99 protein-coding genes and 2 tRNA genes (2 of these 101 running past the window's edge) are annotated in these 115,343 nt (G+C 74.5%); 55 read left to right on the top strand and 46 right to left on the bottom strand.

What is annotated here, in order from left to right; genetic code table 11:
- Positions 1-1,325, top strand: partial view of a SpoIIE family protein phosphatase gene (locus G1H19_RS15235; RefSeq protein WP_235928423.1) — the 3' portion only. 991 nt of this gene lie to the left of the window's left edge; only the last 1,325 of its 2,316 coding nucleotides appear in the window; its start codon lies off the left edge, out of view; it ends in the stop codon at positions 1,323-1,325.
- Positions 1,326-1,398: 73 nt separating this feature from the next.
- Here G1H19_RS15235 and G1H19_RS15230 read toward each other — a convergent pair whose 3' ends face one another.
- The 5 genes from G1H19_RS15230 to G1H19_RS15210 all read right to left on the bottom strand — a co-directional run bounded on the left by G1H19_RS15230 (position 1,399) and on the right by G1H19_RS15210 (position 9,750).
- Positions 1,399-2,355, bottom strand: a complete 957-nt coding sequence (locus tag G1H19_RS15230; RefSeq protein ID WP_162393605.1) for a hydroxymethylglutaryl-CoA lyase — start codon at positions 2,353-2,355, stop codon at positions 1,399-1,401.
- Positions 2,356-2,421: 66 nt separating this feature from the next.
- On the bottom strand, positions 2,422-4,659 hold the full coding sequence (locus G1H19_RS15225) for an MMPL family transporter (RefSeq protein ID WP_152731907.1): 2,238 nt from the start codon (positions 4,657-4,659) through the stop codon (positions 2,422-2,424).
- Positions 4,659-5,303 (bottom strand): TetR/AcrR family transcriptional regulator, encoded by a 645-nt coding sequence (locus tag G1H19_RS15220; RefSeq protein ID WP_152731905.1) that lies wholly within the window; start codon positions 5,301-5,303, stop codon positions 4,659-4,661. Before G1H19_RS15220 ends, G1H19_RS15225 begins: the two co-directional genes overlap by 1 nt.
- A 77-nt stretch (positions 5,304-5,380) precedes the next feature.
- Positions 5,381-7,864: a SpoIIE family protein phosphatase gene (locus tag G1H19_RS15215; RefSeq protein WP_152731903.1), complete on the bottom strand. Its 2,484-nt coding sequence runs from the start codon at positions 7,862-7,864 to the stop codon at positions 5,381-5,383.
- Positions 7,865-8,019: 155 nt separating this feature from the next.
- Positions 8,020-9,750, bottom strand: coding sequence for a glycerol-3-phosphate dehydrogenase/oxidase (locus G1H19_RS15210; protein ID WP_152731901.1), 1,731 nt, complete (start codon positions 9,748-9,750; stop codon positions 8,020-8,022).
- Between the two features lie 315 nt (positions 9,751-10,065).
- Here G1H19_RS15210 and G1H19_RS24620 point away from each other — a divergent pair, with 315 nt between their 5' ends.
- From G1H19_RS24620 to glpK (G1H19_RS15190), 4 genes are all read left to right on the top strand, one after another.
- Complete coding sequence (locus tag G1H19_RS24620) at positions 10,066-10,800, top strand: IclR family transcriptional regulator (protein ID WP_162393606.1); 735 nt, start codon at positions 10,066-10,068, stop codon at positions 10,798-10,800.
- A complete protein-coding gene (gene glpK, locus G1H19_RS15200; RefSeq protein ID WP_162393607.1) occupies positions 10,797-12,302 on the top strand; it encodes a glycerol kinase GlpK in 1,506 nt (501 codons plus the stop codon). Before G1H19_RS24620 ends, glpK (G1H19_RS15200) begins: the two co-directional genes overlap by 4 nt.
- A 170-nt stretch (positions 12,303-12,472) precedes the next feature.
- Positions 12,473-13,210, top strand: a complete 738-nt coding sequence (locus G1H19_RS15195) for an MIP/aquaporin family protein (protein WP_162393608.1) — start codon at positions 12,473-12,475, stop codon at positions 13,208-13,210.
- Positions 13,211-13,275: 65 nt separating this feature from the next.
- On the top strand, positions 13,276-14,793 hold the full coding sequence (gene glpK / locus G1H19_RS15190) for a glycerol kinase GlpK (RefSeq protein ID WP_162393609.1): 1,518 nt from the start codon (positions 13,276-13,278) through the stop codon (positions 14,791-14,793).
- Positions 14,794-14,939: 146 nt separating this feature from the next.
- Here glpK (G1H19_RS15190) and pgm read toward each other — a convergent pair whose 3' ends face one another.
- Positions 14,940-16,574: a phosphoglucomutase (alpha-D-glucose-1,6-bisphosphate-dependent) gene (pgm, locus tag G1H19_RS15185; RefSeq protein ID WP_152731897.1), complete on the bottom strand. Its 1,635-nt coding sequence runs from the start codon at positions 16,572-16,574 to the stop codon at positions 14,940-14,942.
- A 47-nt stretch (positions 16,575-16,621) separates the two neighbouring features.
- On the bottom strand, positions 16,622-17,158 hold the full coding sequence (locus G1H19_RS15180; RefSeq protein WP_152731895.1) for a hypothetical protein: 537 nt from the start codon (positions 17,156-17,158) through the stop codon (positions 16,622-16,624).
- Between the two features lie 169 nt (positions 17,159-17,327).
- Here G1H19_RS15180 and G1H19_RS24615 point away from each other — a divergent pair, with 169 nt between their 5' ends.
- Positions 17,328-20,690 (top strand): DEAD/DEAH box helicase, encoded by a 3,363-nt coding sequence (locus G1H19_RS24615; RefSeq protein ID WP_162393610.1) that lies wholly within the window; start codon positions 17,328-17,330, stop codon positions 20,688-20,690.
- A 4-nt stretch (positions 20,691-20,694) separates the two neighbouring features.
- Here G1H19_RS24615 and G1H19_RS15170 read toward each other — a convergent pair whose 3' ends face one another.
- Together G1H19_RS15170 and G1H19_RS15165 are read right to left on the bottom strand one after the other, a co-directional pair.
- Complete coding sequence (locus G1H19_RS15170) at positions 20,695-21,153, bottom strand: hypothetical protein (protein WP_152731893.1); 459 nt, start codon at positions 21,151-21,153, stop codon at positions 20,695-20,697.
- Positions 21,154-21,189: 36 nt separating this feature from the next.
- Entirely contained in the window at positions 21,190-21,399 is a 210-nt protein-coding gene (locus tag G1H19_RS15165; RefSeq protein ID WP_152731891.1) for a hypothetical protein, read from the bottom strand.
- A 155-nt stretch (positions 21,400-21,554) separates the two neighbouring features.
- Here G1H19_RS15165 and G1H19_RS15160 point away from each other — a divergent pair, with 155 nt between their 5' ends.
- From G1H19_RS15160 to G1H19_RS15150, 3 genes are read left to right on the top strand one after another with little or no spacing between them, the layout of a single operon-like run.
- Complete coding sequence (locus G1H19_RS15160) at positions 21,555-22,016, top strand: GNAT family N-acetyltransferase (RefSeq protein ID WP_235928424.1); 462 nt, start codon at positions 21,555-21,557, stop codon at positions 22,014-22,016.
- 59 nt (positions 22,017-22,075) lie between these two features.
- Positions 22,076-22,642, top strand: coding sequence for an RNA polymerase sigma factor (locus G1H19_RS15155; RefSeq protein ID WP_152731889.1), 567 nt, complete (start codon positions 22,076-22,078; stop codon positions 22,640-22,642).
- Positions 22,639-23,385, top strand: a complete 747-nt coding sequence (locus tag G1H19_RS15150) for a hypothetical protein (RefSeq protein ID WP_162393611.1) — start codon at positions 22,639-22,641, stop codon at positions 23,383-23,385. The genes G1H19_RS15155 and G1H19_RS15150 overlap by 4 nt, the downstream gene beginning before the upstream one ends.
- 178 nt (positions 23,386-23,563) lie before the next feature.
- On the opposite strand, the gene G1H19_RS15145 is transcribed toward G1H19_RS15150, so the two are convergent.
- The 5 genes from G1H19_RS15145 to G1H19_RS15120 form a co-directional block, all read right to left on the bottom strand.
- Complete coding sequence (locus tag G1H19_RS15145; protein WP_152731887.1) at positions 23,564-24,016, bottom strand: hypothetical protein; 453 nt, start codon at positions 24,014-24,016, stop codon at positions 23,564-23,566.
- A 67-nt stretch (positions 24,017-24,083) separates the two neighbouring features.
- Entirely contained in the window at positions 24,084-24,539 is a 456-nt protein-coding gene (locus G1H19_RS15140) for a PH domain-containing protein (protein ID WP_152731886.1), read from the bottom strand.
- Positions 24,540-24,674: 135 nt separating this feature from the next.
- A complete protein-coding gene (locus tag G1H19_RS15135) occupies positions 24,675-25,526 on the bottom strand; it encodes an alpha/beta fold hydrolase (RefSeq protein ID WP_152731884.1) in 852 nt (283 codons plus the stop codon).
- Between the two features lie 79 nt (positions 25,527-25,605).
- Positions 25,606-26,379, bottom strand: coding sequence for a hypothetical protein (locus G1H19_RS24070; RefSeq protein ID WP_204282681.1), 774 nt, complete (start codon positions 26,377-26,379; stop codon positions 25,606-25,608).
- 304 nt (positions 26,380-26,683) lie between these two features.
- Positions 26,684-26,959 (bottom strand): hypothetical protein, encoded by a 276-nt coding sequence (locus G1H19_RS15120; RefSeq protein ID WP_162393597.1) that lies wholly within the window; start codon positions 26,957-26,959, stop codon positions 26,684-26,686.
- A gap of 25 nt (positions 26,960-26,984) precedes the next feature.
- Here G1H19_RS15120 and G1H19_RS15115 point away from each other — a divergent pair, with 25 nt between their 5' ends.
- The 5 genes from G1H19_RS15115 (at position 26,985) to G1H19_RS15095 (ending at position 32,691) form a co-directional block, all read left to right on the top strand.
- Positions 26,985-28,601, top strand: a complete 1,617-nt coding sequence (locus G1H19_RS15115; RefSeq protein ID WP_235928425.1) for a DEAD/DEAH box helicase family protein — start codon at positions 26,985-26,987, stop codon at positions 28,599-28,601.
- Between the two features lie 36 nt (positions 28,602-28,637).
- On the top strand, positions 28,638-29,603 hold the full coding sequence (locus G1H19_RS15110) for a MerR family transcriptional regulator (protein ID WP_152731882.1): 966 nt from the start codon (positions 28,638-28,640) through the stop codon (positions 29,601-29,603).
- A gap of 115 nt (positions 29,604-29,718) precedes the next feature.
- Positions 29,719-30,651 (top strand): bacteriorhodopsin-like, encoded by a 933-nt coding sequence (locus G1H19_RS15105; RefSeq protein ID WP_202926026.1) that lies wholly within the window; start codon positions 29,719-29,721, stop codon positions 30,649-30,651.
- A gap of 4 nt (positions 30,652-30,655) precedes the next feature.
- A complete protein-coding gene (locus G1H19_RS15100) occupies positions 30,656-31,744 on the top strand; it encodes a beta-carotene 15,15'-dioxygenase, Brp/Blh family (protein WP_152731880.1) in 1,089 nt (362 codons plus the stop codon).
- 32 nt (positions 31,745-31,776) lie between these two features.
- Positions 31,777-32,691: a PP2C family protein-serine/threonine phosphatase gene (locus G1H19_RS15095; RefSeq protein WP_152731878.1), complete on the top strand. Its 915-nt coding sequence runs from the start codon at positions 31,777-31,779 to the stop codon at positions 32,689-32,691.
- Between the two features lie 72 nt (positions 32,692-32,763).
- Here G1H19_RS15095 and G1H19_RS15090 read toward each other — a convergent pair whose 3' ends face one another.
- The 3 genes from G1H19_RS15090 to G1H19_RS15080 all read right to left on the bottom strand — a co-directional run bounded on the left by G1H19_RS15090 (position 32,764) and on the right by G1H19_RS15080 (position 35,428).
- Entirely contained in the window at positions 32,764-33,243 is a 480-nt protein-coding gene (locus tag G1H19_RS15090; protein WP_162393613.1) for a GNAT family N-acetyltransferase, read from the bottom strand.
- 89 nt (positions 33,244-33,332) lie between these two features.
- Entirely contained in the window at positions 33,333-34,871 is a 1,539-nt protein-coding gene (locus tag G1H19_RS15085) for a flotillin family protein (protein WP_162393614.1), read from the bottom strand.
- A complete protein-coding gene (locus G1H19_RS15080; protein WP_152731874.1) occupies positions 34,868-35,428 on the bottom strand; it encodes an NfeD family protein in 561 nt (186 codons plus the stop codon). Before G1H19_RS15080 ends, G1H19_RS15085 begins: the two co-directional genes overlap by 4 nt.
- Before the next feature lie 152 nt (positions 35,429-35,580).
- On the opposite strand from G1H19_RS15080, the gene G1H19_RS15075 reads away from it, so the two are divergent.
- Positions 35,581-36,792 carry a DUF4185 domain-containing protein gene (locus tag G1H19_RS15075; protein WP_152731873.1) on the top strand — a complete coding sequence of 404 codons (1,212 nt, stop codon included), beginning with the start codon at positions 35,581-35,583 and terminating at the stop codon, positions 36,790-36,792.
- Between the two features lie 6 nt (positions 36,793-36,798).
- On the opposite strand, the gene G1H19_RS15070 is transcribed toward G1H19_RS15075, so the two are convergent.
- Entirely contained in the window at positions 36,799-38,211 is a 1,413-nt protein-coding gene (locus G1H19_RS15070; protein WP_162393615.1) for a DNA polymerase IV, read from the bottom strand.
- 39 nt (positions 38,212-38,250) lie between these two features.
- Between G1H19_RS15070 and G1H19_RS15065 the strand changes: the two genes are divergently transcribed.
- Positions 38,251-38,838, top strand: a complete 588-nt coding sequence (locus tag G1H19_RS15065; RefSeq protein ID WP_152731871.1) for a class I SAM-dependent methyltransferase — start codon at positions 38,251-38,253, stop codon at positions 38,836-38,838.
- Positions 38,839-39,013: 175 nt separating this feature from the next.
- On the opposite strand, the gene G1H19_RS15060 is transcribed toward G1H19_RS15065, so the two are convergent.
- From G1H19_RS15060 to G1H19_RS15045, 4 genes are all read right to left on the bottom strand, one after another.
- Positions 39,014-39,937 carry a pseudouridine-5'-phosphate glycosidase gene (locus G1H19_RS15060; protein WP_217269550.1) on the bottom strand — a complete coding sequence of 308 codons (924 nt, stop codon included), beginning with the start codon at positions 39,935-39,937 and terminating at the stop codon, positions 39,014-39,016.
- Position 39,938: 1 nt separating this feature from the next.
- A complete protein-coding gene (locus tag G1H19_RS15055; protein WP_202926027.1) occupies positions 39,939-40,883 on the bottom strand; it encodes a carbohydrate kinase family protein in 945 nt (314 codons plus the stop codon).
- Between the two features lie 18 nt (positions 40,884-40,901).
- Positions 40,902-41,936 carry a LacI family DNA-binding transcriptional regulator gene (locus G1H19_RS15050; protein ID WP_162393616.1) on the bottom strand — a complete coding sequence of 345 codons (1,035 nt, stop codon included), beginning with the start codon at positions 41,934-41,936 and terminating at the stop codon, positions 40,902-40,904.
- An 80-nt stretch (positions 41,937-42,016) separates the two neighbouring features.
- A complete protein-coding gene (locus tag G1H19_RS15045) occupies positions 42,017-42,661 on the bottom strand; it encodes a CGNR zinc finger domain-containing protein (protein ID WP_152731868.1) in 645 nt (214 codons plus the stop codon).
- Between the two features lie 541 nt (positions 42,662-43,202).
- Between G1H19_RS15045 and G1H19_RS15040 the strand changes: the two genes are divergently transcribed.
- A complete protein-coding gene (locus G1H19_RS15040; RefSeq protein WP_152731866.1) occupies positions 43,203-44,153 on the top strand; it encodes a DMT family transporter in 951 nt (316 codons plus the stop codon).
- 224 nt (positions 44,154-44,377) lie between these two features.
- Here G1H19_RS15040 and G1H19_RS15035 read toward each other — a convergent pair whose 3' ends face one another.
- Entirely contained in the window at positions 44,378-46,609 is a 2,232-nt protein-coding gene (locus G1H19_RS15035) for an MMPL family transporter (RefSeq protein WP_152731864.1), read from the bottom strand.
- A gap of 239 nt (positions 46,610-46,848) precedes the next feature.
- Between G1H19_RS15035 and G1H19_RS24065 the strand changes: the two genes are divergently transcribed.
- The gene (locus tag G1H19_RS24065) at positions 46,849-47,115 is read left to right on the top strand and encodes a metal-sensitive transcriptional regulator (protein WP_162393617.1); all 267 of its coding nucleotides are present in this window, start codon (positions 46,849-46,851) and stop codon (positions 47,113-47,115) included.
- Between the two features lie 120 nt (positions 47,116-47,235).
- Here the strand turns inward: G1H19_RS24065 and dnaB are convergent, their stop codons facing one another.
- From dnaB to rpsF, 5 genes are all read right to left on the bottom strand, one after another.
- On the bottom strand, positions 47,236-49,848 hold the full coding sequence (gene dnaB, locus G1H19_RS15025; RefSeq protein ID WP_162393618.1) for a replicative DNA helicase: 2,613 nt from the start codon (positions 49,846-49,848) through the stop codon (positions 47,236-47,238).
- Positions 49,849-50,447: 599 nt separating this feature from the next.
- The gene (gene rplI / locus G1H19_RS15020; RefSeq protein ID WP_152731861.1) at positions 50,448-50,903 is read right to left on the bottom strand and encodes a 50S ribosomal protein L9; all 456 of its coding nucleotides are present in this window, start codon (positions 50,901-50,903) and stop codon (positions 50,448-50,450) included.
- Between the two features lie 2 nt (positions 50,904-50,905).
- Entirely contained in the window at positions 50,906-51,142 is a 237-nt protein-coding gene (gene rpsR / locus G1H19_RS15015) for a 30S ribosomal protein S18 (protein ID WP_162393619.1), read from the bottom strand.
- A 35-nt stretch (positions 51,143-51,177) separates the two neighbouring features.
- The gene (locus G1H19_RS15010; RefSeq protein ID WP_152731860.1) at positions 51,178-51,678 is read right to left on the bottom strand and encodes a single-stranded DNA-binding protein; all 501 of its coding nucleotides are present in this window, start codon (positions 51,676-51,678) and stop codon (positions 51,178-51,180) included.
- A 2-nt stretch (positions 51,679-51,680) separates the two neighbouring features.
- Positions 51,681-51,971 carry a 30S ribosomal protein S6 gene (gene rpsF / locus G1H19_RS15005; RefSeq protein ID WP_162393620.1) on the bottom strand — a complete coding sequence of 97 codons (291 nt, stop codon included), beginning with the start codon at positions 51,969-51,971 and terminating at the stop codon, positions 51,681-51,683.
- 181 nt (positions 51,972-52,152) lie between these two features.
- On the opposite strand from rpsF, the gene G1H19_RS15000 reads away from it, so the two are divergent.
- Positions 52,153-52,971, top strand: a complete 819-nt coding sequence (locus G1H19_RS15000; RefSeq protein ID WP_174278103.1) for a deoxyribonuclease IV — start codon at positions 52,153-52,155, stop codon at positions 52,969-52,971.
- A gap of 63 nt (positions 52,972-53,034) precedes the next feature.
- Here G1H19_RS15000 and G1H19_RS14995 read toward each other — a convergent pair whose 3' ends face one another.
- The 3 genes from G1H19_RS14995 to G1H19_RS14985 form a co-directional block, all read right to left on the bottom strand.
- Positions 53,035-54,546 carry a glycosyltransferase family 87 protein gene (locus G1H19_RS14995; RefSeq protein WP_235928427.1) on the bottom strand — a complete coding sequence of 504 codons (1,512 nt, stop codon included), beginning with the start codon at positions 54,544-54,546 and terminating at the stop codon, positions 53,035-53,037.
- Positions 54,547-54,563: 17 nt separating this feature from the next.
- The gene (locus tag G1H19_RS14990; protein ID WP_152731858.1) at positions 54,564-56,783 is read right to left on the bottom strand and encodes a transglycosylase domain-containing protein; all 2,220 of its coding nucleotides are present in this window, start codon (positions 56,781-56,783) and stop codon (positions 54,564-54,566) included.
- A 471-nt stretch (positions 56,784-57,254) separates the two neighbouring features.
- On the bottom strand, positions 57,255-57,677 hold the full coding sequence (locus G1H19_RS14985; RefSeq protein ID WP_235928429.1) for a DUF5318 family protein: 423 nt from the start codon (positions 57,675-57,677) through the stop codon (positions 57,255-57,257).
- 156 nt (positions 57,678-57,833) lie between these two features.
- On the opposite strand from G1H19_RS14985, the gene G1H19_RS14980 reads away from it, so the two are divergent.
- The 3 genes from G1H19_RS14980 to G1H19_RS14970 all read left to right on the top strand — a co-directional run bounded on the left by G1H19_RS14980 (position 57,834) and on the right by G1H19_RS14970 (position 60,461).
- Positions 57,834-58,403: a PadR family transcriptional regulator gene (locus tag G1H19_RS14980; protein WP_162393622.1), complete on the top strand. Its 570-nt coding sequence runs from the start codon at positions 57,834-57,836 to the stop codon at positions 58,401-58,403.
- 28 nt (positions 58,404-58,431) lie between these two features.
- Positions 58,432-59,511, top strand: a complete 1,080-nt coding sequence (locus G1H19_RS14975) for an inositol-3-phosphate synthase (RefSeq protein ID WP_152731852.1) — start codon at positions 58,432-58,434, stop codon at positions 59,509-59,511.
- 182 nt (positions 59,512-59,693) lie between these two features.
- Positions 59,694-60,461, top strand: coding sequence for a hypothetical protein (locus G1H19_RS14970; protein WP_152731850.1), 768 nt, complete (start codon positions 59,694-59,696; stop codon positions 60,459-60,461).
- Between the two features lie 117 nt (positions 60,462-60,578).
- On the opposite strand, the gene G1H19_RS14965 is transcribed toward G1H19_RS14970, so the two are convergent.
- Complete coding sequence (locus G1H19_RS14965) at positions 60,579-61,271, bottom strand: YqgE/AlgH family protein (protein ID WP_152731847.1); 693 nt, start codon at positions 61,269-61,271, stop codon at positions 60,579-60,581.
- Between the two features lie 122 nt (positions 61,272-61,393).
- Here G1H19_RS14965 and G1H19_RS14960 point away from each other — a divergent pair, with 122 nt between their 5' ends.
- Positions 61,394-62,809: an MFS transporter gene (locus tag G1H19_RS14960; protein WP_193616554.1), complete on the top strand. Its 1,416-nt coding sequence runs from the start codon at positions 61,394-61,396 to the stop codon at positions 62,807-62,809.
- A gap of 39 nt (positions 62,810-62,848) precedes the next feature.
- Here G1H19_RS14960 and G1H19_RS14955 read toward each other — a convergent pair whose 3' ends face one another.
- The gene (locus G1H19_RS14955) at positions 62,849-64,333 is read right to left on the bottom strand and encodes a CCA tRNA nucleotidyltransferase (protein WP_162393623.1); all 1,485 of its coding nucleotides are present in this window, start codon (positions 64,331-64,333) and stop codon (positions 62,849-62,851) included.
- A 79-nt stretch (positions 64,334-64,412) separates the two neighbouring features.
- On the opposite strand from G1H19_RS14955, the gene G1H19_RS14950 reads away from it, so the two are divergent.
- From G1H19_RS14950 to G1H19_RS14910, 9 genes are all read left to right on the top strand, one after another.
- Positions 64,413-64,889: an NUDIX hydrolase gene (locus tag G1H19_RS14950; protein WP_152731845.1), complete on the top strand. Its 477-nt coding sequence runs from the start codon at positions 64,413-64,415 to the stop codon at positions 64,887-64,889.
- On the top strand, positions 64,886-67,384 hold the full coding sequence (locus G1H19_RS14945) for a DUF6049 family protein (protein WP_152731843.1): 2,499 nt from the start codon (positions 64,886-64,888) through the stop codon (positions 67,382-67,384). Before G1H19_RS14950 ends, G1H19_RS14945 begins: the two co-directional genes overlap by 4 nt.
- 683 nt (positions 67,385-68,067) lie before the next feature.
- Positions 68,068-69,981: a murein biosynthesis integral membrane protein MurJ gene (gene murJ / locus G1H19_RS14940; protein WP_328727594.1), complete on the top strand. Its 1,914-nt coding sequence runs from the start codon at positions 68,068-68,070 to the stop codon at positions 69,979-69,981.
- A complete protein-coding gene (locus tag G1H19_RS14935) occupies positions 69,978-71,705 on the top strand; it encodes a protein kinase family protein (protein ID WP_162393394.1) in 1,728 nt (575 codons plus the stop codon). Before murJ ends, G1H19_RS14935 begins: the two co-directional genes overlap by 4 nt.
- Positions 71,706-71,820: 115 nt before the next feature.
- Positions 71,821-72,840 carry a thioredoxin-disulfide reductase gene (gene trxB / locus G1H19_RS14930; protein ID WP_235928272.1) on the top strand — a complete coding sequence of 340 codons (1,020 nt, stop codon included), beginning with the start codon at positions 71,821-71,823 and terminating at the stop codon, positions 72,838-72,840.
- A 163-nt stretch (positions 72,841-73,003) separates the two neighbouring features.
- Complete coding sequence (gene trxA, locus G1H19_RS14925; RefSeq protein WP_152731569.1) at positions 73,004-73,330, top strand: thioredoxin; 327 nt, start codon at positions 73,004-73,006, stop codon at positions 73,328-73,330.
- Between the two features lie 325 nt (positions 73,331-73,655).
- Entirely contained in the window at positions 73,656-74,798 is a 1,143-nt protein-coding gene (locus tag G1H19_RS14920; protein WP_152731568.1) for an N-acetylmuramoyl-L-alanine amidase, read from the top strand.
- A 69-nt stretch (positions 74,799-74,867) separates the two neighbouring features.
- On the top strand, positions 74,868-76,349 hold the full coding sequence (locus tag G1H19_RS14915; RefSeq protein ID WP_235928269.1) for an aminotransferase-like domain-containing protein: 1,482 nt from the start codon (positions 74,868-74,870) through the stop codon (positions 76,347-76,349).
- Positions 76,346-77,365 (top strand): D-alanine--D-alanine ligase family protein, encoded by a 1,020-nt coding sequence (locus tag G1H19_RS14910; RefSeq protein WP_152731567.1) that lies wholly within the window; start codon positions 76,346-76,348, stop codon positions 77,363-77,365. Before G1H19_RS14915 ends, G1H19_RS14910 begins: the two co-directional genes overlap by 4 nt.
- Positions 77,366-77,426: 61 nt before the next feature.
- Here the strand turns inward: G1H19_RS14910 and G1H19_RS14905 are convergent, their stop codons facing one another.
- The 8 genes from G1H19_RS14905 to rpmH form a co-directional block, all read right to left on the bottom strand.
- Complete coding sequence (locus tag G1H19_RS14905; protein WP_235910172.1) at positions 77,427-78,224, bottom strand: ParB/RepB/Spo0J family partition protein; 798 nt, start codon at positions 78,222-78,224, stop codon at positions 77,427-77,429.
- Positions 78,225-78,510: 286 nt separating this feature from the next.
- A complete protein-coding gene (locus tag G1H19_RS14900) occupies positions 78,511-79,584 on the bottom strand; it encodes a ParA family protein (protein ID WP_152731565.1) in 1,074 nt (357 codons plus the stop codon).
- Positions 79,585-79,728: 144 nt separating this feature from the next.
- Positions 79,729-80,427, bottom strand: a complete 699-nt coding sequence (gene rsmG / locus G1H19_RS14895) for a 16S rRNA (guanine(527)-N(7))-methyltransferase RsmG (protein WP_162393392.1) — start codon at positions 80,425-80,427, stop codon at positions 79,729-79,731.
- Complete coding sequence (locus G1H19_RS14890; RefSeq protein WP_152731564.1) at positions 80,424-81,080, bottom strand: Jag family protein; 657 nt, start codon at positions 81,078-81,080, stop codon at positions 80,424-80,426. The genes rsmG and G1H19_RS14890 overlap by 4 nt, the downstream gene beginning before the upstream one ends.
- 108 nt (positions 81,081-81,188) lie before the next feature.
- Entirely contained in the window at positions 81,189-82,322 is a 1,134-nt protein-coding gene (gene yidC / locus G1H19_RS14885) for a membrane protein insertase YidC (protein WP_152731563.1), read from the bottom strand.
- Positions 82,315-82,731, bottom strand: a complete 417-nt coding sequence (gene yidD, locus G1H19_RS24905) for a membrane protein insertion efficiency factor YidD (RefSeq protein ID WP_235928267.1) — start codon at positions 82,729-82,731, stop codon at positions 82,315-82,317. Before yidD ends, yidC begins: the two co-directional genes overlap by 8 nt.
- Complete coding sequence (gene rnpA, locus G1H19_RS14875; protein ID WP_162393391.1) at positions 82,728-83,183, bottom strand: ribonuclease P protein component; 456 nt, start codon at positions 83,181-83,183, stop codon at positions 82,728-82,730. The genes yidD and rnpA overlap by 4 nt, the downstream gene beginning before the upstream one ends.
- A gap of 1 nt (position 83,184) precedes the next feature.
- A complete protein-coding gene (gene rpmH, locus G1H19_RS14870; RefSeq protein WP_162393390.1) occupies positions 83,185-83,322 on the bottom strand; it encodes a 50S ribosomal protein L34 in 138 nt (45 codons plus the stop codon).
- Between the two features lie 616 nt (positions 83,323-83,938).
- On the opposite strand from rpmH, the gene dnaA reads away from it, so the two are divergent.
- The 18 genes from dnaA (at position 83,939) to G1H19_RS14785 (ending at position 105,616) form a co-directional block, all read left to right on the top strand.
- Positions 83,939-85,810: a chromosomal replication initiator protein DnaA gene (dnaA, locus tag G1H19_RS14865; RefSeq protein ID WP_152731562.1), complete on the top strand. Its 1,872-nt coding sequence runs from the start codon at positions 83,939-83,941 to the stop codon at positions 85,808-85,810.
- A gap of 718 nt (positions 85,811-86,528) precedes the next feature.
- A complete protein-coding gene (gene dnaN / locus G1H19_RS14860) occupies positions 86,529-87,674 on the top strand; it encodes a DNA polymerase III subunit beta (RefSeq protein ID WP_328593537.1) in 1,146 nt (381 codons plus the stop codon).
- 176 nt (positions 87,675-87,850) lie between these two features.
- Positions 87,851-88,789, top strand: a complete 939-nt coding sequence (gene gnd, locus G1H19_RS14855; RefSeq protein WP_162393389.1) for a phosphogluconate dehydrogenase (NAD(+)-dependent, decarboxylating) — start codon at positions 87,851-87,853, stop codon at positions 88,787-88,789.
- Positions 88,790-88,898: 109 nt separating this feature from the next.
- The gene (gene recF / locus G1H19_RS14850; RefSeq protein WP_162393388.1) at positions 88,899-90,047 is read left to right on the top strand and encodes a DNA replication/repair protein RecF; all 1,149 of its coding nucleotides are present in this window, start codon (positions 88,899-88,901) and stop codon (positions 90,045-90,047) included.
- A gap of 261 nt (positions 90,048-90,308) precedes the next feature.
- Entirely contained in the window at positions 90,309-90,809 is a 501-nt protein-coding gene (locus G1H19_RS14845) for a DciA family protein (protein WP_162393387.1), read from the top strand.
- Positions 90,810-90,820: 11 nt separating this feature from the next.
- Positions 90,821-91,921 carry a hypothetical protein gene (locus G1H19_RS14840; RefSeq protein WP_152731560.1) on the top strand — a complete coding sequence of 367 codons (1,101 nt, stop codon included), beginning with the start codon at positions 90,821-90,823 and terminating at the stop codon, positions 91,919-91,921.
- Between the two features lie 194 nt (positions 91,922-92,115).
- Entirely contained in the window at positions 92,116-93,834 is a 1,719-nt protein-coding gene (locus tag G1H19_RS14835) for an ABC transporter ATP-binding protein (protein ID WP_235928265.1), read from the top strand.
- 195 nt (positions 93,835-94,029) lie between these two features.
- Positions 94,030-95,430 carry an APC family permease gene (locus G1H19_RS14830; RefSeq protein ID WP_152731559.1) on the top strand — a complete coding sequence of 467 codons (1,401 nt, stop codon included), beginning with the start codon at positions 94,030-94,032 and terminating at the stop codon, positions 95,428-95,430.
- A 286-nt stretch (positions 95,431-95,716) separates the two neighbouring features.
- Entirely contained in the window at positions 95,717-97,759 is a 2,043-nt protein-coding gene (gyrB, locus tag G1H19_RS14825; RefSeq protein ID WP_162393386.1) for a DNA topoisomerase (ATP-hydrolyzing) subunit B, read from the top strand.
- Between the two features lie 196 nt (positions 97,760-97,955).
- Positions 97,956-101,687 (top strand): intein-containing DNA gyrase subunit A, encoded by a 3,732-nt coding sequence (gene gyrA, locus G1H19_RS14820; RefSeq protein ID WP_162393385.1) that lies wholly within the window; start codon positions 97,956-97,958, stop codon positions 101,685-101,687.
- A gap of 342 nt (positions 101,688-102,029) precedes the next feature.
- Positions 102,030-102,587: a DUF3566 domain-containing protein gene (locus tag G1H19_RS14815; RefSeq protein ID WP_235910171.1), complete on the top strand. Its 558-nt coding sequence runs from the start codon at positions 102,030-102,032 to the stop codon at positions 102,585-102,587.
- 147 nt (positions 102,588-102,734) lie between these two features.
- Positions 102,735-102,808: transfer RNA gene (locus tag G1H19_RS14810), tRNA-Ile, on the top strand.
- A gap of 83 nt (positions 102,809-102,891) precedes the next feature.
- Positions 102,892-103,044 (top strand): DLW-39 family protein, encoded by a 153-nt coding sequence (locus tag G1H19_RS22655; protein ID WP_174278105.1) that lies wholly within the window; start codon positions 102,892-102,894, stop codon positions 103,042-103,044.
- 36 nt (positions 103,045-103,080) lie between these two features.
- A tRNA-Ala gene (locus G1H19_RS14805) sits at positions 103,081-103,156 on the top strand.
- Between the two features lie 75 nt (positions 103,157-103,231).
- A complete protein-coding gene (locus G1H19_RS14800) occupies positions 103,232-103,468 on the top strand; it encodes a hypothetical protein (RefSeq protein WP_162393384.1) in 237 nt (78 codons plus the stop codon).
- A 259-nt stretch (positions 103,469-103,727) separates the two neighbouring features.
- The gene (locus G1H19_RS14795) at positions 103,728-104,174 is read left to right on the top strand and encodes a hypothetical protein (RefSeq protein ID WP_162393383.1); all 447 of its coding nucleotides are present in this window, start codon (positions 103,728-103,730) and stop codon (positions 104,172-104,174) included.
- A complete protein-coding gene (locus tag G1H19_RS14790) occupies positions 104,167-104,703 on the top strand; it encodes a peptidylprolyl isomerase (RefSeq protein WP_162393382.1) in 537 nt (178 codons plus the stop codon). Before G1H19_RS14795 ends, G1H19_RS14790 begins: the two co-directional genes overlap by 8 nt.
- 64 nt (positions 104,704-104,767) lie before the next feature.
- A complete protein-coding gene (locus G1H19_RS14785; protein ID WP_162393381.1) occupies positions 104,768-105,616 on the top strand; it encodes a rhomboid family intramembrane serine protease in 849 nt (282 codons plus the stop codon).
- 102 nt (positions 105,617-105,718) lie between these two features.
- Here G1H19_RS14785 and G1H19_RS14780 read toward each other — a convergent pair whose 3' ends face one another.
- Entirely contained in the window at positions 105,719-106,123 is a 405-nt protein-coding gene (locus G1H19_RS14780; RefSeq protein WP_162393380.1) for a PH domain-containing protein, read from the bottom strand.
- A gap of 123 nt (positions 106,124-106,246) precedes the next feature.
- Here G1H19_RS14780 and G1H19_RS14775 point away from each other — a divergent pair, with 123 nt between their 5' ends.
- A complete protein-coding gene (locus G1H19_RS14775; protein ID WP_152731556.1) occupies positions 106,247-107,407 on the top strand; it encodes a thiolase family protein in 1,161 nt (386 codons plus the stop codon).
- A gap of 845 nt (positions 107,408-108,252) precedes the next feature.
- Here the strand turns inward: G1H19_RS14775 and crgA are convergent.
- On the bottom strand, positions 108,253-108,525 hold the full coding sequence (gene crgA / locus G1H19_RS14770; RefSeq protein ID WP_162393379.1) for a cell division protein CrgA: 273 nt from the start codon (positions 108,523-108,525) through the stop codon (positions 108,253-108,255).
- A 186-nt stretch (positions 108,526-108,711) separates the two neighbouring features.
- Here crgA and G1H19_RS14765 point away from each other — a divergent pair, with 186 nt between their 5' ends.
- From G1H19_RS14765 to G1H19_RS14755, 4 genes are read left to right on the top strand one after another with little or no spacing between them, the layout of a single operon-like run.
- On the top strand, positions 108,712-109,455 hold the full coding sequence (locus G1H19_RS14765) for a DUF881 domain-containing protein (protein ID WP_152731555.1): 744 nt from the start codon (positions 108,712-108,714) through the stop codon (positions 109,453-109,455).
- 29 nt (positions 109,456-109,484) lie between these two features.
- Positions 109,485-110,285: a class E sortase gene (locus tag G1H19_RS14760; RefSeq protein WP_235928263.1), complete on the top strand. Its 801-nt coding sequence runs from the start codon at positions 109,485-109,487 to the stop codon at positions 110,283-110,285.
- Positions 110,286-110,307: 22 nt separating this feature from the next.
- Positions 110,308-110,466, top strand: coding sequence for a hypothetical protein (locus G1H19_RS22650; RefSeq protein WP_174278106.1), 159 nt, complete (start codon positions 110,308-110,310; stop codon positions 110,464-110,466).
- On the top strand, positions 110,463-111,122 hold the full coding sequence (locus tag G1H19_RS14755; protein WP_162393378.1) for an aminodeoxychorismate/anthranilate synthase component II: 660 nt from the start codon (positions 110,463-110,465) through the stop codon (positions 111,120-111,122). Before G1H19_RS22650 ends, G1H19_RS14755 begins: the two co-directional genes overlap by 4 nt.
- 138 nt (positions 111,123-111,260) lie before the next feature.
- Here the strand turns inward: G1H19_RS14755 and pknB are convergent, their stop codons facing one another.
- The 3 genes from pknB to G1H19_RS14740 form a co-directional block, all read right to left on the bottom strand.
- Positions 111,261-113,078 (bottom strand): Stk1 family PASTA domain-containing Ser/Thr kinase, encoded by a 1,818-nt coding sequence (gene pknB, locus G1H19_RS14750; RefSeq protein ID WP_152731553.1) that lies wholly within the window; start codon positions 113,076-113,078, stop codon positions 111,261-111,263.
- Between the two features lie 205 nt (positions 113,079-113,283).
- A complete protein-coding gene (locus tag G1H19_RS14745; RefSeq protein ID WP_152731552.1) occupies positions 113,284-114,951 on the bottom strand; it encodes a serine/threonine-protein kinase in 1,668 nt (555 codons plus the stop codon).
- Positions 114,951-115,343: the 3' end of a peptidoglycan D,D-transpeptidase FtsI family protein gene (locus G1H19_RS14740; RefSeq protein ID WP_162393377.1), read on the bottom strand. Its footprint extends 1,056 nt past the window's final position; the window shows 393 of its 1,449 coding nt (coding positions 1,057-1,449); its start codon lies beyond the right edge, outside the window; it ends in the stop codon at positions 114,951-114,953. The genes G1H19_RS14745 and G1H19_RS14740 overlap by 1 nt, the downstream gene beginning before the upstream one ends.

The raw sequence follows: 115,343 nt of genomic DNA, 5'->3' as shown, positions 1-115,343 counted from the left end.
AGCAGGTGGCCCGGCGGGAGGCCGAGGTCGCCCGAGCCGTCGCCGAGCAGTCGCAGGCCGACGCCGAGCGGGCGCAGAGCCGGCTGGCGCTCATGGCCGAGGCCAGCAGGACGCTGACCGCGACGCTGGACATGGACGAGCTCCTCGAACGGCTGGCCGGGCTGTGCGTGCCGCTGCTGGCCGACTGGGTGTTCCTCACCCTGACCGACCCGTCGGGCACCGTCGAGGCCACCGCCCACCTGCACCGCGAAGGGATGACCGAGGACCTGGAGCTGTTCGCCCGGGTGCACGCCATGCACCTGACCGACAGCTCGCCCAGCCGGCAGAGCCTGCGCACCTCCCGGCCGGTGGTGATCGAGCGGCTCACCCCGGAGCGGCTGGTGGACGCGGTGCCGCACCCCGACGCCCGGGCCGCCTTCGAGCGGCTCGGCGGGACCTCGGTGATGACCGTGCCGATGATCGCCCGCCGGCGCACCCTCGGCGCGATCGCGCTGGTCAACACCGCCCCCGGCGCCGCCTTCACCGCCGACGACGTGGAGCTGGCCGAGGACCTCGCCGGCCGCGCGGGGCTGGCCATGGACAACGTGCGGCTCTACCAGCAGGAGCACGCCGTCGCCGAGACGCTGCAGCGTTCCCTGCTGCCCCAGCTGCCGGTCATCCCGCGTGTCTCCTCCGCTGCCCACTACGTCGCGGCCTCGACCACGGCCGAGGTCGGTGGCGACTTCTACGACCTGCTGCACCTGCCCGACGGGTCCGTCGGCCTCTCGGTGGGCGACGTGGTGGGTCACGACGTCGCGGCCGCGGCCTCCATGGGGCACCTGCGCGGGCTGCTCCGCGCCTGCGTCTGGGACCCGCAGGACCCCACACCGGGGGTGGTGCTCGACCGGGTGGACCGGCTGTTCCAGGGCCTGCGGATCGCCGCACTGGCCACCATGGTCTACGGGCGGGCCGTACCGCCGGCCGCCGAGGGCCGGCCGTGGCTGCTGGACCTGGCCACCGCCGGGCACCCGCCGGTGCTGCTGCGCGCGGTGGACGGCAGCGTCCGGCTGCTCGACGAGCTGTCCGGTCTGCTGATCGGCGTGGACGAGCGGGGCGGGCGCGCCACGCTGCGCCTGGAGGTGCCGCCGGGCAGCACGCTCGTCGCCTACACCGACGGCGTCATCGAGCAGCCCGGGACGGACATCGACCAGGGCATCGCCGCCCTGGTCGCGCGGCTCGCCGCCGCACCGGTCGACGCCGGCCCGGCCGAGCTCTGCCGGCACGTCGCACCGCCGGTCCACGACGGCCGGGACGACATCGCGGTGCTCGTCGTCCGGTTCGACTGAGGAAGGACCCCCTCGCCCCCCACCCCTCGCAGGCTCGCGGCGGGCCCCTACGAGGGGGCCTGACCCTCACACCCTACGAGGGGGCCGAGGCGGGGGTCGGGGTGACGGCGCCGCGGGGAACCGGCCGCCCGCCGGCCCGGAACAGCGAGCTGGGCAGCTCGTGCCCGACGGCCCGCTCGGTGACCCGCGCGGCGGTCATCAGCGCGTCCAGGTCCAACCCGGTGCGCACCCCGGACTCCTCCAGCAGGTAGACCAGCTCCTCGGTGGCGATGTTGCCGGTCGCCCCCGGCGCGAACGGGCACCCGCCCAAGCCCCCCACCGAGGAGTCGACCTGGGTGATGCCGCTCTGCAGCGCGGTGAGCACGTTGGCCAGCCCGGAGCCCCGCGTGTCGTGGAAGTGCACCCCCAGCGGCACACCGGGGCAGGCCCGCCGGACGGCGTCCAGCAGCTGCAGCACGCGCAGCGGCGTCGTGGTGCCGATGGTGTCGCCCAGGCACAGCGCGTCGGCGCCGGCGGTGACCGCGGCCCGGGCGACGTCCACGGTGCGGGTGATCGGCGTGCGGCCCTCGAACGGGCAGTCCCAGGCGGTCGCCACGACGACCTCGAGCGACCCGCCCGCGCCGTGCGCGAGACCGGCCACCTCACCGACCGCCCCGAGGGCGCCGGCGGTGGGCCGGCCGGCGTTGGCGACGCTGTGCGAGTCCGACGCCGACACCACGTACTCCAGGTCGGCGACACCGGCGTCCACGGCGCGCACCGCGCCGCGGGCGTTGGCCACCAGCGCCGACCAGTGCACGCCGGGCCAGCGGCCCAGCTGGGCCGCCAGCGCGTCGGCGTCGGCCAGCGCGGGCACCGCCCTCGGCGAGACGAACGAGGTGACCTCGATCCGCCCGACGCCGGTGGCGACCAGCGCGTCCAGCATCTCCAGCTTCTGCGCCAGGGGCACCGGCGCCTCCAGCTGGAGGCCGTCGCGCATGCCCACCTCGCGGACGTCGACCGCGGAGGGCAGCACCAGGTCGAACTCGTTCACACCGATCTCCTCCGACGTCGACGGGCGGACGGCCCATCGTCCCCCACCCGTGCCCCCGCCGGCAGGTCAGCCGGCGGGCTGCGGCTCCCGGACGGGGGGCGCCGGGCGCTCCAGCCGCGCACCCTCGACGTCCAGGTCGGGAAGCACCCGGTCCAGCCCGCGGGGAAGCCACCACGCCGAGCGGCTCAGCAGGGCCAGCACCGCCGGCACCAGCGTCATCCGGACGACGAAGGCGTCGACCAGCACGCCGACTGCCAGACCGAACGCGATCGCCTTGATGGTGACGTCCTCGATGGTCACGAAGCTGGCGAACACCGAGAGCATGATCAGCGCCGCCGCGACCACCACCCGGGAGGCGTGCCGCATGCCGCCGACCACGGCGTCGCGCGGGGCGGCGCCGTGCACGTACTCCTCGCGCATCCGGGACACCAGGAACACCTCGTAGTCCATGGCGAGCCCGAACAGCACGGCCATCAGCAGGATCGGCATGAAGCTGATCACCGGGCCGGTGGCCGGCACCCCGAACAGGTCGGCCAGCCAGCCCCACTGGAACACCGCGACGACCGCGCCGAAGGAGGCACCGACCGACAGCAGGAAGCCCAGCGCGGCCTTCACCGGGACCAGCACCGACCGGAACACCAGCATGAGCAGCACCACCGCCAGCCCGACGACGATCAGGGCGAACGGCAACAGCGCACCCTGCAGCCGGTCGGACACGTCGATGGCGATGGCGGTCTGCCCGGTCACCGCGACCTCGGCGCCCGTCTGCTGCTCCAGCTGCGGCGCCAGCGACCGCAGGTCGGCGACCAGGTCGGTGGTGGCCTGCTCCTGCGGGCCGCTCTCCGGCACGACCTGCACGATCGCCGTCGTCCCGTCGGGCAGCACCTGGGGCGTGGCGACGACGACGTCGTCCAGGCCGCCGTCGAACTCACCGGGCCGATCGGTCGGCACCCCGCCGACGGCGACCGCGGCGGCGTTGGCCGCGTCCTGCGCACCGGCCGGGTCGAGCCCGTCGAGCAGCAGGAGCAGCGGGCCGTTGAGCCCGGGGCCGAAGTACTCGCTGACCGCGTCGTAGGCCTGCCGCTGCGGGCTGTCCTCGGCGGCGGTGCTCGCATCGGGCAGCGCCAGCCGCAGCTGCAGGGCCGGGACGGCCATCACCAGCAACCCGATCACGGTGACCAGCACGGTGACCAGCGGCCGGCGGGTCACCAGCGCACCCCAGCGGGCACCCCCGAACCGGGCCGGCCGGCCGTCCTCGGCGGCCAGCGCCTGCTCGCGGCGACCGGCCCGCGAGCCCGGCTCCGGCGTGAGCCGGGCACCGGCGAAGCCGAGCAGCGCCGGGAGCAGCGTCAGGGCCACGAGCACCGCGACCAGCACGGTGCCGGCGGCGCCGAGGCCCATCACGGTCAGGAACGGGATGCCGACGACGGACAGCCCGGACAGCGCGATGATCACGGTGAGGCCGGCGAAGACCACCGCCGAGCCCGCGGTGCCGGCGGCCCGGGCGACGGACTCCGCCGGGTCGAGGCCCGCGGCCAGCTGCGAGCGGTGCCGGGACAGGATGAACAGCGAGTAGTCGATGCCGACCGCCAGGCCGATCATCAGCGCCAGGGTCGGCGCGCTGGAGGACAGCGTCAGCACGTTGGAGGACAGCAGCAGCCCGCCCAGCCCGACCAGGACGCCGACGAGGGCGATCAGCAGGTTCATCCCGGCGGCCAGCAGCGAGCCCAGCGTGACCGCGAGGACCACCACGGCGACCAGCACCCCGACCAGCTCGGTGGGCCCGACGGCCACGCCGGTGGTGCTGAAGGCCTGGCCCCCCACCTCGACCTGCAGCCCGGCGTCGCGCGCCGCGGCGGTGGCCGCCGTCAGCTCGTCGTAGGCGTCGGCGGCCAGCGCCTCGCCCTCGACGTCGTACTGCACGGTGACCAGCGCCGCGCGGCCGTCCCGGCTGAGTGCCTGCGTGGCGAACGGGTCCGTCACGGCCCCGACGTCGGTCACCTGCCCGGCCGCCGCGACCACCTGCCCGATCGCCTGGACGTACTGCGGAGCGGTGACCGTCTGCCCGTCGGGCGCGGCGAACAGCACGCTGGCGCTGGCCCCCGCCGCCGCGGGCGAGGCCTCGCGGAGCTGATCCAGCGCCGTCTGCGACTCCGACCCGGGGATGGTGAAGGCGTCGTCGGACTGGCTGCCGACGGTGAGGAGCAGGGCGACCACGAGACCCACGACGGCCACCCAGACGGCCGACACGAGGCGACGACGGTGGTAGGCGGCACGGCCGAGCCGGTAGAGCAGGGTGGACATCAGGACTCCGGGGAAGGGGTGGACGGGCGGGTGCTGGTGGCGCCGCGCAGCAGGAGCAGCAGTGACTCGCGCTCCAGCCGGCCCGCGGCGGGCCCACCGGTGAGCTGGTGCAGGCTGACGCCCTCGTGCAGGGCCGAGATGGCGCGGGCCAGGTCGGCGGCCGGCACGGTGAGGGCGATGCCGGCGGTGCCGGCCAGCCGCTCGATGGCCTCCACCAGCAGGTTGCAGGTGCGCTCGCGCGTCTCGGCGAGCAGGGCGGCCGCGGCGGGGTGCCGGGCCGCGTGCAGGGTGAACTCCGCCAGCACCAGGGTCCAGGCGCGGTCCTGGCGGAACAGCTCCAGGCAGCGGTCCACGGCGGCCGCGACCGGGTCGGGCTCGGCGCTCACGTCACCGAGCAGGTCGTCGGCGCGGCCGAGGTCCCGGCGGCACTCCCGGGTGACGAGCGCGGCGAACAGCTCGTCCTTGCTGGCGAAGTTGGAGTAGAAGGCGCCGCGGGTGAAGCCGCCGCGCCCGCAGACGTCCTCGATGGTCGCCGCGGCGAAGCCCACGTCGGCGAAGGTCTCCAGGGCAGCGTCCAGCAGCAGCTCGGCGGTGACCGCACGCCGGCGTGGCGGGCGGCGCCGGGGCGTCGATGTCGTGCTCACGATGCGGCACCGTATCCGATGCACCGGTGTACTGGATGCACGAGTGCATCACATCGGGTCGCCCGTGCCCGCGCTCGTCACCCGTCCCGTTGTGGGTGCAGCCGCACAGCCACCAGGGCGACGTCGTCGTCCGGGCGGCCCTGCAGCAGGTGGTCGAGCAGCTGGTCGCACAGCTGGTCCAGCGGCAGGTGCGCCAGCCGGGTGAGCTCGTCGGTGAGCACCGCGAGGCCGTGGTCCAGGTCGGCGTCCCGGCGCTCGACGAGGCCGTCGGTGTAGAGCACGACGGTCGACCCGCGCGCCAGGACGACGCTGTGCTCGGTGCGCCGGGTGTCGGGGTCGACTCCGAGCAGCAGCTCCCCGGTCAGCCCACCGAGCAGGCGCAACGTGCCGTCGGGCTCGATGACCACCGGCGGCGGGTGGCCGGCGTTCGACCACACCAGCCGGGTGACCCCGCGGGCCACCTCCTCGTCGGTCTGCTCGAAGCGGGCCACCGCCACCGTCGCCAGGGCGGGCACGTCGAGCACCTGCACGGCCCGGTCCAGCCCGCGCAGCACCTCCGCCGGGCCCGCGTCGCTGTAGACGGCGACCCCGCGCAGCAGGCTGCGCAGCTGGCCCATCGCCGCGGCGGCCTGGGTGTCGTGCCCGGCGACGTCCCCGATCACGAGCATCATCGAGCCGCCCGGCTGCAGGAACGCGTCGTACCAGTCACCGCCCACCTGGGCCTGCTCGGCGGCCGGCTCGTAGCGCACGACGACCTCCAGGTCGTCGGGCTCCGGCGGCTCGGTCAGCAGGCTGCGCTGCAGCCCCTCGGCGAGCAGCCGCTGGCGGCCGAAGACCTGCGCCTGGTCCAGTGCCAGACCGGTCCGGTCGGCGACGTCCTGGGCGGTCTGCCGCTCCTCGTCGGTGGGCAGCCGGCCCGGCGCGTACAGCAGGGACAGCAGCCCGGTGTCCGAGCTGTGCCCGCGCATCGGCAGGGCCAGCACGTGGCCGACGTCTACCTCGGCGAGCAGCCGCCCCGCCGCGGGCGGCAGGTCGGGCGTCCACGCGCCGACCGCACGGTCCACCACCCCCACCCCGGCGCCGGGCGACGAGGGCCGTGCGTGCACGCGGGCCCGCCCGTAGCGCTCCAGCGCGGCCCGGTGCCCCGGGTCGGCGTGCCACGTGCCGACGTCCCGCACCCGGCCGGAGCTGTCGACGACGGTGACCACGCAGCCGTCGGCCAGCGCCGGCACCACCAGCCGGGCCAGCCGGCCGATGACCGCCGCGCCGTCCACCGTGCCGCTCAGCTCGGCGCCGACCTGGGCCAGCAGCTCCAGCCGCTGGGCCTGCCGGGCGGCCAGCTCCTGGGTGCGCCGGCGCTCGGTGACGTCGCGGAGGACGAAGGACAGGCCCTCGGGGGTGGACCAGGCCCGCACCTCGAGCCAGACGTCCAGCGGCGCGGGGTGGTACGCCTCCAGGGTCTGCGGCTCGCCGGTCTCCATCGCCCGGCGGAAGCCGGCCTCGAACGGCGTGCCGACCCCGGCGGGGAACAGCTCGCCGAGGGCCCCGCCGAGCAGCTCTGCGCGGGGCCGGCCCAGCACCCGCTCGGCCTCGGCGTTGAGGTACGTGAAGCGCCACCGGCGGTCCACCGAGACCATCGCCGAGGGCATCGCCTCCAGCACCCGGCCGACCAGTGCCTCCCGGTCGCGCTGGTCGGTGCTGTCCTGGGCGGCGCCCAGCAGGCGGACCGGCACGCCGGCGGCGTCGTAGAGCGGCTTGCCGCGGGCCCGCACCCAGCGGGTCACCCCGGTGGGCAGCACCACCCGGTACTCCATCTCGAGGTCCTCGCCCCCGGCGATCGAGCGGGCGATGGCCGCGCTGACCCGGGGCAGGTCGGCCGGGTGAACGCGGTCGTTGAAGCCCTCGATGCTGCGGTCGAAGGTGGCCGCGTCGTAACCGAACAGCTCGATCAGCCGGTCGTCCCAGGCCAGCACGCCGCTCTGCAGGTCCCAGTCGAAGCTGCCGATCTCCGCAGCCTCGATGGCCAGGCCCCAGCGCAGCCGGGTGCGCTCGTACTCCACGGCCAGCTCGGCGTGCTGCAGCTCCACGACCGCCGCCTGGCCGAGCAACCGCAGCGTCTCCCGGTCGTCGTCGGTCCACGGGCGGGGCTCGGGGTCGAAGACGCAGAAGGTGCCCACCACCAGGTCGTCGTCGACGACCAGCGGGGTGCCCAGGAACGAACCGATCAGACCCTCGGCCACCAGGCTGACACCGGCGGTACGGGCGTCGGCCCGGGCGTCGGGCACCACGATCTCCCCGTCCAGGGCCAGCCGGCAGATCGAGTCGTCCAGGGGCCGGTGGCCCGCCGGGGTGGTCAGCGAGCGGCCGGCGATCGCCTCGGCGTCGGTGAGCAGGCAGACGTGTGCCGCCCGGACGCGCATCAGCCGGGCGGCGAGCTCGGACAGCGCGTCCAGGGTGGGGCTGGTCTCCTCGGCCGGCTCCAGCCGGCGCGCGACGGCGAGCCGGTCCCGGTCCTGCGCGGGGGTGGAGGGGGACGGCGGGGCAGGAGGGGACTCGGTCACGTCACCCTTCCGCACGTGGTGCACGGCGGGTCACCATGCCCGTGTGCACGGTCACCCTCCGCCGATCCAAGTCCAGCCGGCACGGAAGTGCAAGCCGCCGACGAGCGACCCCCGCCCCGGGTGCGGGGCGGGGGTCGGCGGGGGACCGCGGCGGGTCAGACCAGCGCGCGCCCGACCGCCACCGCGCGGGTGTCCGGCGCGGCGACCCGCACCGCGTCGGCGGCCCGGTCGTCGGCCTCGGTCTGCGACCGGCGCTCGGCCTCCACCCGGGCGGCGTAGCTGGCCACCTCGTTGGCGATCCGCTCGGCGTCCCAGCCCAGGACGCCGGCCACGGCGCGGGCGACCGGCTCGGCGCTGTCCACGCCGCGGTGCGCGGTCTCGATGGAGATGCGGGTGCGCCGGGCGAGCAGGTCGTCCAGGTGCAGGGCGGCCTCGTGCTCCGCCGCCCACACCATCTCCACCATCAGGTACTCCTCGGCACCGGGCACCGGCTCCAGCAGCGAGCGGTCCTCGGCGGCCAGGGCCAGCACGTCCGGCGCCAGGGAGCCGAAGCGGTTGAGCAGGTGCTCGGCCTGGAAGCGCTGGATGCCCCAGCGCTCGGCCAGCGTGTCCAGCTGGTTGACCATCGCGTGGTAGCCCTCGGCGCCGACCAGCGGGATGTTCTCGGTGACGCTCGGCGGCACCTGGCGGGTCACGTCCTCGGCGACGGCGTCGACGGCGTCGGCGGCCATCGGGCGGTAGGTCGTGTACTTGCCGCCGGCCACCGAGATGACGCCGGGCGTCGGCCGCGCGACGGCGTGCTCGCGGGACAGCGTGCTGGTGTCCTCGCTCTCCCCGGACAGCAGCGGGCGCAGGCCGGCGTACACGCCGGTGATGTCGTCGTGCGTCAGCGGGACGGCGAGCACCTCGTTGACGTGGGTGAGGATGTAGTCGATGTCCTCCCGGCTGGCCGCCGGGTGGGCCTTGTCCAGGTCCCAGTCGGTGTCGGTGGTGCCGACGATCCAGTGGCTGCCCCACGGGATCACGAACAGCACCGACTTCTCGGTCTTGAGGATCAGGCCGGTCTCGCCGTTGATCCGGTCCCGCGGGACGACGATGTGCACGCCCTTGCTGGCCCGCACGTGGAAGCGGCCGCGGCCACCCACGAGGGTCTGCAGGTCGTCGGTCCAGACGCCGGTCGCGTTGACCACGACCTCGCTCTGCACGTCGACCTCGCGGCCGGTCTCCACGTCGCGCACCCGGGCGCCGACGACGCGGTCGCCGTTGCGCAGGAAGAAGACGACCTCCGCGGAGTTCAGCACGGTGGCGCCGTAGTGGGCGGCGGTGCGGGCGAGGGTGAGGGTGTGCCGGGCGTCGTCGGCCTGGGCGTCCCAGTACCGCACGGCACCGACCAGCGCGTCGGACCGCAGCGCCGGGAACAGCCGGCGGGCCCCGGTGCGGGTGAGGTGCTTCTGCGCGGGCATCGGCTCGGACAGCGCGCCGAAGCGGGCGAGGCCGTCGTACAGCGCCAGGCCGGCGGTGACGTAGGGCCGCTCCCACCCGCGGTGGGTCAGCGGGTACAGGAAGGACACCGGCTTGACCAGGTGCGGGGCGATCCGGTTGACCGACAGGTCGCGCTCGTGCAGCGCCTCGCGCACCAGGCCGAAGTTCAGCTGCTCCAGGTAGCGCAGGCCGCCGTGGAACAGCTTGGACGAGCGGGACGACGTCCCGCTGGCGAAGTCCCGGGCCTCGACCATGGCGGTGCGCAGACCGCGGGTGGCGGCGTCGAGCGCAACGCCGGCGCCGGTGACGCCACCACCGATCACCAGGACCTCGAACTGGCCGCGGACGAGCTCCTCCCACGCCTGTGCGCGCTGGGCGGGACCGAGCGGGGGTACTGCAGTCATGTCTGGGCTCCTCGGTGCGCGGTCGCCGTCGACCGACGCGGGGTGGAGGTGCTCCTGGGCCGGCGCACCTCGTCGTGGCTGCCGCCGCCCGTGGTACCGGCGGCTCGGGTACAACGGTAGGTCGGTGCCGCTGACCGAGTCGAACAGCGCCGTTCGACACTGTCGTACGGCCAGGTCACGGCGCGACCCCCGCCCGCCAGCGTGGATCAGCTGAGCTGATCACCGTCCGGCCGAGCTCACCAACACTGGTGAACCCGGACGGACGCTGCTGAACTCCGCCGTTCCACGGGCCGGTCGATGCCCTAGCGTGACGACGTGCCGGGCACCGTGCAGTCCATCGAGCGGGCCGCCGCGATCCTGCAGGTGGTCGCCGGCTCCGGCGGCACGCTCGGCGTCACCGAGATCGCCGGCGCGGTGGGGCTGGCGAAGACGACCACGCACAGCCTGCTGCGCACGCTGCTGGCCGTCGGGTTCGTCGACCAGGACCGCTCGACCGGGCGCTACAGCCTGGGGGCCGGCCTGCTGCGGCTGGGCGCCGGGCACCTGGACGTCAACGAGCTGCGCGCCCGCGCCTCCAACTGGGCCGACGCGCTCGCCTCCCGCAGCGGCCAGGCGGTGCGGCTGGCCACGCTGGCCGGCGACCACGTCGACGTGGTGCACCACGTCTTCCGGCCCGACGACTCCGTGCAGGTGCTCGACGTCGGCACCCGGCTGCCCGCGGCCACGACGGCGCTGGGCAAGGTGCTGCTGGCGTCGGCCGCGGGCCGGCACGGCGGCGGCACCGGGGTCGGCGACGTCGCGGTCGACCGGGTGGAGCTCGCCGAGGTGCGGGCCCGCGGCTGGGCGACCGGCCGGGTGGGCCCGGACCTCGGCGTCAGCGGGCTCGCGGCGCCCGTGCGCGGGTCGACCGGCCTGGTGGTGGCCGCGCTGGGCATCAGCGGCCCGACGTCGGTGGTGCTGGACGGGCGCGGGGCGCCGCGGCCGGCGCTGCTGACGATGGTGCTGGACGCGGCGCAGGCCGTCTCGCGCGAGTTGGGGCACAGCGGGTGACCGACCGGTACGTGCTCGCCGTCGACCAGGGCACCACCTCGACCCGCTCCATCGTGTTCGACCGGTCGGGGCGGATGGTCGCCGTCCGGCAGCGGGAGCACCGCCAGCACTTCCCTCGCCCGGGCTGGGTCGAGCACGACCCGATGGAGATCTGGGCGAACACGCAGCGGACGGCGGCCCAGGTGCTGCGCGACGTCGCCGCCGCCGACGGCGACGTGGTCGCCCTGGGCATCGCCAACCAGCGCGAGACGACGGTGGTGTGGGACCGCGCCACCGGCCGGCCGGTCGGCCGGGCCCTGGTCTGGCAGGACACCCGGACCGCCGAACTGGTCACCGAGCTGTCCGCCCGGCCGGACGCGGCGATCGTGGCCGAGCGCGCCGGCATGGACATCGCCGGCTACTTCGCCGGGCCCCGGCTGCGCTGGATCCTGGACCACGTGCCGCGGGCGCGGGAGCGTGCCGAGGCCGGTGAGCTGCTGTTCGGCACGATGGAGACCTGGCTGATCTGGAACCTCACCGGCGGCCCGGAGGGCGGCGTGCACGTCACCGACGTGACCAACGCCAGCCGCACCCTGCTGATGGACGTGCGCACCTGCCGCTGGGACGCCGACCTGCTGGCGTTCTTCGACGTCCCGGCCGTGATGCTGCCGGAGATCCGGCCGTCGGTCGGGGTCCTGGGCACGGCCACGGCGCTGTCACCGGCGATCCCGATCGCCGGTGCCCTCGGCGACCAGCAGGCCGCGCTCTTCGGCCAGGTCTGCTTCGCCCCGGGGGACGCCAAGTGCACCTACGGCACCGGCAGCTTCCTGCTGCAGAACACCGGCACCGAACTGGTGCGCTCCCGGTCGGGCTCGATCAGCACGGTGGCCTACCAGCTGGCCGGCGAGCCGGTGCGGTACGCGCTGGAGGGGTCGGTCGCCGTCGCCGGGGCGCTGGTGCAGTGGCTGCGGGACGGCCTGGGCCTGATCGCGACCGCACCCGAGGTCGAGACGCTGGCGCGCACGGTGCGGGACAACGGCGGCTGCTACGTCGTCCCGGCGTTCTCCGGGCTGCTGGCCCCGCACTGGCGCGGTGAGGCGCGCGGGCTGGTGGCCGGGCTGACCGGCTACGTGACCAAGGGCCACCTGGCCCGGGCGGCGCTGGAGGCGACCGGCTGGCAGACCCGCGACGTGGTGCAGGCGATGGAGGCGGACTCCGGGCTGTCGCTGGCCGCGCTGCGGGTGGACGGCGGCATGACCACGAACAACCTGCTCATGCAGTTCGTCGCCGACGTGCTGGACACCCCGGTGGTGCGACCGATGGTGGGGGAGACGGTCTCGCTCGGCGCCGCGTACGCCGCGGGGCTGGCCGTCGGCGTCTGGTCCGACGTGGAGGCGCTCAAGCGCAACTGGCACCGCTCCGCGCAGTGGACGCCGGTGCCGGCCCGGGCGCGGGCGCTGAGCGCGGAGTACCCCCGCTGGGAGCGGGCGGTGCAGTTGAGCATCGCCTGGGGAGCTCCCTGACCTGTTCGGGAGCAGTACGACCATGTCGCACAGGTGAGGGTTGTGACGCTCCGGTACGGCCCCTACGGTCCTGCGACGAAAGGGCACGGCGGTGACGGGGACCACATCCGCGCCGCCGTGCCGGTCACCGGTCCGCAACGCTGCGGGCCAACGCAGAGGAGCACCTACTCGTGGACACCGTCGGTCTCGGGACCGTCTTCGGCAGTGAAGTACTCGGCACCGCCATCCTGATCCTGCTGGGCGTCGGCGTCGTCGCCAACGTCTCGCTGCCCAAGAGCTTCGGCAACGGCGGCGGCTGGATCGTCATCATCTTCGGCTGGGGCCTGGCCGTCTTCGCCGGCGTCTACGCCGCCGCGAGCTCGGGCGCCCACCTGAACCCCGCCGTCACGATCGGCCTGCTGGTGAGCGGCGCCGACCAGTACGCGCCCGGCGTCGACGTGTCGGTGGCCAGCACGCTGGTCTACCTGGCCGCGGAGCTGATCGGCGCGATCCTGGGCGCCGTGCTGGCCTGGGCCGCCTACCGCGCGCACTACGACGACCCGGAGGCGGCCGGCACCCAGCTGGGCACCTTCTCCACCGGCCCGGCCATCAAGAGCACCGCGGACAACCTGGTCACCGAGGCGATCGGCACCTTCGTGCTGATCTACATCATCCTGCGCTTCGGTGACACCCCGACCGAGATCGGCCCGCTCGCGGTGGCCCTGCTCGTCGTGGGCATCGGCGCCTCGCTCGGTGGCCCCACCGGCTACGCCATCAACCCGGCCCGCGACCTGGGCCCGCGCATCGCGCACGCCATCCTGCCCATCAAGGGCAAGGGCGACAGCAACTGGGGCTACGCCTGGGTGCCGGTCGTCGGCCCGCTCATCGGCGCGGTGCTCGCCGGTGGGCTGTCGCACGTCTCCTTCTGACCCGACCCGCACCTCCCGCCATAATGGCCATTATGGCGATCACTCAGCGTTGAGAGGTAACAACTGTGAGCCAGTACGTAGCCGCGATCGACCAGGGCACCACCAGCACCCGGTGCATGATCTTCGACCACGACGGCGCCGTCGTCAGCGTCGGCCAGAAGGAGCACGAGCAGATCTTCCCGCGGGCCGGGTGGGTCGAGCACGACGCGCTGGAGATCTGGGGCAACACCCGTGAGGTGGTCGGGCAGGCCCTGGCCCGGGCCAACATCGCCACCTCCGACATCGTCGCCGTCGGCATCACCAACCAGCGCGAGACCGCCGTCGTCTGGGACAGGAACACCGGTCAGCCGGTGTACAACGCCATCGTCTGGCAGGACACCCGCACCGCGGCCATCGTCGAGCAGCTCGGTGCCCTCGGTGGCGGCGCCGACCGGTACAAGGACAAGGTCGGCCTGCCGCTGGCCACCTACTTCGCCGGCCCGAAGGTGCGCTGGATCCTGGACAACGTCGAGGGCGCCCGGGAGAAGGCCGAGGCCGGTGACCTGGTCATGGGCACCATCGACTCCTGGCTGATCTGGAACATGACCGGTGGCGCCGACGGCGGCCTGCACATCACCGACGTCTCCAACGCCTCGCGCACGATGCTGATGGACTACCGCTCGCTGCAGTGGGACGAGGAGATCGCCGCGGAGATGCAGATCCCGCTGTCGATGCTCCCGGCGATCAAGTCCAACTCGGAGGTCTACGGGAAGGGCCGCAAGGCCGGTTTCCTGGCCGACGTGCCGATCGCCGGCTCGCTCGGTGACCAGCAGGCCGCCACCTTCGGCCAGGTCTGCTTCACGAAGGGCATGGCCAAGAACACCTACGGCACCGGCAACTTCATGCTGCTGAACACCGGCGAGGAGGCCGTGCCCTCGCAGAACGGCCTGCTGACGACGCTGTGCTACCAGCTCGGCGACGCCAAGCCGGTCTACGCCCTCGAGGGCTCGATCGCCGTCACCGGCTCGCTGGTGCAGTGGGTGCGGGACAACCTGGGCATGATCAAGAGCGCCCCGGAGATCGAGGACCTGGCCCGCAGCGTCGAGGACAACGGTGGCTCGTACTTCGTGCCGGCGTTCTCCGGTCTGTTCGCCCCGCACTGGCGTTCCGACGCCCGCGGCGCCGTCGTCGGGCTGACCCGGTTCGTCAACAAGGGGCACCTGGCCCGCGCCGTGCTGGAGGCCACCGCCTACCAGACCCGCGAGGTGCTGGACGCCATGAACGCCGACTCCGGGGTCGACCTGACCGAGCTGCGGGTCGACGGCGGCATGGTCGGCAACGAGCTGCTCATGCAGTTCCAGGCCGACATCCTCGACGTCCCGGTGATCCGGCCGGAGATCGCCGAGACGACAGCGCTGGGCGCGGCCTACGCGGCCGGGCTCGCCGTCGGCTTCTGGTCCTCGCTCGACGAGCTCACCGCCAAGTGGGCCGAGGACAAGCGCTGGGACCCGTCCATGGACGGCGCCGAGCGCGAGCGGCTGTACCGCAACTGGCAGAAGGCCGTCACCAAGTCCCTGGACTGGGTGGACGACGACGTGTCCTGACTGCCGGCACCGCCCAGCGGTGATCAGCTGAGCTGATCACCGTCCGGCCGAGCTCACCAACGCTGGTGAGCTCGGCCGGACATTCGTGCACCCAGCTGATCACCGCTGCGACGACGGGCAGCGCTGCGACGACGGCAGGGCCCGGCTCAGCCGCCCAGGGCGGCCCCGACGACGGCGCGGGCCTCCTCCTGCACCTGCGCGAGGTGGTCGTCACCCCGGAAGCTCTCGGCGTAGATCTTGTAGACGTCCTCGGTGCCCGACGGGCGGGCGGCGAACCAGGCCGACTCGGTGGTGACCTTGAGCCCGCCGATCGGGGCGTCGTTGCCCGGGGCCCGGGTGAGCTTCGCGGTGATCGGCTCGCCGGCCAGCTCGGTGGCCTGCACGGCGTCGGGAGAGAGCTTGCCGAGCTTGCTCTTCTCCTCCCGGGTGGCCGCGGCGTCCACCCGCGCGTAGGACGACGCCCCGAACCGCTCCACCAGCGACGCGTGGTGCTCCGAGGGGGACCGGCCCGTCACCGCCTGGATCTCGGCCGCCAGCAGGGCCAGCAGGATGCCGTCCTTGTCCGTCGTCCAGACGCTGCCGTCGCGGCGCAGGAAGGACGCCCCCGCGGACTCCTCACCGCCGAAGCCGACCGACCCGTCGATGAGCCCGGGCACGAACCACTTGAAGCCGACCGGCACCTCCAGCAGCGTGCGGCCGAGGTCGGCCACCACCCGGTCGATCAGCGACGAGGACACCAGCGTCTTGCCGACGGCGGTGCCGGGCGCCCAGCCGGGCCGGTTGCTGAACAGGTAGCCGATCGCCACGGCGAGGAAGTGGTTGGGGTTCATCAGCCCGCCGTCGGGGGTGACGATGCCGTGCCGGTCGGCGTCGGCGTCGTTGCCGGTGGCGATCTGGAACTCGTCCTTGCGGCCGATGAGCGAGGCCATCGCCGACGGCGAGGAGCAGTCCATCCGGATCTTGCCGTCCCAGTCCAGCGTCATGAACCGCCAGGTGGCGTCCACCAGCGGGTTCACCACGGTCAGGTCGATGCCGTGCCGGTCGGCGATCTCGCCCCACCAGCCGACCGACGCACCGCCCAGCGGGTCGGCGCCGATCCGCACCCCGGCGTCCTTCACCGCGGCCAGGTCCAGCACGTCCGGCAGGTCGTCGACGTAGTCGCCGAGGAAGTCGTGCGGCTGCGCGGCGGCCCGGGCGCGGGCGAACGGGACGCGCTGCACGCCGGCGAGCCCCGCGCGGAGCAGCTCGTTGGCCCGGGCGGCGATCCAGCCGGTGGCGTCGGAGTCGGCCGGCCCGCCGTGCGGCGGGTTGTACTTGAAGCCGCCGTCCCGCGGCGGGTTGTGCGACGGGGTGACGACGATGCCGTCGGCCAGCCCGGAGCTCTTGCCCCGGTTGGCGCGGAGGATGGCGTGGCTGACGCCGGGGGTGGGCGTGTAGCCGTCGGCCCGGTCGACCAGCACGGTGACGTCGTTGGCGGCCAGCACCTCCAGCGCGCTGACCCAGGCCGGCTCGGACAGCGCGTGGGTGTCCCGGCCGACGAACAGCGGGCCGTCGGTGCCCTGCCCGCGGCGGTACTCGACGATGGCCTGCGTGGTGGCGAGGATGTGCGCCTCGTTGAAGGCGGCGTCCAAGGAGGACCCGCGGTGCCCCGACGTGCCGAACGCGACCTGCTGCTCGGGCACCGAGGGGTCGGGCTCGGTCGCGTAGTAGGCGGTGACCAGGTGCGCGACGTCGACGAGGTCGCTGGGCTGGGCGGGCTGTCCGGCGCGGTCGCTGCTCATGGCTGCGATCCTGGCCTGGCCGGGCGCCCGCCCGCGACCCGGGCGGCTCAGCCGATCAGCGCGGCGGCCCACCCGTGGACCGCGACGCCCGCGCAGAGCAGGGCCACCACGGTCCCGGCCGTGCCGAACGTGGGCACCCGCCAGTCCCCGGCCGGCAGCAACTGGTCGGGTGCCGGGCCGAAGAGGTCGTCCATCAGCCGGGCGTTCGCCCACAGGAACAGCACACCGACGCCGACCGTCGAGGCCAGGGGCACGGCCACCGCCTGCCAGGACGGACCCACGTCGAACGGCTGGAGGACGAGCAGCGCAGCGGTGAACAGCACGGCCGCGACCAGGGCCGTGGTCGCGGTGGCGCGCAGCCGGGTCGGCGGGTTCGGGCAACACAGGGCGACGACGGTGAGCACCAGACCCAGCACCGGCCCGGTGACCAGCCCCACCAGGAACCCGATCCCGGCCCCGAACAGGGTGCCGAGCACCGGGACGATCGCCGTGCCCAGCACCGCGCCTGCGAACAGGCCGCCCAGTACGCCGTAGGCGGTGCCGGACAGCGCGCCCCGGGTGAGCAGGCGGGGGACGCTGGTCATGGCCGCGCCAGGCTACGGCGGCACCGGTCCCTGGACCAGCACGTGCCCCCGTCTCAGCCTGGACCCGTCTCCGCCGCCTCCGGGCTCAGGTCCGGGTGCCGGACGGCCGGCGGCGCCGTGCCCGCGTGGGCTGGCCGGGGTCGTCGGCACCGCCGATTAGCCTGGTCCCGTGCTCACCGAGTGGCGGGACCAGCTCAGTGACTCGGCCATCCGGCGGGCTGTCGGCTACGACGCGCTGCGCCGCGGTCAGGCCTACGCCGAGCAGGGCCGGGTGTCCCAGCTGGAGGCCCAGCACGGCGGCCGCCGGCTGACCGCCACGGTGCAGGGCGCCTCGCCTCGGCCGTACCGCACCACGGTCACCGCCGGGGGCAGTGGCTGGTCCGGGGCCTGCTCCTGCCCGATCCGGGTCGACTGCAAGCACGTCGCCGCGGTGCTGGTCGCCGTCCGGGCGTCCCTGGAGGCCCCGGCGGACGCACCGCCCGCGGGCCCCCCGCTGGCCCCGTGGGAGCGCTCGCTGGGTGAGCTGGTGCAGGCCGTCGAGACGCGCACCGACCGGGCCGGCAGCCCGGTGGCGCTGCAGTTCGAGCTGATGCCGCTGGAGCCCGGTCGCGGGCGCGGGTCGGTCGGGGCGCCGGGCACCCAGCAGCGGCTGATCAAGATCCGCCCGGTGGTCACCGGGCGCAACGGCGGCTGGATCCGCACCGGCATCTCCTGGCGGCAGCTGCAGTACGACACCACCGAGGGCGGGTGGAAGGAGACCCACGTGGGCGCGCTGCGCGCGCTGTACGCCGCCCACCAGAGCTCGCGCAACCAGCACTACTCCTATGCCAACTCCGACGTCTACCTGCACGAGTTCGGCCCGGTGGTGTGGCGGATGCTCGCCCAGGCCGTCGCCGACGGCGTGCCGCTGGTCACCGCGGGCAAGCCGGGCGGGCGGGTGCTGCTCACCGAGGGCACCGCCGAGGTCGCCGTCGACGTCCGCCGGGCCCCGGCCGGGGAGCGCACGTCGCTGGAGCCGGTGGTGCGCCTGGACGGCCGGGCGCTGGTCGGCGGGTCGATCAGCTTCCTCGGGGTGCCGCCGCACGGCATCGCCGTCGAGGGGGACGACTACGCGCGCGCCGGCCGGGCCGAGGGCCTGGACGCCCCCGCCGGGGAGGAGCCGGGGCTGGTGCTCGCCCGGCTGTCCCGCCCGGTGCCGCCGGCGCTGGCCGGGATGGTGGCCCGCGGCGGCACCATCCCGATCCCCGCCGAGGACGTCGACCGGTTCCTCACCCAGTGGTACCCCGGCCTGCGCCAGGTGGTGCCGGTGCTGTCCGGCGACGGGTCGGTGGAGCTGCCCGAGATCGCCCCGCCGGTGCTGGTGCTCGACGTCCGGTACGCCGGGGACACCACCGCGATGCTGTCCTGGTCGGTCCGCTACGGACAGGGCGGGGTCCGGGGGCAGGGCGGTGGACAGGGCGCCAGCCGGGAGTTCCCGCTGCTCGACCCCGGCCAGGACGCCCCGGTCGGCTCCGGCCGGGACCTGGCCGCCGAGCGCGAGCTGATGGCCGGGCTGCCGGCGTCGGCGGTGGCCCTGGGCGAGCTGTGGCTGGACCCACCCGGTCAGCTGGCCACCCGGGTGCAGCTGCGCGGCATGGAGGCGGTCGAGTTCACCACCACGGTGCTGCCCGACCTGCAGGCCGCGCAGCAGGTGGTCGTCGAGGTCACCGGCACCCCGCCGGACTACCGGCAGACCACGTCGGCGCCGCAGATCAGCTTCGCGGCCACCGACAGCCCGGACTCCGACTGGTTCGACCTCGGTGTCACGGTGACCATGGACGGCCAGCACGTGCCGTTCAGCACGCTGTTCCACGCGCTGGTGCGCGGCAAGACGCACCTGGTGCTGATCAGCGGCACGTACTTCAGCCTGCTGCGGCCGGAGTTCCAGAAGCTGCGGGCGCTGATCGACGAGGCCCGCGAGCTGCAGGACGTGCCCGGGGACGGCGTCCAGCTCAGCCGTTTCCAGGCCGGGCTGTGGGAGGAGCTGCTGGCCCTCGGCGTCGTCGACGAGCAGAGCGAGCGGTGGGTGCGCGAGGTGCGCGGCCTGCTCGACGCCGACGCGGGCACCGGCGAGGGCCCGGAGCTGCCCGCCGGCCTGGTCGCCGACCTGCGGCCCTACCAGCGCGAGGGCTACGCCTGGCTGTCCTTCCTGTGGGACCACGCGCTGGGTGGGGTGCTGGCCGACGACATGGGCCTGGGCAAGACGCTGCAGACCCTGGCGCTGCTGTGCCGGGCGCACGAGGCCGGGCAGCTGGGCGACCCGGTGCTGGTGGTGGCGCCCACGAGCGTGGTGTCCAACTGGGCGCGCGAGGCCGCCCGCTTCGCCCCCGGGCTGCGGGTGGTCACGGTGGAGGAGACCGAGCGGCGCAGCGGGGCGAGCCTGCGCCGGCAGGTGGCGGGGGCGCACGTCGTCCTCACGTCGTACGCGCTGTTCCGGATCGACGCCGACAGCTACGGCGACGTGCGGTGGAGCGGGCTGGTGCTGGACGAGGCGCAGTTCGTGAAGAACCACCAGGCCCGCACCTACCAGTGCGCGCGGCGGCTGTCGGCGCCGTTCAAGCTGGCGATCACCGGTACGCCGCTGGAGAACAGCCTGATGGACCTGTGGTCGCTGCTGTCGATCGTGGCGCCGGGCCTGTTCCCCGACCCGAAGGCGTTCACCGACTCCTACCGGACGCCGATCGAGCGGGACGGCGACGCCGAGCGGCTGGCGACGCTGCGCCGGCGGATCCGGCCGCTGATGCGCCGGCGCACCAAGGAGATGGTGGCCGCGGAGCTGCCCCCCAAGCAGGAGCAGGTGCTGGAGGTGGCGCTCAACCCGGAGCACGAGAAGCTCTACCAGACGCACCTGCAGCGCGAGCGCACCAAGGTGCTCGGCCTGGTCGACGACATGCAGAAGAACCGGTTCACGATCTTCCGCTCGCTCACCCTGCTGCGGCAGCTCAGCCTGGACCCCGCGCTGGTCGACGAGGAGTACGCGCACGTGCGCTCCAGCAAGGCCGACGCGTTCCTGGAGCACCTGACCGAGGTCGTCGCCGAGGGGCACCGGGCGCTGGTGTTCAGCCAGTTCACCGGGTTCCTGAGCACGATCCGCCGCCGGCTGGAGGAGGAGGGCCTGCCCTACGTGTACCTCGACGGCCGCACCCGGGACCGCGGGGAGCGGATCGAGGAGTTCCGCACCGGCACCGCGCCGGTGTTCCTGATCAGCCTCAAGGCGGGCGGGTTCGGGCTGAACCTCACCGAGGCCGACTACGTGTTCGTGCTGGACCCGTGGTGGAACCCGGCCGCCGAGGCACAGGCGGTCGACCGTGCGCACCGGATCGGGCAGGACAAGACGGTGATGGTCTACCGGCTGGTGGCCACCGGCACCATCGAGGAGAAGGTCATGGCCCTCAAGGCCCGCAAGCAGGACCTCTTCACCCGGGTCATGGACGACGACGCCCTGATGTCCGGCCCGCTCACCGCCGACGACGTGCGCGGCCTCTTCGACTGACCGGTCAGCCGGCGGGCTGCCCGGCCCAGTCGCGCAGCTCCCGGGCCTGCGCGGCGGCCACGGACCACGTCCGTGCGGTCCCGGGCAGCCAGAGCGGCTCGGCACCGTCGACGGTGACCTCGAGGCCGTACCCGCCGCGGCCGTGACGGGCCTGCACGTCCCGGACGGACGACCGGGGGAGCTGCTCGGTGCGGCGATCGCGGCGGACCAGCAGGGCGTCGACGGTGACCTGGCGGAGCTGCGGTACCGGGTGCCGCCACCAGACCAGGGCAGCTCCCGCACCCAGCAGGACGTGCGCGACGGCCGTCCAGACAGCCCCGGTCAGCCCCTCTGCCACGGCGAGGGCCAGGAACACCACCGCCAGCAGACCCTGCGCGACCGGCCGGCGCCGGCGCCGCCCGATCAGCTGGGCGAGCGCAGCGGCGTCCGGCGACCGGGTGCCGGTCTGCTGCGTCGTCCGCACGGGCCCATCATGATCCGTCCCGGACGGACGTGCAGGTCAGCGACGGCGCAGCCGGGCCCGCTCGAAGCGGACGACGCCGGTCTCGGCCTCGTCGACCAGGTGGGCGAAGTGCTCGGCGCCCAGCTCGTCGGGGCCCATGCCCCGGGCGGTGAAGTGGGCGGCGACGGCCCTGCGGAGGTCGGCGACGGAACGGAAGTCGGTGGGCAGGGCACCCGGCGCGGTCTCGGCCACGGTCATCATGCTCATGCCGGGGAATCTGGCACGGGGGTCTGACAGGAACCTGTGCGGATGCTTGCGGTGACCCCTCAGGCCCCACCGGCCCCACGACCGGACCGGGCCGCGCACGCGGGTGTACGACACTTCCCGGACCAGCTGTGCGGACGTCCCGGCGGGAGAGGTGGGTGACGGTGCGGATCGAGGTCGACGACCTGACCCGGCCGGCGGTGGTCGGGCTGCTGGCCGAGCACCTGGCCGACATGCACGCCACGTCGCCCGCGTGCAGCGTGCACGCGCTGGACCTGACCGGCCTGCGCGACCCCGCGGTCACCGTCTGGACCGCCTGGGACGGCGACACGCTGCTGGGCTGCGCGGCGCTCAAGCGCCTGTCCGCCGACCACGGCGAGGTGAAGTCGATGCGGACGGCGTCCGCCGCCCGCGGCCGCGGCGTGGGCGCCACCCTGCTCGCGCACCTGCTCGCCGAGGCCCGCCGCCGCGGCTGGACGCGGCTGTCGCTGGAGACCGGCTCGCAGGACGCCTTCGGCCCGGCCCGCCGGCTCTACCTGCGGCACGGCTTCGAGCCCTGCCCGCCGTTCGCCGACTACACCGACGACCCGAACAGCACGTACTTGAACCGCCTGCTGTGAGCGGCGGGGACTCGTCGCGGCCGACGTAAGGGAGACCCGTCGTCCGGACATTGCAGGGTATGAGAGACCAACCGCCGGACGACGGCGCCGTCCGGTTCACCGCCCTGTGGGAGGCACACGCGGGCCGGGTGCTCGCCTACGCCACCCGGCACGTCGGCGCGCACGACGCCCAGGAGGTGGTCGCCGAGACGTTCCTGGTGGCGTGGCGGCGGCTGGCCGACGTGCCGGGGCAGCCGCTGCCGTGGCTGCTGGTCGTGGCCCGCAACACCGTGGCCAACCACCGCCGCTCCTCCCATCGCGGGGCAGTGCTGCAAGGTGAGCTGGCCCGGCTGCAGGAGACGGCCGCCGGTGCCGGCGCCGACGTGACCGCCACCGACCGTGCCGCGGCGTTGGCCCGGCTCGCTGCCCTGTCCGCCAAGGAGCGGGAGGCGCTGCTGCTGGTGAACTGGGACGGGCTGTCGCCGTCCGACGCCGCCCAGGTCGCGGGCTGCTCGGTGAGCGCGTTCCACGTGCGCCTGCACCGAGCGCGCAGGCGTCTGCAGTCCGGCGACCCAGACCCGGCGCACGGCCCCGACCGGCCCCTGCCCGCCACCCCGACCCGTCGTGCAGTGAGGACCCTTCGATGACCACGCAGCACCCCACCCCGCCCGACCTGCTCGCCGTGCTGGCGGCCGTCCGGCCGGACCCGGACGCCGACCGGGGGTGGTCGCTGCAGGACCAGGCCGCCGTCCGCGCACGGATCATGACGGACACGTCCCGCCCGGCCGACGAGCTCGCGGCCCGCCGGGGCCGGCGCCGGGTCGTCGCGCTGGTCACCGTTGGCCTGCTGCTGACCGGGGGTGGTGCCGTCGCCGGCGGTCTGGTGCCGCAGGCCTTCACCGACCGGTTCCCGTACTGGGCCGACGGCGGCCCGTCGCAGCCCTCGGTCGACCCCGCGGACGCCGAGCGGGTGGCCACGGCGCCCGGGCCGGACGGCCTGGTGTTCTCCCTCGTCGTCGCCCGAGCGGACAGCGACCCCGACCACCACTGCACGGTGGCGGTCTTCGAGACGGCGGAGAGCGCTGTCCGGCCGGGACCGTCGGAGTTCACCGACGTCTCCAACAACTCCTGCCACAGCGGGCCGGAGTCGACCGGTCCGTTCGGCGCCGGGGACGTCGTGTGGGCCGACGGCTACTGGGTGTGGGACGCGCCCAGCGGTGATGCCGTCCGCGCCGAGCTGCGCACGTCGGCGGGGGAGACCTACCCGGTGGTGAGCTACGGCGGGTCCTTCTACGGCTGGTTCCCGGCGCTCGGCCAGGACGAGCCGCGGGAGGCGGAGCTCATCGGCTACGCCGCCGACGGCACCGAGGTCGGCCGCATCCAGCTCTGAGCCGCTCCTCGGTGTGCTGCTCTTGCGGTGTTGCCATGGCTCCTGCGGTGTTGCAGCACCGCAGGAGCAGGCAGGACACCGCAGGAGCACACAGATCACCGCAGGGGGCGTGGCCGCGGTGGGGCGTTCCCGCGGGAACGGGCCGCGGTGGGACGTTCCCGCGGGAACGCCCGGCCGGTCAGGCGTGCAGCCAGGCGGTGAGCTGCCGGCGCTGGGCGGCGGCCTCCTCGAGCGAGCGGGCGGTGCCGGGGGCGCGGACGACCCGGCCGGTGCACAGGACCACCAGGCCGGGATCGCGGAACCAGCGGCGGGGGAGCAGCTCGACGCCGGTGACGTCCGCCCGCGCCAGCCGGACGCTGCCGACGACCTGGCGGCTCACCCGGAGGACGTCGCCCCGGGCCACCACGGTGGGGCGACAGGTCCCGGCCAGCGCCAGGAACCAGGAGGCCGCGATCACGGCGAGGAAGGCGACGTCCCGGCCGGGGTCGCCCTCAGCGACGGCCACCCCGAGCCGTCCCGTGCAGAGCACGGCGACGACGGCGAACAGGGCACGCGTGCCGGTGGTGCCGGTCGACCGGCCCAGCACGACGTCCCGGCGGGAGGTCGTCTCGGTGGTGCGGGCGTCGTCCACGGTGTCGATCCTGCGGCCGGGCCGTCCCGGCCGCCACGGGGTCACCGACCCCGGGACGTCGGGACCGTCAGCGCTGCAGCCAGGCCCGCAGGCGGCGGTGCTGGTCCTCCAGCGCGGCCCCGCGCCAGGGCAGGGACGCCGTCGCGTCGAGGCGGACCGACGAGCCGTCCCGGAGCTCCAGCTGGAGCATCGCCCCCTGCGCCACCCCCTGCATCCCGCGCGGCGGCAGCCGGACGTCCTCGATGTCCGCGCGCTCGTAGGTCGTCGTGCGCAGCCTGTTCACCACCCGGAGCCGCCCGTCGGCCGTGGTGGACACCGACAGCAGCACGGCGCGGACGAAGAACCCGCACCAGAGGAGGCTGAAGGGGACGAGGAAGACGAGCAACCCGGTGTCGCCGTCACGCAGGGTGTCCAGCAGCAGTGGCCCCAGGAAGGTCGCGACGGCGAACACCAGCACCCCGACGAACAGGACGCGGAAGACCAGCGGCGGCCGGATGACGACCATCTCCGAGGGGTGGGTCACCGGGCGACCTGCTCGGGACGCCGGTCGGCCGGGCGGGGGTCGCTGTCCACGGCGACGATCATGGGTGCCCGCCGGACGGGCTGCCACGCGCACCGCCCGATCGGGTGAACGGCCGCCCGGGTCAGTTGCCCGCGGTCACCGCTCCACCTGCTGCAGGAACCGCTCCAGGGTGGCCACGAAGACCTCGGGCTGCTCGGAGTGCACCCAGTGCCCGGCGTGCTTCACCCGCACCAGCCGGGTGGCCGGGAAGAGCTCGTCCATCCGCCGCCGGTCGCGGTCCAGCACGTAGGTCGACGACGCCCCGGCGATCCAGAGCACCGGGCCGCCGAACACCGCGCCGGGCGGCGGGTCGGGGAACCCGCGCAGCTCGCCCAGGTCGCGGGCCAGCACGTCGAGGTTCAGCCGCCACCGCCATCTCTGCCGGCCGTCGCCACCACCGACGCCGTCGCGCACCAGCGACTGCAGCAGGAAGGCCCGCACCATGTCACTGGGCACCACCGGCCGCAGGGCCTCGTCGGCCTGCTCCCGGCTGGTCAGCGACGCCAGGTCCACGGCCTGCATCGCGGCGATGAACGCGGCGAACGGCGAGGCCTCTTCGTCCGGGTCGTCGGTGCGCCCCCCGGTCTCCGGGTAGGACGACGGCGCGATGTCGACGACGACGAGCGCCCGCAGCAGGTCCGGGTGCCGCAGCGCCAGCTGCATGGCCACCTTGCCGCCCATCGAGTGCCCGACCAGCGTCACCGGCTCCCCGTAGGAGGCGATCTCCGCGGCCAGCAGCTCGGCCATGTCCAGGTAGTCCACCCGGTCGGTCCAGGGCGAGTGACCGTGGTTGGGCAGGTCCAGCAGCGTCACCCGGCGGCCCTGCGCGGCCAGCGTCCGGGCGATCGTCGTCCAGTTGCGGCCCTGGCCGAACAGCCCGTGCACGAAGACCACCCGCGGGCCGGCGTCGCCCAGCGTCCGGCCGGCGAGCTGCACGTCCTCGGTCATGCGGTCCATCCCACCAGACGGCGCAGCGCCCCGGGCCGGTGAGGGCCGGGGCGCTGCGGACTCGCGTGGCGGGGAGCGGTCAGCCGCCGTGGCCCTTGCCACCGCCCTTCCCGTTGCCGCCGTTGCCGTGGCCGCCCTGGCTGCCGGAGTCAACGGACGGCGCCTCCGGAGCGGGAGCCGGAGCGGGTGCAGGCGCAGGAGCCGGTGCGGGTGCAGGCGCCGGGTCGCCGCCGCGGTCGCGGGCCGCGGAGGACACCGCCCGGCCGTGCTCGCGGCCGGACTCGAAGCTCTGGTGCGCGACCTCCGACACCGCCTGACCGTGGTTGCGGGGCGCGGGGGCCGGCTCGGTGGGCTCGGGCTCCGTGGTCGGGTCGGTGGGCTCCGTCGTGGGGTCGGTCGGCTCGGTGGTCGGGTCGGTGGGCTCGGTGGTCGGGTCGGTCGGCTCCGTGGTCGGGTCGGTGGGCTCCGTCGTGGGGTCGGTCGGCTCCGTCGTGGGGTCGGTGGGCTCCGTGGTCGGGTCGGTGGGCTCCGTCGTGGGGTCGGTCGGCTCCGTCGTGGGGTCGGTGGGCTCCGTGGTCGGGTCGGTCGGCGCGGTCGTGGGGTCGGTGGGCTCGGTGGTGGGGTCGGCCGGGTCGGAGGTCGCGGCGGCAGGGCCGGTGCCGGCGTCGGCGTCGGCGTCGGCGTCGGCCACCGTCGTCCCGACGGTGCTGGAGACCGGCTCGGCGGCCACGGTCTGGGCGGCCGCGGCGGCACCGGTGCCGAGCACGGTGATCGCGGCAGCGCCGGCGACGACCTTGCCGGCGATGCCAGCGGGGACGGCCTTGGCGAGGAGTGCGGACAGGGCGGGGTTCACGGCGTCTCCGAGGGCGTGGGGCGACTGTGGGGGTCGTGGTGTGCAGGGGGTCCCTGACTCACGACTCACATCGGCGGCCCCGCTCGGTTCCTCGAGGTCATTCCGCCGGACGTGTCGTCCATGTCACTCCGCGTCACCGGAGCGGTCGTGCGGCTCCCCGTCCGTGTGCGGCCAGCCGCTCGGTCGGCGCAGCCGCGGGGGACGGACCCGGCGAGGGACGGCCGGCACCGGGGCACCCCTGCGGAGGAGGCCGGACCGGGTCGGGGCCGTCGCGGCCGTCCCGGCCGGGCGTCCCGGCGGCCTGTCACCCCTGTCTGCCACCCTGGCTGCCACCCCGGCCTGCCGCGCCGTCCGGGGCGGCGCCGTCCAGCGTCCACGGCGCACCGCCGGCCGACCAGGAGGTACCCGTGCCCGCACGTCGCCGGCGCTCCACCAGCACGTCCCGGTCGACCAGCACGTCCCGCTCCACGAGCAGGTCCCGCTCCACCACGTCGCGCTCCACCGCGGCGGGGAAGCCCGCTGCGCGCACGGCGCCCACCGCGCGCACGAAGGCCGCCGCGCCGGCCGACGGCCTGCCCACCGCCGGCCCCGGCGAGCGGGTGTGGGTGCTCGCCGTCCCGTTCCGGGCACCGGCGCCCGGGGCGGTCTGGCACGCCGGGCTCTCCGCGCACGTGTACGTCGGCCCGTCGCTGCCCGCGGCCCTGGCGCCCTACGACCCGCCGCCGCACACCCTCGAGCGGTTCCTCGAGGACGAGCTGAACACCACGCCGCGCCCGCTGCCCGCCGTCCCGGTGGTGCAGCCGCGACCGGAGCAGGTCACCGGCGCCGCGGCCATCGCCGCCCACGCGGCGGCGGGCGGCCGGATGTTCCTGCTCGGCGACGACCCCGGCGTCGGCAAGACCGGCACCGCGGTGCTGGCCGTGCAGCAGATCGCCCGGCAGCGGCCCGTGCGCACCGTGCTGGTCGTGGCCGACCGGCCCGCGGCGATCACCGTGCCGCACTGGACCCGGTCGATCGGCGCCTTCGGTGGCTCCGCGGACGGGGCGCAGGGCCTGCGCTGGTGCGTCACCACCTGGGACCGGCTCGCCAAGGTCGCCTCGGTGACCACGGTGGCCGGGGCGTTCGACGTCGTGGTGGCCGACGAGGCGCACATGGTGCGGCACACGACCACCCAGCGTTGGAAGCACTGGAAGGCGGTGTCCGGCTCCGGCCGGGTGAAGGACGCCCCCTTCGTGCTGCTGGCGACGGCGACCCCGGCGCACAGCCCGCTGGAGCTGCCCTACCTGGCCCCGCACCTGGCCGCGCTGCACGGGGAACCGCTGCGGGCATGGGCCGACCTGCCGGCCCGACTGGCCGAGCACGGGTTCCACGTGGAACGTGGCCGCTACGGCTGGGAGTGGACCGAGGACGCCGGCGAGCGGCGGGCCGACCTGGCCCGGCTGCGCGGCTGGCTGACCGACACCGACCCGCCGTCCACGCTGTACCGGGCCGCGCCGTGGGGCCCGGTGTCGGTGACCGGCACGCCGGTGGCGCTCACCCCGGCCGAGCGCGCGCAGTACGAGGCCGAGTGGTCGCAGTTCCGCGAGGAGATGCAGCTGGCCCGCCGCGGCCGGCAGACGGCCCGGGGCCGGGCCGCCCTGCTGCGCTTCCGGCAGAAGGCCGGGCTGATCCGGGTGCAGGCCACCGTCGACTGGGTGCGCGCGCAGGTCGAGGCGGAGCGGCAGGTGGCGGTCTCGGTGGAGTTCGTGGAGACCGCGGCCGACCCGATCCGCACCGCCCTGCTCGACGCCGGCGTCCCGGTGGCCGGCATCTACGGGCGCGACCGTTTCGACGTCGAGGCCGAGCGGCTGCGCTTCCAGACCGGCGAGGCCGCCGTCTGCGTGTTCACCGTGACCGCCTCGATCAGCCTGCACGCCCACGAGCAGCTGCCCGGCGGTCGGACGGCGTCCGGGCTGCCCCGGGTGGGGCTGTTCCACCAGCCGCGGTTCTCCGGCATCGGCGCCCGCCAGGTCACCGGCCGCACGCACCGCGACCACCAGTTGTCCCCGTGGCGCATCGCCTACGCCGAGGACACCGTGGAGGAGCAGGTGGCCCGGGTCATGGTCGAGCGGCTCGCCGTCACCGGCTCCACCGCCGGCGGCGACACGGCCGGGCTGCGCGAGATCGCCGAGCTGCTGGACGCCGACTGGCTGCCCGCGACCAGCCTCACCGGGGCGGACTGAGCTCGCGCCCGGCGCACGGCCGGTCATGATGGGCCGGTGAGCACCCAGCCGGCCGAGCCGCAGGGCCTCACCGTGGGAGCCGCGGCCGCCCGGCTCGGCGTCGCCCCGGAGACCCTGCGCAGCTGGGGACGGCGCTACGGCCTGGGCCCCAGCACGCACACCACTGGTGGGCACCGCCGCTACAGCCAGGCCGACGTCGACCTGCTCGTGCAGATGCAGCGCCTGGTCTCCACCGGCCACACGCCCGCCGAGGCGGCCCGGATGGTGCAGGAGTCACCCGCGCCCGGGTCGGCGCCGTCCGACGACCGGCCGGCCACCCCCGCCCCGCAGCCCGGACGCCGGCGACCCGGCGGACCCGGCGGCAACGTGCTGGCGGTGCCGGGCGCACCGCCGGAGGCCCGCGGGCTGGCCCGCGCCGCTGCCCGGCTGGACGCCGACGCGGTGCACGCCCTGCTGGGCGACCTGCTCGCCGAGCGGGGCACGATCGCCACCTGGGACGAGGTGCTGCGGCCGGTGCTGGTGGCCGCGGGCCAGCGGTGGGCGGAGACCGGCGGCGGGGTGGACATCGAGCACCTGCTGAGCGAGGCGACCACCGAGGCGCTGCGGGCGCACCGCGCCTGCCAGCTGCGCCCGGTGGCCGGGCGGTCGGTGCTGCTCACCTCGCCGCCCGGCGACTGGCACGTGCTGCCGCTGCACGCCCTGGCCGCGGCGCTGGCCGAGCAGCGGGTTCCGGCCCAGGTGATGGGACAGCTGCCGGCGGCCGCGCTCGGCTCGGCGGTGCGGCGCACGGGCGCGTCGGCCGTGTTCGTGTGGAGCCAGCGGCCCAGCGGCCCCGGCGTCCCGGTGCCGGAGCTGCCGATGGACGCACTGCCGCGCACCCGGCCCGCGGTGCGGGTGGTCGTGGGCGGCCCCGGCTGGACCGACGCCCCGCTGCCGGCGTCGGTCTACCGCTCGGTGAGCCTGGCCGACGCCGTCCGGGAACTGCAGGCCGCACCTCGCTGAACGTCACAACCTGTGCAAGTTGGCACGCCCAGACGGACGGGTCTATACCGGATGCATCCGGAAAACGGTGCGACCCGCGCGACTCGTCGCGGGCGCTGTCCAGCTCGAAGGGCCGATGATGTCCCTCAACGCCGCATCCGCCGACATCCCGTCGCTGTCCGCGACCAGCTACGCGACGGTCTACAACCTGTTCTCGCTGGTGATCGCCAGCATGCTGTTCACCGCGCTGTTCCTGCTGTTCTCGCAACGGCAGGTCACCCCGAGGTACCGGAACGCGATCGTCGTCTCCGCGATCGTCTGCGGGATCGCGGCGTACCACTACTTCCGGATCTTCAACAACTTCGAGGCCAGCTACCCGCCCGGGGCCACCGTCGACTCCGTGCACGAGCTGTCCAACGTCCGCTTCAACGAGGGCTACCGGTACGTCGACTGGCTGCTGACCGTGCCGCTGCTGCTGATCGAGACGGTCGCGGTGATGGCCCTGACCCGGGGCGAGTCCAAGAGCCTGCTGGTCAAGCTGGTACCGGCGTCCGCGCTCATGATCGTCCTCGGCTACCCCGGTGAGATCTCGCTGGACACCAGCACCCGGCTGATCTGGGGCACGCTGTCGACGATCCCGTTCCTGTACCTGCTCTACGTGCTCTTCGTGGAGCTGTCGAAGTCGCTGGACCGGCAGCCGCCGGAGGTCGTGCACACGATCAAGATGCTGCGGCTGGCCCTGGTCGGGCTGTGGGGCGTGTACCCCATCGCCTACCTCTTCCCGATCCTGGGCGGCGACTTCTTCACCGGCGAGGGCGGCTTCGTGCTGAAGCAGGCCGGTTACTCGATCGCCGACATCCTCGCCAAGGCGGCGTTCGGCCTGGCCATCTACAAGGTGGCCCGGGTCAAGAGCCGGCTGGAGGACCCGAGCCGGGACGAGGAACACGCCGCGGTCCCGACCGTCGACGGGCACGCGTCCGGCTCCAACGGGGCGCGCAGCGCCGACGAGCGGGTGGCCGCGGCCGGCGCCGTCAACGGCCGGGCCGCCAGCAGCCGCCGGCCCGCCTGAGCCGGTGGTCGCTGCACACGGCGCGCGTCCGGCCGGGGTCGTCCCCCGGCCGGGCGCGCGCCGGCAGCCCGCCCGCCACGTCCGCTCCGGGACGGCGGGCACCCCGGCCGCGCGGACAGCGCGGGCCTGCTCGACGGTCGGCGTGGCCGGCGTGCTCGCCGTCCTGGTGGCCCAGCTCGTCGCGCCCGGCGCGGTGGCGGCGGCCGGGGTGCCGCTGGCGCTGATCGGCATCGTGCTCGGCGTGCCGCACGGCGCGGTGGACCACATGGTCCCGTTCTGGACCAGCGGCCGCCGCCCGGACCGCGCCGCCCTGGCCCGCGTGCTCACCGGGTACCTGCTGGTGGCCGCGGCCGCCGCCACCGCGCTGCTGGTGCTGCCCACGGTGACCGTGCTGGTGTTCCTGGTCGTCTCGGCGGTGCACTTCGGCACGGCCGAGGTGGCGGTGGCGGCCGAGCGGGCGGGCCGGCCCACACCCGGTCCCACCCAGGAGGTGCTGCTGGCGGCGGCGCACGGCGCGGCTGTCGTCGTCCTGCCGGTGGCGCTGTGGCCGGGGGAGTCCGCGGCCGTGCTGGGGCGGCTGGCCCCGGCGCTGTCGGTGCCGGCGCCGCCGGTGCTGCGGGCCGCGTTGCTGCTGGTGCTGGCCGGGCTCGTGCTGGCCGCCGTGGTGCACCTGCTGCGACTCCACCGCACGGGGCAGACCGCGGAGCTGCTGCTGGTGGTGGCGCTGTTCGCCGTCGTGCCGCCGCTGGCCGCGTTCGGCGTCTACTTCGCCGGCTGGCACGCGCTGCGGCACACCGGCCGCCTGCTCGGGCTGCCCGGTCGGGACGGCGCCGTGCCGTCCGCGGGGCGGGCCGTGGCCCGGCTGGCCCTGCACGCGGCGCTGCCCACCGCGGTGACGCTGGCGGTGGTGGTGGTGCTGGTCGGCGGCCGGGCCCCGGACGCCGCGGTGGGGGTCGCGCTCGGCGTCCTGGTGGCGCTCACCTTCCCGCACGTGCGGTCGGTGGCGCTGCTGGACCGGTGGTCCCGTGGGGCCCGTTCCCGCGGGTCTGCGAGCCGTGGGCGGTCGGTGACCTATGGTCGCCGGGCCGGGTGAACGCCAGGAGCGCAGCGTGAGGGGGGTGGGCGGTGTTCGAGTTCGACGCCGCCGCGGTGTCCCGCACGGGTCCGCGCCCGGACAACCAGGACTCCGCGCTCGCCGGCAGCCGGCTGATCGCGGTCGCCGACGGCGTGGGCGGCAACGTGGGCGGCGCGGTCGCCTCCTCGCTGGTGGCCAGCTGGCTGGCGCCGCTGGGCTGCGGCGTCGGCGGTCTGGGTGGCCCGGACGCGCTGGCCCGGCTGGTGCGGCGGGCCAACGCCCGGATCACCGCGGGCTGCGCGGTCCGCCCGGCGCTGCGCGGCATGGCCACGACGCTGGTGGCCCTCACCGCCGACGAGACCGGGGTGAGCCTGGCCCACATCGGCGACTCCCGCGGCTACCTGCTGCGCGACGGGGTGCTCACCCAGGTCACCAAGGACCACTCCCTGGTGCAGGCCCTGGTGGACGCCGGCCGGCTGGCCCCGGAGGACGTGTCCACGCACCCCCAGCGCTCGGTGGTCTACGCCGCGCTGCACGGTGGGCACGACGACACCGACGGTCTGGACGTGAGCGTGCTCGACGTCCGGGGCGGTGACCGGTTGATGGTCTGCTCCGACGGGCTGTCCGACGTGGTGCCGGCCGCGCACCTGGCCGCCGCGCTGGTGTCCGCCGGCAGCCCGGAGGACGCGTGCCACTCGCTGCTGCGGGCCGCGCTCGACGCCCCCGCGCACGACAACATCACCATCGTGGTGGCCGACGTCGTCGAGGTGCCGGGCGCGCCGGGCATCCGCCGTCCGGACCCGGTGCTGGCGCTGGAGACCGCGCCGCTGGACCTGTCCTCGCTGACCACCGACACCGCCCCGTTCGCCGGCCCGTCCACGACCCGCGCCACCGTCCGCACCTACGGTGCCGCCGCCTCCGCCCGCGAGGACGTCACCCAGGTCCTCGAGACCCTCTGGCCGTAGCCGGACCAGCGCCACGGACCCGTCGTCCCGTCGCGGGGGCCGGAGGCCTCCCGACGGGACGACCGGAGTCGCTCAACGCAGCTCGGGCACGCCCCCTGGCGGCGGTGCGATCCGGAGGATCGCCATGTGACAGTGCGGGATCCCGTCCTCCACGTAGTCCGGCCCGGTGCGCACGAAACCGAGGCGCCCGTACCAGCCCTCCAGGTGGGCCTGGGCGCCGATGTCGATCCGCCGCCCGTCGCAGAGGGCGATCGCCTGCCGCAGCAGCAGCTCGGACAGCCCGCGGCCGCGGGCGCCGGCGGCGGTGCAGACCCGGCCGATGGCCCGGTCCTCGCCGTCGTGCAGCAGCCGCAGGGTGGACAGCACCTCGCCGTCGGGACCGGGCACCCACAGGTGCAGCGTGCCCGGTTCGGCGTCCCGGCCGTCGAGCTCGGGGTAGGGGCAGGTCTGCTCGACGACGAACACGTCGACGCGCAGCCGCAGCAGCCCGTAGAGCTCGGCCGGGGTCAGCTCGGCGAAGCGTGCGGCGCGCACGGGCGGGGATGAGGTCACCGGTGCATCCTGCCCGCACGATGAACGCCCCGGCCCCGTCCACGGGCGGTGGACGGGGCCGGGGCGTTCATCGTGGGCCAGGGGGCGGGTCAGGGGTGGCCGTTGTCGGAGCCGTCGACGGGGACGCGGGTCACCGCGGTGGAGCCGGCGTCGGTCACCGCACCGGAGGCCGAGCCGCCGAGCCGGCGCAGCAGCGCGCCCAGGTCCAGGCCGGTGAGGTCACCGGACAGCTGCAGGCCCTGGGCGACGTTGCCGGCCACCGACCGGGTGAGGGAGTTGGCGCCGTCGGTGGAGATGATCGTCATCTTGTCCACCCCGGCCAGCGGTGCGGCCGCGGCGGCGACCACCTCGGGCAGCACCTTGACCAGCAGGTCGAGGATGGCGGCCTCGCCGTAGCTGTTGAACGCCACGGACCGGGCGTCCATGGCCGACGCCTCGGCCTGGCCGCGGGCCAGGATGGCCGAGGCCTCGGCGGCGCCCTCCCGCTCGACGGCGTCGGCGATGGCCTGCCGGCGCAGCTTCTCGGCCTCACCGCGCTTGGCGCCCTCGATGGCCTCGGCCTCGGCCAGCGCCGAGCGGCGGGCCCGCTCGCCCTCACCGGAGAGCCGGGCCTGCTCGGCGGCGGCCTGGGCGGCGGCGATGGTGGCCTGCCGCTGCGCCTCGGCGGTGAGGATCGCGGAGTTCTTGCGCCCCTCGGCCTCCTGCTCGACGCGGTACCGCTCGGCGTCGGCGGGCCGGCGGACCTTGGTGTCCAGCTGGGCCTGGGTGAGGGTGGCGGTGCGGGTGGCGACCTTCTCCTGCGCGGCCAGCACCTCCTGGTCCTGCGCGGCCTGCGCCAGCGGTCCGGCCGCGGCGGCGCGCGCCTTGGCGGCGTCGGTCTCGGCGGTGATCTCGGCCTGCTTGAGGGCCAGCTGTCGCTGGGAGATGGCGATGGCCTCGTCGGCCAGCAGCTGCTCCTGCTGCGCGGCCTGCCGGGCCCGCGCCTCGGCGATGGAGGCCTCCTTCTGCACCCGGGCGGCCTCGGGGCGGCCCAGGTCGGCGAGGTAGCTGCCCTCGGCCTGGATGTCCTGCAGCTGGAAGGTGTCCAGCACCAGGCCCTGACCGGTCAGCGACGTCTCGGCCTCCTCGGCGACGGCGGAGGCGAACGCGGCGCGGTCCCGGATGATCTCCTCGATCGTCAGCCGGCCCACGATGGAGCGCAGCGCACCGGCCAGCACCTCGGAGGTGAAGGTGTCGATGCCCTGCTGCTGGTTGAGGAAGCGCTGGGCGGCGGCCCGGATCGACTGCTCGCTGCCGCCGACCTTGACGATGGCCACGCCCTCCAGGTCGCACTTCACGCCCTGCTTGCTCACCGCACCGCGGATGCCGACCGGGATGCGCCGGCTGGACAGGTCGATCGAGTGCAGCTTCTGCACCACGGGCAGCACGAAGACGCTGGCGCCCATGACGACCTTCTGCCCGCTCATGTCGCGGCTGGTCGCGCCGTCCGTGCCGGTGACCGACCGGCCCTGCCGGCCGGTGACCAGGAACGCCTGGTTGGGTCCGGCCACCTTGATCCGGGAGAGCACGAGCAGCACGAGCAGGACCACGAGGACGGCGATGCCGCCGAGGGCGATGAGCAGGGTCACGGAGCGGCTCCAGGGTCTGAGGAGGTGGCGGGCGGCAGGTCGGGGGCGGTGGAGACGACCTCGACGGAGGTCTCCGAGGGGGTGGCGACGACGTAGACCGGGGTCCCGGCCGGCAGCGGCAGCTCGCTGCGGGCGTGGTACTTCAGCTGCTGCCCGCCCACGGTGAGCCGCACCTCGCCCAGGCCACCGCGGGGGATGGCCGAGAGCACCACGCCCTGGGTGCCCAGCAGGTGGGCGGTGGTCAGGGTGGGCTCGGTGGGCATGTCCCGCAGCACCGCGGCCAGCCGCACCGCGCCGAGCGCCAGCGGGACGGCGACGACGAGCCCCACGCCGAGGCCCAGCAGCACCGTGACGGCGCCGGGCAGGGCCGGCAGCAGCGCGGTGGCCGCGGCGCCACCGAAGCCGATGCCGCCGACGAACGCGGCCATGGCCGGCAGCGAGAACGGCCCGTCGGCGTCGCCGAGGCCCAGCTCGACCTCGCCGGCGACCAGCGAGACCAGCAGCAGGAGCAGCCCGACCCCGCCGGCGACGAGGAAGGCCACGGCGATCGGGTCCACGCTGGGCCACCTCCGGGTCGACGGGACGGACGGTGCCAGGTGGTGACCGGCCGATCAAGCGGGCAGCCGGACGGGTGGCACCTCCCCACCCGACCGGGTGACCAGGGCGTCCAGCAGCTCCAGCGCGGGCACCGACCGGTCGATGCGCTCCCGTGCCCCTGCCCCGTGTCGCCCGCCGCCTGCTGCCCGCGACCGTGGCGGCGCTGGGGCTGGCGCTGCTGGTCGTCCCGGTCGCCCGGGCCGCGACCGAGCAGCCGGCGCCGGCCGGCCGGCCGGTCGTCCCCGCCGTGACGCTGACCGACGGCCCGGTCGCCGGCGTCCGGGTGGGCCCGGCGCCGTGCACCGTCCCGGCGCCGACCACGCCGGAGGGCTGGCAGCAGGCCTTCGACGACCTCAACGACGACCGGTGGTCCGGCGGCGACCAGGGCTCCAGCCTGCGGCTGCCCGACGGCCGGCTGCTGTGGGTCTTCGCCGACTCCTTCCAGGGCGCCCAGCGCGCCGACGGGTCCCGCGCCGCCGGTTCCCGGCTGGTGCACAACAGCCTGGTGGTCGCCGACGGCGGCTGCCTGACCGGCGTCACCGGCCCGGACGGCGGGGAGGTGGTGCCCAACGCCGCGGACGGGGAGTTCCACTGGCCGCAGCACGCCTTCCTCGACGGCGGCCGGCTGTACCTGAGCGTGTTCCGGGTGCGCGGCACCGCCGTCCCGGGCTCGACCGACTTCACCACCACCGGCACCCACCTGGCGTCCTTCGACCTGGTGCCCGGGGGCAGCCCGGTGTTCACCGGGCTCACGCCCACGCCGTCCGCCGGCACCTCCGACGACGTCGTCCAGTGGGGCACGGCGGTCGCCCAGGACGACGGCGCGACGTACGTGTACGGCACCCGGCGGGTCGAGGACCGCACCCTGTTCGGCAAGGCGCTGTACGTGGCGCGCGTGCCCGCCGGCGCGGTGACCGACCTCGCCGCCTGGCGGTTCTGGGACGGCGCCGGCTGGGCGACCGACGCCGGCGCCGCCACCCCGGTCAAGGACGCCCGCGGCGGGGTGTCCACCGCGCTGTCGATCTGGCGCGCCGCCGACGGCACCTGGCACGGGGTGACCAAGAAGGACGAGTACCTCGGTGACCAGGTGGTCGCGCTGCGGGCGCCGTCGGCGACCGGGCCGTGGACCGAGCAGGTGATCGGGTCCTCGCCGTCCTACGCGGTGCCGGGCGAGCTGACCTACACGGCGCTGGCCCACCCCGACGTGCCGCTGGACGGCGGCGGCCTGCTGGTCTCGGTCAGCCGCAACAACGAGTCGTGGACGACCCACCTCGCCGACGGCGACCTGTACAAGCCGCAGTTCAGCCGGGCGCCGGCGGCCTGAACGGGCTCACCCCGCCGCCGTCGGGTCCGGCGGGGTCGGGTCCGGCTCGCTGGGGTCCGGCCCGCTCGGGTCCGGCGCGCTCGGGTCCGGCGGGGTCCAGTCCGGCGGGGAGCCGGGGCGCAGCGCCGGGTCGTCGCCGGCGAAGGTGCGCACCCGGCCGGGCGGCGTCCGCGGGCCCTCGAACCGCACCGTGACCCGGTTCAGCCCGCTGCCCCACACCCAGCCGGCGCCGTGCTCGTCGTGCTCGACGTCCTGCCCCGGGTACCAGGGCACCGCCGCCGTGGGCGCGGGCTGCTCCGGGTCCGGGCTCTCGTCGACCGGGAGGTCGGTCGTGGTGGGCGGCTCGTCCAGGGCGAACAGGTCGCCCTGCACGAAGGTCGCCAGTCCGGAGACGCCGACGCCGAGCAGCCGCACCCCGGCGTGCCGGTCGATGCCGGCCAGCAGCCGGTGGGCGACCTCGGCGATCAGCCTCGGGTCGTCGATCGGTTGCGGCAGTGTCGAGGAGCGGGTCAGCGTGCTGAAGTCCGGCCGGCGCACCTTGAGCGTCACGGTGCGCCCGGAGGTGCCCGAGCTGCGCAGCCGGGTGCCCACCCGACGGGCCAGCGCGTCGACCTCGGCGCCCAGGCGCACCGGGTCGCTGAGGTCCCGGGCGTAGGTCTCCTCGGCCGAGACGCTCTTCGCCTCCCGGTCGGCCACCACCGGCCGGTCGTCGTCCGCGCGGGCCAGGCGGTGCAGTCCGGTGCCGTGCGCCTGGCCGAGCAGCGAGGTGAGGTCGACCAGCGACAGGCGGTGCAGGTCGCCCACGGTGGTCACCGCGATCTGGTGCAGGCGCTCGGCGGTCGCCGGCCCCACCCCGCCCAGGCTGCGCACCGGCAGCGGGTGCAGCACGTCCAGCTCCTGACCGGGCGGCACCACCGTCAAGCCGTCGGGCTTGCGCAGCTCGGAGCCGATCTTGGCGATCGCCTTGGACGTGCCGATGCCGACCGAGCCGGTCACCCCGCCGGTGGCAGCGGCGATCCGGGCCTTGAGGTCGGTGGCCAGCGCGGTCACGCCGGCCACGGACAGGTCGTGGTCCCCGGCGGCCAGGTCGACGTAGGCCTCGTCGATGGACACCGGCTCCACCAGCGGGGACAGCTCGCGCAGCAGCGCCATCACCACGTCGGAGGTCCGCCGGTAGGCGGCGAAGCGGGACCCGAGGAACGCCGTCCCGGGTGGGCAGAGCCGGCGGGCCTCGATCGTCGACATCGCCGAGCGGGCGCCGAACGCCCGCGCCTCGTAGGACGCCGTGGACACCACCCCGCGGCCGCCCGTGCCGCCCACCACCACCGGCCGGCCGCGCAGCGAGGGCTTGTCGCGCTGCTCCACGGCGGCGAAGAAGGCATCCAGGTCCAGGTGGAGGATGCTCGGGTCGCGCCGCACAGCTGCGATGGTCCTCCACCGCCGGGCATGATCACTGCGATGACCGAGCAGAACGAGTGGGCGCGGCAGGCCGCCGCGGACCCCGAGCACTCCGACCGCTACGTCGAGCGCTTCCGCTCCCTGGCCGCGGAGGGCTTCGACCTGGACGGCGAGGCCCGGCTGGTGGACGCGATGCTGGCCCGCGGCTCCCGGGTGCTGGACGCCGGCTGCGGCCCCGGCCGGGTGGGTGCCGCGCTGGCCGCAGCGGGGCACGAGGTGGTCGGGGTGGACGCCGACCCGGTGCTGGTCGCGGCGGCACGGGCCGACCACCCGGGCCCCACCTGGCTGGTCGGCGACCTGGCCGAGCTGGCCCTGCCCGGCCGGTTCGACGCGGTGGTGTGCGCGGGCAACGTGATGGCGTTCCTGGCGCCGTCCACCCGCCGGCGGGTGCTGGCCCGCTTCCTCGCCCACGTCGTGCCCGGTGGGCGCGCGGCGATCGGGTTCGGCGCCGACCGCGGCTACCCCTTCCCCGAGTTCCTGGACGACGCCCGGGCCGTGGGCTGGCGCGTCGACCTGCAGCTGAGCACCTGGGACCTGCGGCCGGCCACCCCGGACGCGGACTTCCTGGTCGCCGTCCTGAGCACCTGACCCCCGCCCCGACGACCGTCCCCGCGCGAACGGCCGCCCCAACCGGTCACCCCCGGGGCCGTTCCCGCGAGAACGGCCGCCCGAGCGGGCACCCCACCCGGCCGTTCCCGCGGAAAGGGCCGCTCGAGTCGGTCACCGCAGCCGGCCGTTTCCGCGGAAATGGCCGGGGGAGGGGTCAGGTGCGGGCGAGGGCGACGGCGATCTCGGTGGCGACGGCGGCGTTGTTCTCGGCCAGGGCCAGGTTGGCCGGGATGCTGTTGCCGGTGGTCTCCTGCTCGATCCGGGCGAGCACGTACGGCGTGATCGCCGGGCCGGTGACGCCGGCGGCGGCGCTGGCGTCCAGGGCCGTCTGCAGCGCGGCCTCGATCTCGGCGGCGGGGATCTCGTCGGCCTCCGGGATCGGCACGGTCACCAGCACGCCGGTGTCCTCCCGCACCCGGTTGCGCAGCACCGCGGCGGCCACGGCGGCGTCCTCGACGCGGTGCGGCACCCGCAGCCCGCTGGAGCGGGAGTAGAAGGCCGGGAACCAGTCGTGCCGCCAGCCGAGCACGGGCACGCCGGTGGCCTCCAGGTGCTCCAGGGTGCGCGGCAGGTCCAGGAAGGCCTTCGCCCCGGCGCAGACGGTGACGACGGGATGGCTGGCGAGGGCGTCCAGGTCGGCGGAGACGTCGCCGGTCAGCTCGGCGCCGCGGTGCACCCCGCCGATGCCGCCGGTGGCGAACACCTCGATGCCCGCGGCGTGCGCCAGCGCGACCGACGCCGACACGGTGGTCATGCCCGCCTGCCAGCCCTGCGCGACGGCGACGGCGACGTCCCGCTCGGCGACCTTCCGGCTGCCGGTGAGCATGAGCTCCTCGGCTCGGGCGTCCAGGCCCACGGTGGGCCGGCCGTCGATGACCGCGGTGACCGCGGGCACCGCGCCGCCGCGCTCGATGACGGCCGTGCAGCGGGCCAGCGCCTCGGCGTTGGCCGGGGCGGGCAGGCCCAGGTTGGAGAAGATCGTCGACTCCAGGGCGACCACGGGGCGGCCCTCGCGGAGCGCGGCGGCGACCGGCTCGGAGACCACGAGGGCGTCGGTCAGGGCGGGGCGGGCAGGCACGTCAGTGCGCTCCTGTGCTGGTGGGGGCGGGGAGGGTCGCGCCGGGCTGGCGCAGGACGGTGGCGGCCAGCGCGGTGCCGGCCCGGACGGCGGCGGCCAGCGCGACCGGGTCGGCCGGCGACGCGCCGCCGGCCAGCAGCGCGGCCAGGCAGCCGGCCGCGAACGCGTCCCCGGCGCCGGTGGTGTCCCGGACGCCGTCGACGGGCGGCACCTCGACGGTGAACGGCGTGCCCCCGGCAGGGGCGACCCGGACCGGGCCGGCGCCGTCCTTGACCACCAGGGTGGTGCCGGCCAGGTCGGCGGGGGTGAGGGCCAGCACCGCGGCCTCGGCGGCGTTGGCGAAGAGCAGGTCGGGGGCCAGGTCGGCCAGCAGGGCGTGCGCCCGGGCGGCGCCGATGGTCTGCAGCAGGTCGACCGAGGCGGCGTCGATGCTGGTCAGCGCGCCGCGGGAGCGGGCCTCGCGGAGCAGGGCGACGGCGGTGCCGGCGAACGGCTCGGCGGCGAAGCAGTAGGCCGGGGCGTGCAGCACCGTCGCGCCGTCCAGCCAGTCGGTCGGCACGTCGGCGAGCTCGGCGGAGGCGGCCCGGTCGGGGAACATCGTGCGCTCCCCGGTGTCGTCGACCAGGACCACGATCGAGCCGGTGCGCCCCGCGGTCTGCACCCGGGCGTCCACGCCCGCGGAGGCCAGTCCGGCGACCAGCGCGTGGCCGAGGGCGTCGTCGCCGACCCGGCCGAGGAAGCGGGTGGGCACCTGCGCGCGGGCGAGCACCGCCACGTTCGCCGCGCTGCCGCCCCGGGTGCGGGTGACCCGCGCGGGGTTGTCGGTGGCGTGCCGCACCGGCCCGTCCACCCACACGACGACGTCCTCGACGAGGTCGCCGAGGGCCACCAGCAGCACCGGTGCCATCGCCGTCCTCCAGCCGTCGTCCGTCGAGGTCGCGGCCATGCTAGTCAAGCGTTTGACCTAGCGGGTGACGGCCGGCCCGGTGGACGACCGGACGTCCAGCGACGACGGGATGACCTGCACCCGGCTGCCCAGCTCCCGGCCGTCGATCAGTGCCAGCAGCAGGGTCGCCGAGGTGTGCCCGAGCTGCTCGGCCGGCAGTGCGACGGCGGTGAGCGGGGGCGCGGTGAGCTGCGCGAACGGCACGCTGTCGAACGAGGCCACCGACACCTGCCCCGGCACCGACACCCCGAGGTCGGCGAGGCCGGCCAGCACCCCGAACGCCTGGACGTCGGTCGCGGTCACGATCGCGGTGACCCCGTCGACCCGCCACCGGGGCCAGGTGCGGCGCACCAGCTGGCGGGTGGTGTCGATGTCGATGTCCGAGCGGGCCGGGGTGACGATCGTGTCCGGTGCCAGCTTGGACAGCCCGGTCAGCAGGTGGGTGCGCCGGCGGGCGAAGGTGGCCCACGGCCGGGTGGCGTCCAGGTACAGCAGCCGCCGGTGGCCCAGCCCGGCCAGGTGCCCGGCCAGCAGCGCGCCGCCGGGGGCGAGGTCGAAGTAGGCGCGCGGCAGGCTCTCGTCGGCGTCCGGGTCGTCCAGGTGCACCACCGGGACGCCGAGCCCGGCCACGTGCTCGGACGCCGGGTGGTCGACCAGGATGCCGTCCACCCCGAACGCGGCGATCCGGGCCAGGTCGGGGCGCACGTCGGCGCCGGCGGAGGCCAGCAGCAGCTGGGTGCCGGTGCCCACGGCCCGGGTCACCCCCGCCGCGATCAGCGAGATGAACGGGTTGGTGATGTCGTGGGCGAGCAGGGCGATGCACTGCCGGCGGCCGGTGACCAGGCTGCGGGCGGCCGGGTCGGCCACGTACCCGAGCTGCTCGATCACCTGCTCGACGCGGGCCTGGGTCTGCATGGAGACGCGTCCGGCCGCCTTGCCGTTGGCCACCAGCGACACCGTGGCGATCGACACCCGCGCGGCGGCGGCGACGTCGGCCGCCCGGGCCCGCCCACCCGGCCGGTTCGCTGGCACACGTGGCACGGGCTCGTCCATGGCGGACATCGTGCCGGGTGCGGACCCGTCACGGTCGACCGGTCCCCGTCCCCGCTGCGCAGCGTGACGGCCCGCCGTCCTCAGGGGTCGGGGACGACCTCCGACCGGCGCAGCGGCTCCTCGCGGCCGCGGATGGCGGTCAGCGGGACCGGCGGCCCGGTCCACAGCGGGCCGGTGCGCTCGTCCCAGCCGTGCTGACGACGGCGGAAGGCGGCCACCTTGGCGCGGTTGCCGCACTCGGCCATGTCGCACCAGCGGCGGTTGCGGGTGCGCGAGGCGTCGACGTAGAGCCGGGTGCACTCCTCCCGGTCGCACTCCCGCACCCGCGCGAGCTGGTCGGAGTCCAGCAGCTCCAGCACGTCGCGGACGATGCTGGCCAGCACCTGCCGGACGTCGCCCCGGCGGCGCAGCCCCCCGCTCCAGGCCAGTTGCAGGGCCACCGGGGCGTGCCGGGCGGCCCGGTTCAGCGCGGCGATGTCGGCGGCGCGCAGCTGTCCCTCGGCGGTCCGCGCGAGCACCACCCGGTGCATCGCCTCGCGCAGGGCGCGGGCCTCGGCCAGCTCGTCCGGGGACACGTCCAGGTCCTCGTCGACCAGGGCCACCTCACCGGCCCACGTGGAGAGGTCGCGGGGCTCGAGCAGCTGCTCGACCGGCTCGTGCCGGCGCTCGGTCAGGGTGGCGACGAAGTCCAGGCTCAGCCGACCCCCGACCATCACGAACGTCATCCCCCGATGATCGGCCGGTGGCCGCCCTGCCGGTGGGACGTCACGGAGCGTGTCGTACCCGGCTGCCACCGGCCGGTGCGGTGACCGGCGTGCGGTAACCGGCCCACCCGGTTCGGGACGACGTCCGGGGCGTCGCCGAGACGGTTCGGCCGGCCCCGGACACCCCTCCAGCCGGTTCCGGTCGGCCGCGGGACACCGTCCTGACCGGTTGCCGACACGTCGTCGCAGGTCAGGGCGACGGGCGCGCCGAACCGGCCGGGGTGGTCCGGGTCGCCGTCCTCCGCGGGTGCCCGTGTCGACCCGGGACCTGCCCGGGTGGCGGCTGACGGGCAGGTCGCTGGCAGCGGATCGCCAGGGAACCGGCGATGATCGGGCGGGTGGGCGCGCCGGGGCAGGTCCGGCCTGGTCCACTGGGGGGCGACAGGACCGTGCGACGAGCGACAGGGGCACCCGTGAGCGACCAGCTGCCACACCACCGCCCGCACCGGCCCGGCGCACCCGCGCCCCGGCCGGCCGGGTGCCGTGGCCGCCGCGGTGCCGCGTGATCGCCGCCGTCCTGCTGGCCCTGGGTTCCGCGTCCGCCTTCGCCGTGTCGACCGTGGTGCAGCACCGGGCGGCCAGCTCGGTGGACTCCGGGCAGGGCGCCGGGCGGGTGCTCCGGCTGCTGCAGAAGCTGATCCGGCACCCCGTTTGGCTGGCCGGTCAGTTCGCCGCGGTGGTCGGCCTCACCCTGCACGCCTTCGCGCTGCACCACGGTGCGGTGGTGCTCGTGCAGCCGCTGCTGTCCAGCGGTCTGGTGCTGTCGCTGGTCCTGGGTGCGGTGGTGGACCGGCTGCACCCGGGCCGCGCCCTGCCCGACCGGGTGCAGTGGGCGGCGGCGGTGGTGGTCGTCGTCGGACTCGGTGTCTTCCTGCTCGCCGCGCACCCCGGGGAGGGCCGCGGGGCCACCGACCTCGCCCTCGGGCTGTGCGTCGCCGCGGCGGTGGGGGTGGCCCTGCTCGCGGCGGTGTGGGCGCTGCGGCCGAACGCGCCGCACCGGGCCCTGGTGCTCGGCATCGCCTCCGGGTGCGGCTTCGGCAGCACCGGCCTGCAGCTGAAGGCGCTGGTGGAGGTGGACGTCGACCGCTGGCTGGTGTCCTGGCCGTTCTACGCCCTGGTCCTCAGCGGCGCGGTGGGCATCACGATGGCCCAGTGGGCCTACCAGACCGGTGCGCTCATCGAGTCGCTGCCGGCGATGGCCGTGCTGGAGCCGCTGATCGCGATCGGGCTGGCCGGCCCGGTGTTCGGTGAGTCGCTGGCCCTGGGCGCGGTCGCCCGCAGCGGTCAGCTGATCGGTGTGGTGCTGCTGGTCGGCGGCGTCCTGGTGCTGGCCCGGCGCAGCGCCGGCCGCGAGCAGCCGGAGCTGGCCGCGGCCGCCGGCGGCGTCGTCGGGGCCAGCCCGTTCCCGACGCCGCCGGTGCACCTGCCGGTGGAGCGGCGCCGGGCGGGCTGACCTGCGGCCGTCAGCGGCGCAGCACCCGGCTCCACAGCGAGCGTCGCGCCTCGGTGGCGCCCGGGTGCCCGGGGCACCACTGCGCGGCGGACACGCTCGCCCGGACCTGCGCGACGTGCTGGCCGCAGCCGGCCCAGGTGGTCCTCCCGCAGGTGCTGCAGGGGGTTGCTCGGCACATGTCGTCCCTCTCGATCGTCTCGGTGTGCGGGTGGCGGGTGCGGGGGTCAGGAGTGCGAGAAGCGGATGTCGGGCAGCACGCGGGCCAGCCAGGCCGGGGTCCACCAGGCGGCCCGGCCGGTGAGGCGCAGCAGCACCGGCAGCAGCACCAGCCGCACCAGGAAGGCGTCCAGCAGGACGGCGACGCCCAGCACGATGCCCATCTCCTTGGGCGGCAGCGGGCCGGAGAGCGCGAAGGTGGCGAAGACGACCACCATCACCGCGCCCGCGGCGAAGACGACCCGGCCGGAGTGCGCCATCGCGCCGACCATCGCCTCCCGCGGGTCACCGGTGCGCTCCCAGTGCTCCTTGGCCGAGGCCAGCAGGAACACGGTGTAGTCCATCGCGATCGCGAAGATCATCGCGAAGAAGAACACCGGCGCCCAGGCGTCCAGGAAGCCCTGCGACTGGAAGCCCAGCAGGCCGGCCCCGATGCCCTCCTGGAAGACCAGGCGGGCGACGCCGAACGCGGCGGCCGTGGACAGCAGGCTGACGAGGGTGCCGAGCAGGGAGATCAGCGGCGCCTGCAGCGCGACGAGCAACAGCAGGAACCCGAGCACCAGGACGGTCACGACCACCACCGGGGTGACGGCGTCGAGCTCGGACTCCAGGTCCAGGTTCTCCACCGCGGCGCCACCCACGAGCGCCGACCGGGGGAGCTGGTCCCGCAGCCGGTCCACGGTCTCGGCGAGTGCCGGGTCGGACGGGTCGACGGTGGGCGCGGCCTGCACGAGCACCTGCGCGCTGCCGTCGGTGGCGGGCACCGGTGGCGCCACCGCGGCGATCCCGGGGTCCTGGTCCAGGACCTGCACGGTGGCGTCGGCGTCGGCGGCGTCGGCGACCACCTGCAGGGCGCCGGGCGCCCCGACGCCGAACGCCTCCTGCACCCGGTCGTAGCCCTCGCGCGCCGGGGCATCCTCCGGGAGCACCGCGATCGAGGGCATGGCGGTGCTGAGCCCGACGACGGGCGCGGCGAGCGCGAGCAGGACCACCGTGGACGCGACCCCGGCGAGCACGGGGTGCTTCCACAGGTGGGCACCCCAGGCGGCGAAGCGCGGGGACCGGTGCTCGGCGCGCGCGGTCCACGGCAGGGAGAGAGCGTCGACCCGGTGGTCCAGCCGCACCAGCACCAGCGGGAGCAGGGTGAGGGTGGCGGCGAGCACGAAGACGACGGCGAGCATGATCCCGCCGGCCATCGAGCGGAACGAGGGGCTGGGCACGATCATCACCGCGCTCAGCGAGACCAGGACGGTGACGCCGGACAGCAGCACGGCCTTGCCGGCGGTGTCCATGGTCTCGGCGACGGCGAGCCGCGCAGCCGGCCGGCCCTGCTGCCCGGCCGCCGCCTGGGCCGCGCGCGCGGCCCGGAACCGGACGACGACGAACAGCGCGTAGTCGATGCCCAGGGCGAGGGCGAACATCAGCGCGAAGTTCAGCGCCCAGATGGAGACGGGCACCAGCTGGTTGACCAGCACCAACGACCCGGCGGAGGCGACGAGCCCGGCCAGCGTCAACAGCAGTGGCAGCCCGGCGGCGACCAGGGCACCGAACGCGACCACCAGGATGGCCAGGGTCAGCGGCCAGGAGAGCAGCTCGGACTGGAGCATGGCCTGCAGGTTGGCCTCGTTGAAGTCGCTCCACAGCTGCGAGGAGCCGGTCGGGTCGACCTCGACGCCGTCCCCGGACAGGGCCTCCAGCGGCTCGGTCAGCGCGTCGGCGGCGCGGACCATGTCGTTGGTGTCGGCGTCGGCCCCGGCGAGCAGGACGGCCGTGGACCCGTCGGCGGAGAGCATGGCACCGGGCTGGGGCTGGACGACGGACGAGATCCGCGGGTCGGCCTCCAGGAGGGCGGTGGCCTGCGCCAGCACCTCCGCGCCCCGGCCCTGGGTGACCGGGCCGTCGTCGGAGTGGACGACGACCTGAAGGGCGTGGCTGGCGTTGCCGCCGAACCGGTCCTGCGCGAGCTCGCGGACCGCCACCGACTCCGAGCCGTCGGCCTGCCAGCCGGCCCCGGACAGCTCGGCCTCCACCCGCGGGGCGAAGGCGCCGAGGCCGATGACCAGCAGGAGCCACACGATCGCGGTGACCCGGCCGTGGTCGACGACGGCCAGACCGAGCCGCCCCAGCGGCCCGAACCGGCGTCGGACACCCACCGGGTCGGGGGTGTCGCCTCGTGCCGCGCCCGGCGCGGCGGGGTCGGGCGGCAGCAGGGCAGGGGGTCGGCCGGTGGTCGACGTCATGCGGGGCCTCCAGTGGGTCCGTGCCGGGAGGAGTTCGTGGATCGCCTGCATCCCCCCGGGGGGATAAAGCAGCGCGACCGTAGCAGATCCCCCCAGGGGGTTGTAGCCTGAGCTCGTCCCATCGAGGGGGTCGGCGGTCAGCCCACCGACCCCGAGCAGCCGCCGTCCCACCTCGGGCCCGTCACGCGGGGCGCGGGTCCGGCGCGGTCGACCGCCACCAGACCCAGAGAGCAGGACCCGTGGACCTCGAACCCACCGAGATCAAGGCGATCATCACGCGCATGAAGCGAGCGCACGGCCACCTCGGCAGCGTCATCCGGATGATGGAGGAGGGCTCGGACTGCGAGTCGGTGCTCACCCAGCTGGCCGCCGTGAACAAGGCGATCGCCCGCAGCGGCTACGCGATCGTCGCCACCGGCCTGCAGCACTGCCTCGCGGAGTCCGACGAGGGCCTGGACGGCGTCGACGTGAAGAAGATGGAGAAGCTGTTCCTGGCCCTGGCCTGACCGCGCCCAGGCAGGCGGCTGACCGCGAGCAGTGACCCGTCAGCGGCCACGTCGGGCTCCCTACTGGCCGCTGACGGGCCACTGCCTGCCACCGGGGACCGGAGTCCCGGACGGGGCAGGTCAGTTGGCCATGTCGACGAAGCGGCTGTAATGGCCCTGGAAGGCGACCGTGACGTTGGCGGTGGGGCCGTTGCGGTGCTTGACCAGCATGATGTCGGCCTCGCCGGCCCGCGGGGACTCCTTCTCGTACATGTCCTCGCGGTGGATCATCATGACCATGTCCGCGTCCTGCTCGATGCTGCCCGACTCGCGGAGGTCCGACAGCATCGGCTTCTTGTCCTGACGCTGCTCGGACCCACGGTTCAGCTGGCTCATCGCGATCACCGGCACCTCGAGCTCCTTGGCCAGCAGCTTCAGCGCGCGGGAGAACTCCGAGACCTCCTGCTGGCGGCTCTCCACCCGCTTGCCCGACGTCATCAGCTGCAGGTAGTCGATGACCACCAGCTCGAGGTCGTTGCGCTGCTTGAGCCGCCGCGCCTTGGCCCGGATCTCCATCATCGTCATGTTGGGGGAGTCGTCGATGTAGAGCGGCGCATCGGCGACCTCACCCATCCGACGGGCCAGCTTCGACCAGTCCTCGTCGCTCAGCGTGCCGGCGCGCATGTGGTGCAGCGGCACCTTTGCCTCGGCGGACAGCAGACGCATGGTGATCTCGTGCTTGCTCATCTCCAGGGAGAAGATGCAGGCGGCCTTGCCGTGCTTCACGGCGGCCGAGCGCGCGATGTCCAGCCCGAGCGTCGAGTTGTGGGTCGGGATGAAGCTGCGCCCGGCCAGGAAGAGGTGGTCGTCGGCATCGACCTGGATGCACCGCACGGGGACGCTGTCCACCGGCCGCACGTCGGTGATGAACCGGACACCCCGAGCGGTGAACGTGCGCGCACCTCGCTCCTTGTGCGCCAGCTTCTTGCGCTCCAGCCGGAAGACCTCGTCGTCGGTGCTGAAGGTGAGGGTGAAGCAGGTCGAGGAGTCCGGGCCGCGCCCGGCGACGGGCTTGCGCGACATCCGCACACGGTGGCCCAGGCTCGCGATCAGCTCCCGGGCGTCCTCCGCCAGCCGCCGGCTGGTCACCGCGAACTGCACCACGCCGTTCGGCGCGACCGTGCCGTCACTGTCCAGCAGGCCGGCGAGCAGCGCCCGTCGCTGGGCGACCGACGCCCGCAGGTACCGGACGGGGATGTGCTTGTCACCCAGCGCGCCCAGGGAACGCAGCCGCGCCTGCACCGTCCCGTGGTGGTCCCGGCACCCCTGGCACTGCGCGAGGCCGGCGGACGGCCCGCCGCACTCGGCGCAGGTGGCACTGCGGCCGACCCCGCCCGAGGCCCGCAGACGCCCGCCGCAGGCCTTCCCGCAGGTCTGGACCTGCGAGGTCCTCGGCAGGAACGACCCGCCGCACATCGGGCACGTCCGCTCGGCCACCGGTGGGTGGGCGGGCAGCCGCAGGGAGTACCGCCGGTCGGCGCCGGTCGGCGTGACGACCAGGCCCTCGGCCTCGATGTGGACCGCGATCTCCGGGTCGTCGCTGGTGTACTGGGCCGCCGCGGAGGAGCCGTCGCCCAGCCACACCCCGAAGGCGTAGGGCGGGACCGGCAGGTCGGCGTCGGGCAGCTCCAGTGGGGCGGCGTTGGTCACCGAGTGGTTCAGCCGGGCGTCCGCCGTGGCGCAGCGCAGGGTGCGGGCCAGCTCCTCGGTCGTCCGGACCGCGGGGACCTGACGCGGCGCCCGCGTGCCCCCGGCCGCCCGGGCCTCCTGCGCGGCGCGCCGGCTGGCCCGGTCGTGGGTCAGCCACTGGTGCTGGGCATCGGCGACGACGACCGAGCCGTCGGAGAAGTGCACCTCGAAGCAGGGGCGCCCGCGCAGCACCTCGGTCGCGGCCACCACCGTGGTCGGCCGGCCGTCGGCACCGAGCACCTGCTGCCCCACGGTGATCTCGCCCATCGTCGTCCAACCGCCGGGCGTGGCGAGCGGCGTGTCCAGGGCCAGGGCCTTGCCCACGCCAGGACGGGCGGCGATGACGATCATCTGGCCGGCCTGCAGGCCGTTGGTCAGCTCGTCGAGGTCGCGGATGCCGGTGGGCACACCGCGGGCGGTGCCACCGCGGGAGGCGATCGCGTCCAGCTCGTCCATGGTGGGCTGCAGGACGTCCTCGAGGCGCGAGTAGTCCTCGCTCATGCGCTTCTCGGTGACGTCGTAGACCTCCTGCTGGGCCCGGTCGACGATGTCGTCGACGTCGCCCCCGCCGCCGGCGGCGCCGTAGCCCATCTGCACGATCCGGGTGCCGGCCTCGACCAGCCGGCGCAGCACGGCCTGCTCGGCCACGATCGCGGCGTAGTAGCCGGCGTTGGCCGCCGTGGGCGTGGAGGCGATCAGGGTGTGCAGGTAGACCGCGCCGCCCATCCGGGACAGCTGGTCGGCGCGATTCAGCTCGGCGGCGACGGTGATGGCGTCGGCCGGCTCGCCGCGGCCGTAGAGGTCGAGGATGCAGTCGTAGACGATCTGGTGGGCGGGTCGGTAGAAGTCGTTGCCGTGCAGGACCTCCACGACGTCGGCGATGGCGTCCTTGGACATCAGCATCCCGCCGAGGACCGACTGCTCGGCAGCGACGTCCTGAGGGGGCTGCCGGTCGTACTCCGGCGCCGCCGCCTTGGGCCGGCTGATGTCGTCGACCACTGCCACGCGCTGGTCCCCCACCTTCCACGAACGTCGTCGCCGCCGGCGGCGCCAGGTCGGCGCCGTCGGTGTCGGGTACTGCTTAGCGCCCCGTACCGACAGAACGCCGGCCGCCGGGCGCATGCCGCGGGACGGTGCCCCGCGGCTGCTGGGGTCGACGCTAGGAACCCGCGGGGCCGGCGTCCAACACCGTTGGGGACGCCTCTCTGCACAACCTGTGGACAAGTCGGTGGACGCACGGAGGCGCCGTGTGGAGGCAGCGGGGGACGGCGGCCGCCCGGCGGCCCGCGACACGCTCCTCACCTGCGGCAACGTGCCGGACAGCCTGTGGACGGGAAGAAGTCACCGAAGTTTCTCGGCCCCGGCGTGGCGCACCGGTCCGCGCCCTGGGACGGGGCGTTCCGCCTCCACAGGTGCCGCCGAAGCGGCGCGGGCCTGTTGGCAGGACTCGTCCGGCGCACCCGGGGCACAGCGCCCGCCTGCATGCTCCGGGAACACCTGCAGGGGCGCCGGACCGGGGTCCGACGCCCCCACAGGAGCCGTGCACGGCCCCCTCCAGGGTCCCGCCCTGAGCCTGCGAAGGGTGGGGGGAAGGGGGGCACTCTTCAGCTGGCGACGACCTCGAGGGTGACCTCGGTGGTGACCTCCGGGTGGACCCGGACGGTCACCGTGTGCGTGCCGGTGCTCTTGATGCTGTTCGGCAGCTCGACCCGACGACGGTCGAGGTCGGGGCCACCGGCGGCGCTGACCGCGGCGACGACGTCGGCCGTGGTGATCCGGCCGAACAGCCGACCACCCTGACCGGCCTTGGCCGGCAGGGTCACGGTCAGCTTCGACAGCGAGCCGGCGAGGGCCTTGGCGTCCTCGAGCGTGTGCGCCTCGCGGCTGGCACGCGCGCGGCGCAGGGCCGCGATCTGCTTCTCGGCACCCTTGGTGGCCTGGATGGCCAGGCCGCGGGGCAGGAGGTAGTTGCGGGCGTACCCGCCCTTGACCTCGACGATGTCGCCGGAGGAACCGAGACCGGTGACCTCCGCGGTGAGGATGAGTCGTGAGTCGCTCATGATCAGCGCGCCGTCGACGTGTAGGGCAGCAGGGCCATCTCGCGGCTGTTCTTCACGGCCACGGCGACGTCGCGCTGGTGCTGGCTGCAGTTGCCGCTCACCCGGCGAGCGCGGATCTTGCCGCGGTCGGAGATGAACTTGCGCAGCAGGGTGGTGTCCTTGTAGTCGACACCGGTCGCCTTGTCCTTGCAGAACTGGCAGACCTTCTTCTTGACCTTGCGGATGGGCGGTTTGGGCACAGGGGGTCTCCTGGGTCAGTGCTGGGGAGAGTGGATCAAAAAGGAGGCTCGTCGGACGACGGCGCGGGCGTGGACCACGGGTCGCTGGACCCGCCGCCACCGCCACCGGAGGAGCCGAAGCCGCCACCGGAGGAGCCGCCGAAGCCGCCACCACCGCCGCCGCCGTCACCGCGGTTGGCCTTGGTGACCTTCGCGGTGGCGTAGCGCAGCGAGGGGCCGACCTCGTCGACCTCGAGCTCGACGACGGTGCGCTTCTCGCCTTCCTTCGTCTCGAACGAACGCTGCTTGAGGCGCCCCGAGACGATGACCCGCGATCCGCGGGTGAGCGACTCGGCGACGTTCTCGGCCGCCTGGCGCCAGACGTTGCAGCGGAGGAACAGGGCCTCGCCGTCCTTCCACTCCGACGACTGGCGGTCGAACGTCCGCGGCGTCGAGGCGATGGTGAAGTTCGCGACGGCTGCGCCGGACGGCGTGAACCGCAACTCCGGGTCGGCAGTCAGGTTGCCGATGACGGTGATGATGGTCTCGCCGGCCATGGTCAGTGGACCTCGGGCCGCATCAGCTTGGTGCGCAGGATGGACTCGTTGAGGTTCAGCTGACGGTCCAGCTCGATGACCGCAGCGGGAGTGGCGTCGATGTCGATGACGGCGTAGATGCCCTCGACGTTCTTCTTGATCTCGAACGACATCCGGCGACGGCCCCACACGTCCACCTTGCCGACGGTGCCGCCGGAGTTGGTGATGACGGTCAGGAACCTGTCCAGGCTGGGAGCGATGGTGCGCTCCTCGAGCTCGGGGTCGAGGATGATCATCAGTTCGTAGTGACGCACGGAGAACCCCACCTCCTCTGGTCTCAGCGGCCGCAGTCGATCTGCGACAGGAGGGCTGTACACGCGTCGCGCGCCCGGGCAGGAGCCAGGACGCGCTCCGAGCAGGTTACCAGCCGTCGGGAGAGGAGCGGACCGGTCGTCCACAGCCCCGCTGCCGGTGCACCGGCCTAGGGTCGCGGACGTGTCTGCACACCCGATCGGCGTCCACGTCGGCCCCGGCCTCACCGACGACAACGAGCTGCTCGACGGCGGCCCCCTGGCCCGCGCGGCGGAGGTGCGGGCCGACGCCGTCCAGGTGTTCCTCGCCGACCCGCAGGGTTGGAAGGCACCGCTCCCGCGGCCGGACGAGACCGACCTGCGCACCGGCGACGTCGCGGTGTTCGTGCACGCGCCGTACGTGCTGAACGTGGCGTCGACGAACAACCGCATCCGGATCCCCAGCCGCAAGCAGCTGGCCCAGCACGCGGCCGCGTCGGTGGCGGTCGGCGCCCGGGGCATGGTGGTGCACGGCGGGCACGTGCTGGCCAAGGACGACCCGGCGGCCGGGGTGGACAACTGGCGCAAGACCTTCGCCCGCCAGGCCGACGACGGCGGTTTCGGCCTGCCGGTGCTGATCGAGAACACCGCCGGCGGGGACAAGGCGATGGCCCGCGAGCTGGACGCGCTGGCCCGGCTGTGGGACGCGGTCGGCGAGTTCGGTGCCGGCTTCGTGCTGGACACCTGCCACGCCTGGGCCGCCGGCTGGGACCTGGCCACCGCGGTCGAGGACGTGCGGGCGGTCACCGGCCGGATAGACCTGGTGCACCTGAACAACAGCCGCGACCCCGCCGGCTCCGGCCGCGACCGGCACGCACCGCTGTCCGGCGGGGAGATCCCGACCGAGCTGCTGCTGCAGGTGGCCGCCGACGCCGGCTGCCCGGTGGTGCTGGAGACCCCGGGCGACGCCGCCTCGCACGCCGCGGAGATCGAGCTGCTGCGCTCGGCGCTGCCCGTACGGTGATCAGCTGAGCTGATCCAACTCCCGCCGAGCTCACCAGCGTTGGTGAGCCAGGACGGACGGTGATCAGCTCAGCTGATCAATGCTGGGCGGGGTCGGGTCCACCTGGGGGCGCCGGCGCAGGGTGAACCGGTCGGCGGCGCCGTCCAGCACGCCGCCGGCGGGGTCGTCGGTGCCGGGCCAGCTGCGCCGCACCAGGTCGCGAGCAGGGTCCCACACGTCCCGCACGACGAGGGCCACCAGCACCAGGACGGCGACGTCCCGGATGCCGACGGCGAGGAAGAACCAGCCGACGTCGACGCCCTTGTTGTCGGTGCCCAGGTACCAGAGCAGCCGCGGCACCCACAGCAGCGCCTCGGTGGCCTGCCAGAGCAGCAGCGCCCGCCAGCTGGGCCGGGCGAGCACGGCCAGCGGCAGCAGCCACAGCGAGTACTGCGGGCTCCACACCTTGTTGACCAGCAGGAACCCGGCGACCAGCAGGAAGGCCAGCTGGGCCACCCGCGGCCGCACGGGTGCAGCGAGCGCGAGCCAGCCGACGGCGGCGGCCAGCAGCACCAGCCCGACGGCGATCACCGCGTTGAGCTCGGACGGCGTCTGCCCGGGCGCGAGCGGGCCGTCGAAGAGCCGGTTGTCGGTGGCCGTCAGCGCCAGGTTCCAGATGGTGTCCGGGTCGGCCGGCCGGCTGCTGTTGAGGGTGAAGAACTCCAGCCAGTTCTCCCGGGCCAGCACGGCGATCGGCACGTTGACCGCCAGCCAGGCGACGGCGGCGCCGGCCGCCGCGGTGGCCCAGGCACGCAGCATCCCGGCCCGCAGGCACAGCACCAGCAGGACGCCGAGCAGCAGCACCGGGTAGAGCTTCGCGGCGACCCCGAGGCCGATCAGCACGCCGGCCAGCGCCGGGCGCCGGCGGGCCCACGCCCACAGCCCCAGGGTGGACAGCGCCACCGCGAACAGGTCCCAGTTGGTGAAGGCGTGCACGAACAGCAGCGGGGACAGCCCGACCATCGCCGCGTCCCACGGGCGGCGGCCGGCCAGCCCGAGCACCGCCCGGGTGGTGAGCAGCGCGCACACCGAGAGCAGCAGGCAGGTGACCACGTAGTAGCTCTGCACCGGCACCACGGCCGGCAGCACGCCCACCGACTGGGTCAGCTGGTCGTAGCCCCGGGCGACCCAGGCCGCGACCCACATGAACCCGCCGGTGAGCACCGGGTACTCCAGCGGGGAGTCCAGGTAGGGCACCGAGCCGTCGGCCAGCCCGCGCAGCCCGAACAGCGGGACGGTGTCGGAGTAGCAGAAGTGCGTGTACTGCTTGGACCCCGTCCAGTTCCCGTCGGCGCACGGGTCCTGCTTGGCCCAGGCCAGCGCCAGCACCGCCACGGTGAACAGCAGGCAGATCCGCAGCGGCGTCCAGAACAGGGCCCGGCCGGTGACGGCGTGCCGGCCCCAGGGGCCACCGAACGCCTCGCTGGCCTGGGCGACGACCCGGTCGCTCCAGCTCGGCACCACCCGGTCGGGCAGGTCCGGTGCCGCGCGGTCGGTGGGTGCCGGCTGCCCGGGTGCCGGGTGCGTCGCGCTCACGCCCGGGTCTGCCGGGCTCAGCGGTCGGGCTGGGTCGGCGGGGCGGGCAGGCCCTGCCCCGGCGGTGTACCGGGCTGCGTGGGCGGCACCCCCGGGGCGACGGGCACCGACGGCTGCGCGGGCGGCGGCACCGTTGTCGTCGGCGTTGCGACCGTGGGCGGCGGCGCCTCGGTGGTCGCCGTCGCCGTGGGCTCGGACTCCGCGGTGGGCGCCGGGGCGTCGGTCGTGGGTGCCGGCGCCTGGGTGGTGGCCCGCGGCTGCGTGGTCTGCGGCGCCGTGGTGGCCTCCGGCACGCCCCGGCCGGTGTCGCCCCGGATCAGCGCCTTGGTGGGCAGCGGCTCCTCGGGCGTCCCGTCCAGGACGGTGTCCATGAACTCCTGCCAGATGGCACCGGGCAGCCCGGACCCGAAGATGATCCCGCCGTTGGCGTTGACGATCGGGTCGTTGGTGTTGTCCTTGCCCATCCACACCGCGGTGGAGATCGACGGGGTGTAGCCGACCATCCAGGCGTCGGAGTTGTCCTGCGCGTTGAGCCCCTGGGTGCCGGTCTTGCTGGCCACCGGCCGCGCGCCGTCCAGGGCCCGCTTGGAGTAGGACGCGACGCCCTCCAGGGCGAAGGTGACGTCGTTGGCGACGTCGGCCGGCACGGCCTGGGTGCCTTCGTCGCCGGTGGTGTTGTCGACCCGCACGGCACCGGTGGTGTCGGTGACGCGGGCGACGAAGTGGGTGGCGTGCCGCAGGCCGCCGTTGGCGAAGGTGGCGAAGCCGGCGGCCTGGTCGATCGGGCGCATGGCGTACTCACCGATGCCGATGGCCGCGCCGGCCGACTGCGTCTGCGGGGACGGGGGAAGGGAAGGGTCGGTCGGGACGGACAGGGTCCGCTGACCGTTGAGGTAGCCGCTGGGCCAGATGTCGGGCATGCCGGTGGCGGCCAGCGCGACGTCGCGCACCTTCTCCGGGGTGACCTCGTAGGCCAGGCCGTAGAAGGTGGTGTTCAGCGAGCGGGTGATCGCCTGCACCAGCGTGCACGAGGCGCACTGCGCGTTCCCGGAGTTGCGCACCGGCTGGGTGCGGTCCGGGAAGGTCTGCGGCGAGCTGCCGTCCCGCCGGGCGTTGACGCTGATCCCCTCCTCCAGCGCGGCCGCCAGGGTGTAGGGCTTCATCGACGAGCCGGGGGCGCGTTGCGCCTGCGCGTAGTCGGTGCCGGTGCCCAGGGAACCGCCGTAGTAGGCCAGCACCCCACCGGTGCGCGGGTCGACCGCGACCAGTGCCTGGCGCAGCTCGGTGTCCCCGCCGTTGCTGGCGTCTGCCTCCATGACGTCGGCCACGGCCGCGACCGCGGCGTCCTGCTTGGGCTTGTCGATGGTCGTGGTGATCCGCAGACCGCCGGTCTGCTGCTCGTCCCGCTCGTACCCGTAGACGTCCGCCAGCTCGTCCTGGACCTGGGTGACGATCAGGCCCTCCGGGCCCTCGGGCAGGGTGCCCAACGTGCTCGTCACCCGGGGCATGACCTGCGGGTACACCGCCGCCGCACGCTGCTCGGCGGTCAGCCAGCCCTCGCCCTGCATGCCGTCGAGCACCAGGCCCCAGCGGTCCTGCGCGCCCTCGGGGTTGCTCTCCGGGTCGTAGAACGTCGGGTTGCGGATGAGCACGGCCAGCACCGCCCCCTGCTCCGCGGTCAGCTGGGATGCCGGCACCCCGAAGTAGGTGTTCGCCGCGGCCTCGATGCCGTACGCGCCGCGCCCGTAGTAGATCGTGTTCAGGTAGTTCTGCAGGATCTCGTCCTTGGAGACGGTGTTGTCCAGCTTCACCGCCAGGAAGATCTCCTTGAACTTGCCCGAGTAGCTGGTGGTGTTGTCCAGGAAGGACAGGCCCACGTACTGCTGGGTGATCGTCGACCCGCCCTGCGTCGAGCCACCGGTGACGTTGTTCCACGCGGCACGCACGATCCCGGTGAACGAGATGCCCGGGTCGGTGTAGAAGCTGCGGTTCTCCGCGGCCAGCACGGCGTACTTGGCCGGCTCGGAGATCTGGTCGATCGTGACGTTGGTGCGGTTCTCCGTGCCCAGCCGGTCCATCTCGGTGGTGCCGTCGGAGTAGTAGATGATCGAGGACTGGTTGGTCTGCAGCGAGCTGAGCGACGGCACCTCGGTGGTGGCGTAGACGACGCCGATGAACACCGCGAACAGCACGAACAGCCCGGCGACGCCGCCGAGCAGGAACTTGAACCGGCGCATCCAGCGCTGCTTGCGGGTGCGGGGCCGCTTCTTCTTGCGCGCCCCGGCCGGACGGGTGCCCGTGCGCGTGGCCGTCGTCCGCGCCCGGCCGCCACCGCGACCGCTCGCCGCGGGGCGACCACCGGACGGCCGACCACCCGAGGACGACCGGCCACCGGAGGACGGCCGGCCACCGGATGACCGGCCACCGCCGCCGCCGGTCGGGCGGGACCGGTCCGGCGGGGGACGCCGGACCGAGCCGGAACGCGATCCGACGGGGGAGGTCTCGTCGTGGGGAGGCACGGCGGTGGCCCCTTTCCTCGGTCGGTGCGCTGGACGGTCAGGTGGGCGGGACGCGGACTGCGGCCCGATGGTCCCAGCACAGGATGCTGTCTGGGGCTGTGAGTCGGGGGGAAGGCCCGCCCGCCAGCCCGGCGACGACCGTCACGGCGGACGGCAGCCGTGGCCGGTGTCCGGGCAGGAGCCGGACCCCTACCGGTGCTGCTCGGTGGCGGTGCGGCGCCGGTTCCGGCGGCGTTCCTGCCCCGGGACCGGCTCGGCCCCCAGCAGGTAGGACTGGTCCAGGTGGTTCCAGCCGCAGCTGCGGCAGACCTGGACGGCGTAGACGGAGAACTCCTCCTGCGCTGCGTCCATCCGGACCAGCTCGGCGGACGTCTTCGCCTGGCCGGCCGTCAGGCCCAGTGCCTCACCGTAGACGTAGTTGACCCGGGTGAGCCGCTGCCGGCCACAGACCGGGCAGGGGACGTCGAGCGGCTCACCGTGGAACTCGGCCGCCCGGGTCAGGTAGGGGCCCGCGTCGCACACCTCGTCCCGCGCGGTGCGTCCGGAGTGGACGGCGGCGAGCACGGCACGCCGTTGCAACGAGTGGTCCACCACCGATCGGCGCCCGGTCACGGGCTCGATCCTACGCAGCGGGCACCCTCCGGACGAGGGGTCCGACGCCCTCGCGGCCCCGTTCAGAGGCTCACGCCGAGCCTGCGAGGCGGGAGGAGGACAGGGTCCTGCATGTATCGTCCCGATACATCGTCACGATGGTCGGAGGGAGGCCGGGTGCTCGAGTTCGCGATCCTCGGCCTGCTCCAGCAGGCGCCCGTGCACGGCTACGAGCTGCGCAAGGAGCTCGCCACCGTGCTCGGCGGGCGGCGCAGCATCTCCTTCGGATCGCTGTACCCGGCCCTCAAGCGGATGCAGGGCGCCGGGCTGATCGCCGCCGACGACCGCGACCTGCACACGCTGCTGCCCGCGGGCGCCCCGCCGCTGACCGGCCGTCGCGGCAAGATCGTCTACACCATCACCCCCCAGGGGCGGGAGCGGTTCGCCCAGCTCGTCAGCGAGGCCGGCCCGGACGCCTACGACGACGCCGGCCAGTTCAGCGTGCACCTCGCCAACTTCGCGCACACCGCCGCCGACGTCCGGCTGCGGATCCTCGAGGGCCGCCGCCGCCTGGTCGAGCAGCAGCGCGACGGCATGCGCGCCACCCTCGCCCGCACCCGGGAGCGGATGGACCGCTACACCCTCGAGCTGCAGCGGCACGGGCTGGAGTCGGTGGACCGCGAGGTGCGCTGGCTGGCCGAGCTGATCGACCGCGAACGCAACCCGCCGCCCGACCCCCCGAACTGACCCACCCCCACCCCAGAGGAGAAACCCCATGCCATCGGTCAAGGTCGCCATCGTCGGCGTCGGCAACTGCGCCGCGTCGCTGGTCCAGGGCGTCGAGTACTACCGGGACGCCGACGACACGCAGTCGGTCCCCGGGCTGATGCACGTGCGCTTCGGCGACTACCACGTCTCCGACGTCCAGTTCGTCGCCGCGTTCGACGTCGACGCCAAGAAGGTCGGGCGCGACCTGTCCGAGGCGATCGTCGCCAGCGAGAACAACACCATCAAGATCGCCGACGTCCCACCGCTGGGCGTGACCGTGCAGCGCGGCACCACCCTGGACGGGCTCGGCAAGTACTACCGCGAGATCGTCGAGGAGTCCGACGAGCAGCCGGTGGACATGGTCACCGCGCTGCGCGAGTCCGGCGCCGACGTCCTCGTCTGCTACCTGCCCGTCGGCTCGCAGCAGGCCGCCGAGTTCTACGCCCAGGCCGCCATCGACGCGGACGTCGCCTTCGTCAACGCGCTGCCGGTGTTCATCGCCGGCACCAAGGCCTGGGCGGACAAGTTCACCGCCGCCGGCGTGCCGATCATCGGCGACGACATCAAGAGCCAGGTCGGTGCCACCATCACCCACCGCGTGCTCGCCAAGCTGTTCGAGGACCGCGGCGTGCGGCTGGACCGCACCATGCAGCTCAACGTCGGCGGCAACATGGACTTCAAGAACATGCTCGAGCGCGAGCGCCTGGAGTCCAAGAAGATCTCCAAGACGCAGTCGGTCACCAGCCAGGTCGACCGGGACATGGGCGTGGGCAACGTGCACATCGGCCCGTCGGACCACGTGCCGTGGCTCTCGGACCGCAAGTGGGCCTACGTGCGCCTGGAGGGCCGCGCCTTCGGCGACGTGCCGCTGAGCCTGGAGTACAAGCTGGAGGTCTGGGACTCCCCGAACTCGGCCGGCATCATCATCGACGCCGTCCGCGCCGCCAAGATCGCCAAGGACCGCGGCATCGGCGGGCCGATCCTGTCGGCGTCCTCGTACTTCATGAAGAGCCCGCCGGAGCAGTACGACGACAGCCAGGCCCGGGACGCGGTCGAGGCCTTCATCCGGGGCGACGCCGAGCGCTGAGGCCCTCACCTCCGACCCCGCCCCGCCCCGCGTTCCTGCCCCTCCGCTTTCTGTACAGAAAGCGCAGCGCTTTCTGTACAGAACGCGAGGGTCGGGTCGGGTCGGGTCGGGTCGGGTCGGGTCGGTGGGGGGCGGCAGGCGACAGGCGGGGGGACGACGGGGGCTTCTCCTACGCTGGTGCCATGCCAGCGGCCCGCCGTCTCCTCGTTGCCCTCGGGCTGGTGCTGGCCCTGCTGGCCGGGTGCAGCGACGACGGGGCGGCCGAGCGCACCCCCGGCGACGCCATCACCTCCCAGGAGGCCGAGGTGCTCGCCGGGCTGCTGTACCGCGACTTCCAGGAGGGCGGCGCGGACTTCGTGCTCACCGCCCCCTACGCCGAGGGCACCGTGCTCACCCTGACCGGGCAGGTCGACTTCGCCCGGCAGATCGGCACCGCCACCGCGGTGACCACCTTCGGCGACGGGCGCCCGGACGACAGCCGCACCCTGTGGTTCGACCCCGACGAGATCTGGTTCGGTGACGTGCCCGGTCTGACCGACGCCCTCGCCGCCCAGGGCCGGCCGGGCATCAGCGTCATGCGGCGGCCGATCGTCACCCAGGCCGGGGGCAGCGCCTCGCTCGTCGACGTGCTCGTGCAGCTGGTGCCCCGGCTGTCGGCACGCACCGCGGACGACCCCCGGGCCATCCTGGAGCGCGACTACACCTGGCAGGGCCAGCGCTCCATCGACGGTCAGCTCGCCGTCGACTACCGCACCGGCAGCGGCGCCACGGTCTCGGTCGCGGCGTCCAGCCAGCTGCTGCTGCAGTACGTGACGCCGCTGCCGCAGCAGGACTTCTCGGTGACGATCACGCTGTCCGACCACGGCTCGCGGGAGATCACGCTGCCCGCCGAGGACCAGACGGTCGCAGCCGCGGACTACCCGGACGTCGCCGGGCGGCTCGGCGTCTGAGCGAAGGCCGGACATGGAGGAAGGGGGCGGCCTCTTCCCCAGGCCGCCCCCTCCTGCGTATGTGATATCAGAGCCCGGCACGACACGCGAAGCCGACACGCCGCGGGGCCGGGGAGCTCAGTTCTCCGAGGGGTCCGTGGGCGCGGTGGCGAGCACCGCGAGAGGCCCACGCTGGCGGCGCAGCACCGCGCGCCAGAGGTCGGCGCCGGCCCGGCTGCTCAGCACGTCGTCCGGGGAGCCGGGCACGCAGGCCCACGAGCCCTGGCCCATCTCGACCGCCAGCTGACCGCGCGACCAGCCCGCGTACCCGGCGAACACCCGCAGCCCGGTCAGCCGGCCGGCCAGCGCGCCCGGGTCGGCGTCCAGGTCGACCAGGTGCACCCCCGCAGCGACCGACCGCAGGCCGTCGTCGTCCTCCTCGTCGGTGGCCGAGCGCGCCGGGCGGCGCGCCGGCGGGCCGGAGACCGCCAGGCACAGCGCCGTGTCGGCCTCGCAGGGACCGCCCACGTGGAAGACACCGGGCTCCACGGCCAGGTCCGACCAGCCCGGCAGCACGTCGCGGATCTGCACCTCGCTCGGCTGCCCCAGGACGACGCCCAGCGTGCCGGTGTCGCCGTGGTCGAGCACGTACACCACGGCGCCGGCGAAGTTCTCGTCGTCCAGCGCGGGCATCGCGACCAGCAGCGAGCCCGGGACGACGTCGGTGACCGACCCGATCGACAGCCCGGGCACACCACGTCGGCGTGCCCCGGCGACCGGCCGCACCGGCGGTCGGGACTCGGGATCGGGCGATGAGGGGACAGCGTTCATCGCGGTCCAGTGTGCCCCAGATCGGCCGGGTGGGCGGGGTCCGGCGAGCGGTGCGGCGGACGCGTACGGCATCGCCCGGCGACGACCCGGGGGACACGGGCGTGGCCCGTACAGTGCGCCGCGTGCAGCAGGCGCCCGTGACCGCCCGTGCGCTGCTCCGGCGGCGGGGCTTCCGCCGCCTGCTGCTGACCCGGCTGCCGGGCCAGTTCGGGGACGGCGTCTTCCAGGCAGCGCTCGCCGGCACGGTGCTGTTCGACCCGCAGGACGCCACCGACCCGCTCGACGTCGCCGCTGGCTTCGCGGTCCTGCTGCTGCCCTACTCGCTGGTCGGCCCCTTCGTCGGGGTGCTGCTCGACCGGTGGAGCCGGCGCCAGGTGCTGCTGGTGTCCAACCTGGTGCGGTCGGTGCTGGTCGTGCTGGTCGCCGGCCTGGTGCACGCGCAGGTGCAGGGCGCCGGGTTCTACCTCGCCGGGCTGGCCGTGTTCTCGGTCAACCGCTTCGTCCTCTCCGCCCTGTCCGCCGGGCTGCCGCACACCACCGGGACGCCGTCGCCGTCCCCCGCCCTGCCCCCGGACCCCGCCCTGGTGCCGGCCAACGCGCTGTCCACCACCTCGGGTGCGGTGGCCACGGTCGTGGGTGGCGGTGCGGCCATCGGCGTCCTGCAGCTCACCGGCGCCACCAGCGCGGGGTACGCCGCCGTCGCACTGTGCGCGGCGGTGCCCTACCTGCTCGCGGCCGCGTCCGCCGCCGGGTTCCGCCGCGACGCCCTGGGCCCGGACGGGCGGGAGGCCACCACCGGTCCCGCCGCCGGGCTGCCGCTGCTCGGCGCGTTGCGGACCGGCGTCTCCGGCCTGGTCGCCGGCGCCCGGCACATCCGGGACCGGCGGCCCGCAACGCTGGCACTGTCCGTGCTGGGCGGGCACCGGCTGCTGTACGGCCTGCTGACGATGACCATCCTGCTGCTCTACCGCGGCACGTTCCCCGCGGACGGCTCGCTGTTCCCCGGCGGCCTGGCCGGGCTCGGCCAGGTGCTGGCCGCGGGCGGGGTCGGCACCCTGCTTGCGGCGTCGTGCACACCGCCGGTCGTGCGCCGGATCGGCACGCGGCGCTGGACGGTGCTGCTGCTCTCCGTCGCCGGCGTCACCCAGTGCGTCCTGGGCCCGCTGTTCCGCCCGGAGCTGGTGGTGGCCGCCGCGCTGGTGCACGGCTTCGTCGCCCAGGGCGTGAAGATCTGCGTGGACAGCACCCTGCAGCAGACCGTGGACGACGCGTACCGCGGCCGGGTGTTCTCCGTCTACGACACCCTGTTCAACGTCATGAACGTGAGCGCGCTCGTCGTCGCTGCCCTGCTGCTGCCGGCCGGTGGCCGCTCGGTCGCGATGGTGCTGACGATCGCCGGCGGCCACCTGCTGCTGGCCGCCGCCTACGCCCGGCTCAGTGCACCCCGCGCGCGTGGTGGAGTGCCGGCGCGCCGGGGACCTGCACCGCCGCACTCCGCTCAGGCCACGGGCCGGAGCAGCTCCGCGCCGCACGTGTGAGGTCCGGCGCGCAGGGTCCCTGCGCGCCCGCACCCCAGCTCAGCTGTCGCGGGCCGCCCACCAGGCCAGCAGCTCGGCCTCGGCCACCTCGGGGTCCAGCGGGCCGCGTTCCAGCCGGAGCTCCTTGAGGAAGCGCCACGCCCGGCCGACGTCCGGGCCCGGGGGCACGCCCAGCAGCTCCATGATCCGGTTGCCGTCCAGGTCCGGCCGCACCCGCGCCAGGTCCTCGGCCGCGGACAGCTCGGCGATCCGCTGCTCCAGCGAGTCGTAGGTGGCGGCCAGCTGGGCTGCCCGGCGCTGGTTGCGGGTGGTGCAGTCCGAGCGCACCAGCTTGTTCAGCCGGGGCAGCAGGTCCCCGGCATCGGTCACGTACCGGCGCACCGCGGAGTCGGTCCACTCCCCGCGCCCGTACCCGTGGAACCGCAGGTGCAGGAAGGTCAGCCGGGCCACCGCCTCGACGACGTCCTTGGGGTAGCGCAGCGCCAGCAGGCGCTTGCGGACCAGCTTGGCGCCGACGACCTCGTGGTGGTGGAAGGACACCCGGCCGCGCGCCTCGTGCCGGCGGGTGGCCGGCTTGCCGATGTCGTGCAGCAGCGCAGCCAGCCGCAGCACCAGGTCCGGTGGGCCGCCGGCGGCCTGCTCCAGGGCGATGGCCCGGTCCAGCACGGTCAGCGAGTGCACGTAGACGTCCTTGTGCTGGTGGTGCTCGTCGATCTCCATCCGCAGCGCGGACAGCTCGGGCAGCACGACGTCGGCCAGGCCGGTGGAGACGAACAGCTCCAGGGCGGCGCGCGGGTCGGGGTTGAGCAGCGTCCGGGACAGCTCGTGCTGCACGCGCTCGGCGGTGATCCGGGCCAGCTCGCCGTGCATCCCGGTCATCGCCGCCACGACGTCGTCGCCGGGGGTGAGGTCGAGCTGGGCCACGAAGCGCACCGCGCGCAGCATCCGCAGCGGGTCGTCGGCGAAGGAGTCCGCGGCCGACCCGGGGGTGCGCAGCCGCCGGGCCAGCAGGTCGCCCAGCCCGCCGAAGGGGTCGGTGACGGTGCGGTCGGGCCCGAGGGAGACCGCCATCGCGTTCACCGTGAAGTCGCGGCGCGCGAGGTCGTCGTGCAGCGAGTCACCCCAGGCGACCTCGGGGTTGCGCGACTCCCGGTCGTAGCGGTCGGCCCGGAAGGTGGTGATCTCCACCGGCAGACCCCGGACCTCGGCACCGATCGTGCCGAAGGCGATGCCCGTGTTCCACGTGGAACTGGCCCAGCCGCGCAGCAGCTCCAGGGTCTGCTCCGGGCGCGCGTCGGTGGTGACGTCGAGGTCGCCGGGCACGCCGGGGGAGCCGGCCCCGGCGGCGAGCAGCGCGTCCCGCACCGAGCCGCCGACCAGGTGCGCCTGGAACCCGGCGGCGGTGAATCGGCGGCCCAGTTCGGTCAGCACGGGGGACAGGTCGACGAGCTCGCGCACCGTCGCCTGCACTGCTGCCGGCACGGGCGGCGGCGGGTGGCCGGGGGGAGGCGGCTGGGCAGACACGACCGCCCACCGTAGTCGGGCTCGTGCCGCTGGCTCGTCGCACACCGGTCGTCCCCAGCGGTCGCGCTACCCTCTCGGCATGGCTGGGACGGGCGGACGTCGGCGCCCGGGCCGCCGGTTGCGCCGGGTCGACGAGACCTCCGCCGGGGGCCTGGTGGTGGCCGAGGACGAGGTCACCGGCCCGAGAGCTGCCCTGATCGGCCGCACCGACCGCCGGGGCCGGCTGCTCTGGTCCCTCCCGAAGGGCCACATCGAGGCCGGCGAGACCCCGGAGGACACCGCCGTCCGCGAGGTGGCGGAGGAGACCGGCATCCTCGGCGAGGTCGTCGCGCCGCTGGGCATCATCGACTTCTGGTTCGTCGCCGACGGCCGGCGGGTGCACAAGACCGTGCACCACTTCCTGCTGCGCGCGGTCGGCGGCGTGCTGTCCGACGCCGACGTCGAGGTGACCGAGGTCGCCTGGGTGCCGCTGGACGAGCTCAGCGGGCGGCTCGCCTACGCCGACGAGCGGGCCCTGGTCGAGCGCGCCCCCGGTCTGCTGGCCGACACGGCGTGACCGGGCGGGCTGCCGGCCGCACCGGCGGACGCCCCCCCGGCCGCCGGCGCGCGACGGCGGCGCTGGTCGCCGCCTGCACCGCCGGCGTGCTGCCGCTGCTCGGCGGTCTGCCGGCCGGCGCCGCCCCGGGCGACGGGCCCGGCACCGACGACGCCGCCCGGCAGGTGCAGGTGACGCTGACCGAGCTGACCCCGCGCAGCATCGCCCCCGGGGCGGAGATCGTGGTCAGCGGCCGGATCACCAACACCGGCGAGGAGACCCTGACCGACCTCACGCTGCGGGTGCAGCGCGGCGAGCAGCTGCGCACCCGGCAGGCGCTGGCCGACGACCTCGCCGACCCGTCGCCGACCACCACCGCCGCCGCCGCGTTCGCACCCGTGGACGACGAGCTGCCGGCGGGGGAGTCGATGCCCTTCCGCTACGTCACGTCGGCCACCGAGCTCCGGCTGGAGGGTGACGGCGTCTACCCCGCGCTGGTCAACGTCAACGGCACCGACCCGGACGGGCTGACCGAGCGGGTCGGCGAGCTGACCACGCACCTGGTGGTGGCGCCCGCCACGCCGACCGCGCGCACGGCCGTGGGCGTGCTGTGGCCGATCACCGACCGCCCGCACCGCGCCCCGGACGGCGACTTCACCGACGACGACCTGGCCGGCGAGATCGCCCCCGGTGGCCGGCTCGACCGCGCCCTGGCCACCGTGGAGGACCTGCCCCGGCGCCCGGACAGCGACGCACCCGCCGTGCCGGTGACCCTCGCCGTCGACCCGGCGCTGGTCGAGGAGCTCACCACCATGGCCGGCGGCTACCGGGTGCCGGACGGCTCCGGGGGCACCACCGACGGCGCCGGCCGGGAGGACGCCGAGGCCTACCTGGCCCGGCTGCGCGCCGTGGCCGCCGAGCAGGACGTGCTCGCGCTGCCCTACGCCGACGCCGACCTCGACGCGCTGCAGACCGCCGGCGGCGGCGACGCCGTGCGCCGCGCGCTGCCCGGCACGGCGGCCGCCGACCCCCCGGCGGAGGGCGGGACCTCGCCGGGGGGCACGGCCGGGCAGACGGGCGGTACGACGGCGGGGGAGTCAGCGGCGCCGACCGACGGGGCCACCCCCGTGACGCCGTCCGGCACGGAGGCGACCACCCCGGCCGCGGAGCCGTCCGGGGACGGGTCGGCGGACGCCGGCGCCGGGACGGGCGCCGCGCTGCTGCGCACCGCCCTCGGGGTCACCCCGCGCACCGACCTGGCCTGGCCGGTGGGCGGCACGCTGCGCACCGAGACGCTGACCACCCTGCAGGACGCCGGGGTGCGGCAGCTGGTGCTCGCCGAGCAGTCCTGGGCCGACCCCGGCACCGCGGTCGGTGACGACGGCTCCACCGCCACCGCCCGGGTGGACACCGACACCGACGCCGGTCCGCTGACCACGCTGGTCGCCGACAGCGGCCTGGGCGACGCGGTCGCCGCGCTGGGCGACGACCCGGCCGGAGCACGCGCCGCCGAGCAGCGGTACCTCGCCGAGCTCGCCGTGCTCGGCACCCAGCTCGCGGCCGCGGGCGGCAGCCGGCAGACGGTGCTGGTCGTGCCGCCCCGCCAGGTCGACGTCGACCCGGCCGCCGCCACCGCGCTGCTCGCCGACGCCGCCGAGCAGCCCTGGCTGGACGTCGCCTCCCTCGGCCAGCTGACCGCCGGCCCGGTCGCCGACGCCGGACAGCTGCTGCCCGCCACCGCGGGCCCGGACCAGCTCGGCGGGCCGGCCCTGGGCGACGTCGGCGCCGCCCTCGGCGTGCGGGCCGACTTCGCCACCGCCGTGGTGGGCGACCCGGACACCGCGCTACGCGGTTACGACGCCGCGATCGACCGGTCGGTGGCGTCGTCGTGGCGCGGTGACCCGGACGGCTTCGCCGAGGCCGCTGCGGCGGTGCGCGAGCGGCTGCTCGACCTGACCCGGCGGGTGACCCTGCTCGAGCCCGCGGACGGCACCTACAGCCTGGCCTCCAGCGACGCCCCGCTGGTGCTCACCGTGAGCAACGACCTGCCTTTCGCCGTCGAGGTGCGGGTGGAGGTGCGCGCACTGGCCAACGCAGGGTTGACCACCGAGGACGGCGGCCTGCAACAGGTCGACCTGGAGTCCCGCCGCGTGGTGACGGTGGCCTCCGAGGTGAGCCAGTCGGGCAGCTTCGCAGTGACGGCCACGCTCAGCACCCCGGGCGGCGGCAGCCTCGGCGAGCCGGTGGACATGCAGGTGCGCAGCACCGCCTACGGCACGATCACCCTGGCCGTCACCTTCGGGGCGGCCGCGCTGCTGGCCCTGCTGTTCCTGCGCCGCCTGGTGCTCTTCGTGCTGCGCCGCCGCCGGGCCGGGTCCCTCCACGACGACGACCGGGACGACGCCGATGCCGACCTGGTGGGCGCGTCGCCGGCGGCCGGGTCCGGCGCCGGCCGCGACGCCGGCCCGGCCGACGGCGACCCCACCCGCCGACCCCCCACCCGGAGCCCGGTGTGAGCGGCACCCCGCGCGGCGTCCCACCCGAGGCCGCTGCCGAGACCACCGGTCCCGGTCGGGAGGGCGACGCCCTGCCCGCCGACCCGGGCCCCGCCGGCGCTCCCGCCGACGACCGCCCGACCCCCGAACGCCCGACCCACGAGCGGGGCGCTCCTGAGCACCCGGCACCCGAACGTCCGACACCTGCCCCCCCGACCCTGGACCGTGCGGCCCCGGAGCCTCCGGCCGGTGGTCGACCCGTGACTGCTGCCCCGGCCGCCGGCCCGCCGGCCGCACCGCGGCCTGGCTCCGGGCCCGCGCCGGTACAGCCGGCCGCACCGGGGTCCGGCTCCGGGGCCGCCCCGGCACGGCCGGCCGGTGCACCGGCCGGTGCGGGTCCGGGCGCACCGCGCCGTGCGGCGCCGCTGCCGGTCGCGCCGTACGGCGGTGTCCGGCCGCCGAGCGCCGCCCCCTCGGCGGGTGCGCTGGCCGGGCAGGCGTCACCACCGGCCGACGCGGCGGCCCGCCCCGTCCCCCGACCGACGCCACCACCCGTCCCGCCCCCGCCGCGTGCCCGGCAACCCCGGGTGGGCGACCTGCCGTTGCCGCCGCACTACGCGGTACCCGGCCCACCGTCCGGCGGTGGCGCGTCCGGCGGCGGCCCGTCGGCCGGCGGGCGCGCGCCGGGCGTGGGCGGGCCGCCGGTGGCTGCGCCGCCGCCGGTGCCGGGGCGCCCGCCGCTGCCGCCGGTCCCGCCGCCACCCGCCCGCCGGGCCGCGCGGTCGTCGGCCTGGCAGGACGACCGGCGACGATCGCTGTCCCCGCCCACCGAGATCCACCTCATCTCGGCGCTGCCACCCGTGCCGCCGCCGTACCGGCAGCGCGAGGAACGCCCGCAGCCCGCCGGCGAGCGACCCGGCGGCAGCCGGGGCCTGCTGCGCGCCGTCGGCGGCATGGCCGTGGCCACCACGGTCTCCCGGCTGACCGGGTTCGTGCGCACGGTGGCTCTGACCGCTGTGCTCGGCCTCGGCGCGCTCACCGTCAACAACGCCTACACGGTGGCGAACACGCTGCCGAACATCGTCTACGAGTTGTTGCTCGGCGGCGTGCTCACCTCGGTGATCGTCCCGTTGCTGGTCAGCGCGCAGGAGAAGCACGCCGACGGCGGTGTGGCCTACACCCAGCGCCTGATGACCCTGATGCTCGCCGGGCTGACCCTGCTGACGGTCGTGGCCGTGGTCGCGGCACCCCTGCTCACCGAGTTGCTCGGCATCTCCGGGAGCACCGAGCAGCGGGCACTGGGGAACTGGCTGGCTCGGATCCTGCTGGTCGAGATCGTGTTCTACGGCGTCGGGGCCATGGCCGGGGCGATCCTGAACTCACGCGGGGTCTTCGGTCCACCGGCGTGGGCACCGGTGCTGAACAACGTCGTCGTGATCGCCACCGCCGGGATCCTCGGACTGGCCAGCGGACCGGGACAGATCACCGCGGTCAGCATCGAGCCGTGGCAGGTCTGGCTGCTCGGCCTGGGCACGTTGCTGGGCATCGCCGTCCAGTCGCTCGTCCTGCTCCCGCTCCTGGGCCGCAACGGTGTGCCGCTGCGGCTGCGGTGGGGGCTGCGGGGCACCGGCCTCGGCGAGGCGAGCTCGCTGGGCATCTGGGTGATCGGCTACGTCCTGGTGAGCCAGGTGGGCGTGGTCGTGGCCAGCCGGGTGGCCGGTGAGGCCGCCGAGTCCGGTGGGCTCGGGCAGGCCGCGTTCGCCAACGCGAGCCTGCTCTTCCAGATGCCCTACGGAATCATCGGTGTCGCGCTGCTGACGGCGCTGCTGCCGCGGATGAGCCGTGCTGCTGCGCGGGCCGACGTACCCGGGGTGGTCGCCGACCTGGTGCTGGGGACCCGCCTGTCGGCCCTGGGGCTGCTGCCCGTCACGGCACTGCTCGTGGTGCTGGGCCCGGCCACCGCGACGGTCGCGTTCGGGCACGGCAACACCACGGTTGAAGAGGCTCGCGCCGTGGGCACCGCGCTGGCCATCGGCGCCTTCGGGCTGCTGCCCATGGCGGTGACCCTGCTGCAGCTGCGCGTCTTCTACGCCATGAAGGACGCCCGGACGCCGACGCTCATCCAGGTGGCCATGGTCTCGGTCCGGGTGCCGCTGATGCTGCTCGTCCCGGTGGTGGTCGAGCCGCGCCATGTGGTGGCGGGTCTCATGCTCGCCACGGGTGTGACCTACGTCGCCGGGTGGATCGCCGGTGACATCGCTCTGCGTCGCCGGTTGGGTGCTCTGCGCACGCGCGACGCGCTCGACACGCTGCTCCGGACCGCCGCGGCCTCCGTGGTGGCCGAACTGCTCGGCTGGGGGGCTGTGACGCTGGTCGAGCGGGCCGTCGGCGAGGGCGTCGCGGGGTCGCTCGTGACCCTCCTCGTCGGTACGGTGGTCATCGGCGTCGCGGTCTCCGCGGGTGCCGTGGTGGCTCGGGTGCCCGAGGCGCGAGGGGTCCTGGACCGCATCAGGAGCCGTCGTCCGGGCAGCGGTCCACCGCGGGGCCCCGACCAGGGTGACGCCGATGCGCCGGGACGTCCCCCGGCGGTGAGCACAGGAGGTCGGCAACGTCCGTGACGTCGACGTCCACCGGGCTGCCCGACCGCTACCGCCCGATCGACCAGATCACCCCCGACGAGCCCACGGCCACCGGTGTGATCCGGTCCTGGCGCGCCCGGGACAAGGTCCTCAACCGGGACGTCGCGGTCCGCATCCACACCCCCGGCGGTCCCGCCGCCCGCGAGTGGATCACCCGCGCGCTGACCGCCGGCGGCCTGGCCACCCCCGCCCTGGCGATGGTGTACGACGCCGCCGAGAGCAGCTCCGGCGCCGACGGCACCCCGGGTGCGGCCTACGTCGTCAACGAGTGGCTGGAGGGTCCGACGCTGGCCGAGCGGCTGGAGAGCGGGCCGCTGACCGAGCGCGACGCCCGCAACCTGGTGCGCCGGCTGGCCGAGGGCGTCGGCGAGGCGCACCGCGTGGGGCTCGCCGTCGGCGGGCTCACCCCGGAGCACGTCGTGCTCCGGCCCGGCGGCCTGGTGGGCCTGCTCGCGGTGCCGGCCGCGACCGGCACCGTGCAGGGCGACATCGCCGCCCTCGGCGCGCTGCTGGAGGCCGCGCTGACCGGGCACTGGCCGGGCACCCAGCCCTCGGCCCACCCACCGGCGATCAGCCAGCCCGACCTCGCCGCCCTGGTGCGCCGGGCCCGGTCCACCGAGCCGGGCGCCGGGCTGTCCAGCGCGGCCGCGATGGTCGCCCTGCTCGGCGAGCGGCGGCCCACCGGCCACACCTCCCCGCTGCCCTCGGTGAAGCCGGACGACACCACCGACAGCGGCTGGCTGCGCCGGCTGCGCGACCGCCGCGACCTCGCCGACGCCGACGCCGCCGACGAGGCCCGCCGCCGGGCGGCCGAGGAGCGGGCGGCCGACGAGCGGGCAGCCGAGCAGCGGGCGGCCGAGCAGGCACGCGCTGCCGGTGCCCCGGCACCCCGGGACGACGACCCGCTGGCCACCAGCACCGCCGCCTTCGCGCCGATCCGCCTGGAGCCCCCGCCGCCACCGCGACCCCCGGCGCCTGCTGCGCGCCCGGACCCGGAGCGGGAGGCGCTGCTGCCCTGGGGCCCCGCCGACGACATCGCCGACGACGAGCTGGAGGACGACGTCCCCCGGTCGACCGCACGCCGGCGCCTCGCCGTCGTCGGGCTGCCCCTGCTCGCCCTGGCGATGGTGGTGGTGCTCGCCTGGTGGGTGGGCAACAACCTGCTCTCGGTGGCCGGCTCCGTCGACCAGGAGGGCACCGGCCCCGCGCCGGTGTCCACCACCACCTCCGCCGCGGCACCGCCGCCCCCGGCGTCCGGGCCGCTGCCGATCGCCGCCGGGACCGTGTTCGACCCGCAGGGCGACGACGAGTCCGAGAACGACGAGGACGCACCGCTGTCCTTCGACGGCGACCCGGCGACCAGCTGGACCACGGTCACCTACCGCGGCTCGGCGACCTTCGGGAACCTCAAGGACGGCGTCGGGATCCTGTACGACCTGGGCTCACCGCAGGCCGTCGGCAGCGTCACCATCAGCACCACCCAGCCCGGCTCGACCGTCGAGGTGCGCACCGGGGAGACGGCGTCCGGTGGCCTGGACGACTACGCCGTCGCTGCCACCGCCACGCTGACCGGGACCGACACGCTGCCGCTGGCCGAGCCGGTCACCGCCCGGTACGTGCTGGTCTGGGTCACCGGCCTGGTGCCCACCGACGACGGCTTCGACGCCGGCCTGGCCGAGGTGTCGGTGCAGTCCGCCGGCTGAGGGCGACCCCGTCCCGCTGGTGCTCGCGAGCCCGGGGTGGACCCTGCGGGCCCAGCCCGAGGTGGGCCCTGCGGGCCCGGAGCGGCCGGGGAATGCCGCCCCTACGATCGTCGTTGTGCCGCCCGTGACGAACTCCCAGCCCACCCCCGGCCCCACGGTCCCCGCCACCGGGGAACCGCCGGTCATCCCGCCGGCGGAGCACGACGGCGTCCGTGACCTGATCATCATCGGGTCCGGGCCCGCGGGGTACACCGCCGCCACCTACGCCGCGCGTGCCAACCTGCACCCGCTGGTGTTCGAGGGCTCCCAGTACGGCGGCGCCCTGATGACCACCACCGAGGTGGAGAACTTCCCCGGGTTCCCCGAGGGGGTCCAGGGTCCGCAGCTGATGGACGACATGCGCACCCAGGCCGAGCGCTTCGGTGCCGAGCTCGTCTCCCGGGACGTCACCGAGGTCGACCTCACCGCCACCCCCAAGGTGGTCACGGTCGGCTCGGAGGTGCACCGGGCGCACGCGGTCATCGTGGCCACCGGCTCCAAGTACCGCTACCTCGGCCTGGACAACGAGCAGCGGCTGCTCGGGCACGGCGTGTCGGCCTGTGCCACGTGTGACGGGTTCTTCTTCCGCGACCAGGACATCGCGGTCGTCGGCGGTGGTGACTCCGCGATGGAGGAGGCCACCTTCCTCACCCGCTTCGCCCGGTCGGTCACCGTGGTGCACCGCCGCGAGGAGCTGCGCGCCTCCAAGATCATGGTGAAGCGGGCCCAGGACAACGAGAAGATCCGCTGGGCGCTGGGCAAGCAGGTCACCGACGTGGTCGGCGACAGCGCCGTCTCCTCGGTCCAGCTCACCGACGTCGCCACCGGCGCCACCGAGCAGCTGCCGGTCACCGGCCTGTTCGTCGCCATCGGCCACGACCCGCGCAGCGAGATGTTCGCCGGCCAGCTCAAGCTGGACGACGAGGGCTACGTGCAGGTCGAGCACCCGACCACCCGCACCAACATCGACGGCGTCTTCGCCTGCGGCGACGTGGTCGACCACATCTACCGGCAGGCCATCACCTCGGCCGGCACCGGTGCGGCCGCGGCGATCGACGCCGAGCGCTGGCTCGCCGACACCTTCGACGAGCGTTAGGCCCCCTCCAGGGCCCCAGTGCGAGCTTGCTCGTGCTGGGTAGGAGTGGGTCCTTCGTCCCTCTGCCCCCCACCACGCTCGCAAGCTCGCGCGTCGGGGGCCGGGCAGACGAATGTCAGCTGGCCTTTTCGCATCCAACGAGACACACACGAGAGGCACTCCCATGGCAGGCAACACCGTGACCGTCACCGACACCAGCTTCGCCGCCGACGTGCTGGGCAGCGACAAGCCCGTGCTCGTCGACTTCTGGGCCGAGTGGTGCGGCCCGTGCAAGATGGTCGCCCCCGTGCTCGAGGAGATCGCCGCCGAGCACGGCGACAAGCTCACCATCGCCAAGCTGAACATCGACGAGAACCCGCAGACCGCGCGGGACTTCCAGGTCATGTCGATCCCGACGATGACCGTGTTCCAGGGCGGCAAGCCGGTCAAGAGCATCATCGGTGCCAAGCCCAAGGGCGCCATCCTGTCCGACCTGGCCGACTACCTGTGATCACAGTTTCGCCGTAGTCCTGCTGCACGTCGAGGCTCCCTCGCAGGGCCCCGCCGCGAGCTTGCTCGCGGTGGGGGCGAGGGGGTCCTTCTTCTGAGGGCCCCCTCGCCGGGTCCTGCTGCGAGCTCGCTCGCGGTGGCGGCGAGGGGGCCCTTCGCCGTCCCCGGCACGGGCGGCGGGCCGCCGTCGCCAGGCCCTGCCGCGTCCGGCGACGCTGAGTTGTGCGGTGGCGTTCAGCCGACGACAGTGGACGTACGGGCCCCCGCCGTCCCGCCGGACTCCGGCAGGGACGACAATCGACCACACGATGGGAAGCGACACCCGCATGGAACCCCTGGGCCCCGGCGACCGCGGTCCCGCCGTCACCGACGTCCGCGCGGCGCTGCGCCGGCTCGGCCTGCTCGGCGCGGCCACGGCACACGGCGCCCACCCGAACGGCACCGGCGACGACGCGCCGTACGACGCCGAGACCGAGCTGGCCGTCCGGCACTTCCAGCAGGTGCGCGGCCTCTCGGTCGACGGCCGGGTCGGCGAGGAGACCTACCAGGCGCTGACCGAGGCCCGCTGGTCCCTCGGTGACCGGCTGCTGCGCTACGACCCGGAGCGCCCGCTGCGCGGCGACGACGTCACCAACCTGCAGGAGCGCCTGCTGGAGCTGGGCTACGACGCCGGCCGGGCCGACGGCATCCTCGGCGCGGAGACCGAGGCGGGCCTGCGGGCCTTCCAGCGCGACTACGGCCTCATCCCGGACGGCACCTGCGGGCCGGGCACGCTGCGCGCGCTCAAGCAGCTGGGGCGCCGGGTCACCGGCGGCCGGCCGCAGCTGCTGCGGCAGAGCGCCGTCCTGGTGGAGTCCGGGCCGCACCTGATCGGCCGGGTCATCGTGATCGACCCCGGGCACGGCGGCGAGGACACCGGCTACACGGCGGGGGAGACCACCGAGTCCGACCTGGTGTTCGACCTGGCCTCCCGGATCGAGGGCCGGCTGGCGGCCGCCGGGGCCAAGGTGTTCCTCACCCGCGGGCGCACCGGCGGCCCGGACATGCACGAGCGCACCGCGTTCGCCAACGACGCGCGGGCCGACCTGTTCATCTCGCTGCACATGGAGGCGCACGGCTCGCCGCACGCCCGCGGGGTGGCCAGCTACTACTACGGCAACGGCTCCGGGGTGAGCTCCACGGTCGGTGAGCAGTTCGCCAACCTGCTGCGCCGCGAGGTCATCGCCCGCACCGGGATGCTGGACTGCGGCTCCCACGCCAAGACCTGGGATCTGCTCCGGCTCACCCGGATGCCCGCCGTCCGGGTCGACTGCGGCTACCTGTCGCACCCGGTCGACCGGATGCTGCTGCTCGACGCCCGGCTGCGCAGCACCATCGCGCAGGCCGCCGTGGCCGCCGTCCAGCGGCTGTTCCTGCCGGCTGAGAACGACCCGAAGACCGGCACCTTCCTGCTCCCCACAGGCATCTGAGGCCACACCGGTCCCAGCAGGCGGCCCGTCCGGGACCCCTCCGTCCCTCGACTGCCTAGACTCGCGAGGGTGCCCCCTCCCGTGCCCGACCCCTCCGGTCAGCTGGGGACGCACTCACCCGGTGCGGCCCCCTCCTCCAGCAGCTCCGTCTCCCCGCGGCACCCGCGGCTGGACCCCCTGGCGGACAGGTACGCGGCACGCACCCACGGGATGAAGTCCTCGGAGATCCGGGCTCTGTTCTCCGTGGTCAGCCGGCCCGAGGTGGTCTCCCTGGCCGGTGGCATGCCCGCGGTCACCGCGCTGCCCCTGGACGCCGTCGGGTCGATGATCGGCGAGCTGGTCAGCGGCATGGGTGCGCAGACCCTGCAGTACGGCTCCGGCCAGGGCGACCCCCGGCTGCGCGAGCGGATCTGCGACGTCATGGCGCTGGAGGGCATCACCGACGCGTCGCCCAGCGAGGTCGTGGTGACCGTCGGCTCCCAGCAGGGGCTCGACCTGGTCACCCGGGTCTTCATCGACCCCGGTGACGTGATCCTCGCCGAGGCGCCGTCCTACGTGGGTGCCCTCGGCGTGTTCCAGTCCGCGCAGGCGCGCGTGCGGCACGTCGCCATGGACGACGACGGGCTGGTCCCCGAGGCGCTGGAGCAGGCCCTGCTGGAAGCCCGCGCCGCCGGTGACCGGGTCAAGTTCCTCTACACGGTGCCCAACTTCCACAACCCCGCCGGCGTGACGCTGAGCGAGCCGCGCCGCCAGGCGATCGTGGCCATCGCCGACCGCTACGACCTGCTGGTGATCGAGGACAACCCCTACGGCCTGCTGGGCTTCGAGCAGGAGCCGATGCGGGCCCTGCGCGCCCGGAACTCCGAGCGGGTCATCTACCTGGGGTCGTTCTCCAAGACGTTCTCCCCGGGCCTGCGGGTGGGCTGGGTGCTCGCGCCGCTGGCGGTGCGGGAGAAGCTCGTGCTGGCCACCGAGGCGCAGGTGCTCTGCCCGCCCTCGCTCACCCAGTACGCCGTCGCCCGGTACCTGGACACCCAGCCGTGGCGGGAGCAGATCAAGGTCTTCAGCGAGCTGTACCGGGAACGCCGGGACGCCTGCCTGGAGTCGCTGACCGCGCTGATGCCGCCGGGCACCACCTGGACCCGCCCGCGCGGCGGCTTCTACGTGTGGCTGAAGCTGCCGCACGGCCTGGACGCCAAGCTGATGCAGCCCCGAGCGGTCAACGCCCACGTCGCCTACGTGCCGGGCATCGGTTTCTACGCCGACGGCAGCGGCCGGGAGTACATGCGGCTGTCCTACTGCTACCCCGAGCCGGAACGGATCCGGGAGGGCGTGCGCCGCCTGGCCCGGGTCATCGAGGCCGAGCTCGACCTGCACTCCACCTTCGACACCGTGGACACCGGCACCTTCCGGGCCGCCCGCCCGGTCACGCCGGGTCCGCGCGGCGGCCCGCGCACCAGCACGCCGGCGCCCCTGATCGGGCCGGCCAACGCCGGCTCCAGCGAGGGCAGCACGGCGCCGATCGAGTCCGACGGGGGAACCGGGGCATGAGCGACACCGAGGCACGCGCGGCCGGCGGCGGGGTCTCCGTGGCCGGCACCCGCTGGAGCACCGACCGGGACCCGTTGCGCGCCGTCGTCCTGGCCGGGGGGCTGACGTTCGAACGGGAGGTCAGCCTCTCCTCCGGCACCCAGGTGGTGGACGCGCTGACCCGGGCCGGCGTCGACGCCGAGCTGCGCGACGCCGACGGCGAGCTGCTGCCCGGGCTGGCCGCCGCGCCCGCCGACGCGGTGTTCATCGCCCTGCACGGCGCCACCGGTGAGGACGGCGCGCTGCGCGCGGTGCTGGACCTCGCCGGCATCCCCTACGTCGGGTCGCCCGCCGCCGCCTGCCGGCTGGCCTGGGACAAGCCGGCCGCGAAGTCGATGGTGCGCACCGCCGGCGTCGCCACCCCCGACTGGGTGGCCCTGCCGCACAGCACCTTCCGGGAGCTGGGCGCCGGGGCCGTGCTCGACCTGATCGTGGCCCGGCTCGGCATGCCGCTGATGGTCAAGCCGGCGTCCGGGGGCTCGGCGCTGGGGGCGCAGAAGGTGGCCCGGGTCGAGGACCTGCCGGCGGCCATGGTCAGCTGCTTCGCCTACGGCGACACCGTGCTGGTGGAACGCTTCGTGGACGGCGTGGAGCTCGCCGTCTCGGTGATCGACCTGGGGGAGGGCCCGGAGGCGCTGCCGGCGGTGGAGATCGAGCCGGAGTCCGGCGTCTTCGACTACACCTCCCGCTACACGCCGGGGCTGACCGAGTACCACGTGCCGGCCCGGGTGTCCGCCGAGGTCGCCCGCCGGGCCGCCGAGGTGGCCGTGCAGGCGCACCGGACCCTGGGGCTCGCCGACCTCAGCCGCACCGACGCGATCGTCTCGCCCGACGGCGAGGTGCACTTCCTGGAGGTCAACGTCTCCCCGGGCCTCACCGAGACGTCGATGTTCCCGATGGCCGTCGAGGCCGCCGGGCACCGGCTGGGCGACGTCCTCGCCCAGCTCCTGGCCCGCCGCGCCGAGACCCGCGTCTGACGTCGGACACCGCTGCCGGACAGCGGGGCCGAAATCGTCAGTGACGACCGGTGGCCGGTCCTTACGCCCGGCCGGTGATGTCGGCGGACATGTGGCCGATGATCCGCTGCAGGTCGTCCACCGAGCCGAACTCGACGACGATCCGGCCCTTGGACCGGCCGATCTGGATCTTGACGTTGGTCTCGAAGACGTCGGACAGCCGGCTCGCGAGGTCCTCTACGCCGGGCGCGCTGATCGTGCGGGGGCTGCGGCGGCTGGTGGCGGGCTGCTCGGCGACGGCCAGCGCCACCGCCTCCTCGGTGGCCCGCACCGACATGCCCTCGGCCACGATCCGGGTGGCCAAGGCGTCCATGGCCTCGTTGTCGGCCAGCCCCAGCAGGGCCCGGGCGTGCCCGGCGGACAGCACGCCGGCGGCCACCCGGGTCTGCACCTTCACCGGCAGCTTCATCAGCCGGATGGTGTTGGTGACCTGGGAGCGGCTGCGCCCGAGCTTGCCGGCCAGCTCCTCGTGCGTGGCCCCGAACTCCTGCAGCAGCTGCTGGTAGGCGGCTGCCTCCTCCAGCGGGTTCAGCTGCACCCGGTGGATGTTCTCCAGCAGGGCGTCGCGCAGCATGGCGTCGTCGTCGGTGTCCCGGACGATGGCCGGCACGGTGCCCAGATCGGCGGCGCGCGCGGCACGCAGCCGGCGCTCGCCCATGATCAGCTCGTAGCCGCCGTCCGGGCGCTCGCGCACCACGATGGGCTGCAGCAGGCCGAACTCCCGGACCGAGTGGGTGAGCTCCTCCAGCGCCTCGTCGTCGAACACCAAGCGCGGCTGCTTCGGGTTGGGGACGACCTCCTCGACCCGGATCTCCCGCAACTGAGCACCAGGGACTGTCGAGGTCTCCGCATGTGCGGAGGCATCGGCGGCGTTCCGGAGGGTGGCCGCCATCGCCGGGGGATCGACCGTGGCGACCGCCGTCCCGCCTGCCGACGTGCCGCCGGCAGCCGTGCCGTCCGCGGCCCGGTCGTCGACTGTGGACGGCTCCGGCGCCGGCGCACTCGTCGGGATGAGGGCCGCGAGTCCGCGCCCCAGTCCACCGCGCTTGGTCACGCTGTCTCCTCGCTGGCGGTGTGCTGATCCGGGGTGCTCCTGCAGGAGCGCATCAGGTCGGGTCCTCGCGGCCGGCGCGGTGCCCGACGGACCGGGAGGCCATCGGTGGCTCGCCCAGGATGAGCGCCGCCACCGGCGGCCCGGCCACGACCGGCGCCGGCGGTGGGGCGGCCACCTGGGGCTTCAGCCCGGCACCCCGGAAGGCGAGCTCCCGGGCGGCCTCCACGTAGCTGGTCGCGCCCCGGGAACCCGGGTCGTAGGTGAGCACGGACTGGCCGTACCCGGGCGCCTCGGACACCCGGACGTTGCGGGGGATGACCGCGGTGAGCACGACGCTGCCGAAGTGGCTGCGCACCTCGTCGGCCACCTGGTCGGCGAGCTTGGTCCGGCCGTCGTACATGGTGAGCAGGATGGTGCTCACCGAAATGCCGGGGTTGAGGTGCGCCTTCACCAGGTCGATGTTGGAGAGCAGCTGCCCCAGGCCCTCCAGTGCGTAGTACTCGCACTGGATGGGAATGAGCACCTCGTCCCCGGCCACCAGCGCGTTCAGCGTGAGCAGCCCCAGGGACGGCGGGCAGTCGATCAGCACGTAGTGCGGGCGCTGGTCGGCGGGCAGCTCCTGCAGGTAGAGCTCGATCGCCCGCCGCAGCCGGTACTCGCGGGCCACCACCGAGACCAGCTCGATCTCCGCGCCGGCCAGGTCGATCGTGGCCGGCACGCAGGTCAGGTTCGGGCTCGCCGTCGTCGGGTGGGTGACCTCGGCCAGCGTGCTGTCCCCGACCAGGGCGTCGTAGATGGACGGCGTGCCGACGCTGTGGTCCACGCCGAGCGCCGTGCTGGTGTTGCCCTGTGGGTCGAGGTCGATGACCAGGGTGCGCAACCCGAAGATGGCCAGGGCCACGCCCAGGTTCACCGTCGAGGTCGTCTTGCCGACCCCGCCCTTCTGGTTGGCGATGGTCATCACCCGGATCCGGCCGGGGGCCGGCAGCGGCTCCTGGTCCGCGGCGTGCAGCACCCGGGAGGCGCGCATGGCCTCCATCGCGATGGGGGTGTCCCACTCGACGCCGGCCGTGGTGGCCTGGTCAGCAGCCAGACTGCTGCGCAGACGCTCGCCCGGGTCGGTCATGCCTGCATTCTCCCTGCCCGTTTCACGTGGAACGCAGTCGGGTACCGGTGCCCGTTCCACGTGGAACGACGTGCCGCGCGCCCGCGCCACCCCCGGACCCGGCGGCGACGCCACGCGGCCGTGCGCTCCCCGGCGGACCGGAGATCACCGACCACTCCTGGTCATCACCACCACGGTAGTGGCAGCAGCGCCCAGGTTCCCACCCACCGCGCGGGCGTGCACGTCCCGCATCCCGGCGGCCTCGAGTTCCGGCACGAGGCCGGGCAGCTCGGCCAGCGCCCGGGCGCCCACCAGCGTGACCAGCTGGGCCCCGGGCCGGAGCAGACCCCGGCACCAGCCGACCAGCCGAGGCAGCGGCGCCACCGCCCGGGCCGTGACGACGTCCACCGGCCCGACGGCGCGGGCGACCGAGCGCTCCTCCGCCCGGCCGCGCACGACCCGCCACGGCCGGGACAGCTCGGTTGCGACCTCCTCCAGGAACTCCACCCGGCGGGCCATCGGCTCCACCAGGGTCAGCGAGAGGTCGGGCCGGGCCAGGGCCAGCGGGATGCCCGGCAGGCCGGCGCCGCTGCCGACGTCCACCACGTGCGCCCCGTGCGCCACGGCGTCCCCGACAGCCACGCTGTTGAGCACGTGCCGGTCCCACAACCGGGCCACCTCCCGGGGGCCGATCAGCCCGCGGGTGACACCTCCGTCGGCCAGCAGGGCCACGTAGCGCTCGGCGTCGGCCAGCGCGTCGCCGAAGACCTCCCGCGCCAGCTCCGGCGTCGCCGGCGCCGGCTCGCGGCCCGGGTCCGCCGCGCCCGTGCCGTGCTCGCCGTAGGCGCTCGCGGGCCCGCTCACGCGTCCGGCAGGACCACGACGCGGCGGTTCGGCTCCTCGCCCTCGGACTCGCTGCGCACACCCGCCGCACCGGCGATGACGTCGTGCACCACCTTGCGCTCGAACGGGTTCATCGCCGTCAGCCGCTCGGGCTGCCGGCTCTCCGCCACCCGGCGGGCGGCCTCGGCACCCAGCGCGGTGAGGTCGGCGCGCCGCTTGGCCCGGTACCCGCCGATGTCCAGCATCAGCCGGCTGCGCGTGCCGGTCGACTGCGCCACGGCCAGCCGGGTCAGCTCCTGCAGTGCCTCCAGGGTGGCGCCGTCCGGGCCGATCAGGGTGCTCAGCCCGCCACCGACGACGGCCACCGACGCCCGGTCGCCCTCGACGTCCAGGTCGATGTCGCCGTCCACGTCGAGGATGTCCAGCAGGCGCTCGAGGTAGTCACCGGCGACGTCGCCCTCCTGCACGAGGAGGTCGTCGGCCTCCTCGTCGTCGTCCTCGTCGTCGTCGGTGTCCGACACCACCTCGACGGGCTCGACGACGGCGTCGTCGGAGACGGCGTCGGCGTCGGGCAGGGCAGGCTCGGTGTCCGTGCCGGACGGCACCAGGACGTCGTCGGAGGTGGCCTCCGCGGTCACCGCGGTGTCGGACTGGTTCAGCTGGGGAGCGCTCATGGACTCATCCTCTTCAGGCGTGCAGCAGGCGACCGGGGCGGACCCGGGGGAGGGGGAGTGCCTCGCGGGCCGGCGTCCCGGACGAACGCCGCGCGGCGGGCGAGCAGGTCAGCGCCGTTTGCGCCGGGCCCGGTTGGCCGGGCCCTGCCCGGCCTTGCCGCCACCCGGCGAGCCCGCGGCGCTGGAGCCGCCCCCGCCACGGGGACGCCCGTTCGTGGGGCGGGCCGGCGCGACGTCGGCCGTGGGCGGGGTGACGTCGGCGATGTCGGGACCGCCGGTGGAGGGCACGTCACCGGCGCCCACCGAGGCGGCGTCGATGGTGCTGCTGGGGGCCACGCTGCCGGCGGCTCCACCGCCGGCGGCGCCGCGCTTGGGCCGCACCGGCTTGGCGCCGGGGCGGGGTGCCAGGGCCTTGGGGTCGATCGCCGGCTTCTCCGCGGCGGCCTTGGCCAGGGCCGCGGGCGACCCGGGCGGGGGCAGCTTCTTGAGGATGTAGAACTGCTGGCCCAGCGTCCACAGGTTGTTGGTGAACCAGTAGAGGAGCACCCCGATCGGGAACAGGAAGCCCGAGACGAAGAGACTGGCCGGCATGCCGTAGAGCAGCAGCTTCTGGATGGTGGCCGCCTGGCCCTCGACCGGCCCGGAGCGGCGCTGGATCTGCTTCTGCGTGTAGTACGTCGTGAAGCACATGATCACGATGAGGATCATCGCGACGACGCGGATGTTGGTGTAGCTGACGCCGGGCAGGGCCAGCAGGTCGGTCTTCTTCGGGTCCATCATGTTGAACGACGACGAGATGGGTGCCCCGAAGAGGTCGGCCTTGGCCGCCTGGTCGGTGAGCTGGTCGCTCCAGGTGTAGAGCCCGTCCTTGCCCGGGGCGATCCGCCGCAGCACGTGGAACAGGCCGATGAACACCGGGATCTGCGGCAGGATCGGCAGGCAGCCGGCCAGCGGGTTGACGCCGCGCTCCTTCTGCAGGGCCATCACGGCCTGGCTGTAGCCCTGCTTGTCGCTGCCGTACTGCTTCTTGATCTTCGCGAGCTCCGGCTGGATCTCCTGCATCGCCCGCTGCGACTTGACCTGCTTGACGAACAGCCGGAACAGCAGCACCCGGATGGTGACGACGAGCAGCACGATGGACAGCGCCCAGGTGATGCCGCCGGCCGGGTCGAGGAACGTGGAGAGCACGGAGTGCCACGACTTCATCACCCACGCGATGGCGGTGTAGATCCAGTCAAGCAACGGAGGTCTCCTCCTCGGCGTCCGGGCGGGGGGGCGCCGGGCTGGGAACACGTGCGGGACGGTCGGGTGCGGGCAGGAGCCCGCCGGCGGTGCGCGCGGCCGGACCGGTGGTCAGCTGTTCCGACGACGGGGAGCCGCCGTCGGTTCCACCGCGCGGCGCACCCGCACCGGCGGGCGTGCGGGCCGGGGGCACCAGGTCGACCCCGCCGGGGTGCCAGGGCGCGCACTTGGCCAGCCGCACCAGCGCCAGCCAGGAGCCGCGCCCGGCGCCGTGCACCTCGAGGGCCTCGGCCGCGTAGGCGCTGCAGCTGGGGTGGAACCGGCACCGCGGGGGCAGCACCGGGCTCACCGCACGCTGGTACCAGCGGACGGCGGACACCAGGGCGCCCCGCAGCCGGCCCCGGGTCACGGCTGGTCGGCCCGGGGGGCGGACGAGCGTGACGACGAGGGTCGTGCGGTCGCGGCCGAGCGGCCCAGCACGCGGTCCAACCCGGCCCGCAGGTCCCGGCCGAGCGCGGCGGAGCCGGCGGTCGCCGCCTCCGGTCGGGCCCGGACCACCAGGTCCGCGCCGTCCGGGAGCCGGTGCAGCTCGGCGCGCACCAGGTGCCGCAGTTGCCGGGTCACGCGGTGCCGGCAGACCGAGTTGCCCACGGACTTCCCCACGACGAAACCGGCCCGCGGGCCGTCCGTGGACCGTGCGCCCTCGTCCCCGGCGACGAGACCACCGGGGACGCCGTCGCCAGGGACGACGCGCTGGTCGAGGTAGTGCAGGACCATGGTCGGCCGGCCGGCACGCCGGCCGGACCGGACGGCCACGGTGAACTCCGGCCGCCGGCGCAGGCGTGCCTGCGCGGGCAGCACCTCAGGCGGAGAGGTTGTCGCGACCCTTGCGGCGGCGGCCGGCGAGGATCGCGCGGCCTGCGCGGGTGCGCATCCGCAGCCGGAACCCGTGGGTCTTGGACCGGCGACGGTTGTTCGGCTGGAACGTGCGCTTGCTCACGAGGACTCCCACTACACGACATCGATGGTCGTGCACGGGCCCTGCGACCCGTGCACGTGGAGGCGCCGCCCGCCGGGGACGTCGACATCGACGACCACGGCCCCACGGACACCTCGAGGCTGGTGTGCTGCGGCCGGCGGGCACACCGGGATCGAACGCACCGGTGCCCACAGTCCACAGACGCCGACCAGCATAGCCGAGGTGCCGCCGCCACCGGTGGCGGACCGCCCCGTCGCGGCCCCTCCGGCCTGCGCCGACGCGCCGGGCCGGGAGCCGTGCACCCGGCCGCGGCGTCGTTGCCGGGCTGTGGACGAGGCTGTTAGCGTCGTCCGGGCGGCTGGTCGGGCTCCCTGGCAGGTCGCACCCCCGCTCAGCCCGTCGGCCCACCGGCCGTCGATCGACCAGCACCGTCGCCCTGACCAGGTGGCACCTGCGCAGACGCCGAGAACCGCGATCCCCGCCCCGCCTGGCTGGCAGCAGTCGTGCCGTGCGTGCACAGTCTGTGGACACGCATGTGGACGCCGTGTGCCCGCCGGGCTCGTGCCCGGGGCCCGCGGGGCCGACGTCGGCGGGCCACCCGGGAGGGCACCGGCACGCTCCGAGGAGGACACCACCCATGACCGATGCCACGGTCGACCTGGGAGGAGTCTGGGACCAGATCCGCGAGCGGCTCGCCGCCAGCCTCTCCCCCCAGCAGAACGCGATGCTGAACCTGACCCGTCCGGTGGGTGTCTTCGAGGACACCGCCGTGCTGGCCGCGCCCAACGAGTTCACCCAGACCGTGCTCGAGTCGCGGATGCGGCTGGTGCTGGCCGAGGCGCTGTCCCAGGAGTTCGGCCGTGACATCCACGTCGCGGTGCAGCTGGAGGACGTGCCGTCCGCACCCGAGCAGCTGACCATCGGCGAGCCGCCCACCCGGCGCCCGTGGTCGGCGGCCGACGCCGACCGCGAGGAGGAGGACCGCGCCGCGCGCGCCCAGGCCGACGACGGGCGCAGCGCCTTCGGTGTCCGCTCCGACCCCACCCGACCCGACCCGCTGCGCCAGGACGGCCGGGCCAGCCACTACCCCGAGTCCGGCGACGGCCGCGACTGGTCCCGCGGGCCCTACCGCGACGACCGGGGTGACCGGGACACCGGACGCGGCGACGGCCCGCGCGCAGCACCGGCCTGGGACCGGGACCGCGGCTGGGACGAGCGCCGCCCGGATGCTGCCGGCCGGGACGACCGCCGGGACGACCGCCGGGACGGCGACCGGGGCTGGGCCGGCGACGACGGTGGCCAGGCCGACGTGCTCACCTTCGACAACGCACGGCGGGCCGACTCCCGCCGTGCCTCCGACGACGACGGCCCGCCGGCGTCCCGGGACCAGCGCGGGGGAGACCAGCGCGGTGGGGACCGGCGCGGACCCGGCGGCGTCGCGCAGTTCGCCGACCGCAACCGGGCCGCCGGGCTCGACCCGGGCCTCAACGCCAAGTACGTCTTCGACAGCTTCGTCATCGGCAACAGCAACCGCTTCGCCCACGCCGCGGCGGTCGCCGTGGCCGAGGCGCCGGCGCGGGCCTACAACCCGCTGTTCATCTACGGCGACTCCGGGCTGGGCAAGACCCACCTGCTGCACGCGATCGGGCACTACGCGGCCCGGATGTTCCCCAACGTGCGGGTGCGCTACGTGTCCACCGAGGAGTTCACCAACGAGTTCATCAACCTGGTGCAGTCCGGCCGGGCCGAGGACTTCCGCCGCCGCTTCCGGGACATCGACTTCCTGCTCATCGACGACATCCAGTTCCTGGAGCGCGCCGAGCGGACGCAGGAGGAGTTCTTCCACACCTTCAACACGCTGCACAACGCCAGCAAGCAGATCGTGATCACCTCCGACCGGGCGCCGAAGAAGCTGACCACGCTGGAGGACCGGCTGCGCACCCGCTTCGAGTGGGGCCTGATCACCGACGTCCAGGCACCGGACCTGGAGACGCGCATCGCCATCCTGCGCAAGAAGGCGTGGGGCGAGCGGCTGCAGGCGCCGGACGCCGTCCTGGAGTTCATCGCCAGCAAGGTGCAGACCAACATCCGCGAGCTCGAGGGCGCGCTGATCCGGGTCACCGCCTTCGCCAGCCTGAACAAGCAGCCGGTCGACCTGTCGCTGGCCGAGATGGTGCTCAAGGACCTGATCAGCGACGAGCAGGGCCCGCAGATCACCGCGGCGATCATCATGGCCGCCACCGCCGAGTACTTCTCGGTGACGATGGAGGAGCTGCAGGGCGCCAACCGCAGCCGCACCCTGGTCAACGCCCGGCAGATCGCCATGTACCTGTGCCGTGAGCTGACCGAGCTGTCGCTGCCCCGCATCGGGGCGTCCTTCGGCGGCAAGGACCACACCACGGTCATGCACGCGGTCAAGAAGATCACCGGGCTGATGAGCGAGCGCCGGGCCACCTACACCCAGGTCACCGAGCTCACCGCCCGGATCAAGAGCCGCGCCCGCCAGTAAGGCCCCGTCCAGAGGCTCACCCGAGCGTGCGAGGGACGAGGGGGACGGGGTCCTTCCTCCTGGCGAGGTGACCGTGCGGTGGTCGGCGGCGCTGCCGGGTCGACTCCTCGACCTCGTCCGTGCAGGTGGGGCGGGGGTCGGGCGGCCGGTGGGGACCACGCTGAGTGACGTCCGGGACGCCACGCGTGCTGTGACGGAGCCGTCACACCAGCAGGGTTCTCCCCAGGAATGTGCACAGGTGGGGGAAAACGCGTCCCGCGCGGGTCACGAAGCGTGACCCGGGACGGCGTTGTCCCCAGCCCTGCCGACAACCTGCGGGCTACCAGGGGAGAGGGGGTGGACACAACGGCCGACCGGTGCACAGATGTCGACTTCTCCACTGGTCGACCCCGACGACGTCGTCACCACCCACAGCTCACCAACAGGCCTGTTCGGGGGCTGACCTGGGCGAACGGGTGATGTCCCCAGCTTCCACACCAGTGATGACGAAGATGAGCTGTATCCCGGAGAAGTCCTTGAACCACATCCAGGCTGGGGAGCACCGGCCCGGACCGCACCGCGGGAGTCCAGGACCAGGAGCGCACCGACCAGGCAGATCGGCCGACCGGGTGTGCCATCGGGAGGGGCAGCACGCGAAGATGTGCACCGACGGCGGGCCGACCGGCCGCCGCCAGCCAGCAGGGCCAGCGAGCAGGATGGGGTCGTCATGAAGTTCCGGGTGGCACGTGAGGTCCTGGCCGACGCCGTGGCCTGGACGGCCCGCAGCCTGCCGCCGCGGCCCTCGGTCCCGGTGCTGGCCGGGATCATGCTGGACGTCGAGGGCAACACACTGTCGGTCTCCGGCTTCGACTACGAGGTCTCCGCCCGCTCCGAGGTGGACGTGCACGCCACCGACGGCGGCCGCGCCCTGGTGCCCGGCCGCCTGCTCGCCGAGATCACCCGGGCGCTGCCGCCGCACCCGGTGGAGATCGTCGCCGAGGGCTCCCGGCTGTCGATCAGCTGCAGCAACGCCCGCTTCTCGCTGCCCACCCTGCCGGTGGAGGACTACCCCTCGCTGCCCTCGATGCCGTCGGCCGCCGGGGTCGTGGAGAGCGACGCCTTCGCCGAGGCCGTCGGGCAGGTCGCGATCGCCGCCGGCCGGGACGACACCCTGCCCATGCTCACCGGCGTCCGGTTGGAGATCGAGGACGACCTGGTCACCCTGGCGGCCACCGACCGGTACCGGCTCGCCGTCCGCGAGTTCGCCTGGCGCCCGGAGACCCCGGGCCTGACCGCCGCCGTGCTCGTCCCGGCGCGCACCCTCGCCGACGCGGCCAAGACGCTCACCAGCGGGCCCGAGGTGGTGCTGTCGCTGTCCTCCGGCACCTCCGGGGAGGGCATCCTCGGCCTCTCGGGCAAGGACCGGCAGACCACCACCCGGCTGCTGGACGCCGAGTTCGTCAAGTACCGCGCGATCATGCCGAGCTCCTCGACGTCGTTCGCCACGCTGCCGGTCGGCATGTTCACCGACGCCGCCAAGCGCGTGGCCCTGGTCGCCGAGCGCGGCACCCCGCTGCGCTGCGAGTTCACCCCGGGCACGGTGACCCTCAAGGCCGGCGGCAGCGACGACGAGGGCCAGGCGGAGGAGCGCTGCGACGTCGAGTTCGACGGCGACCCGCTGACGATCGGCTTCAACCCGACGTTCCTGCTCGACGGCCTGGCCGCGGTGCACACCGAGCGCGCCCGGATGGACTTCACCAGCGCGCTCAAGCCCGCGGTGCTCTCCGGGGTCGAGCCCGAGCGCGACCCGGACGCCGCGGAGAAGCCCGCGGTGCGCCCCGGCAGCTACCGGTACCTGATCATGCCGGTCCGCCTCCCCGGCTGACAGGAGGACCTCCTCGCCCCCCGGGACCACGCTCTGCGCGGCCCGGGCCCGGCGAGGAGGCCGTTCCAGCCGTGATCGGGGGCCGACGCGCGGGCGTCGGTACGGGCGAGCACGATGACGAGCGAGGACCGCTGCGCGCGGCGTGCAGCGGCCAGGACCGACCAGAGGGAGACGACGTGCAGCTGGGGCTGATCGGACTGGGCAAGATGGGCGGCAACATGGCGGAGCGCATCCGCCGGGCCGGCCACGAGGTCATCGGGTACGACAACGCCCCGGGCAAGCGGGACGTCGACAGCCTGGAGGCACTCGTCGCGGCGCTGGAGGCCCCGCGGGTGGTGTGGGTGATGGTGCCCAGCGGCGACCCCACCCGGCAGACCGTGCGGGCCCTCGGTGAGCTGCTGAGCGAGGGCGACGTGATCGTCGACGGCGGCAACTCCAAGTTCACCGACGACAAGGTCCACGCCGACGAGCTGGCGCCCAAGGGCATCGGCTACGTCGACGCCGGCGTCTCCGGCGGCGTCTGGGGCCTGGAGAACGGCTACGCGCTGATGGTCGGCGGATCGGTCGAGGACGTCGCCAAGGTGCAGCCGGTCTTCGACGCGCTCAAGCCGCCGGTGTCCACCGAGGAGCAGACCGCCGGCGAGGCCGGAGCCGGCTTCGTGCACGCCGGGCCGGTCGGCGCCGGGCACTTCTCCAAGATGGTCCACAACGGCATCGAGTACGCGATGATGCAGGCCTACGGCGAGGGCTACGAGCTGCTGGCCGCCGTCGACCTGGTCGAGGACGTCCCCGGCGTCATCGCCTCCTGGACCCAGGGCACCGTCATCCGCTCGTGGCTGCTGGACCTGCTCGTCCTGGCGCTCAAGGAGGACCCGGGTCTGGACCGGATCACCGGCTACGCCGAGGACTCCGGCGAGGGCCGCTGGACCGTCGAGCAGGCGATCGAGAACGCCGTGCCCATGCCGGCCATCTCGGCGTCGCTGTTCGCCCGCTTCGCGTCCCGGCAGACCGACTCGCCGACCATGAAGGCCGTCGCCGCGCTGCGCAACCAGTTCGGTGGGCACGCCGTCCACGCCGTGGAGGCCGTGAAGCCGGAGGCCGAGAAGCCCGCCTGATGAAGGACCCCCCTGCCCCCCGGGACACGCTTCGCGCGCCCCGGGACCCTGCAGGGGGGCCGTTCGGTCGGGCTTCAGGGGTGGACGCTCCAGTCGGGAGGGTGGGGGCGTGTACCTGAGGCACCTGCAGGTCGGTCAGTTCCGCAGCTGGGAGACGTGCGACCTCGCGCTGACCGCCGGCCCGACGGTGTTCGTCGGGCGCAACGGGCAGGGCAAGACGAACCTGGTGGAGGCGGTCGGGTACCTGGCGACCCTGAGCAGCCACCGGGTGTCCTCCGACGCCCCGCTGGTGCGGCACGGGGCGCCGCAGGCCGTCGTCCGGGCGGCGGTGCGGCGGGACGACCGCGAGCTGCTGGTCGAGGTGGAGATCAACCCGGGGCGGGCGAACCGGGTGCGGGTGAACCGGTCGCCGCTGCCCCGCCCGCGCGAGGTCCTCGGGCTGGTGAAGACGGTGCTCTTCGCCCCCGAGGACCTCGCGCTGGTGCGCGGCGACCCGACCGAGCGGCGCCGGTTCCTCGACGACCTGCTGGTCAGCCGCACCCCTCGGATGGCCGGGGTGCGCAGCGACTACGAGCGGGTGCTCAAGCAGCGCAACGCCCTGCTCAAGACCGCGCGGCTGGCCCGGGGCAACGCGCTGGCCACCCTGGACGTCTGGGACACCCACCTCACCGAGCTCGGTGCCCAGCTGCTGGAGGCACGGCTGCGGCTGGTCACCGCCCTGGCGCCGCACGTGTCCGCCGCCTACGCGGAGGTGGCCGGGCCCGGCGCGGACGCCGTCGGCCTGGGCTACACCAGCACCGTGCCGCTGGCCGGCGACGGGTCACCGCTGGCGCCCGGCGCCCCGGTGCCCGGCACGGCGGAGCTGACGGCGGCGCTGCGTGCCCGGGTCGAGGAGCGCCGCCGGGACGAGGTGGACCGCGGGGTGACCCTGGTCGGGCCGCACCGCGACGACCTGGTGCTGCACCTGGGCCCCGCGCCGGCCAAGGGCTACGCCAGCCACGGGGAGTCCTGGTCCTTCGCCCTGGCCCTCAAGCTGGCCTGCCTCGCGCTGTTCCGGGACGAGGGCGAGAACCCGGTCCTGGTGCTGGACGACGTGTTCGCCGAGCTCGACCAGGGCCGCCGCACCGCGCTGGCCCGGCTGGCCGTCAGCGCCGAGCAGACGCTGATCACCGCCGCCGTCGCCGAGGACGTGCCGGCGGCCCTGCAGGGCGCCCGCGTCCGCGTCGCCGACGGCACCGCCACCCTCCTGACCCCCTGACCCGCCGGCCCTGCCTGCCGTCCCCGGCCGTTCCCGCGGGAGTGGCCGTGGTCGTCCCAGCCGTTTCCGCGGGAGTGGCCGTGGTCGTCCGGCTGTTCCCGCGGAAGTGGCCGTCGTCGTCCGGCCGTTTGCGCGGGAGTGGCCGGTGTCGTCCGGCCGTTTGCGCGGGAAGGGCCGTCGGGGACCCGGCCGTCGTCGCGACACGGGACGGGAGGTGGGGTCGGGGGCCCGGTGGGTGGGGGACGGCGGCAGGATGGGCTCGTGAGCGAGGAGCGCCCGGCCCGGCCCAGTGACATCGCGCGAGCCGCGCTGGACGCCGCCCGGGCGGCGTCGGCGTCGCGGCCGCGGCCGACCCGGCGGCGGATCGCCGGCCCGCGACGCCGGTGGACCGGCGCGCACCCCGGTGCCGACGACCCGCAGACGCTGGGCTCGCTGGTGCAGTCGCTGGTGCGCGAGGAGGACTGGACGACGCAGACCCTGGTGGGTTCGGTGTTCGGCCGGTGGTCGGCGCTGGTGGGCAGCGACATCGCCGCGCACTGCCGCCCGCAGACGCTCACCGACGGGGAGCTGCTGGTCGTCGCGGAGTCCACCGCCTGGGCCACCCAGCTGCGGCTGCTGGCCCCGACGATCCTGAACCGGCTGCGCGCCCAGGTCGGCGGGGACGTCGTGACCCGGTTGCGCGTTGTCGGTCCGACGGCTCCGAGCTGGAGCAAGGGACCACGCTCGGTGCGCGGACGCGGTCCGCGCGACACGTACGGATAGGGAGAACGACCATGAGCAGCCCCCGCGACCGCGACGGCTTCGACGGACCCGACGGTCAGGGCTGGCGCGAGCCGGAGCACCTGGGCGGTGGCAGCACGCCGGCCGGCCGGCCGGGGCAGGACCCCGCGGGCGCCACGCCGGGTCCCACCCCGGACGCCGGCCCGCCGGCCGCCTGGGAGCCCCCGGGCTGGTCGCTGCCGGCCGCCGAGCCCGAGCGCCCCGTCCGGCCCGCCGACCCGTCGGCCGGCGCCCCGCCGCCGGCCGAGCCGCGGCGTCAGTGGGGCCCCACCCCCGACCAGATCGCCGGCCGCCAGCCCGGGCAGGTCGCCGGCGGCGGGCCGGAGCCGGTGCAGCAGCCGGAGCAGCAGTGGGCCCCGCAGCAGCCGTGGGGTTCCGCCGCCGAGCAGCCCTGGGCCCCCGGCCAGCAGCAGCCCGGTGAGCAGCCCGGTCAGGAGCAGGGCGGGCAGCGCGGCTTCTGGGGTGCCGCCCGCCCCGCCCGCCGCCGCGCCGACCGCGTCGGGGACCAGGTGTTCCGGTACCAGGGCGACCTGGTCGGCGCCCAGGGCTGGGGCATGGACAACGGCTGGGTGCCCTCCGACGGCACCGGCCCGGAGGACGCCGTCCTCGCGCAGCTGGTCGCGGCGTCCCCGGTCCGCCCCTCCAAGGACGACCGGCCGGGCAACGTGCTGCGCGGCCGGCTGGGCAGCCTGGAGCTGGTCGCCTTCGACGTCGTCTACACCTCGGGCCGGTACGCCCAGCCCCGCTGGGCGGTGACCGCGGCACCGGTGCTCGGTGAGCTGCCCTCGTTCCGGCTCTCCCCGGCCCGGTTCTGGAAGCACCGCACCGGGGGCCTGCTGCACCTGCCCAGCGGTGACCCGGAGTTCGACACCCGCTGGGTGCTGCTGGCCCCGGAGGACACCCCGCAGCTGCGCCGGCTGGTCGACGACGTCGTCGTGCGGCAGCTCCTGCTCGGCAGTGACGACGGCGACGAGCTGTGGTCGGCCGCCGGCCACGTGGCCGCGATCCGCCCGGACGGTCACCGGCCGGAGCTGATCCAGCACCAGGGGCGCATCCTGACCGCGGTCGTCGGCGCGCTCGCCGCACTCCGCTGACCGACGCCCCGGTCCGCGCGGAGGACGGGCGGCGCGGCACCGCGACGACGCCGCGCGACCAGGCCGGCGGCGCCGGCCCGCCGTCCTCCGCCGGCAGCACGTCCTCCGCCGGCAGCACGTCCTCCGGCGGGAGCACACCCCCGGGTGACAGCACGGGCCCGCAGCCGCCGCGGACGGCCGGCGTCCGGCAGCTGGTGCCGCTGCTGCGCCCGCACCGTCGCCCGCTGACCGCCGCCGCCCTGCTGTCGCTGGTCGGGGCGGCGGCGGCACTGGCGCAGCCGGCGCTGGTCGCCCGGGTGATCGACGTCGTGGGCACCGACGAGCCGCTGCTGCCGCTGGTCAGCGTGCTGGTCGTCGTCCTGGTGGGGTCGGCGGTGCTCAGCGCGTGGCAGCAGTACCTGCTGCAGCGCACCGCCGAGGGCGTGGTGCTGTCCACCCGGCGCACCCTGGCCGACCGGCTGCTGCGGCTGCCGGTGGTGGAGTACGACCGGCGGCGCACCGGTGACCTGATGTCCCGGGTGGGCGCGGACACCACGCTGCTACGGGCCACGGTCACCTCCGGGATCGTGGACCTGGGCGGGTCGGTGCTGGTGGGCGTCGGCGCGCTGGTGGCGATGGCGCTGGTCGACGGCTGGCTGCTGCTGGTCACCGTGCTGTCGGTGTCGGTCGGTGTGGGCACCGCGGTCGCGGCGGCGCGGCGGGTGCGGGTGCTGTCCCGGCAGGCGCAGGAGCAGGTCGGCGCGATGAGCGCGGCGGTGGAGCGGGCACTGTCGGCGGTGCGCACCATCCGGGCCAGTGGTGCCACTGCGCGCGAGGTGACGCTGGTGGGCGACAGCGCCCAGGGCGCCTACCGGGCCGGCGTCCGGGTGGCCCGGCTGCAGGCGTTGGTCTCCCCGGCCAGCTCGATCGCCGTCCAGGGTGCGTTCCTGGCCGTGCTCGGCCTGGGCGGCTACCGGGTCGCCCAGGGCTCGATCGAGGTCTCCCAGCTGGTCGCGTTCATCCTCTACCTGTTCCTGCTGATCCAGCCGCTGGGCCAGGGCATCCGCGCCTACACCGAGCTGCAGAGCGGGCTCGGCGCGCTGGCCCGGGTGCAGGAGGTGCTCGACCTGACCCCCGAGGACGACGACCGCCCGCAGCTGGGGTCGGCCACCACGTCACCCCGGGTCCCCGTCGCGGGTGACCCCACCCCGCTGCTCGAGCTGGTGGACGTCGACTTCGGCTACCCGGACGGCACCGGGGTGCTGCACGGCATCTCGTTCTCCGTGCCGGCGGGCACCCGCACCGCACTGGTGGGCCCCTCGGGTGCGGGCAAGTCGACGCTGCTGGCACTGATCGAGGGCTTCTACCCGCTGTCCGGCGGCGAGATCCGCTGGGCGGGCACCGACGTCCGGGAGCTGCCGCAGGCGGCGGTGCGGGCGCGGGTGGGCTACGTGGAGCAGGAGGCCCCGGTGCTGGCCGGCACGGTGCGGGAGAACCTGCTGCTGGCCGCGCCGGACACGCCCGAGGACGAACTGTGGCGGGCGCTGGCCGAGGTGGGGCTGACCGGCATCGTGGAGCGCTCGGAGCGGGGCCTGGACGTGCTGGTCGGCGACGACGGCGTGCTGCTCTCCGGCGGGGAACGCCAGCGGCTGGCCATCGCCCGGTCGCTGCTGGCCCGCCCGGCGCTGCTGCTGCTCGACGAGCCCACCGCCAGCCTGGACGCCCGCAACGAGACGCTGCTGCGCGAGACGCTCACCCGCGCGGCGGCCGACCGGGCGCTGCTCGTGGTGGCCCACCGGCTCTCGACCGTGCTGGACAGCGACCAGATCGTGGTGCTGGACGCCGGCCGGGTGGTGGGCGCGGGCACCCACGCCGAGCTGGTGGAGACCAACCCGCTGTACCGCGAGCTGGCCAGGGCGCAGCTGCTCGCCTGAGGGAGTCGAAGGACCCCGGTGCCCCCCGCACCACGCTCCGTGCGGCGCGGGGCCCTGCACCGGGGCCGGCGGCCGGGCCGGTCGGGCCGAGGGGTCGAGACGGTTCCACGTGGAACGGCGTCCCGAGTGGCCGTCGGCGGGCGGAGCCGCCACGCTCTGCTGACCGCCTGCTCCGGCGGCCCTGAGGAGGCGGTCATGGCCGAGTCGACCCGCACCGAGCACGGCACCGGCGGAGAGCAGACCGAGCTGCGCCGGGTGATGGGCCCGGGGCTGCTGTTGCTGTTCATCGTCGGCGACGTGCTCGGCACCGGCATCTACGCGCTGACCGGGCAGGTGGCCGACCAGGTGGGCGGCATCGTCTGGGCGCCGTTCCTGGTCGCGTTCCTGGTCGCGCTGGTCACCGCGTTCAGCTACCTGGAGCTGGTCACCAAGTACCCCCGGGCGGCCGGTGCGGCGCTGTACACGCACAAGGCGTTCGGGGTGCACTTCCTGACGTTCCTGGTCGCCTTCGCCGTGATGAGCTCCGGCATCACCTCGGCGTCCACGGCGGCCCGGGCGTTCGCCGCCAACGCCGCCAGCGTCTTCGGCCTGGAGCTGGGCGAGGGCATCGGCATCACGCTCATCGGGCTGGGCTTCATGGGCCTGGTGGCGCTGGTCAACATGCGCGGTGTGGGCGAGAGCGTGAAGGCCAACGTGGTGCTCACCTGCGTCGAGCTCACCGGCCTGCTGATCGTCATCGGCATCGGGATGTGGGCGATCGGGGTGGGCGAGGGCGACGTCTCCCGGGTGACCCAGGCCGACACCGGGGACATGTCGCTGCTGGGCGGGGTGATCGCGGCGACCGGGCTGGCCTTCTTCGCGATGGTCGGCTTCGAGGACTCGGTCAACATGGCCGAGGAGTGCAAGGACCCCCGGCGGATCTTCCCCAAGGTGCTGCTCACCGGCCTGGCCCTGACCGGCGTGATCTACGTGCTGGTGTCGGTCTCGGCGATCACCCTGGTGCCGGCCGACCGGCTCAGCGAGGGCGACACCCCGCTGCTGCAGGTGGTCGAGGCCGGGGCTCCGGGCTTCCCGCTCGGCCTGTTCGGCGTGATCACCATGTTCGCCGTCGCCAACTCCGCGCTGATCAACATGCTGATGGCCTCCCGCCTGGTCTACGGGATGAGCCGGGAGGGCGTGCTGCCGCCGCTGCTCGGGCGGGTGCACCCCGACCGGCGCACCCCCACGGTGGCGATCCTGTTCACCACCGCCCTGGCGTTCGGGCTGATCACCTTCGTCGGCGCGGTGCCCGACCTGGGCGGGACGACGGCCCTGCTCCTGCTGCTGGTGTTCACCGTCGTCAACATCGCGGTGCTGGTGCTGCGCCGCGACCCGGTGGACGCCGACCACTTCCGGACGCCGACCGTGCTGCCCGTCGTCGGTGCGCTGGCCTGCGCGTTCCTCGCCACGCCATGGGCCGGCCGGCCGGTGGTGCAGTACCAGATCGCCGGCGTGCTGCTGGCGATCGGCGTCCTGCTGTGGGGCGTGACGGTGCTGGTCGGCCGCCGGGCCGGGCGGGGCACGCCCGAGCTGGACCCGGAGCGGCTGGCCGACTGACGCCGGCACCGGCCCCTCCCGCCTGCCGGCACCGGCCCCTGGCCGCCCGTCGGCACCGCCCCCTGGCTGCCGTCGGCGGCGTGTCAGGGGGTGGGGCAAGACCGGTGGTGGTCGATGTGTCGGGAGGGGCGCAGATCCCGTCTGGTGGCGCGGACGGCGCGGTCCTGTCGTCCGGAGGAGGTAGTCTGGGCATGACACATCGCCAGCAGCCGCCTGAGTGCCCCGCTGAGCCCCGGACACCCCCGGTGGCGCACTTGGGCACGGTTGCGTGACAGGAGGGCCACACGTGGTCGCGAGTCCCAACACGGAGACCGACGAGAACACCTACTCGGGCAGCTCCATCACCGTCCTCGAGGGGCTCGAGGCAGTCCGCAAGCGCCCGGGCATGTACATCGGCTCCACCGGCGAGCGCGGCCTGCACCACATGGTGTGGGAGGTCGTCGACAACGCGGTGGACGAGTCGCTGGCCGGCTTCTGCGACACCGTGAAGGTCACCCTGCAGGCCGACGGCGGCGTCTCGGTCGAGGACAACGGCCGCGGCATCCCGGTCGACATGCACCCGGTGGAGAAGCGCCCCACGGTCGAGGTCGTGCTCACGATCCTGCACGCGGGCGGGAAGTTCGACGGCAAGAGCTACGGCGTCTCCGGCGGTCTGCACGGGGTCGGCGTCACCGTGGTCAACGCGCTGTCCACCAGGCTCGACGTCTCGGTGTGGACCAACGGCAGGGAGTGGGCGCAGCACTACGACTACGCCAAGCCCCAGCCGCTGCGCGAGATCGGGCCGACCGACAAGCGCGGCACCAAGATCACCTTCTACGCCGACGACTCGATCTTCGAGACGACGCACTACTCGTTCGACACGATCAGCCGCCGCCTGCAGGAGATGGCCTTCCTGAACAAGGGGCTGACCATCGTGCTGCGCGACGAGCGGCCCGGGCAGGCCAAGGGCGACACCGGCCTGGCCGAGGTGCTGCCGCTGGTCGAGGCCGCCGCACCGACCGGCGAGAGCGAGGTGTTCGAGCCGACCGAGGTCACCTACCGCTACGACCAGGGCCTGGCCGACTACGTGGCGCACATCAACGCCAAGCGCTCGCCGATCCACCGCTCGATCATCGGCTTCTCGGCCGAGGGCACCGGCAAGAACGACACCGCGATGTCCCTCGAGGTGGCGATGCAGTGGTCCGACGCCTACTCCGAGTCGGTGCACACCTTCGCCAACATCATCAACACCCACGAGGGCGGCACGCACGAGGAGGGCTTCCGCGCGGCGCTCACCTCGATCGTGAACCGGTACGCGGTGGACAAGAAGATCCTCAAGGACAAGCCGGAGGACAAGCTCACCGGTGACGACATCCGCGAGGGCCTGGCCGCCATCGTCTCGGTGAAGCTGGGCGACCCGCAGTTCGAGGGCCAGACGAAGACCAAGCTCGGCAACACCGAGGTCAAGGGCTTCGTGCAGCGGGTCTGCAACGAGCAGATCGGCCACTGGTTCGAGGCGAACCCGGGCGAGGCCAAGACGATCATCATCAAGGCCAGCTCCGCCGCCCGCGCCCGCCGCGCCGCGCAGGACGCCCGCAAGATGGCCCGCAAGAACCCGCTGAGCGTGGGCGGGCTGCCGGGCAAGCTGTCGGACTGCCGCTCCACCGACCCGCGCAACTCCGAGGTCTACATCGTCGAGGGCGACTCGGCCGGCGGCTCGGCCAAGTCCGGCCGCGACTCGATGTACCAGGCGATCCTGCCCATCCGCGGCAAGATCATCAACGTCGAGAAGGCGCGCATCGACCGGGTGCTGAAGAACACCGAGGTCCAGTCGATGATCACCGCCTTCGGCACCGGCATCCACGACGAGTTCGACGTCGCCAAGCTCCGGTATCACAAGATCATCCTGATGGCGGACGCCGACGTCGACGGCCAGCACATCACCACGCTGCTGCTCACGCTGCTGTTCCGCTTCATGCGGCCGCTGGTCGAGGCCGGTCACGTCTACCTCGCGCAGCCCCCGCTGTACAAGATCAAGTGGGGCGGGAAGACGCCGGACGACTACGTCTACACCGACAAGGAGAAGGAGTCGCTGCTCAAGCTGGCGGCCGAGAAGGGCCGCAAGCCCAAGGACGACGCCATCCAGCGCTTCAAGGGCCTCGGCGAGATGAACTCCACCGAGCTGTGGGACACCACGATGAACCCCGAGACCCGGGTGCTGCGCCAGGTGACCCTCGACGACGCCGCGGCCGCCGACGAGATCTTCAGCGTGCTGATGGGCGAGGACGTCGAGGCCCGCCGCAGCTTCATCACCCGCAACGCCAAGGACGTGCGCTTCCTCGACGTCTAGAAGGACCCCCTCGCCCCCACCCTTCGCAAGCTCAGGGCGGGCCCCTGCGAGGGGGCCGGGGTGGGTCCCTGCACGGGACTCGACTGATGAGTCCGGTGGACGCCGGCTGTCCACCCGACACACCCCCGGGCGTTGCCCACACGCAACCTGACCAGGACTTTTGTCCACCGCTGTGTACTGACCTGTGGAGAACCGCGTGACTGAGACGACCCCACCCCGCGATCGCGTCGAGCCGGTCGACCTGCAGCAGGAGATGCAGCGCAGCTACATCGACTACGCGATGAGCGTCATCGTGGGCCGCGCGCTGCCCGAGGTCCGGGACGGGCTCAAGCCCGTGCACCGGCGGGTGCTGTACGCGATGTACGACCAGGGCTTCCGGCCCGACCGCAGCTACGTCAAGTGCGCCCGCGTCGTCGGCGACGTCATGGGCAACTACCACCCGCACGGTGACTCGGCGATCTACGACGCCCTCGTCCGGCTCGCCCAGCCGTGGGCCATGCGCTACCCGCTGATCGACGGCCAGGGCAACTTCGGCTCCCCGGGCAACGACCCGGCCGCCGCCATGCGGTACTGCATCACTGCAGACTCCCTGATCAGGACGGTCCAGGGCACCGTGCCGATCGGAGAGCTCGCCGAGGGGATGGCGCCGAACTCCGAGCGGGAGCTGGGCCTCAAGGTGCTCGACCGCAACGGCGATCCGGTCGTGGCCAGGACGGTGTTCCACTCCGGCGATCACCCGGTGAGGACGCTGACCACCACCGGTGGCTTCTCGCTCACCGGGACGGGCAACCACCCGGTGCTCTGCCTGGTGTCCGTGCTGGGTGTGCCGACGCTGCTGTGGAAGCTGCTCGACGAGGTGGCAGCCGGTGACCGGGTCGTGCTCCAGCGGACTCCCGCGGAGGAGACCGGCACGGCATCCGCCGGCGAGGCGGACGCCGCGCTCCTCGCCGGTGCCTTCGTCAGTGAGGGCTGGGTGTCGTCGGAGCGAGCGGGGTTCAACAACCTGGACCGCGACTACTTCGACCGGGTTCTCGATGCCTACGACCGCCACGTGGGTGGCCGCCGCTACACGTCGTCCCGGGTCATCGCCTCGGGCAACCTGCTGCACGAACTCGACATCCAGGACCTGACCGCGTTGATGGACAGTGACCTGGGCGAGATGGTGGGCCAGCGCAGCCACGCCAAGCGGGTGCCCGGCTCCGTGTGGCGCGCCGAGCCTGCGGTCAAGCGCATCTTCCTGCAGGCCCTCTTCGAGGGTGACGGGTCGAGCTCCCTGCTGCCGCGGAACTCGATGCAGATCAGCTACTCGACCCGTAGTGACCGGCTGGCCCGCGAGGTCCAGCAGCTCCTTCTCGAGTTCGGTGTCGTGTCTTCGCTCTGCCGCTACGCCAACGGCGAGATCAAGGTCGTCGTGAGCAACCGGCGTGACGCCCGCGCGTTCGCCGGTCGGGTCGGGTTCCTCGGTCGTAAGCAGGGCACGCTGGAGGCTCAGCTGGCCCAGGTGCCGTCGACCAGCACCGCGATGTCCACCGACCACGTGCCCTTCGTGGCCGACTTCCTCCGCGCGGTGGGCGCCGAGCGGTGGACCGAGCGCGACTGGCTGCGCCGGCACAACATCGACCGCGTCGAGCGGTGGGAGCGCGATCGCGAGCTCATCGAAGCGCACATCACGAACGCCGAGGCTCTGGACGTGGTGGCGCCGCTGGTCGACGGTCGCTTCCACTACGCGGAGGTTGCCTCAGTGGTCGACGCCGGGGTGGCGCCGGTGTTCAGCCTCAAGGTCGAGTCCGACGACCACTCGTTCATCAGCAACGGGTTCGTCAGTCACAACACCGAGTCACGACTGACCCCGCTGGCCATGGAGATGCTGGCCAACATCGACGAGGAGACCGTCGACTTCCAGGCCAACTACGACGGCAAGAACCAGGAGCCGGTGGTCCTGCCCGGCCGCATCCCGAACCTGTTGCTCAACGGCTCCGCCGGCATCGCCGTCGGCATGGCCACCAACATGCCGCCGCACAACCTGCGCGAGGTCGCCGCCGCCGTCTTCTGGATGCTGGAGAACCCCGAGGCCCAGGCCGAGGAGGCGCTCACCGCGTGCATGGAGCGCGTGCTGGGCCCGGACTTCCCCACCCACGGCCTGATCGTCGGCCGGGACGGCATCGAGGACGCCTACCGCACCGGCCGGGGCTCGGTGCGCATGCGCGCCGTCGTCACCGTGGAGGAGGACTCCCGCGGCCGGGTGCAGCTGGTGGTCACCGAGCTGCCCTACCAGGTCAACCCGGACAACCTCGCCGAGTCGATCGCCGACAGCGTCCGGGACGGCCGGATCGCCGGCATCTCCGAGATCGCCGACGAGTCCAGCGACCGGGTGGGCCGCCGGCTGGTGATCACCCTGCGCCGCGACGCCGTCGCCAAGGTGGTGCTGAACAACCTCTACAAGCACACCCAGCTGCAGACGACGTTCGGCTGCAACATGCTGTCCATCGTCGACGGGGTGCCCCGCACGCTGCGCCTGGACGAGCTGATCCGGCTGTGGGTCGCCCACCAGGTCGAGGTCATCCAGCGGCGCACCCGCTACCGGCTGCGCAAGGCCGAGGAGCGCGCGCACCTGCTGCGCGGCTACGCCAAGGCCCTGGACCAGCTCGACGCCGTCATCGCGCTCATCCGGCGCAGCGAGTCCTCCGAGACCGCGCGCACCGGCCTGATGGAGCTGCTGGACGTCGACGAGCTGCAGGCCACCGCGATCCTCGACCTCCAGCTGCGCCGGCTGGCCGCCCTGGAGCGGCAGCGGATCCTCGACGAGCTGGCCGAGATCGAGGCCCGGATCGCCGAGCTGCAGGCGATCCTCGCCTCCCCGGAGCTGCAGCGGCAGATCATCCGCGACGAGCTGGCCGAGATCGTGGAGAGGTACGGCGACGACCGGCGCACCAAGTTCGTGGCCCACGACGGTGACGTGTCCATGGAGGACCTCATCGCCGAGGAGGAGGTGGTCGTCACGATCACCCGCACCGGCTACGCCAAGCGCACCAAGAGCGACCTGTACCGCAGCCAGCGCCGCGGCGGCAAGGGCGTCATGGGCGCCGCGCTCAAGCAGGACGACCTGGTGCAGCAGTTCTTCGTGGGCTCCACCCACGACTGGATCCTGTTCTTCACCAACAAGGGCCGGGTCTACCGGGCCAAGGCCTACGAGCTGCCCGAGGCCAACCGCACCGCCCGCGGCGCGCACGTGGCCAACATCCTGGCCTTCCAGCCGGACGAGAAGATCGCCCAGGTCATCCAGATCAAGGACTACACGGTCGCCCCGTACCTGGTGCTGGCCACGGCCGGCGGCCAGGTGAAGAAGACCCGGCTGGCCGACTTCGACTCCCCGCGCACCGGTGGCGTCATCGCGATCAACCTGCGCGAGGGCGACGAGCTGGTCGGCGCGGCGCTGATCAACCCGGACCAGAACCTGCTGCTGGTCACCCAGAAGGCCATGTCGATCTGCTTCAAGGCCGACGACGAGCAGCTGCGCCCGATGGGCCGGGCCACCGAGGGCGTGCGCGGCATCTCCCTGGGCGGCGACGACCGCCTGCTGTCGATGATCGTCGTGCAGGAGGGCGTCGACGTGCTCGTGGCCACCGAGGGCGGCTACGCCAAGCGCACCGGGATCGAGAACTACCCGGAGCAGAACCGCGGCGGCAAGGGCGTGCTCACCGCCGACCCGAAGTCGCGCAAGGGCGTGCTGGTCGGTGCGCTGGCGGTGGTGCTCGGCGACGAGCTGTACGCCATCACCTCCGGCGGCGGGGTCATCCGCACACCGGTCAACGGTGTCCGGCACAACAAGGACCGCGCGACGATGGGTGTCAAGCTCATGAACTTGCCGGAAGACGTCTCGATCGTCGCGATCGCCCGGACGACGGACAACGACGAGCCCGGCGCCTAGTCTGGGGTCACCTGGCTGGTCCGCCGGGCGAGACGTCGCCGTCTCGCCCGGCGTCCGTGCGGCCAGTACGGTTCTGACCGGCGTGTACGCGCCGCCTGCGCCTCGCGCGCCGGACGCAGACGAGCGCGCGCCGCTCGAGGACGGGAGACGAGCATGGCCGACCGGCCAGAGGGTGCCGTGCGCACCGCCGCGCGGTCGGGCCGACGCGGCTCGTCCACCCCGGCGGCCACCGGCAGCCCGTCGACCCAGGAGATGCCCGCCAGAGCGAGTGCCGGTGGGGGGCCGCCAGCCGGCGCCGCCACCGGGTCGGCCGCTGCCCCTTCGAACGCCAGGAGTGCTCCGATGTCCCCCAACGACACGGCCCAGACCAGCGCCCTGGCGACGGGCGCAGCGACGGGCACGCGCGGTGCCGCGCCGGCCGGCAGTCCCGGCCGCACCGGGGCAGGGGCCACCGGTCGCGGGAACGCCGCAGGCCCGAACGCCGCGGAGAGCACGACCGAGAGCAGCGGGCGCGGGCGGTCGGCGCGCGGACCCCGGCGGGCCCGGCTCCAGCTGCGCAACCTGGACACCTGGTCGGCGCTGAAGATCTCCCTGGTGCTGTCGATCGCGTTCTTCTTCGTGTGGATGGTGGCCGTCGGGCTGCTCTACGGGATCCTCGGCGGGCTGGGTGTCTTCGACACCCTCAACGACCTCATCGGGCAGCTGAACACCACCGCCACCGGTGGCGAGGAGGCGGCCACGGAGTTCATCACCCCCGGCATCGTCTTCGGTGGCGCCGCGGTGATCGGTGCGATCAACGTGGTGCTGTTCACCGCCCTGGCCACGGTGGGCACCCTGATGTACAACCTGTGCGCCGACCTGGTCGGTGGCCTGGAGGTCACGCTCGCCGAGCGCGACTGAAAGAGGACCCCGTCCTCCTCACCCCACGCTCTGCGCGGGGCGAGCCTCGGGACGGGGCCTGTTCCAGCGCCTGCAGCGGGGCCGTTCCATCCCCGCACCCCCCGTGATGGGTCAGGCGGGCAGGCAGGTAGGCTCGACGAGGTTCACGGGCCTGTAGCTCAGGCGGTTAGAGCGCATCCCTGATAAGGATGAGGCCGGAGGTTCAAGTCCTCCCAGGCCCACTCGTGCACCTCCCACCGGGATTCTCCGGTGGGCCGGCAGTCCGGTCACCGCTCCGGCGGGGCGACGGCGGAGGAGACCAAGCGTGCTGAAGAAGCTGGCTCTCGCGGCCCTCGCCGCCGGCGCCCTGGTCGCGGTCCGCCGGAAGTCGGCCACCCCGGGCGACGCCGACCTCTGGGCCGAGGCCACCCGCGGTCCGCAGTCCGTCAGCACACCGACCGGCAGGCCCACCGGCTGACGTCGGAGCGGGGCATCCGCCCCGCTCCCGTCGTCCGGGGACGTAGCTCAATTGGCAGAGCACCGCCTTTGCAAGGCGGGGGTTAGGGGTTCGATTCCCCTCGTCTCCACCAGCACGTCGTCGACGTCGCCATGCCTCGGACGGCTCTCGTCCGTCGAGGCCCACCATCGCACGGGAGCTGGTGCCCGTGGACGTGTACCTGCTGTGGCACATGCGGCCGCTGGAGGGCCAGGAAGAGCTCGATCCCGAGGTAGACCCCATCGAGACCGACGACAAGCTCTGCGGCGTCTTCTCGAGCGAGGCTCAGGCAGAGGCCGCTCGCCGACAGTTGATCATCCAGCCTGGCTTCATCGAGTACCCGGACGACTTCTACCTGGGAGCACACCCACTGGACGAGATCACCTGGACCGAGGGGTTCACGTGAGCCGGCGAGCAGCGTCGCTCCGGGCGTGAGAGGGTCCACGGCCCCGACCGCTCGCTGAACAGCGAGGGACCATCGAGCTCAGCCCTGGGTCCTGTCCGGCGAGCGACCTGGCTGGCATGGGGGGCACGAACTCCCGCCAGGATGGCCTGATGCAGTCCACGTCGTCGCCGCCGAGCTCCTCCCCGTCGTCGTCGCTCCTGGCCGGGGGCCGGTGGTGCAGGTGGGCGTGAGCCCGCAGCGGGACCCCGACCCCCGGCCGATGACCGCTGACGAGGCAGAGCTGCTGGACGCCGTCCTCGGGCACGAGTTCCCCGGTGTACTTGAGCTGCGAGAGCAGGCTCGCCAGGTGCGGGTGTCCCCCGGGTGCGCGTGCGGCTGCGGCACCCTGGACCTCCACGTGCCGGACGGAATGCCGCGGTCGTCGGCGGCGAACCCCGTGCAGGTGGACATGGGGGTCGTGGACGCCGACGGGGACCTGGTCGCCACGCTCCTGCTGTTCGTGCACGACGGTTGGCTGTCCAGCCTGGAGGTGGCCGGCTGGCTCGAGGACCCCGTCGCGCTGCCGCGTGTGGAACAGCTGCGCTGGGACCTCGACCTGTCCCTGCCGGGCCGACCAGCGCGCCGTGGGGCCGCACGACCTGCCTCGGACGACGAGGGTGCGGCCCCTCCGTCCAGGCCGGGGTGGGACAGTGGTGGGCGTGACTGAACAGACCCCCGCCGCACGGCGCGCCGTCCTGCACACCAACCACGGCGACATCACCGTCGACCTCTTCCCCGACCACGCGCCCAAGACGGTCGCGAACTTCGCGGAGCTGGCCGAGGGCAGCCGGGAGTGGACGCACCCGCAGACGCGGCAGAAGACCACCGACAAGCTGTACGACGGCACCATCTTCCACCGGGTCATCCCCAACTTCATGATCCAGGGCGGCGACCCGCTCGGTCAGGGCACCGGCGGCCCCGGCTACCGCTTCGGCGACGAGTTCCACCCCGACCTGGCCTTCTCCAAGCCGTACCTGCTGGCCATGGCCAACGCCGGCCCGGGCACCAACGGCTCGCAGTTCTTCATCACCGTCGCCAACACCCCGCACCTCAACCGCAAGCACACGATCTTCGGCGAGGTGGCCGACGACGCCAGCCGCCAGGTCGTCGACGCGATCGCGGCCACGCCCACCGCGCGCGGTGACCGCCCGCTGGAGGACGTCGTGATCACCTCGGTCGAGGTGCAGCGCAGCTGAACGAGAGCACCGGTCCGGGGGGTCCGGCACCGTCGGGCCCCCGGGCGGCCCGGGGGGTGCCGGCATGACCGAGCAGCCGGCGCCCCCGGCCACCACCTGCTACCGGCACCCCGACCGTGCCACCGGTGTGAGCTGCGTCCGGTGCGGGCGACGGATCTGCCCGGACTGCATGCAGCCGGCCTCGGTGGGGTTCCAGTGCCCGGAGTGCGTCCGTGCGGGCCGGGCGACCGTCCGGCAGCCCAAGCGGACCACCGGGCTGCGCCTGGCCGGCCAGCGCTTCGGCCCGGTCACCTCCACGCTGATCGCGGTGAACCTCACCGTCGGCGTGGCCACCTTCGTGTCCGCCCTGGTGGCCGGCGGCAACCCGGTGAGCTCCTTTGCCTCGCCGCTGACCGACGCCTTCCGGCTCAGCCCCTACGACCTGGCCCAGGGCGAGTGGTGGCGGGTGGCGACCAGCGCCTTCACCCACGTCAGCCTGGTGCACCTCGCGTTCAACATGCTCGCGCTGCTGCTGTTCGGCTCCGAGCTGGAGCGGATGATCGGACGGGGACGGTTCCTCACGGTCTACCTGGTCTCCGCCCTGGGCGGCGCGGTCGCCATCGAGCTGTTCGGTGCGTTCCTCGGCGGGGTCGTCGGTGCCTCCGCGGCCATCTACGGGCTGCTCGGCGCGTTCGGCGTGGTGCTCCTGCAGCGCCGCCAGGACATCCGCGGCCTGGTCACGCTGATCGCCATCAACGCCGTCGTCAGCTTCCTGCCCGGTGTCTCGCTGCTGGGCCACGTCGGCGGGTTCGTGGCCGGCGTGCTCACCGCCGCGGCCCTGCTCCTGCGGCCCCGCTGGGCGGCCGTGGCGGCGGTCGTCGTCCTGGTCCTGGTGTGCGTGGTGCTGCTGGCCGCGCAGGTCCGGCTGGTCTGAGCCCGCAGGATCGATCAGCCGAGCTGATCACCGTCCGGCCGAGCTCACCAGCGCTGGTGAGCTCGGCGAGGGTCTGATCAGCTGAGCTGATCACCGCTGAGGTCACAGGCCGGTGGCGCCCCGGGCCCAGAGGACGGCGGCGACCTCCTCGGGGTCCGCGCCGAGGTCCCACCGGCCGAGCACCAGCAGGACGGCGTCGTCGCCGGTGTCCTCCAGCTCGAGGGTGCGCGAGCGCGTCCCCAGCCGCCGGGTGGTGCGCACCGTCGCCCGCAGCCGCGGCCACCCGACCGCCACGCGACCCCCCAGCGTGCGGACGACGGCGCCGTCGGCGTCCACGGCGAGCCTCGGCCGCAGCAGCACGTCGCGCAGCGCCAGGGCCGCCAGGAGCAGCGCCGCGGCACCCAGCAGCGCGCGGCCCACCGGGTCGGCACCGAGCGCCGCTCCGGCCAGCAGCACGGCACCCAGGGCGAGCAGGACCGGCTGACCGGTGCGGGGGGACCACTGCACGTCGCCCAGCGTCCCAGGTCGGGAACAGTCAGCACTGACGGCCAACGGGGTTACGATGCGGCGAGGGTGCCCACCGCCACCGGTGCGCACCGGTTCGAGCCAGTCGACGAGGAGTGGTCCCCCATGCGAGATGCCGTCATCTGCCAGGCCGTGCGCACCCCGGTGGGCAAGCGGGGAGGGGGGCTGTCCGGCGTGCACCCCGTCGACCTCTCCGCGCACGTGCTCGGCGCGCTGGTGCAGCGCGCCGGGATCGACCCGGCCGAGGTCGAGGACGTGTTCTGGGGCTGCGTGAGCCAGGTCGGCGAGCAGGCGGCCAACATCGGGCGCAACGCGGTGCTCACCGCCGGCTGGCCGGAGACCGTGCCGGCCACCACCATCGACCGGCAGTGCGGCTCCTCCCAGCAGGCGCTGGCGTTCGCCGCCGCGACGGTGATCAGCGGCCAGGCCGACGTCATCGTCGCCGGCGGTGTGGAGGCCATGAGCCGGGTGCCCATGGGGTCCTCGACCGGCGAGGGCACGCCGGGCCGGCCCTGGTCGGAGGCGTTCCTGCAGCGCTACGACGGCGTGCACCCCAACCAGGGCGTGGGCGCGGAGATGATCGCCGAGCGCTGGGGCCTGTCCCGCACCCAGCTCGACGAGTACTCGCTCTCCTCGCACGAGAAGGCGGCCAAGGCGCAGGCCGACGGTGCCTTCGACGAGCAGATCGCCCCGGTCACCACCCCCGACGGCACCGTGGTCAGCGCGGACGAGGGCATCCGCGCCGGTGGCACGCTGGAGAAGCTCGCCTCGCTCAAGACCCCGTTCAAGCCCGACGGCGTGATCAGCGCCGGCAACGCCAGCCAGATCTCCGACGGCGCGGCCGCGCTGCTGGTGACCACGTCGGAGAAGGCCCGCGAGCTCGGGCTGACCCCGATCGTGCGGGTGCACACCACCGTGATGGCCGGCGACGACCCGGTCATCATGCTCACCGCGCCCATCCCGGCCACGCAGAAGCTGCTGCAGCGCTCCGGGGTCGCGCTGGCCGACATCGGCGTGTACGAGGTCAACGAGGCCTTCGCGCCGGTGCCGCTGGCCTGGCTGCACGACCTCGGGGCCGACCCGTCCCGGATCAACGTCAACGGCGGCGCCATCGCCCTGGGCCACCCGCTCGGCGGCTCCGGCGCGCGCATCACCACCACCCTGGTGCACCACATGCACGCCACCGGCACCCGCTACGGCCTGCAGACGATGTGCGAGGGCGGCGGCATGGCCAACGCCACCCTGCTGGAGCTGCTCGACGCCTGACCGGCGGCCCCCCGCGCCGCCCCCACCCCGCCAGCACAGCCCTCGTCCGCCCGCGGACGGGGGCTGTGCTGCGTCCTGGCCAGCTCACCTGCCCTCTCCTCGCCCGGGGTGGGCGGGACCGGTGGGGCAGGCCGGACGACGCCTTCCGTCGTCCACAGGCGGGTCCACATGTCCACCGGTGCCCGGGGGACGACCACTGTGGACGGCGACCCGGGTGGCCCCCGGCAGGGGCTCCGGATGCGGTGTGAGGGGCCGTTCCGTCGGGCGCGCCGTGGATGGTGGGACGCGTGTGACTCGCGGGTCGGCCGGTGACCCGGCGACGGTCACCATGACGGCGTGTCACGGGCCGGACACGCCGCCTTCGCGGCCGTCCCCCGCTCTCCACAGCTGTGTGCACAACTGGGGACGGACTTACACCGGTGTAGTTGGGGACGGGCCCGGCGCTCTCTCCCGCGGTCGTCCGGGACTTCGGGGCCCATCGGGGCGCTCGGACCCCCGGCGTCTGTCCACAGCGGTGGACAAACCTGAGGGAAACCCCGGCGGGGGGCCTGTGGAAGCAGGGGGGTCGAGGTCGCCGTCCCCGGCCCGTCGACCGGTCGTCGAGTCGACCCGGCCGGGAGGGTCGGCAGGGCCTGGACGGAGCAGTCCGCCCGGGCGCGTCGCGTCGTCCCCGGCCGTGTCCGCAGCGGCTGCGGTACCGCGGCGTCCCGAGGGGCAGCACAGCCCCGTCCTGTGGACAGCGGACGACCAGGGTCGGTCCGGGCGGCGTCCGACGGCCGGTGGTCGGGGCCGAGAACGCACGAGGCCCCCGTCCCTGGGGGACGGGGGCCTCGGGGGCGGGTGGGTCAGCGCCAGCGCATCGACATGATCAGGCCGGCCACCATGGCGCCGAAGCCGACGGCGAAGTTCCAGGCGCCCAGCGACACCATGAACGGGATGCGGTCGCCGGCGACGTAGTAGACGACGATCCACACCAGGCCGATCACCATCAGCGCGACCATGACCGGGGCGTACCAGCGCGGGCTGGGTGCGGCCGCGGCGCTGCGCGCGGCAGCGGAGGGCAGCACGCCCTGCGGCGGGGTGTAGACCGACTTCTTGCGCACCTTGGACTTGGGCACCGGACGAACTCCCTCCAGGGCCGGTCGCTCGTCTCCCGGCCGCGTCGCGCACCAGCCTAAGCTGCACAGGGTCCCTGTTCGTGCGCGACCAGGCGCGTCGCACGCCGACCTGACCCGGTCGGGGTGCCACCGTGGGGCCGGTACGCCGCCCCGGTCCGCGCGTCCCGCCCAGCCAGGAGGTCCCCGATGCCCCGCCCGAGCCTGCAGCTCCGGTCCGGCTGGGCCGCGCTGGTGCCCGTGGTGGCGCTGATGGCCGGGTTGCTGTTCGCCACCTCGGGGCAGACGGCGCAGGGCACCGACCTGCGCGGCGGGGACACCGGCCAGCTGTCCGGGCTGATCCGTGAGCGGGAGGCGGCCAACGCCCGGCAGAGCACCGAGCTGGACCGGCTGCGCACCGAGGTCGAGCGCCTCAACGAGCTCGCCGCCCGGCGCGACGGCGCGGTCGCCGCCGCCCGGGAGGCCGCCGACGCCGGGGCGACGTCCGCCGGGTTCAGTGCGCTCACCGGCCGCGGGGTGGAGATCACCCTGGACGACGCCCCCCGGCGGGCGGACGGCTCGCTGCCGGTGGGCGCCCGCGCCGACGACGTGGTGATCCACCAGTCCGACGTCCAGGCCGTGGTCAACGCGGTGTGGGCGGCGGGCGCCGACGGGGTCGCGGTGATGGGCCGGCGGCTGATCGCCACCAGCGCGGTGCGCTGCGTCGGCAACACGCTGCTGCTGCAGGGCCGCACGTACTCCCCGCCGTTCGTGATCACCGCGATCGGCGACGTGACCGCGATCCGGGCCGAGCTGGCCGACTCCCCGGGCATCGACGTGTTCGAGCAGGCCGTGGAGGACTTCGGGCTCACCTTTCGGGTGAGGGACCGGTCGGACGTGGTCCTGCCCGCCTACGATGGCACGCTCGACCTCGAGTTCGCCACGGCACGCTGATGCCCGGGGCCCGTCCAGGGGGGCAGTCCGTGAGCACCCCGACGACCGGCTCCCCCGCGGGGCAGGACCGCGACCGCCGCCCCGGAGACCTGTGGCGCACCGTGGCCCGCGGCGTCGGGCAGACGCTGGTGACCGCCGGGCTGGTGGTGCTGCTCTTCGTCGTCTATGAGCTGTACGTCACCGACCTGTTCGCCGACCGGCGGCAGGACGCGGTCGCCGACGAGCTGCGTGCCACCTGGGACGGCGCCCCGGAGGACCCCACGGTCGCCGCCGCGCCGGCCGCGCCGCCGGCCCAGGTGCCGCTGGGGCAGGGCGTGGGGTTCCTGCACGTGCCCCGGCTGGGTCCGGACTGGTCCCGGGCGGTCGTCGAGGGCACCGGACCGGAGCAGCTGGAGCAGGGGCCCGGCCACTACGTGGGCACCGCGATGCCCGGCCAGCCCGGCAACGTCGGCATCGCGGGGCACCGGGTGGGCACCGGGTCGCCGTTCCTCGACCTGGACCGGCTGCGCCCCGGCGACCCGGTCGTGCTGGAGACGGCGGACGCCTGGTTCGTCTACCGCGTGCTGGGCGACCCGGCGACCGGCGACCTGCTCGCCGACCCCAGCGGCATCCCCGGGCAGCAGGTCGTCAGCCCCACCGACGTCGACGTCATCTCCCCGACCCCGGACGCCGACCCGGCAGCGCCCGCGACCGGCTCCTACCTGACGCTGACCACCTGCCACCCGAAGTACTCCGCCCGCCAGCGGCTGGTCGTGCACGCGCGGCTGGACGGCGCGCCGGTGGCCAAGGCCGACGCCCCCGGCGGCCCACCCGCCCTGACCGGCGACTGACCGAGACGACGCGGAGCCCCTCGTGTACACCTGGATCTGGCGCCACCTGCCCGGCGGGACGGCCAGCAAGGCGGTCCTCGCGCTGCTGCTCGTCGCCGCGGTCAGCGCGCTGCTGCTGTTCGTGGTCTTCCCCGCGATCGCGCCCCATCTCCCCTACGACGACGTGACGGTGGACCAGTGACAACTCCCCGGCCGCAGGTGCTGGTGGTCGACAACTTCGACAGCTTCGTCTACAACCTCGTGCAGTACCTGGGGCAGCTCGGCGTGGGCTGCCTGGTGCGCCGCAACGACGAGGTCGACGTCGACGAGCTCGCCGACCTGGACGTCGCCGGCGTGCTGCTGTCCCCCGGCCCCGGGACGCCGACCGACGCCGGGGTCACCGTGCCGATGGTGCGGGCCGCCGCCGGCGCGGGCCTGCCGGTGCTCGGGGTGTGCCTGGGCCACCAGGCGATCGCCGAGGCCTTCGGCGGCCGGGTGGTGCGCGCCCCCGAGCTGCTGCACGGCAAGACCAGCTCGGTGGTGCACGAGGGCGCCGGCGTGCTGGCCGGCCTGCCCTCGCCGTTCACCGCCACCCGCTACCACTCGCTGGCGGTGGCCGAGGACAGCGTGCCTGCCGAGCTGGAGGTCACCGGGCGCACGCCGTCCGGCATCGTGATGGCGCTGCGGCACCGCGAGCTGCCGATCGAGGGCGTGCAGTTCCACCCGGAGTCGGTGCTCACCGAGGGCGGCCACCGGATGCTGGCGACCTGGCTCGCCGGCTGCGGCGTCCCGGTCGACCCGGCCGCCGTCCAGGCGGCCGCCGCCACCGTCCGCCGCCTCCAGGTCGCCACCGTCTGACCACAGTCCGACGCCCTCCCCCTGTACCGCAGGCGCAACCCTTCCTGCACAGCAGGACGACGCTCTCTGTACAGAAAGCAGCGAGCCTTTGTGCAGAAGGCGTCGCGCTCTCTGTACAGGGAGCGGGCGTGGGGTGGGTCAGCCGCCGGGGAGGGGGAGGGGGGCGAGGGAGGGGGCGGCCGGCGGGGTCGTCGTGGTCGGTGCCGTCGGCGTGGTCGTGCCGATGGGCCCGGACGTCGGGCCGGTGGTGGGGGCGGACGGTGTCGTCGGCGTCGTGGCGGGCGTGGGGACGGCCACCTGCAGGGTGATCTCCTGGCCGGCGCTCACCTGGGTCTGGGGTGCCGGGTCGGAGCCGACCACGGTGTCCGGCGCCACGTCGTCGCGCTCGACGTCCATCCGCAGGATGTCGCCCTCCTCGAAGCCGGCCTCGATGAGCGCGTTGCGGGCGTCCTGCTCGGTCTGGTTGCGGACGTCGGGCAGCGTGACCGAGCCGGTGGAGACGCCCAGGGTGATCGAGCTGTCCGGCGCCACGGCCGCGTTGAAGGGCGGGTCGACGGACACCACGGTGCCCTCCGGCTCCAGCGAGCTCACCTGGCGGGTGCTCGGCGGGGTGGTGAAGCCCTGCGTCCTCAGGTTGCTGATCGCGTCCTCCTGGCTGAGACCGACGACCTGCGGGATCGTGATGGTGCCCGGCCCGGCCCCGATGACCAGGGCCACGCTGGCGCCCGGGTCGACGGAGGCGCCGCTGGGCGGGTCGGTGCTGAGCACCGTGTTCAGCTGCTCGGCGGTGCTCTCGGCGGACGTCTCGGTGAAGTCCAGGCCCACGGCCTGCAGGGCGGCGACCGCCTCGTCCCGGGTCATGGTCACCAGACCGGCGGGCACGGTCACCGACGTGGTGGGCGGCGGGGCGTCGTCGCCGCTGTTCATGACGACCACGACCGCGACGACGCCGATCAGCACCACCAGCAGGGCCACCACCGCGGCGATGATCCCGCGCCGGCGGCGGGCCGCCGCGGCCTCGTCCTCGTCGTCCCAGTCGCCCTCGCCGTAACCACCGGTGGTGGCGATCAGCGACGTGCGCTCCGCCTCGCCCATCACCGGGGTGGCCTCGACGCGCTGGCCGGCGACGGCGCGCAGCAGGTCGCTGCGCATCTCGGCGGCGCTCTGGTACCGGTTGGCCGGGTTCTTGCTCATCGACTTCAGCAGGATCGCGTCGAGCTCCGGCGGGATCTCCGGGTTGATCGACGACGGCGTCTTCGGGTCCTCCCGCACGTGCTGGTAGGCGACCGCGACGGGGGAGTCGCCGGTGAACGGCGGTGCCCCGGTGACCAGCTCGTACAGCAGGCAGCCGGCGGAGTAGACGTCCGAGCGGGCGTCGACGCCCTCGCCGCGGGCCTGCTCGGGGGAGAGGTACTGCGCGGTGCCGATGACCGCGGCGGTGGAGGTCATGGTCGCGGCGGAGTCCGAGACGGCCCGGGCGATGCCGAAGTCCATCACCTTGACGGTGCCCTGCGGCGTGATCATGACGTTGCCGGGCTTCACGTCGCGGTGCACGATGCCGTTGCGGTGGCTGAAGTCCAGGGCCGCGCAGATGTCGGCGGTCAGGCTCATCGCCCGCTCAGGGGTGAGCCGGCCCTCGGCGCGCAGCACGTCGCGCAGGGTCTCGCCCTCGACGTACTCCATGACGATGTAGGGCGTGGCCCCGTGCGGGGTGCGGTCCTCGCCGGTGTCGTAGACCGCGACGATCGCCGGGTGGTTCAGCGACGCGGAGGCCTGCGCCTCGCGCCGGAAGCGCACCTGGAAGGACGGGTCGCGGGCCAGGTCGCTGCGCAGCACCTTGACGGCCACCTCGCGACCCAGCCGCAGGTCGCGCCCGCGGTGCACCTCTGCCATGCCGCCGCGGCCGAGCACCCCGCCGATCTCATAGCGCTCGCCGAGCACCTGGGGGGTGGTCATCGGAGGTCCTCTCGGGCTGCGCGCAGGGACGGGCGAACGGCCGGCGCCGGTGCCGAGGTGTCCCCCGGTTCCGGCACCGTGCGCCGGCGGGGACGTGGTCGACCCGAGGGGTGACCGCCGGGCAGCGTAACCGCCCGGGTCGGGCACACGTGGGACGCGCGGGTGTGCGCCCGGGGACCGGGCCGCCGCGGAGGTGCCAGTGACCTCACCTGTCCCGCCCTGCCGTCGCGCCACCCTCGTCGTCGCCACCGTCGCCGTCGCCACCGCCCACGCCGTCCGTGGTCGGGGTGGGCGGCGTCGGGGAACCGGTGCCGCCGCCGTTCCCGCCGCTGTTCCCGTTGCCGGGCGCGGTCGTGGTGGTCTGGGTGGACGCACTCGTGGTCGTGGTGGGCGCCGCCGTCGTGGTGGGTGCCGGGGTGCTGGTCGTGGTGGGCGCCGCCGTGGTCGTGGGCACGGCGGTGGTGGTGGGTGCCGTCGGCTCGGTGGTGGTGGCCTCCGGCTCGGTCGTCGGCTCGTCCTCCTCGTCGTCCCGGTCGGTGGTGGTGGGTGCCGACTGCGACGTCGTGGCGGGCGCGGTGCTGGTGCTCACCGAGGTGCTGGGCGCGACGCCGCCGCCGCGCTCGTCGGTGTCGAACAGCTGCGCGGCGGCGACACCGCCGCCGAGCACCAGGACCAGGGCCGCTGCGCCGATGAGCAGCAGGCGACGCCGCCGGGACGGCGGGGCGTCCGGCGACGACGCCGCGGCACCTCGGCCCCCGGCGGCACCTCCGGCGAGCGCGCCCGCGCCCGCGGCACCGCCGAGTGCGGCACCGCGGGGGAAGGTGGTGGTCGGGTCGTTGACCGGTGGGCCGTGCAGCGGCGGCATCTGCCGGCCGCCCTGACCGGTGGACGGTCCGGTGGACGGCCCGGTGCGCGGCCCGGGGGACGCCGGGAACACCCGGGTGCGGTCGTCCGACCCCTGCCCTGCCCCCCGCCCTGCCCCCGGATCCCGCCCGGCGTCGGCGCCCAGCACCTGGGTGCCGGTCGTCGGCGGGGCCAGCCCGCCCCCCGCGGCGACGTGCCGCACCGCGGCGGCGAACGCGGCGCCGTCCGGCCAGCGCGCGGCCGGGTCCTTGGCCAGCGCGCGCTCCACCAGTGCCTGCACCGACGGCGGGACGTCGGCGGGCAGCGGCGGCGGCGGCCGGTTGACCTGGGCGAGGGCGATGGCCACCTGGGAGTCGCCGTCGAAGGGACGGCGGCCCACCAGGCACTCGTAGGTCAGCACCCCGAGGGAGTAGACGTCGGAGGCCGGCGTCACGTCGTAGCCCTGGGCCTGCTCCGGGGAGAGGTACTGGGCGGTGCCCACCACCATGCCGGTGCGGGTCAGCGGTGTGGCGTCCCGGGCGCGGGCGATGCCGAAGTCGGTCAGCTTCACCACGCCGTCCGGGCGGACGATCAGGTTGCCCGGCTTGATGTCGCGGTGCACCACCCCGGCGCGGTGCGCCGCGGACAGCCCGGCGGCGGCCTGCCCGACGACGTCGAGGGTCTCGGCAGGGCTCAGCCGGCCACGCTGGGCCAGCACGGTGACCAGCGGGTCGCCCTCGACGTACTCCATCACCAGGTAGGCCAGCGACTGGCCGTCCGCCTCGGTCTCGCCGTAGTCGTAGACCGAGGCGATGTTCTGGTGGGTGAGGGCCGCGGTGTGCCGGGCCTCGTTGCGGAACCGGGACAGGAAGCTGGGGTCGCCGGTGAACTCGGACTTGAGCACCTTGGCGGCCACGGTGCGCATCAGCACCCGGTCGGTGGCCAGCCACACCTCGCCCATGCCACCGGCCGCGATCGGTGCGGTGATCTCGTACCGGCCGGCCAGCACGCTGCCCACGCGCAGTGCCATCAGTCGCTGCCCTGGGCCTGCAGGTACGCCGACATCACGCGCTGGGCGATCGGGGCGGACACGTCGCCGCCGGTGCCGCCACCGTTGGCCACGAACACGGCGACGGCGATCTGCGGGTCGTCGGCCGGGGCGAACCCGATGAACCAGTTGTGGTCGGGGGTGTCGTTGCCGGTCTGCGCGGTGCCGGTCTTGCCGGCCACCTCGACGCCGTCGATCTGCGCGCGTCGGCCGCTGCCGTTCTCCACGACGCTGACCATCATGTCGGTGAGCTCGTCCGCGGTCTCCGCCGAGATCGGCGAGCCGCTCTCCTCCGGCTCGGTCTGGTCCTCCACCGTGAGGTCCGGGGCCTGGATCTGGTCGACCAGGTAGGGCTTCATCTGGGTGCCGCCGTT

The organism is Goekera deserti (assembly GCF_010685995.1).
Lineage (GTDB): Bacteria > Actinomycetota > Actinomycetes > Mycobacteriales > Geodermatophilaceae > Goekera > Goekera deserti.
The sequence above is the reverse complement of the archived record's forward strand: the minus strand, read 5'-3'. Positions and strand labels throughout refer to the sequence as shown.

Bases quoted from the DNA above. Each gene is read 5' to 3' on its own strand.
- G1H19_RS15225 (WP_152731907.1), bottom strand. From the start codon at position 4,659: ATGTCCACCCTGCTCTACCGGCTCGGCCGTGCCGCCTACCACCGTCGT.
- G1H19_RS15210 (WP_152731901.1), bottom strand. From the start codon at position 9,750: ATGACTGCAGTACCCCCGCTCGGTCCCGCCCAGCGCGCACAGGCGTGG.
- pgm (WP_152731897.1), bottom strand. From the start codon at position 16,574: ATGAGCAGCGACCGCGCCGGACAGCCCGCCCAGCCCAGCGACCTCGTC.
- G1H19_RS15180 (WP_152731895.1), bottom strand. From the start codon at position 17,158: ATGACCAGCGTCCCCCGCCTGCTCACCCGGGGCGCGCTGTCCGGCACC.
- G1H19_RS15165 (WP_152731891.1), bottom strand. From the start codon at position 21,399: ATGAGCATGATGACCGTGGCCGAGACCGCGCCGGGTGCCCTGCCCACC.
- G1H19_RS15155 (WP_152731889.1), top strand. From the start codon at position 22,076: ATGAGAGACCAACCGCCGGACGACGGCGCCGTCCGGTTCACCGCCCTG.
- G1H19_RS15150 (WP_162393611.1), top strand. From the start codon at position 22,639: ATGACCACGCAGCACCCCACCCCGCCCGACCTGCTCGCCGTGCTGGCG.
- G1H19_RS15135 (WP_152731884.1), bottom strand. From the start codon at position 25,526: ATGACCGAGGACGTGCAGCTCGCCGGCCGGACGCTGGGCGACGCCGGC.
- G1H19_RS15105 (WP_202926026.1), top strand. From the start codon at position 29,719: ATGATGTCCCTCAACGCCGCATCCGCCGACATCCCGTCGCTGTCCGCG.
- G1H19_RS15065 (WP_152731871.1), top strand. From the start codon at position 38,251: ATGACCGAGCAGAACGAGTGGGCGCGGCAGGCCGCCGCGGACCCCGAG.
- G1H19_RS15055 (WP_202926027.1), bottom strand. From the start codon at position 40,883: ATGGCCGCGACCTCGACGGACGACGGCTGGAGGACGGCGATGGCACCG.
- G1H19_RS15050 (WP_162393616.1), bottom strand. From the start codon at position 41,936: ATGGACGAGCCCGTGCCACGTGTGCCAGCGAACCGGCCGGGTGGGCGG.
- G1H19_RS15045 (WP_152731868.1), bottom strand. From the start codon at position 42,661: ATGACGTTCGTGATGGTCGGGGGTCGGCTGAGCCTGGACTTCGTCGCC.
- G1H19_RS15035 (WP_152731864.1), bottom strand. From the start codon at position 46,609: ATGACGTCGACCACCGGCCGACCCCCTGCCCTGCTGCCGCCCGACCCC.
- rplI (WP_152731861.1), bottom strand. From the start codon at position 50,903: ATGAGCGACTCACGACTCATCCTCACCGCGGAGGTCACCGGTCTCGGT.
- G1H19_RS15010 (WP_152731860.1), bottom strand. From the start codon at position 51,678: ATGGCCGGCGAGACCATCATCACCGTCATCGGCAACCTGACTGCCGAC.
- G1H19_RS14990 (WP_152731858.1), bottom strand. From the start codon at position 56,783: ATGCGCCGGTTCAAGTTCCTGCTCGGCGGCGTCGCCGGGCTGTTCGTG.
- G1H19_RS14975 (WP_152731852.1), top strand. From the start codon at position 58,432: ATGCCATCGGTCAAGGTCGCCATCGTCGGCGTCGGCAACTGCGCCGCG.
- G1H19_RS14970 (WP_152731850.1), top strand. From the start codon at position 59,694: ATGCCAGCGGCCCGCCGTCTCCTCGTTGCCCTCGGGCTGGTGCTGGCC.
- G1H19_RS14965 (WP_152731847.1), bottom strand. From the start codon at position 61,271: ATGAACGCTGTCCCCTCATCGCCCGATCCCGAGTCCCGACCGCCGGTG.
- G1H19_RS14950 (WP_152731845.1), top strand. From the start codon at position 64,413: ATGGCTGGGACGGGCGGACGTCGGCGCCCGGGCCGCCGGTTGCGCCGG.
- trxA (WP_152731569.1), top strand. From the start codon at position 73,004: ATGGCAGGCAACACCGTGACCGTCACCGACACCAGCTTCGCCGCCGAC.
- G1H19_RS14920 (WP_152731568.1), top strand. From the start codon at position 73,656: ATGGAACCCCTGGGCCCCGGCGACCGCGGTCCCGCCGTCACCGACGTC.
- G1H19_RS14910 (WP_152731567.1), top strand. From the start codon at position 76,346: ATGAGCGACACCGAGGCACGCGCGGCCGGCGGCGGGGTCTCCGTGGCC.
- G1H19_RS14900 (WP_152731565.1), bottom strand. From the start codon at position 79,584: ATGACCGACCCGGGCGAGCGTCTGCGCAGCAGTCTGGCTGCTGACCAG.
- G1H19_RS14890 (WP_152731564.1), bottom strand. From the start codon at position 81,080: ATGAGCGCTCCCCAGCTGAACCAGTCCGACACCGCGGTGACCGCGGAG.
- dnaA (WP_152731562.1), top strand. From the start codon at position 83,939: ATGACCGATGCCACGGTCGACCTGGGAGGAGTCTGGGACCAGATCCGC.
- G1H19_RS14840 (WP_152731560.1), top strand. From the start codon at position 90,821: ATGAGCAGCCCCCGCGACCGCGACGGCTTCGACGGACCCGACGGTCAG.
- G1H19_RS14830 (WP_152731559.1), top strand. From the start codon at position 94,030: ATGGCCGAGTCGACCCGCACCGAGCACGGCACCGGCGGAGAGCAGACC.
- G1H19_RS14815 (WP_235910171.1), top strand. From the start codon at position 102,030: ATGTCCCCCAACGACACGGCCCAGACCAGCGCCCTGGCGACGGGCGCA.
- G1H19_RS14795 (WP_162393383.1), top strand. From the start codon at position 103,728: ATGACCGCTGACGAGGCAGAGCTGCTGGACGCCGTCCTCGGGCACGAG.
- G1H19_RS14785 (WP_162393381.1), top strand. From the start codon at position 104,768: ATGACCGAGCAGCCGGCGCCCCCGGCCACCACCTGCTACCGGCACCCC.
- G1H19_RS14775 (WP_152731556.1), top strand. From the start codon at position 106,247: ATGCGAGATGCCGTCATCTGCCAGGCCGTGCGCACCCCGGTGGGCAAG.
- G1H19_RS14765 (WP_152731555.1), top strand. From the start codon at position 108,712: ATGCCCCGCCCGAGCCTGCAGCTCCGGTCCGGCTGGGCCGCGCTGGTG.
- pknB (WP_152731553.1), bottom strand. From the start codon at position 113,078: ATGACCACCCCCCAGGTGCTCGGCGAGCGCTATGAGATCGGCGGGGTG.
- G1H19_RS14745 (WP_152731552.1), bottom strand. From the start codon at position 114,951: ATGGCACTGCGCGTGGGCAGCGTGCTGGCCGGCCGGTACGAGATCACC.